Origin of the sequence: Psychrobacter sp. 1Y11 (assembly GCF_052259045.1) — a bacterium.
Classification (GTDB): domain Bacteria; phylum Pseudomonadota; class Gammaproteobacteria; order Pseudomonadales; family Moraxellaceae; genus Psychrobacter.
Map to the genome: position 1 here is coordinate 1 of NZ_JBQQER010000002.1, position 115343 is coordinate 115343.

100 protein-coding genes and 4 tRNA genes (1 of these 104 running past the window's edge) are annotated in these 115343 nt (G+C 44.8%); 56 read left to right on the forward strand and 48 right to left on the reverse strand.

What is annotated here, in order from left to right; translation table 11 throughout:
* Positions 1-245 precede the first annotated feature (245 nt).
* Complete coding sequence (locus ACTXGJ_RS01585) at positions 246-1523, reverse strand: saccharopine dehydrogenase family protein (RefSeq protein WP_439240462.1); 1278 nt, start codon at positions 1521-1523, stop codon at positions 246-248.
* Positions 1524-2169: 646 nt separating this feature from the next.
* On the opposite strand from ACTXGJ_RS01585, the gene ACTXGJ_RS01590 reads away from it, so the two are divergent.
* A complete protein-coding gene (locus ACTXGJ_RS01590) occupies positions 2170-2325 on the forward strand; it encodes a DUF1328 domain-containing protein (RefSeq protein ID WP_025646712.1) in 156 nt (51 codons plus the stop codon).
* A 98-nt stretch (positions 2326-2423) separates the two neighbouring features.
* Here ACTXGJ_RS01590 and ACTXGJ_RS01595 read toward each other — a convergent pair whose 3' ends face one another.
* Together ACTXGJ_RS01595 and ACTXGJ_RS01600 are read right to left on the reverse strand one after the other, a co-directional pair.
* Entirely contained in the window at positions 2424-2717 is a 294-nt protein-coding gene (locus ACTXGJ_RS01595) for a 4a-hydroxytetrahydrobiopterin dehydratase (RefSeq protein WP_439240460.1), read from the reverse strand.
* Between the two features lie 108 nt (positions 2718-2825).
* Positions 2826-3119: a GNAT family N-acetyltransferase gene (locus ACTXGJ_RS01600; protein WP_439240458.1), complete on the reverse strand. Its 294-nt coding sequence runs from the start codon at positions 3117-3119 to the stop codon at positions 2826-2828.
* Positions 3120-3477: 358 nt separating this feature from the next.
* Here ACTXGJ_RS01600 and ettA point away from each other — a divergent pair, with 358 nt between their 5' ends.
* A complete protein-coding gene (gene ettA / locus ACTXGJ_RS01605; RefSeq protein WP_443564880.1) occupies positions 3478-5139 on the forward strand; it encodes an energy-dependent translational throttle protein EttA in 1662 nt (553 codons plus the stop codon).
* Between the two features lie 87 nt (positions 5140-5226).
* On the opposite strand, the gene plsB is transcribed toward ettA, so the two are convergent.
* Positions 5227-8061 carry a glycerol-3-phosphate 1-O-acyltransferase PlsB gene (gene plsB / locus ACTXGJ_RS01610; protein WP_443564881.1) on the reverse strand — a complete coding sequence of 945 codons (2835 nt, stop codon included), beginning with the start codon at positions 8059-8061 and terminating at the stop codon, positions 5227-5229.
* A gap of 232 nt (positions 8062-8293) precedes the next feature.
* Here plsB and ybaK point away from each other — a divergent pair, with 232 nt between their 5' ends.
* Positions 8294-8782, forward strand: a complete 489-nt coding sequence (gene ybaK, locus ACTXGJ_RS01615) for a Cys-tRNA(Pro) deacylase (protein ID WP_443564882.1) — start codon at positions 8294-8296, stop codon at positions 8780-8782.
* A 47-nt stretch (positions 8783-8829) separates the two neighbouring features.
* The gene (locus ACTXGJ_RS01620) at positions 8830-9204 is read left to right on the forward strand and encodes a 5-carboxymethyl-2-hydroxymuconate Delta-isomerase (RefSeq protein ID WP_439240451.1); all 375 of its coding nucleotides are present in this window, start codon (positions 8830-8832) and stop codon (positions 9202-9204) included.
* 17 nt (positions 9205-9221) lie between these two features.
* Here the strand turns inward: ACTXGJ_RS01620 and ACTXGJ_RS01625 are convergent, their stop codons facing one another.
* Positions 9222-9653 (reverse strand): hypothetical protein, encoded by a 432-nt coding sequence (locus ACTXGJ_RS01625; protein WP_443564884.1) that lies wholly within the window; start codon positions 9651-9653, stop codon positions 9222-9224.
* Between the two features lie 205 nt (positions 9654-9858).
* Complete coding sequence (locus ACTXGJ_RS01630) at positions 9859-11679, reverse strand: acyl-CoA dehydrogenase C-terminal domain-containing protein (protein WP_443564885.1); 1821 nt, start codon at positions 11677-11679, stop codon at positions 9859-9861.
* A gap of 387 nt (positions 11680-12066) precedes the next feature.
* Here ACTXGJ_RS01630 and ACTXGJ_RS01635 point away from each other — a divergent pair, with 387 nt between their 5' ends.
* The gene (locus ACTXGJ_RS01635) at positions 12067-13197 is read left to right on the forward strand and encodes an FUSC family protein (RefSeq protein ID WP_443564886.1); all 1131 of its coding nucleotides are present in this window, start codon (positions 12067-12069) and stop codon (positions 13195-13197) included.
* Positions 13198-13221: 24 nt separating this feature from the next.
* Here the strand turns inward: ACTXGJ_RS01635 and aroE are convergent, their stop codons facing one another.
* Positions 13222-14052 (reverse strand): shikimate dehydrogenase, encoded by an 831-nt coding sequence (gene aroE, locus ACTXGJ_RS01640; protein WP_443564887.1) that lies wholly within the window; start codon positions 14050-14052, stop codon positions 13222-13224.
* A 302-nt stretch (positions 14053-14354) separates the two neighbouring features.
* Between aroE and ACTXGJ_RS01645 the strand changes: the two genes are divergently transcribed.
* Both ACTXGJ_RS01645 and ACTXGJ_RS01650 read left to right on the forward strand, forming a co-directional pair.
* Positions 14355-15035, forward strand: coding sequence for a hypothetical protein (locus ACTXGJ_RS01645; RefSeq protein ID WP_439298838.1), 681 nt, complete (start codon positions 14355-14357; stop codon positions 15033-15035).
* Positions 15036-15038: 3 nt separating this feature from the next.
* Positions 15039-16124, forward strand: a complete 1086-nt coding sequence (locus ACTXGJ_RS01650) for an aminotransferase class IV (RefSeq protein ID WP_443564888.1) — start codon at positions 15039-15041, stop codon at positions 16122-16124.
* Here ACTXGJ_RS01650 and ACTXGJ_RS01655 read toward each other — a convergent pair.
* A complete protein-coding gene (locus ACTXGJ_RS01655) occupies positions 16121-16723 on the reverse strand; it encodes a DNA-methyltransferase (RefSeq protein ID WP_443564889.1) in 603 nt (200 codons plus the stop codon). The genes ACTXGJ_RS01650 and ACTXGJ_RS01655 overlap by 4 nt on opposite strands.
* A gap of 238 nt (positions 16724-16961) precedes the next feature.
* Positions 16962-17210: a hypothetical protein gene (locus ACTXGJ_RS01660; protein ID WP_443564890.1), complete on the reverse strand. Its 249-nt coding sequence runs from the start codon at positions 17208-17210 to the stop codon at positions 16962-16964.
* A 91-nt stretch (positions 17211-17301) separates the two neighbouring features.
* Here ACTXGJ_RS01660 and ACTXGJ_RS01665 point away from each other — a divergent pair, with 91 nt between their 5' ends.
* From ACTXGJ_RS01665 to tmk, 5 genes are all read left to right on the forward strand, one after another.
* The gene (locus ACTXGJ_RS01665; protein ID WP_443564891.1) at positions 17302-17550 is read left to right on the forward strand and encodes a helix-turn-helix domain-containing protein; all 249 of its coding nucleotides are present in this window, start codon (positions 17302-17304) and stop codon (positions 17548-17550) included.
* Positions 17537-18376: a DNA adenine methylase gene (locus ACTXGJ_RS01670; RefSeq protein WP_443564892.1), complete on the forward strand. Its 840-nt coding sequence runs from the start codon at positions 17537-17539 to the stop codon at positions 18374-18376. The genes ACTXGJ_RS01665 and ACTXGJ_RS01670 overlap by 14 nt, the downstream gene beginning before the upstream one ends.
* A complete protein-coding gene (locus ACTXGJ_RS01675; protein WP_443564893.1) occupies positions 18369-19712 on the forward strand; it encodes a type II restriction enzyme in 1344 nt (447 codons plus the stop codon). Before ACTXGJ_RS01670 ends, ACTXGJ_RS01675 begins: the two co-directional genes overlap by 8 nt.
* 82 nt (positions 19713-19794) lie before the next feature.
* Positions 19795-21087 (forward strand): endolytic transglycosylase MltG, encoded by a 1293-nt coding sequence (gene mltG / locus ACTXGJ_RS01680; protein ID WP_443564894.1) that lies wholly within the window; start codon positions 19795-19797, stop codon positions 21085-21087.
* A 63-nt stretch (positions 21088-21150) separates the two neighbouring features.
* Positions 21151-21792, forward strand: coding sequence for a dTMP kinase (gene tmk / locus ACTXGJ_RS01685; RefSeq protein ID WP_443564895.1), 642 nt, complete (start codon positions 21151-21153; stop codon positions 21790-21792).
* Between the two features lie 114 nt (positions 21793-21906).
* On the opposite strand, the gene ACTXGJ_RS01690 is transcribed toward tmk, so the two are convergent.
* Complete coding sequence (locus ACTXGJ_RS01690) at positions 21907-24159, reverse strand: cation:proton antiporter (protein ID WP_439240428.1); 2253 nt, start codon at positions 24157-24159, stop codon at positions 21907-21909.
* A 443-nt stretch (positions 24160-24602) separates the two neighbouring features.
* On the opposite strand from ACTXGJ_RS01690, the gene ACTXGJ_RS01695 reads away from it, so the two are divergent.
* The 7 genes from ACTXGJ_RS01695 (at position 24603) to cutA (ending at position 31232) form a co-directional block, all read left to right on the forward strand.
* Entirely contained in the window at positions 24603-26042 is a 1440-nt protein-coding gene (locus tag ACTXGJ_RS01695; protein ID WP_439240426.1) for a Do family serine endopeptidase, read from the forward strand.
* A gap of 88 nt (positions 26043-26130) precedes the next feature.
* The gene (locus ACTXGJ_RS01700) at positions 26131-27441 is read left to right on the forward strand and encodes a hypothetical protein (RefSeq protein WP_443564896.1); all 1311 of its coding nucleotides are present in this window, start codon (positions 26131-26133) and stop codon (positions 27439-27441) included.
* A 359-nt stretch (positions 27442-27800) separates the two neighbouring features.
* Positions 27801-28706, forward strand: coding sequence for a 4-hydroxy-tetrahydrodipicolinate synthase (gene dapA, locus ACTXGJ_RS01705; RefSeq protein WP_443564897.1), 906 nt, complete (start codon positions 27801-27803; stop codon positions 28704-28706).
* Between the two features lie 120 nt (positions 28707-28826).
* The gene (locus ACTXGJ_RS01710) at positions 28827-29162 is read left to right on the forward strand and encodes a hypothetical protein (protein ID WP_443564898.1); all 336 of its coding nucleotides are present in this window, start codon (positions 28827-28829) and stop codon (positions 29160-29162) included.
* Between the two features lie 224 nt (positions 29163-29386).
* Positions 29387-30100: a phosphoribosylaminoimidazolesuccinocarboxamide synthase gene (gene purC, locus ACTXGJ_RS01715; RefSeq protein WP_443564899.1), complete on the forward strand. Its 714-nt coding sequence runs from the start codon at positions 29387-29389 to the stop codon at positions 30098-30100.
* Positions 30101-30248: 148 nt separating this feature from the next.
* Complete coding sequence (locus ACTXGJ_RS01720; protein WP_443564900.1) at positions 30249-30896, forward strand: DNA-3-methyladenine glycosylase; 648 nt, start codon at positions 30249-30251, stop codon at positions 30894-30896.
* Between the two features lie 24 nt (positions 30897-30920).
* Positions 30921-31232 carry a divalent cation tolerance protein CutA gene (gene cutA / locus ACTXGJ_RS01725; protein WP_439240414.1) on the forward strand — a complete coding sequence of 104 codons (312 nt, stop codon included), beginning with the start codon at positions 30921-30923 and terminating at the stop codon, positions 31230-31232.
* Between the two features lie 136 nt (positions 31233-31368).
* Here cutA and ACTXGJ_RS01730 read toward each other — a convergent pair whose 3' ends face one another.
* Complete coding sequence (locus ACTXGJ_RS01730) at positions 31369-31998, reverse strand: hypothetical protein (protein ID WP_439240412.1); 630 nt, start codon at positions 31996-31998, stop codon at positions 31369-31371.
* Between the two features lie 277 nt (positions 31999-32275).
* On the opposite strand from ACTXGJ_RS01730, the gene ACTXGJ_RS01735 reads away from it, so the two are divergent.
* On the forward strand, positions 32276-32983 hold the full coding sequence (locus ACTXGJ_RS01735) for a ZIP family metal transporter (protein ID WP_439240410.1): 708 nt from the start codon (positions 32276-32278) through the stop codon (positions 32981-32983).
* Between the two features lie 559 nt (positions 32984-33542).
* Here the strand turns inward: ACTXGJ_RS01735 and ACTXGJ_RS01740 are convergent.
* Complete coding sequence (locus tag ACTXGJ_RS01740) at positions 33543-33746, reverse strand: CsbD family protein (RefSeq protein WP_443564901.1); 204 nt, start codon at positions 33744-33746, stop codon at positions 33543-33545.
* A 573-nt stretch (positions 33747-34319) separates the two neighbouring features.
* Between ACTXGJ_RS01740 and ACTXGJ_RS01745 the strand changes: the two genes are divergently transcribed.
* Complete coding sequence (locus ACTXGJ_RS01745) at positions 34320-35042, forward strand: TetR/AcrR family transcriptional regulator (RefSeq protein WP_443564902.1); 723 nt, start codon at positions 34320-34322, stop codon at positions 35040-35042.
* A gap of 86 nt (positions 35043-35128) precedes the next feature.
* The gene (locus ACTXGJ_RS01750; protein WP_443564903.1) at positions 35129-37321 is read left to right on the forward strand and encodes a molybdopterin oxidoreductase family protein; all 2193 of its coding nucleotides are present in this window, start codon (positions 35129-35131) and stop codon (positions 37319-37321) included.
* A gap of 99 nt (positions 37322-37420) precedes the next feature.
* On the opposite strand, the gene ACTXGJ_RS01755 is transcribed toward ACTXGJ_RS01750, so the two are convergent.
* Both ACTXGJ_RS01755 and ygfZ read right to left on the reverse strand, forming a co-directional pair.
* Complete coding sequence (locus tag ACTXGJ_RS01755; protein ID WP_443564904.1) at positions 37421-38749, reverse strand: D-amino acid dehydrogenase; 1329 nt, start codon at positions 38747-38749, stop codon at positions 37421-37423.
* Positions 38750-38851: 102 nt separating this feature from the next.
* A complete protein-coding gene (gene ygfZ / locus ACTXGJ_RS01760; RefSeq protein ID WP_439240400.1) occupies positions 38852-39622 on the reverse strand; it encodes a CAF17-like 4Fe-4S cluster assembly/insertion protein YgfZ in 771 nt (256 codons plus the stop codon).
* A 292-nt stretch (positions 39623-39914) separates the two neighbouring features.
* Here ygfZ and ACTXGJ_RS01765 point away from each other — a divergent pair, with 292 nt between their 5' ends.
* Positions 39915-40271, forward strand: a complete 357-nt coding sequence (locus tag ACTXGJ_RS01765) for a zinc ribbon domain-containing protein YjdM (RefSeq protein WP_443564905.1) — start codon at positions 39915-39917, stop codon at positions 40269-40271.
* 42 nt (positions 40272-40313) lie between these two features.
* Here the strand turns inward: ACTXGJ_RS01765 and ACTXGJ_RS01770 are convergent, their stop codons facing one another.
* Entirely contained in the window at positions 40314-40706 is a 393-nt protein-coding gene (locus ACTXGJ_RS01770) for a hypothetical protein (protein ID WP_443564906.1), read from the reverse strand.
* Between the two features lie 182 nt (positions 40707-40888).
* On the opposite strand from ACTXGJ_RS01770, the gene hemL reads away from it, so the two are divergent.
* The gene (gene hemL, locus ACTXGJ_RS01775) at positions 40889-42190 is read left to right on the forward strand and encodes a glutamate-1-semialdehyde 2,1-aminomutase (protein ID WP_439240394.1); all 1302 of its coding nucleotides are present in this window, start codon (positions 40889-40891) and stop codon (positions 42188-42190) included.
* A 136-nt stretch (positions 42191-42326) separates the two neighbouring features.
* Here hemL and ACTXGJ_RS01780 read toward each other — a convergent pair whose 3' ends face one another.
* Complete coding sequence (locus ACTXGJ_RS01780; protein WP_439240676.1) at positions 42327-42665, reverse strand: Mpo1-like protein; 339 nt, start codon at positions 42663-42665, stop codon at positions 42327-42329.
* Between the two features lie 450 nt (positions 42666-43115).
* Here ACTXGJ_RS01780 and ppx point away from each other — a divergent pair, with 450 nt between their 5' ends.
* From ppx to ACTXGJ_RS01805, 5 genes are all read left to right on the forward strand, one after another.
* Positions 43116-44642, forward strand: coding sequence for an exopolyphosphatase (gene ppx / locus ACTXGJ_RS01785; RefSeq protein WP_443564908.1), 1527 nt, complete (start codon positions 43116-43118; stop codon positions 44640-44642).
* Between the two features lie 117 nt (positions 44643-44759).
* Positions 44760-45563, forward strand: coding sequence for an acetyl-CoA carboxylase carboxyltransferase subunit alpha (locus tag ACTXGJ_RS01790; RefSeq protein ID WP_439240390.1), 804 nt, complete (start codon positions 44760-44762; stop codon positions 45561-45563).
* A 258-nt stretch (positions 45564-45821) separates the two neighbouring features.
* Positions 45822-47390 (forward strand): tRNA lysidine(34) synthetase TilS, encoded by a 1569-nt coding sequence (gene tilS, locus ACTXGJ_RS01795; RefSeq protein ID WP_443564909.1) that lies wholly within the window; start codon positions 45822-45824, stop codon positions 47388-47390.
* Positions 47391-47519: 129 nt separating this feature from the next.
* On the forward strand, positions 47520-48368 hold the full coding sequence (proC, locus tag ACTXGJ_RS01800; RefSeq protein ID WP_443565076.1) for a pyrroline-5-carboxylate reductase: 849 nt from the start codon (positions 47520-47522) through the stop codon (positions 48366-48368).
* A gap of 151 nt (positions 48369-48519) precedes the next feature.
* Positions 48520-49089 carry a YggT family protein gene (locus ACTXGJ_RS01805; RefSeq protein WP_439240384.1) on the forward strand — a complete coding sequence of 190 codons (570 nt, stop codon included), beginning with the start codon at positions 48520-48522 and terminating at the stop codon, positions 49087-49089.
* Between the two features lie 100 nt (positions 49090-49189).
* Here the strand turns inward: ACTXGJ_RS01805 and ACTXGJ_RS01810 are convergent, their stop codons facing one another.
* A complete protein-coding gene (locus ACTXGJ_RS01810; protein ID WP_443564910.1) occupies positions 49190-49990 on the reverse strand; it encodes a hydroxymethylpyrimidine/phosphomethylpyrimidine kinase in 801 nt (266 codons plus the stop codon).
* A 174-nt stretch (positions 49991-50164) separates the two neighbouring features.
* Here ACTXGJ_RS01810 and ACTXGJ_RS01815 point away from each other — a divergent pair.
* The 3 genes from ACTXGJ_RS01815 (at position 50165) to ACTXGJ_RS01825 (ending at position 51322) form a co-directional block, all read left to right on the forward strand.
* A tRNA-Ser gene (locus ACTXGJ_RS01815) sits at positions 50165-50254 on the forward strand.
* A gap of 152 nt (positions 50255-50406) precedes the next feature.
* A tRNA-Arg gene (locus ACTXGJ_RS01820) sits at positions 50407-50483 on the forward strand.
* 257 nt (positions 50484-50740) lie between these two features.
* Positions 50741-51322 carry an RDD family protein gene (locus ACTXGJ_RS01825; protein ID WP_443565077.1) on the forward strand — a complete coding sequence of 194 codons (582 nt, stop codon included), beginning with the start codon at positions 50741-50743 and terminating at the stop codon, positions 51320-51322.
* Between the two features lie 50 nt (positions 51323-51372).
* On the opposite strand, the gene ACTXGJ_RS01830 is transcribed toward ACTXGJ_RS01825, so the two are convergent.
* The 10 genes from ACTXGJ_RS01830 to ACTXGJ_RS01875 form a co-directional block, all read right to left on the reverse strand.
* A complete protein-coding gene (locus tag ACTXGJ_RS01830) occupies positions 51373-52341 on the reverse strand; it encodes a calcium/sodium antiporter (RefSeq protein WP_443564911.1) in 969 nt (322 codons plus the stop codon).
* Between the two features lie 231 nt (positions 52342-52572).
* Positions 52573-52953, reverse strand: coding sequence for an aspartate 1-decarboxylase (gene panD / locus ACTXGJ_RS01835; protein WP_045443274.1), 381 nt, complete (start codon positions 52951-52953; stop codon positions 52573-52575).
* Between the two features lie 127 nt (positions 52954-53080).
* Entirely contained in the window at positions 53081-53662 is a 582-nt protein-coding gene (pth, locus tag ACTXGJ_RS01840; protein WP_443564912.1) for an aminoacyl-tRNA hydrolase, read from the reverse strand.
* A gap of 204 nt (positions 53663-53866) precedes the next feature.
* Positions 53867-54577, reverse strand: a complete 711-nt coding sequence (locus tag ACTXGJ_RS01845; protein WP_439240375.1) for a 50S ribosomal protein L25/general stress protein Ctc — start codon at positions 54575-54577, stop codon at positions 53867-53869.
* Between the two features lie 375 nt (positions 54578-54952).
* The gene (locus ACTXGJ_RS01850; RefSeq protein ID WP_439240373.1) at positions 54953-55900 is read right to left on the reverse strand and encodes a ribose-phosphate pyrophosphokinase; all 948 of its coding nucleotides are present in this window, start codon (positions 55898-55900) and stop codon (positions 54953-54955) included.
* Between the two features lie 118 nt (positions 55901-56018).
* Positions 56019-56094: transfer RNA gene (locus ACTXGJ_RS01855), tRNA-Gln, on the reverse strand.
* A gap of 223 nt (positions 56095-56317) precedes the next feature.
* Positions 56318-56393 (reverse strand) — tRNA-Gln (locus tag ACTXGJ_RS01860).
* 104 nt (positions 56394-56497) lie between these two features.
* Positions 56498-57484, reverse strand: a complete 987-nt coding sequence (gene ispE, locus ACTXGJ_RS01865; protein WP_443564913.1) for a 4-(cytidine 5'-diphospho)-2-C-methyl-D-erythritol kinase — start codon at positions 57482-57484, stop codon at positions 56498-56500.
* Positions 57485-57500: 16 nt separating this feature from the next.
* Positions 57501-58163, reverse strand: coding sequence for a lipoprotein insertase outer membrane protein LolB (gene lolB / locus ACTXGJ_RS01870; RefSeq protein WP_443564914.1), 663 nt, complete (start codon positions 58161-58163; stop codon positions 57501-57503).
* 110 nt (positions 58164-58273) lie between these two features.
* On the reverse strand, positions 58274-60223 hold the full coding sequence (locus ACTXGJ_RS01875) for a tetratricopeptide repeat protein (RefSeq protein ID WP_439240369.1): 1950 nt from the start codon (positions 60221-60223) through the stop codon (positions 58274-58276).
* Positions 60224-60787: 564 nt separating this feature from the next.
* Here ACTXGJ_RS01875 and hemA point away from each other — a divergent pair.
* From hemA to ACTXGJ_RS01895, 4 genes are all read left to right on the forward strand, one after another.
* Entirely contained in the window at positions 60788-62197 is a 1410-nt protein-coding gene (gene hemA / locus ACTXGJ_RS01880) for a glutamyl-tRNA reductase (protein ID WP_439240367.1), read from the forward strand.
* A gap of 372 nt (positions 62198-62569) precedes the next feature.
* Positions 62570-63712 (forward strand): aminotransferase class V-fold PLP-dependent enzyme, encoded by a 1143-nt coding sequence (locus ACTXGJ_RS01885; protein WP_443564915.1) that lies wholly within the window; start codon positions 62570-62572, stop codon positions 63710-63712.
* 173 nt (positions 63713-63885) lie between these two features.
* Positions 63886-64323, forward strand: coding sequence for a YeeE/YedE family protein (locus ACTXGJ_RS01890; RefSeq protein WP_439240363.1), 438 nt, complete (start codon positions 63886-63888; stop codon positions 64321-64323).
* Between the two features lie 58 nt (positions 64324-64381).
* Positions 64382-64801, forward strand: a complete 420-nt coding sequence (locus ACTXGJ_RS01895) for a DUF6691 family protein (protein WP_439240361.1) — start codon at positions 64382-64384, stop codon at positions 64799-64801.
* Positions 64802-64905: 104 nt separating this feature from the next.
* Here the strand turns inward: ACTXGJ_RS01895 and ACTXGJ_RS01900 are convergent, their stop codons facing one another.
* On the reverse strand, positions 64906-66570 hold the full coding sequence (locus ACTXGJ_RS01900) for an AMP-binding protein (protein WP_443564916.1): 1665 nt from the start codon (positions 66568-66570) through the stop codon (positions 64906-64908).
* Between the two features lie 318 nt (positions 66571-66888).
* Between ACTXGJ_RS01900 and ACTXGJ_RS01905 the strand changes: the two genes are divergently transcribed.
* On the forward strand, positions 66889-69045 hold the full coding sequence (locus ACTXGJ_RS01905; protein ID WP_443564917.1) for a 2,4-dienoyl-CoA reductase FMN-binding domain-containing protein: 2157 nt from the start codon (positions 66889-66891) through the stop codon (positions 69043-69045).
* Positions 69046-69255: 210 nt separating this feature from the next.
* Positions 69256-70455, forward strand: coding sequence for a serine hydrolase domain-containing protein (locus ACTXGJ_RS01910; RefSeq protein WP_443564918.1), 1200 nt, complete (start codon positions 69256-69258; stop codon positions 70453-70455).
* 46 nt (positions 70456-70501) lie between these two features.
* Here the strand turns inward: ACTXGJ_RS01910 and ACTXGJ_RS01915 are convergent, their stop codons facing one another.
* Positions 70502-71506 (reverse strand): lipoate--protein ligase, encoded by a 1005-nt coding sequence (locus tag ACTXGJ_RS01915; protein WP_443564919.1) that lies wholly within the window; start codon positions 71504-71506, stop codon positions 70502-70504.
* A gap of 187 nt (positions 71507-71693) precedes the next feature.
* Here ACTXGJ_RS01915 and ACTXGJ_RS01920 point away from each other — a divergent pair, with 187 nt between their 5' ends.
* Positions 71694-71948, forward strand: a complete 255-nt coding sequence (locus ACTXGJ_RS01920; protein ID WP_100748766.1) for a DUF4282 domain-containing protein — start codon at positions 71694-71696, stop codon at positions 71946-71948.
* 181 nt (positions 71949-72129) lie between these two features.
* Here ACTXGJ_RS01920 and ACTXGJ_RS01925 read toward each other — a convergent pair whose 3' ends face one another.
* The 3 genes from ACTXGJ_RS01925 to ACTXGJ_RS01935 all read right to left on the reverse strand — a co-directional run bounded on the left by ACTXGJ_RS01925 (position 72130) and on the right by ACTXGJ_RS01935 (position 75814).
* A complete protein-coding gene (locus ACTXGJ_RS01925; RefSeq protein ID WP_443564920.1) occupies positions 72130-73728 on the reverse strand; it encodes a GMC oxidoreductase in 1599 nt (532 codons plus the stop codon).
* Between the two features lie 217 nt (positions 73729-73945).
* Positions 73946-74365, reverse strand: coding sequence for a hypothetical protein (locus tag ACTXGJ_RS01930; protein WP_443564921.1), 420 nt, complete (start codon positions 74363-74365; stop codon positions 73946-73948).
* 96 nt (positions 74366-74461) lie between these two features.
* The gene (locus tag ACTXGJ_RS01935) at positions 74462-75814 is read right to left on the reverse strand and encodes a lysine N(6)-hydroxylase/L-ornithine N(5)-oxygenase family protein (protein WP_443564922.1); all 1353 of its coding nucleotides are present in this window, start codon (positions 75812-75814) and stop codon (positions 74462-74464) included.
* 409 nt (positions 75815-76223) lie between these two features.
* Between ACTXGJ_RS01935 and trpB the strand changes: the two genes are divergently transcribed.
* Positions 76224-77450, forward strand: coding sequence for a tryptophan synthase subunit beta (gene trpB, locus ACTXGJ_RS01940; RefSeq protein ID WP_443565078.1), 1227 nt, complete (start codon positions 76224-76226; stop codon positions 77448-77450).
* A 39-nt stretch (positions 77451-77489) separates the two neighbouring features.
* Here the strand turns inward: trpB and ACTXGJ_RS01945 are convergent, their stop codons facing one another.
* Entirely contained in the window at positions 77490-78215 is a 726-nt protein-coding gene (locus ACTXGJ_RS01945) for a YidX family protein (protein WP_443564923.1), read from the reverse strand.
* A gap of 243 nt (positions 78216-78458) precedes the next feature.
* Here ACTXGJ_RS01945 and ACTXGJ_RS01950 point away from each other — a divergent pair, with 243 nt between their 5' ends.
* Together ACTXGJ_RS01950 and ACTXGJ_RS01955 are read left to right on the forward strand one after the other, a co-directional pair.
* Positions 78459-79451, forward strand: coding sequence for a hypothetical protein (locus ACTXGJ_RS01950; protein WP_443564924.1), 993 nt, complete (start codon positions 78459-78461; stop codon positions 79449-79451).
* Positions 79452-79472: 21 nt separating this feature from the next.
* A complete protein-coding gene (locus tag ACTXGJ_RS01955) occupies positions 79473-79832 on the forward strand; it encodes a hypothetical protein (protein ID WP_443564925.1) in 360 nt (119 codons plus the stop codon).
* A gap of 222 nt (positions 79833-80054) precedes the next feature.
* Here the strand turns inward: ACTXGJ_RS01955 and ACTXGJ_RS01960 are convergent, their stop codons facing one another.
* Positions 80055-81188: a hypothetical protein gene (locus tag ACTXGJ_RS01960; protein WP_439240340.1), complete on the reverse strand. Its 1134-nt coding sequence runs from the start codon at positions 81186-81188 to the stop codon at positions 80055-80057.
* Positions 81189-81584: 396 nt separating this feature from the next.
* Between ACTXGJ_RS01960 and nemA the strand changes: the two genes are divergently transcribed.
* Positions 81585-82697, forward strand: coding sequence for an alkene reductase (gene nemA / locus ACTXGJ_RS01965; RefSeq protein ID WP_439240338.1), 1113 nt, complete (start codon positions 81585-81587; stop codon positions 82695-82697).
* Between the two features lie 130 nt (positions 82698-82827).
* On the opposite strand, the gene ACTXGJ_RS01970 is transcribed toward nemA, so the two are convergent.
* A complete protein-coding gene (locus tag ACTXGJ_RS01970) occupies positions 82828-84129 on the reverse strand; it encodes a BaiN/RdsA family NAD(P)/FAD-dependent oxidoreductase (RefSeq protein ID WP_443564926.1) in 1302 nt (433 codons plus the stop codon).
* Between the two features lie 522 nt (positions 84130-84651).
* On the opposite strand from ACTXGJ_RS01970, the gene ACTXGJ_RS01975 reads away from it, so the two are divergent.
* The 9 genes from ACTXGJ_RS01975 (at position 84652) to pgsA (ending at position 96370) form a co-directional block, all read left to right on the forward strand.
* Positions 84652-85530: a branched-chain amino acid ABC transporter permease gene (locus ACTXGJ_RS01975; protein ID WP_439240334.1), complete on the forward strand. Its 879-nt coding sequence runs from the start codon at positions 84652-84654 to the stop codon at positions 85528-85530.
* A 60-nt stretch (positions 85531-85590) separates the two neighbouring features.
* Entirely contained in the window at positions 85591-86688 is a 1098-nt protein-coding gene (locus ACTXGJ_RS01980; protein ID WP_439240332.1) for a branched-chain amino acid ABC transporter permease, read from the forward strand.
* On the forward strand, positions 86685-87452 hold the full coding sequence (locus tag ACTXGJ_RS01985; protein WP_443564928.1) for an ABC transporter ATP-binding protein: 768 nt from the start codon (positions 86685-86687) through the stop codon (positions 87450-87452). Before ACTXGJ_RS01980 ends, ACTXGJ_RS01985 begins: the two co-directional genes overlap by 4 nt.
* Positions 87452-88294, forward strand: coding sequence for an ABC transporter ATP-binding protein (locus ACTXGJ_RS01990; protein WP_443564929.1), 843 nt, complete (start codon positions 87452-87454; stop codon positions 88292-88294). Before ACTXGJ_RS01985 ends, ACTXGJ_RS01990 begins: the two co-directional genes overlap by 1 nt.
* 5 nt (positions 88295-88299) lie before the next feature.
* On the forward strand, positions 88300-90204 hold the full coding sequence (locus ACTXGJ_RS01995; protein ID WP_443564931.1) for an AMP-dependent synthetase/ligase: 1905 nt from the start codon (positions 88300-88302) through the stop codon (positions 90202-90204).
* Between the two features lie 129 nt (positions 90205-90333).
* Complete coding sequence (locus ACTXGJ_RS02000; RefSeq protein WP_439240324.1) at positions 90334-91563, forward strand: ABC transporter substrate-binding protein; 1230 nt, start codon at positions 90334-90336, stop codon at positions 91561-91563.
* A gap of 303 nt (positions 91564-91866) precedes the next feature.
* Positions 91867-93831, forward strand: a complete 1965-nt coding sequence (acs, locus tag ACTXGJ_RS02005) for an acetate--CoA ligase (RefSeq protein ID WP_443564932.1) — start codon at positions 91867-91869, stop codon at positions 93829-93831.
* A gap of 166 nt (positions 93832-93997) precedes the next feature.
* A complete protein-coding gene (locus ACTXGJ_RS02010; protein WP_443564933.1) occupies positions 93998-95197 on the forward strand; it encodes an NAD(P)/FAD-dependent oxidoreductase in 1200 nt (399 codons plus the stop codon).
* A gap of 534 nt (positions 95198-95731) precedes the next feature.
* The gene (pgsA, locus tag ACTXGJ_RS02015) at positions 95732-96370 is read left to right on the forward strand and encodes a CDP-diacylglycerol--glycerol-3-phosphate 3-phosphatidyltransferase (RefSeq protein WP_443565079.1); all 639 of its coding nucleotides are present in this window, start codon (positions 95732-95734) and stop codon (positions 96368-96370) included.
* Positions 96371-96465: 95 nt separating this feature from the next.
* Here the strand turns inward: pgsA and ACTXGJ_RS02020 are convergent, their stop codons facing one another.
* Positions 96466-96960 (reverse strand): pyridoxamine 5'-phosphate oxidase family protein, encoded by a 495-nt coding sequence (locus tag ACTXGJ_RS02020; RefSeq protein ID WP_439240318.1) that lies wholly within the window; start codon positions 96958-96960, stop codon positions 96466-96468.
* 208 nt (positions 96961-97168) lie between these two features.
* A complete protein-coding gene (locus tag ACTXGJ_RS02025; protein WP_439240316.1) occupies positions 97169-97663 on the reverse strand; it encodes a pyridoxamine 5'-phosphate oxidase family protein in 495 nt (164 codons plus the stop codon).
* Between the two features lie 369 nt (positions 97664-98032).
* Here ACTXGJ_RS02025 and purL point away from each other — a divergent pair, with 369 nt between their 5' ends.
* Entirely contained in the window at positions 98033-102025 is a 3993-nt protein-coding gene (purL, locus tag ACTXGJ_RS02030) for a phosphoribosylformylglycinamidine synthase (protein ID WP_443565080.1), read from the forward strand.
* Between the two features lie 143 nt (positions 102026-102168).
* Here purL and ACTXGJ_RS02035 read toward each other — a convergent pair.
* A protein-coding gene (locus ACTXGJ_RS02035) for an IS3 family transposase (RefSeq protein ID WP_443564934.1) occupies positions 102169-103256 on the reverse strand; the annotation gives its coding sequence in 2 pieces (ribosomal slippage) (positions 102169-103004 and positions 103004-103256; 1089 coding nt in all).
* 464 nt (positions 103257-103720) lie between these two features.
* Between ACTXGJ_RS02035 and nadS the strand changes: the two genes are divergently transcribed.
* Positions 103721-104002 (forward strand): NadS family protein, encoded by a 282-nt coding sequence (gene nadS / locus ACTXGJ_RS02040; RefSeq protein WP_443564935.1) that lies wholly within the window; start codon positions 103721-103723, stop codon positions 104000-104002.
* 38 nt (positions 104003-104040) lie between these two features.
* Here nadS and ACTXGJ_RS02045 read toward each other — a convergent pair whose 3' ends face one another.
* The 10 genes from ACTXGJ_RS02045 to ACTXGJ_RS02090 all read right to left on the reverse strand — a co-directional run bounded on the left by ACTXGJ_RS02045 (position 104041) and on the right by ACTXGJ_RS02090 (position 113798).
* A complete protein-coding gene (locus tag ACTXGJ_RS02045; protein WP_443564936.1) occupies positions 104041-105078 on the reverse strand; it encodes a WG repeat-containing protein in 1038 nt (345 codons plus the stop codon).
* Positions 105079-105090: 12 nt separating this feature from the next.
* Positions 105091-105282, reverse strand: a complete 192-nt coding sequence (locus ACTXGJ_RS02050) for a hypothetical protein (protein WP_443564937.1) — start codon at positions 105280-105282, stop codon at positions 105091-105093.
* Positions 105283-105292: 10 nt separating this feature from the next.
* Positions 105293-106048: a type 1 glutamine amidotransferase gene (locus ACTXGJ_RS02055; RefSeq protein ID WP_443564938.1), complete on the reverse strand. Its 756-nt coding sequence runs from the start codon at positions 106046-106048 to the stop codon at positions 105293-105295.
* A 36-nt stretch (positions 106049-106084) separates the two neighbouring features.
* On the reverse strand, positions 106085-106840 hold the full coding sequence (locus tag ACTXGJ_RS02060; protein ID WP_443564939.1) for a pyridoxine 5'-phosphate synthase: 756 nt from the start codon (positions 106838-106840) through the stop codon (positions 106085-106087).
* 50 nt (positions 106841-106890) lie between these two features.
* Complete coding sequence (locus tag ACTXGJ_RS02065) at positions 106891-107778, reverse strand: N-acetylmuramoyl-L-alanine amidase (RefSeq protein ID WP_439240305.1); 888 nt, start codon at positions 107776-107778, stop codon at positions 106891-106893.
* A gap of 49 nt (positions 107779-107827) precedes the next feature.
* A complete protein-coding gene (locus tag ACTXGJ_RS02070; protein WP_439240303.1) occupies positions 107828-108589 on the reverse strand; it encodes an MOSC domain-containing protein in 762 nt (253 codons plus the stop codon).
* 175 nt (positions 108590-108764) lie between these two features.
* Complete coding sequence (gene rsfS, locus ACTXGJ_RS02075; RefSeq protein ID WP_439240301.1) at positions 108765-109166, reverse strand: ribosome silencing factor; 402 nt, start codon at positions 109164-109166, stop codon at positions 108765-108767.
* 97 nt (positions 109167-109263) lie between these two features.
* The gene (locus tag ACTXGJ_RS02080) at positions 109264-110130 is read right to left on the reverse strand and encodes a nicotinate-nicotinamide nucleotide adenylyltransferase (RefSeq protein ID WP_443564940.1); all 867 of its coding nucleotides are present in this window, start codon (positions 110128-110130) and stop codon (positions 109264-109266) included.
* A gap of 129 nt (positions 110131-110259) precedes the next feature.
* Entirely contained in the window at positions 110260-112407 is a 2148-nt protein-coding gene (pta, locus tag ACTXGJ_RS02085; RefSeq protein ID WP_439240297.1) for a phosphate acetyltransferase, read from the reverse strand.
* 155 nt (positions 112408-112562) lie between these two features.
* Entirely contained in the window at positions 112563-113798 is a 1236-nt protein-coding gene (locus ACTXGJ_RS02090; RefSeq protein ID WP_443564941.1) for an acetate/propionate family kinase, read from the reverse strand.
* 494 nt (positions 113799-114292) lie between these two features.
* Between ACTXGJ_RS02090 and lptM the strand changes: the two genes are divergently transcribed.
* Both lptM and lysA read left to right on the forward strand, forming a co-directional pair.
* A complete protein-coding gene (lptM, locus tag ACTXGJ_RS02095; protein ID WP_439240293.1) occupies positions 114293-114568 on the forward strand; it encodes an LPS translocon maturation chaperone LptM in 276 nt (91 codons plus the stop codon).
* 74 nt (positions 114569-114642) lie between these two features.
* Positions 114643-115343, forward strand: partial view of a diaminopimelate decarboxylase gene (lysA, locus tag ACTXGJ_RS02100; protein WP_443564942.1) — the 5' portion only. Its footprint extends 673 nt past the window's final position; the window shows 701 of its 1374 coding nt (coding positions 1-701); the start codon lies at positions 114643-114645; its stop codon lies beyond the right edge, outside the window.

The following is a 115343-nucleotide window of genomic DNA, read 5'->3' on the forward strand; positions in this document are numbered from 1 at the left end:
CAAGGGTGGATGGAGAATAATTTACCTAAACTGTTTCATGATATGGGCTGTATCGATTTTATAAAGACTTAACTATAGCTGTAATAGAAGAGAAGTGGTAAGAGATGGCTTAATTGCGTTTATTTATTAGTACTGCCTCAAATACAAAAAAGACCGCACCCTATTTATGAATAGAATGCGGTCGCCAGTCATATATCAGACTATTATTAGTTGTCTGCTCAGTATAATTTATTGATAGGTTATTTCTATTCTACGACTTCAAAGCTAAGACCAGAATGCTCTTCAAGACGAGCTATGAGCTGATCACCCATGGCTGATGCGGGTGTCCAAAACCCACCTTTAACGTCTTTATGCGAGATGTCTTGTGCCAAACACAAAGCGGATTGTGCAAGCATTCTTGAAGTACTACCATAACCTGGATCTCTATCGCCAGTAACTTTGGTACTGATAGAGTCATTTTTTGCGGTATGACCAAAGAAGCGAATATCGAAATAACCATTCTCTTGCTCTGATTTAGAAGGACCTGAGCCTGATTTTGGCAGTACATGTTTAGCAAGTAATTCGCGGCTAGGCTTGAACATCATCGTAGTGGCAAACCCGAGTAATCCTGCACTCAAAGCGTAGCTGGTGAGTTGACCTTTGACGCCATCTTTCATCCACATCGCTTCGTCATATTTGAACTCACGGCCATACTCATAATCTGTGAGCTGATTGGTACGATGGACGATACGCGTGTTGATACTAGCCATCACGAACGGAGCCAGCCAACGGCCGTGCTCACTGTCATATTCAGGCTTACTGACGTTTTTTTGACGCACGTCTGGTGCATCCGTGTCATCGTTGAGCAAATAAGGATTAGCGACTTGCTTGCGGCGCGACTTATCTTTACCAACCTCTTCAAAGATAGTCGCCATAGAAGCAACCGTACCGCCAGATAACCCGCCCTTGGCTGCTTTGACTCGCATATGAATCTCTTCACAAGCGTTATCAAATCTCTCTTCAGCCTGCTGCTGAGTAAAATATACTCCCAAATCTGAGGGAATGGAATCAAAACCACAAGAGTTAACAATACGAGCTCCGCTCTTGCTCGCGGCGTCTTGATACTTGTCCATCATATCTTTAATAAAGATAGCTTCGCCCGTCAAATCGACATAGTCTGTACCGTTACTCGTGCATGATTTGATTAACGGCTCCCCGTATTTAAGATAAGGACCGACGGTTGAGATCACCACTTTAGCTTGCTTGGTCATCGCATCGAGGCTCGCGTCATCGTTACTATTAGCGATGATAATATCAACCTTTTTGGCTGAGTCCGAATCAATAATCTCAGATTGAAGTTTTTTTAATTTTTCTTCGTCGCGTCCAGCGATGGCCCAGTCGACATCATTAGACTCTGCTAAAAATTCTGCTAAATACTTAGCAGTAATTTGCCCTACGAAGCTTGTGGCACCATAGAGGACCACAGCGTAGGGACGTTCGTCTTGTTTTGCGTCAGTCGCTTGTTTTTCTATAGAGTTAGCCATGTTCAATTTCCTTATATATTAGATGATAAATCTAGTCTTACTCATTAAAATAACGATACTAAGAATGATGCTAAATAATAATGAAGCTAAGTTAGTAAAACTCTTAGTAAAAATAGAGTAGTGTCAGTTTTAACTGTAATAGATGATACTACATGTGATAGCTACACATTGTATTTTAAAGGTCTAAAGCTTTTGCCAAACGTTAAACGAGTCACCTACGCAGTCATTCAATAGTATTGTACTTAGTTCTCTATTTTGCCTGTACTTGCAAGCTTTGTAGCCATATATACAAGTAAGCATAATGCCAAGAAACCTCGTCAAAATGCTACAAAACTAAAGCTCTGGCTACACAGAATACACAATACAGCGCGTTATTTACCAAAATCAACGTAGCTAGGGTTTAAAGTAACTATAGATTATTGCTAATCTATTCTCGTAAGCCAAATCTCGTAAAGAAGAGTAAGGCTACTAATAATAATTTTTATTTTTATGATGTAATAAATACTTTATAAATTAAAAGCTTTAATCATTTTGGGTCTTTAGTACTACGCTTTAAGCACTACTAAAAGCAAGCTACTGTTCACATAAGTGACTAGACAGCAATCAAGTTTATTAAAGCTTTAATTTTAATTCGAGGAGAAGGGATATGTTTCGCTGGGCTATTATTTTCGCTGTTATTGCACTTATCGCTAGTTTATTAGGTTTCGGCGGTGTTGCAGGGTTATCGTCGAACTTGGCATACATTTTCTTAGTGGTCGCCGTCATTTTATTTATCGTGGCCTTTGTTGGTCGCAAAATGTAGTTACTAAGATAAGTATTAAACAAGCAATGATTAAAAAGAAAAACGTCCTTTAAAAGGACGTTTTTTGATGCTTGTTATTTACGTTTAATAAACAAGTTCTAAAGTCTTTTGGGCTGCACAATATGCTGCATACGTTTTGCTAAGCGGATATCTAAACTACTAATACCACCTGTATCATCGGTAGTCAGGCGTACTCTAACAATATTATAAACATTCTGCCATTCAGGATAGTGCTCCAGCGCTTCAGCATAAAAAGCCGCTTGAGTCATAAAGCTAATCGCTTCTACAAAATCATTAAACTCGAACGATTTTACAATGCTATTCCCATCGCGCCGCCATCCTGGTAAATCTTGTAGCTGCAGGTCGACTTGTTTTTCAGATAAACTACTCATAGCAATATCCTTTATTATTATAGTGGTCACTATAGTACTCTATACTATAGTGCCTATGGTGATAGTAATCATTGGCAATATTCGTCAACACAACCTATGCAAGACCGATTATACTAAATCCTGGTATTCAGGATGTCTGTTGATATAAGCGTCTACAAAGGAGCACTGGGGCACGACTTTTTTATTATGCTCACGCGCATAGTCTAAGGCATGTTTGACTAATGCTGAGCCGACGCCGCGTCCGCCTAAAGCTTGTGGTACGATAGTGTGATCGTAGACTAAGGCATTGCCTCGATCTTGGTAGCTGATATAACCCGTTTGACCATCAATAGTGGTCTCAAAACGATTGGCTTGTTCGTCATGACTGATCTGTAGGTTGTTTTTTGTTTGTTGATTACTCATAAACATTCCTCAGTTATTTGTTGTTGTCGCCCTACTTGTCTATAGCGCCCTAGTTGTAATGTTTATTATAAAGCCATTAGCAACCTTCATACTAGCAACTTTACTGTAGTTATAGTAAGAATGGTTACAGCAAATGTTAAAACAACTATCGTACTTATGTTGAGCGGTATTCTATAGGCCGACTAAGGTACAAAACACACTACAAAGCACGCTGTCAGCTTGCAGGGTGTGCGCTTCAATGCGATAATGAGTGATAACTAATATTCTTTATTCCGAGGCCTCATAAACGCTGTTTTTATTCAGTTTTTTGATAAAAATGTTTTTGTTCGCCTCTTTTATATAGTCCATCGGAGTGTTAATGGCTCAATATATTTACACGATGAACAACGTGTCAAAACTTGTTCCGCCTAAGCGCGAAATTCTAAAAAATATCAATCTGTCTTTTTTCCCGGGTGCCAAAATTGGTGTTTTAGGTATTAATGGTGCCGGTAAGTCAACTTTGCTGCGTATTATGGCGGGCGTGGATACTGAGTTCAGCGGTGAAGCACGCGCGCAGACAGGTACTAAGATTGGTTATTTACCGCAGGAGCCACAACTGGACGATAGCAAAGATGTCCGTGGCAACGTCGAAGATGGGATGCGTGAAGCGTTAGATGCGCTAGCGCGCTTAGATCAAATCTATGCCGAATATGCTGAGCCGGATGCCGATTTTGATAAGCTTGCTGAAGAGCAAGGCAAGATGGAAAATATTATCCAGACTTGGGACGCGCACAACCTAGAGCCGCAACTAGAAAAAGCCGCTGATGCGCTACGTCTACCACCTTGGGATGCCGATGTCAGCAAATTATCGGGCGGCGAAAAACGCCGTGTAGCCTTGTGTCGTCTATTGTTATCACGTCCTGATATGCTACTGCTTGATGAGCCTACTAACCATTTAGACGCCGAATCAGTCGCTTGGCTTGAGCAGTTTCTGCAGAACTATAGCGGTACTATCGTCGCCATTACCCATGACCGTTATTTCTTGGATAATGTGGCGCAGTGGATCTTGGAGCTGGACCGTGGCCATGGCTATCCGTATGAAGGTAACTATACTGAATGGCTTGAGCAAAAAAATATCCGCTTAGAGCAACAAAACAAGCAAGAAGAATCATTTGCTAAAGCGCTGAAAAAAGAGCTTGAGTGGATTCGTAAAAATCAAAAAGGCCAACAGGCTAAGTCTAAGTCGCGGGTGCAGCGTTTTGAAGAACTGAACTCACAAGAGTTCCAAAAACGTAATGAGACCTCAGAGATTTATATTCCGCCCGGTCCGCGTCTAGGCAATAAAGTCATCGAAGTAAATAATATCTCCAAATCTTTTGGCGATCGTCTCCTTTATAAAGACCTTAGCTTCAATGTGCCAGCGGGGGCTATCGTCGGTATTATCGGTCCGAACGGGGCGGGTAAAACCACGCTATTTAATATGATTACTGAGCGTGACACCCCTGATACTGGCTCTGTAGATCTTGGCGAAAGCGTTAAAGTCGCTTATGTCGGTCAGGTACGTGATAACCTCGATGATAAGAAAACGGTCTGGGAAGAGATATCTGATGGTTTAGATATTATCACCGTTGGCGACTACACCACGCCAAGCCGCGCCTACATCGGCCGCTTTAACTTTAAAGGTTCAGACCAACAAAAACACGTCGGTCAACTCTCAGGTGGTGAGCGTAACCGCTTACAGCTGGCGAAGACCTTGAAGCAAGGCGCGAACGTATTATTACTCGATGAGCCCTCTAACGACTTGGATATCGAGACGTTGCGTGCGCTAGAAGACGCTATTCAAGTGTTCCCAGGTACAGTGATGGTGGTCTCGCATGATCGCTGGTTCTTGGACCGTATCGCTACCCATATTTTAGCCTTTGAAGAAGAAGGTCCGATTTGGTTCGACGGTAACTACACTGAGTTTGAGGCTTATCGCAAAAAGACCATGGGCGATGATGCTGGTCCCAAGCGTATGAAGTACAAAAAAATCACGAGTTAAGCTAAAAAGTCGCTTTATGTTAGTATACAAAAAGACCGCTAATTGATTAGCGGTCTTTTTTTTGAAGCGTTATAGATAGTAAGGTAATTAACGCTTACGGCCAAACTTACGCTGTTTTTTATTACTGATCTCTGTAATAGCGTGAGTAATCTCTTTTTCATCGAGACTGGCCACTTGCTGCAAGATTTGCATCATATCCGGGGTCAAAATGTACTTGGCATGATGAGCAATATTATTGATACGCTGATCGAAGCTTAGTACGCCAGTCTCTTCGTCTTTTTGTACATAGTCGAGACGGATGAGGGCATTGACGAAGCTTGTAAATAGCGAGCGATCAAAGAAATCAGGAATATCGTCGGCATAGAGCACAGATAGTCGCTGACCCAATAGATGGCACAGATCGACTACCTCGCTTTCCGTTAGATTTCCTGAGCCTTGCTGCGCTAATAGCGCAAGCGTCATAAAGTAACGCTCAAGGCTTTGTTCCACGGGAGTCGCAAGCACTTGCAGTTGCTGATAGCGGCTACTGTTAGTTTCAGGGGCACTGAGCACACCATCTTCTAACTCAACGATTAGCCCATGTTCAATCAAGTTATCTATCTTTTGATTGAGGACCGCTTGCAGGCTCTGCGCTGAATAATATAAAAACAGCTCACCTTGCAGAAACGGATACAGCTGCGAGACGATATTATCTAAGCGGCTACGCTCAATACGGCCATTACGAGCGACGAGCGCAGCTAAGAAGGATAACAAGATAAAAACATGCAGGATGTTATTGCGGAAGTAACTGAGTAGCGCCGCTTGTTTACCCGCGACTTGAATGATATCTCCTAAAATATGCGGTATGCGCTCAATGAGCTTGAGCTTGATACCATAATCGATGATGTCTTGCGGATTCATATCAGTCACGACCGTATCATCAGCATAAGGCAGATAACGAGCGATACCTTGATACAGGGCGATTTGTTCGCGGCAGATGACTTCATCAAGCGCGGCTTTTGGCGCTGATAAAAGCACTAATGATAATAAGGAAATGGGATTAACGACCGCTGCTTTATTGATATGCTGCATGATCTTGACGCCGATATTATCGACCATAGCATTGGTTTTTTTATCAAGAGGCGTATCTGTCCGGTCTTTCGGTAAGCTATCTGCTGCAACTTCAAACTTCTGCATAAAATCGCTCAAATGTAGCGGCGTACCGAAGCTCAAATGCACATTGCCAAAGATCCGTTCGATCTTCTTGGTGGCTTTTAATAAGCCAACAACCGACTCTGACTCTTTCGGCTTTCCTTTGAGCTCACCGATATAAGTGCCGCCTTCCATAATGCGCTCGTAACCAATATAAGTGGGGATAAACACGACTGGCTTGTTGGTTTTGCGCAGTTGACTATGCACTGTCATTGCAAGCATTCCCATCTTTGGCGGCAGCAGACGACCTGAGCGCGAACGCCCGCCTTCAATGAAGTACTCAATAGGGGTACTACGACTGATTAAGGTATGCATGTACTCGCGTAGTACCGCTGTGTACAAAGCATTACCACGGAAGCTACGACGGATATAGAAAGCTACCGCGCCGCGTAATAAAGGTCCCAATACCGGTACATCTAAGTTATCACCCGCCGCCACATAAGGAATACTCAAACCGCGCTTATAGATAACATAAGACAATAATAAATAATCAACGTGACTGCGATGACAGGGCACATAGATGATTTCGTGATCGGTGGCCAGCTCTCGTACGCGCTCGAAATGATGCACTTCCACACCGTCATAAAGCTGTGTCCATAGCCAAGTCAAAAAGCGCTCAAACACTCTAATAATCGAGTAAGAGTAGTTATTGACCATCTCATTAGCATAACCGCGAGCGACGTCACGCGCCTCGTGCTCAGAGACTCCTGTGTCACTGGCTTCTTTTTCGATAGCATGCTTGATAGCGGGCGAGTAAATCAGCTTATCGACCAAATTACGTCTATCAGAGAGATCAGGCCCGAGCATGCTAGCGCGCTGCTTATCTAAATAGAGATCGAGCTGATATTGCAGGTTACGCAGTAGTTCCCGGTTAGCATCGGCTATAGGAACCAAAGCCGTATTGGCGTTTGTCGTTGAAGAACTAGTCACTAAACTGCCAATCTCTGAACTGCTAAGCAAGATAGGGTCGCTTGGCGCTTGCTGTTGGTGACTAGGCTTAGAGTCATCCGCTCCCTCTAAGTCATCGTTTAAATGGTTATAAACGATAGTACGTAAGTTCTGCGGAGTATGAAACTGTACAAAGGTGTCGCGGCCCATGACCCCAATATTAAACAGCTGCTTGGTGATACTAGGATCTTCCCAGTTATCGGTCATTAATAGCTTAAATAAAGAATCTTCCTTTTCAGGCGCACGTCCCCACAGAATCGATACCGGTACTAATCTGATGTTGAGGTCAGGGTGCTGCAACGTGGCGGCAACCAAACGCGCTAGACGCGGTGAGAGCTGATCGTCGGTCGCTTTTGGATGGTTCAAAAAGATAATAGCAGCGTTTTCATCGAGGTCATGAGCTAAATCTTTTACCCCGACTAGAGCCGGTGGCAGCTGATGCTCTTGGGTCTGCAAATCGATAAGAATACTGTTGGAACGAGAGTAATCTTGTAGCACATAAAAAGTCAGGGTCTGCTCATCATTGGCAAGTTTGGGGAGCTCGCCTAGCAGTTTAGGTTTGACCGTTATGCCCAGCGCTTTTCCTGATAGTTTGCGGTAGATCTGGCTAATGGGTGTTTTGCTATAAGAGGTGTTCGCCAGTTTATCGTTGTCATCATAGACATCGATATTTTTATTGGCCTCTTGAGTATTTTGGTGATGCGCTTCAGAAGCTGCTGAGTTATCGGAAGTCTTAGCGCTCGACGATCTAGAAAAGCGTTTTTTTAGGAAACGGGGTATCATAATTAAAATCATATCTGCAAAATGTAATACGCTTATGATGCCACAAAAGTACATAAAGCGATATATGACCTCAGTATCTATCTTAGTATTAAATCATTACTTAGAGCTAATATTATTAGCTTGTCTTGCATCTAAGCGCCTATGTCAGGCTATGTTAATCAGTACAAAAATTGGTTAAGATAAATAGCTTTTCAGTGCTTTATTCTTTACCTAATCTTTGGAGCAGCTGCTTATGACTCCCGCTATTAACCTTGCCAAAAAACTCAAACTCACTTACAAAATATATGAATATACGCATGACGCTAGTGCAAGCTCTTATGGCCTAGAAGCCGCTGAGAAGTTGGGCGTTACGGCTGAGCGAGTATTTAAAACCTTAGTAGTAAAGGCTGATAATGGCCAATTAGCGGTCGCGATACTGCCCGTGGAAAACACTTTAAATTTTAAAAAAATGGCTAAAGCGCTATGTATTAATAAAACCTTATCTTGCAAAAAGGTACAGATGGCTGAGCCGCAAGAAGTGCAGCGTAGCAGCGGTTATGTGCTCGGCGGGGTCAGTCCTTTAGGACAAAAAAAGCGCCTAGCGACGGTGATCGATAGCAGCGCGCAGCAACACTCAACTATTTATGTTAGCGCTGGACGTCGCGGGCTAGAGATTGAGCTACCGGCTAGCGAGCTTGCGGCAACCCTAAAGGCTCAGTTTGCTGATATTATTGATGAGTGACTGTACTCACCTTCTATAAATGTAAAAATCTCATAAGGAAAAATTCTATGCCGCATCTCACTATTCAAGCCACGCCTAATGTCAGTATCGACCGCCCTGAGACGCTGCTAAAAGTACTAAACCAAGCGCTGTGGCACAGCGGACATTTCGGCAAGCCCACTGATATTAAGGCGCGCATCTTACCTATAGATACTTTTTTAGTCGGGGTCGAAGATGATGAGCAAGAGTATGGCTTTATTTATGCGCATCTTAAGCTGATGAGCGGACGCGATACCATAGTACGTAATCAGCTCGCTGAGCTATTAGTGACGGCTATAAATAGTGAAGTCGCAAGTGACCAATCAGGACGCGCGGCGCTGCAGATATGCGTAGAAGTGGAAGAGATCAGCGCTGTATATCATAAACAAATCATGAGCGACTAGTCTAGACAAAGCATCAGCTACTCACATAGAGACGCACTAGCGTATTTTGGAAGTACGATAATGTCAGCGTTATAACCTGCTGTCTGTCCTTGAGTCGCCATCAGATTACGCGCTATGCGTAAGCGATAAGTGCCGTTCGTCGGCAAGCAACCTTGGTAAATAATACCGCCTTTATTGCCGTCTTGCTCACCGTTTGGCATATGCAGCACGCCAACGTTAGCGGTCTCAGCACTACCGGCAAGTGCTGAGAGGTTGATAATGGCATATTGAGAGCTCCTAGCCTCAAACTGATACCAATGCTCATTCTGCTTAGGGCTTAATTCACCACTAACAGTAGCGCTGATTTTGCCTTGGGCAAAGGTGATAGGAGTAGCAGGAGTATGAGTATGAGTATGAGCAACCGCGTTATAGCTAGTAGCAATGAGTAATAAAGTGCTGACACTAGTCATAGGTGAGTGCTTGGCTAATGTGGAAAGGATAGTTTTTTGCATTATCATCGGTAGCTCCGGTTTGATTCTTAGGGCATTTAGCTTTAGCTCATAATTAGTAATTAATAATACTCTTATTTTTGCCCATAAAAAAAGCGCCTAATGAATAGACGCTTTTTATTGATTTCATTTTATTAATTGGTTTTTAACTATAATACTCTAAATTTTAGTCTAAAAACGCAAAGTTTTCGATATCCATCGCGGTCATGCTCTCGCTTGGCGCGACCATACCTTCGGCGTGGCCTGAGGTGCGAGGCAGAAGCTTATCGAAATAGAATTCAGCCGTTTGGATCTTCGCTTGATAGAATTCTGGGGCTTCTACACCGCCATTTTCTAGCTTGTCATAAGCGACAGCTGCCATACGTGCCCAGTGGTAGCCCATCATTACATAGCCTGAGTACATCAAGAAATCTTCTGAAGCCGCTGAGATGATTTCACGATCTTTACGCGCCATCAGCATCAAGCGTACAGTTAGGGTGTTCCACTCAGCACATAGTTTAGTCAAAGCCCAAACGAATTTACGCATGTCTTTATCAAGGGCATGCTCGCTGCACCATTTCATAATGCTTGAGGTATAGTCGCGGATGATCTTACCTTTCGACTGTAAGATAACTTTACGGCCTAATAAATCTAGAGCCTGGACGCCGGTGGTGCCTTCGTACATAGTGGCGATACGCGCGTCACGAGCGATAAGCTCCATGCCCCATTCTTTGATATATCCGTGGCCGCCGTAAACCTGCTGACCGTGCTTCGCCGCTTCGATACCCAGCTCAGTTAAGAAGCCTTTGAGGATAGGCGTGTAAAAGCCTAATTTATCATCCCACTTTTCAAACTCGGCATCATCACCATTAGCAACGCCTTGCGACATCTTGTCGGCATAGCGAGCTGAGTGATAGATCATCGAGCGACCTCCTTCAGCAAAAGCTTTTTGGGTAAGTAGCATACGGCGTACGTCAGCGTGATGGATAATGGCATCCGCGACTTTTTCAGGATCTTTCGTCCCTGATAAGGTACGCATTGAGCGGCGCTCTTTGGCATACGGTAGCGCGTTTTGGAAAGACAGCTCAGTATGCGCTAAGCCTTCGATACCAGTACCGATACGAGCGGTATTCATAAAGGTGAACATGGCTTTTAGGCCTTTGTTCGGCTCACCGATGAGATAGCCAGTTGCGCCGTCGAAATTTAGGACACAAGTCGCTGATGAGCTAATTCCCATTTTGTGCTCGATAGAGCCACAAGTGACACCATTGCGCTCGCCAGCTTCGCCATCGCTATTGGGTAAGAATTTTGGCACGATAAATAGTGAGATACCGCGAGTGCCTTCAGGTGCATCCGGTAGGCGTGCAAGAACGATATGGACGATATTGTCCGTCAAGTCGTGCTCACCACTCGAGATGAAAATCTTAGTACCACTAATCTTATAGGTACCGTCTTCTTGCGGAATAGCTTTCGACTTAACTTGTCCTAGATCGGTACCACACTGCGGCTCAGTTAAGCACATAGTACCTGACCAAGTGCCTTCGACGAGCTTATGCATATAGGTTTGTTTCTGCTCATCCGTACCATACTGCATGATGGTGTTGATACAGCCGGTCGATAGGCCTGGGTACATAGACCACGGCCAATTGGCAGTACCGATGATTTCTGCTTTGATCAAGTTGATCGACATCGGCAGATTCATACCGCCATATTCTTCAGGATATGAAATACCTTGCCAGCCGCCTTCTACAAACTGATTGTAAGCTTCTTTAAAGCCTTTAGGCGTAGTGACGACACCATCTTCAAAATGACAACCTTCTTCGTCAGCAGGCTGATAGATAGGAGATAAGATGTTTTCGGCAAAATCAGCCATTCCTTGCAAGATCATATCGACCGTTTCAGGATCAGCATTTTCGCCATTGTCTAGGGTCTTGTAATGTGACTGAAAATCAAAAACATCATTTATCAAAAACTTAATATCACGTAAAGGGGCTTTGTAAGTTAACATAGGGGCTCTCTTTGGTAAGTTGGGACAACAGACGATAGTAGACCGTTAGATCTTTATCGGCTATTTGGCTTTAGAGTTTATAAGTCAGGCTAATATAGGAATAAGATAGTTTTTCGTATCTTGACTATAATTGACTATAAAGGGGTATTGCTATGACAATTATGATAAGCCCAGTATAAAGAGTCTGCGGCCACAAATATACCATTCATAACTAATATTCATGTTTCACAAATTTTAATATTACTTTTAGTTATTGCTGAGGCTGAGTTGAATAGATAGCAATGAAAAATAAAGGCTTAGAGCAAGCAAGTAACATATAACACAGTTCTTGCAGCATTAGAGTCATGAAATCATGCAAAAGGTATAGAGTAATTTAGGGTTTTATATATGTCAATAAAGCACAGTCGCAACGTTCACTATCGCTTTTTTCAGCGACTATTGGCGACTATCAAGCGTTTGATTAGCGGTGAGATTGAACATTTAATGACCGTCAATCAAAGCCGGCGGCCTTGGCATATGCCCATTATCGCTGCTATTGCGATTAGCTTTCCGGTATTTGTTGGCGCTTATTTTGACGCTCTATCTGCAGGGATAAAAGCTTCGCTTGGGGCGATGATTATTCTTAACTTACCCTTTATAGGAAGTCTGCCTCAGCGTATGGTGACGGTGATGGCTTGGGGCTTTGCGATGTCGTTATGTTTCGCGTTAGGGCTTATAGCTCAGCAGCTCCCTTTTATGAAGATTCCTGTATTTGCGTTAGTGGCTTTTGCTATTGTGATATTTGGGCGCTATTACAACCAGCCACCGCCGGCAGGACTGTTTGTGATGATGTCTACCGCTATTGCCTTATTTATCCCAGTGCCTTTGACACAAATTGTCGCAGCGACTGGCCTCGTGATGCTTGGTAGCGGTTTTGCTCTCATCATGGCGTTGCTGTACTCGCTGTGGTTATTAGCGACACGCGAGCATACTAACCTGCCAGCCCAAAGCTATCAGCCGGAGACAATCAGTGAAAGTATCATGGTGGCTGGATTTGTTAGTCTATCTTTGTCCCTCGCTTTAGTGCTTGCGATGCCCTATCCGTATTGGGCAGCGGTGAGCTGCTTTATTATTATTCAAGGCATTCATCTACGTACAATGTGGATTAAGCAGTTCCATCGTCTGCTAGGCACGCTTATAGGTATGGGGGTAGCGGCATGGATGCTGTCTTGGCATCTGACATTATGGCAAGTCGCTGCTGCTATTTTTGTGCTGATGCTTTGTATTGAGTCCTTAGTCGATCGCCATTATGGCCTCGCGGTGATATTTATCACGCCATTAACTGTATTTATCGCCGAATACGGCAGTGGTCTATCACCTTCGCAGCAGCTTTATCAAGAAGTCATTCGAGCACGAATGCTAGATACCGCGCTAGGGTGTCTTATTGGCCTGATGGGCGGTATGGCGATGCAATCTGCAAAGCTGCGTGTATCTCTAAGTCGCTTGGAGCGCTGGCTATTAGCGCGTTTTGGTGTCTAAGATTGTCTGTTGCTCTAAAGCGCTTTATAGCGATGGCAAGTCTTTTGTTGCTGCCGCGATATCTACAGCCTTTCCGGTCCAGCACTCAAAGCTTAGCGCTGCTTGATTGATAAGCATGCCGTAACCGTCAGACACTTGCGCGCCTCGCTGCGCAAAGTGCGCTAAAAAGGGCAGGGCGCGCCCGTACATCATATCGTAAGCATAGTGAGTGTTAAGACTATCGGCTATCGGTAGGGTATGTTCCGTCAGACCGATAGAAGTGGCATTGATAATCAAGTCAAACTCGCCAGTTAGCTCCGCCGTCGTACAAGTCTCAATAGCCTGCTTCTCAATCGTTTGGCTCGCCGCGCTAAGCTCAGTGACTAGTGTCTGCGCTTTGCTTAAAGTACGATTGGCAATCGTTAAGGACGCGATACCGGCTTGAATGAGAGGTAGTACCACCCCGCGCGCTGCACCGCCTGCCCCAATAATAGCCACGCGCGCTTTTTTCAATGGCCATCCTAAGCTTATGATGTGATTGACTAAGCCTTGACCATCGGTATTGTCACCATAAACTGCATCGCCTCTTATCAATAAGGTATTGACTGCACCTGCCACGCGGGCGTGTTCAGATAAGTTTCCTTGCTCCTGACAGTGAGTAAAAGCGATTTGTTTAAAAGGTACGGTGACATTAGCGCCGCCGCCGCCGCCATTAAAAAAAGCTTCTACTACCGCGATAAAGCTAGCCTCATTATCTGGACAATACTGGCGCTGATAGAGAATATCGATCTCGGATTGAGCGGCAAAGGTCTGATGAATCTGAGGGGACTTGCTATGGCTAATGGGGTTGCCAATAACGATGAAATTCTGAGTCATTGCTAAAATCCTGTTAGGCGAGTTTGAGAGCGCTTCTGATTTTGTTTTTGTTTATGCTGTTGGAGCTGTCTCTTAGAGCTAAGGTATCATAAGCGATAGGCAAATCTTTGACAAACTAGCATTGCAAGCGGTCATAAAACAACAATACCGTTAACAAATCTGTACTCGCTCGTATTGTTATCAGTAAGGTAAAGGCTGGTCAAGGCTAAAACAGTTGGGTAAACTATCAGCATTAAAGTTTTGTTAAAACCCTATTTATATCAATTCGGTCTGACGACTCTACATTCAATATTTTAGATAAAATGAGTAAATTGCCCATGCAGAAAAAAAGCCTTCAACCTTTGATGGTCAGTATGCTAATGATAGCGGGCGTCTCTTTGAGCGCTTGTAATGACTCAAACCAAGGCGCGGAGAGCGAAGCCGAGGTGTCGACAGCCACTGAGGAGGCCGCCACCGAAGCTGCTAGCAACTCAACGGATGCCGCCGATCTCGATGGCGCAGTTGCTAATCAAGGAACCCCCGTCAGCTACGATATGTCGAGTTGGGGCAGCACAGCGGTCGAGCCGGTCAGTATCGATGAGTTAGATAATATTCAAGCGACCTTTGGTAAAGTCGTCACTACCGACAAAAACAGCCTCGATTACGCTAGTAATCCGGCGACCAAATACCGCTTTATGCAGACCGATGCGCCATATCTAGATGTTATCGACTCACAGAAATATCTAGAGCTGGGCTGGTATTATGCCAATCCTACTGATACTGACAAAGAAAAAGAACTCAGTAAGGCGCACGCTCAAAAAGCCTATACATTAGCCCGTCAGCTGATGGGGGATGAGGGCGGCCGAGTGCTCGCTGATATGCTCAATGGTCAAATCGTCAAAAATAAAGCCGCGGGCGGTCAAACCGTTGAGCTTGCCAAATGTGAGTTCTATAGCTGTATGATTATCTTCAATAAGTCAAAGGCACAAGCGAGTGCAGGCTAGGCGGTGAGTATCGACGATAGTGACAAGGCTCACAATGCTGACAATGCTCATAACACTTGTAATCATAGCCTACAGGGCGGCTGGTACGCTATACGCCCGAAGCCAAACAGTGCTGAGCTAAGCATATCGTCGAGAGCTGAGCGGTCAGACAACTTGTTATCCGCTGGGCTGCCATTAGACAATCGCGGTCTGGCCTATGGCGATGGTTTTTTCACCACTATGGCAGTGCTTGATGGTGAGATACTGTGGGCGGACTATCATTGGCAGCGATTAAAGAGTCATGCACTTGCGCTGCAGCTCGATATCCCTAAGCCCGACTTAATAGCGAATTTAAAGGGTTATGCTCAGCAGCTCCAGCAAGGGATGATGAAGGTCATCGTCACTCGCGCGAGCCAGTCGCTGCGCGGTTATGGCTTTGCCGCGGAGGCAGACGGACATGCTTGCGAGATTTGGCTCAAGCTTATGCCTAGTGAGGCACAAAGCACCACTCATGAAGCGGCTAGCTCTCACGATACCTTACTGTTGTCAAATGGCGCTCCTGTTATTCAGCAAGCGCCGAGTCGCGCCATTTGTCTTACCTCGCAAATCTCTGTGCTGCCGCCTACTTTGGCCGGACTAAAATCTCTAAACCGTCTTGATAATGTGCTAGCCAGTGGCGAGCTCTATCGGCTTAAAGCTAAAGCTACAAACTTGTCAGCTAAGATGGCTGTCATTAATGAAGGGCTAGTGCGCGATATGAGCGGGCAGTGGGTCGAGGGTGTGATGAGCAATGTCTTCTATCAGCTAGTCGCATCTAACGCTAAAAACGGTAATCATCTAGATCATATTGAAAATAGCGACAAAAACTATCTAACGCACGGTCAATGGTACACACCATCTATGACGCAGTCGGGTGTCAAAGGGGTCATGCGTCAAGTTATCATCGATAGCTTAGCTGGCACCGACAATCCGGTGATTATTAGATCATTAACCGATGAGGATTTGCCTAAACTCAGCCAAATGTTCTTTTGTAATGCAGTACGCGGGGTCATGCCCGTATCGAAGCTTACTTTGCTGTCGGGCGAGGTGGTTGAGTTGTCTTTATTTTAACTTGCTTCATCTACTTTTTCTTTATTGAGCAAACGATAAAAGTGCTGTCTAAAAAACTCTTTTCTACCTTCATTTTGTAAATCCTCATATCGTTTTTGACCGAGTTGTAAATACTCATTTTCTCTATCTATCCCAATAAAATTTCTACCTAGCACGTTACTAGCAATACCTGTGGTAGAAGAGCCAGCAAAAGGATCAAGAATAATATCGTCTTTTTTAGTAGAGGCTAAGATGATTTGTGCCAACAGTGCTAAAGGTTTTTGAGTGGGATGTTTTCCGCAAGACTTTTCCCATTTTGCAACAGCAGGCAAGCGCCATACATCTTTCATTTGTTTATCATCATTTAGTTTCTTCATTAATTCATAATCGAAATAATGAGGAATTTTTGGGTATTTGCGTGCCCAAATTACAAACTCAGTAGAATGCGTGAAAAATCGACAAGAAAAGTTGGGAGGTGGGTTGGTTTTTTCCCATGTTATGACATTTAGGATTTTAAAACCAAGCTCAGGTAGTAATTGTCCTAAGGTAAATATATTGTGGTGTGTGCCACTAATCCAAATAGTAGCATTATCAGCCATTCTTTCGCGTACAGCGGTCAACCATTCATAGGTAAATGAATAAGCATCTTCATCACTAGTTAACTTATCCCACTTTCCTTTGTTAACAGATTGAATTCTACCATTTTTTACAGTAAGACCACGTTAGATAAGAAGTAAGGTGGGTCAGCAAAGACCATATCTATCTCTTTTTCTATTTGAGGAATTAGTCTTAAGCAGTCCCCTTTTAAGAGACTGAAATCCTTCTGCTCGCTTTGAAAAAATGTGTGACCTTCCATAGTTATTCCAGCATATCTGCTAAAAAGTAGAGGAGTTTTGGTAAGTTAAATTCACCTTGTGTAAACCCATACTGCCCGCAATCGTCTGGAATAACAACCGTTTGACCAATAAACCTTTTATCTTCGCTTATAATCCGAAGCAAACTTACTAACTCATCTCTCACTACTAATGGGCTTAGTATATCCGGAGATTCATTAGATGCTAATGAGTCAGTATTAATATTGATCGTAAAGTTCTCGATGGTTATCATGGCATAGTCCTTATTCAAAATTCAGATTACAAACTGAATGTAATAACACTTATTGTGTGTATTAGGTTAACTAATTACTGAGAATAAAGCAATGAAAGAACCAGTTTTAATTAAATTTGGTCAGCGTATTCGTAATCTACGCAAAGAAAAGTCTCTCAATCAAGAACAGTTGGCTAAATTGACAGGGTTCCACCGCAATTACATTGGCATGATTGAGCGAGGAGAACGCAATCCTGCTTTAAAAAATATTCAAATATTTGCAGAAAAGTTTGAAGTTAGTTTGTCTGAACTATTTAATGATAATTTATTTATAAAAGAGGTCGAAAGTGGCGAAGAATAAGTTAGTAATGCCTTTCTTAAAATGGGTTGGTGGAAAGCGTCAGCTCATGACTGAGATTGAGCCTCTATTACCTAGTCGTATCTCAACTTACTATGAGCCGTTTGTTGGTGGAGGTGCTGTATTCCTGCATACACAACCAAAGAAGGCAGTCATCAATGACTTCAATTCTGAACTTATTAATGTTTATGAGACTATTAGGGATGACGTTGATTCATTAATTGAGCATTTAGCTACTCACGAAAATGAATCAGATTATTTTTATCAAATTAGAGGGTTAGATAGACAAGAAGGTTTTGATGAATTATCAAAGGTAGAGCGTGCTTCTCGCGTTATATACCTTAACAAAACTTGTTTTAATGGCCTTTATAGGGTGAACAGCTCAGGTGAGTTTAATACACCTTTTGGACGCTATAAAAATCCAAATATTATCAACGATACAGTATTAAAAGCAGTCAGTACTTACTTAAATAATGACAATATAAAATTTCTTAGTGGAGATTTTGAAGAGGCTATTAAGGGAGCACGTAAAGGGTCTTTTGTTTACTTTGATCCTCCGTATGATCCAATTTCTAAAAGTTCAAATTTTACAGGTTATGTCCAGGGTGGCTTTGGTAACGATGAACAGATAAGACTTAGAGACGCTTGTATCAAGTTAGATAAAAAAGGGATCAAATTTCTTCTATCGAATTCTGCAACTGATTTCATAAAAGATTTATATCAAGGCTTTGAAATAATTGAAGTGGGAGCTAGTCGTCATATCAATTCTGTAGGAAGTAAACGAGGTGAAGTAACAGAATTTTTAATAAGGAATTATAACTATGAGTAAGTCTGAAGGTAAGAATGATATAGCTTGGGAAAAGCTTTTTGAAGAAGACCAACTCATTAGTAGAATAGAAGCAGAAGGTGAATTCATTATTGACTCAAAAAGGATTAATAAGGTTAGAGAAGCTAGACTTATGACCAAGTTTGATTCTAGAGAAGACTTGCCGAGAATTTTTAAAGAAAATAAGTTGGCAATCTTGCCAATTAGCAGAGGGAGCTACAAAGTTGGGAAATTTGATATATTCCATAACTTTGAAGATTACGACACTCCTAAAAGAACGGATAGAATTCAAGAAAAGCAGTTTCCATCGTTTATTGAAACTATAGATCCCAACCTAATCAAAACTGAACCAACAGCAATATATTGTGCAAATCTATGTTCAATTTTAAGTAGTTTTACAGGATCAGAACAGCTACATAGTACGATAAGTGGTCGGATGGGTTCGGGAGACTTTGACTTTCAAATTCAGGAGTCGAATAAGCTTTTTGATTTTGAAGTGAGAGGATCTCAGATAGAAATTGATGCTGGTTATGAAAGCCATGATAGCGTTTATTTAGTAGAAGCCAAAAATACTTTGTCTAGAGATTTTGTAGTTAGACAGTTATATTATCCTTACAGAACTTGGCTCGATAGAATTACAACTAAAGAGATTAGGAACATCTATCTTACATATTCCAATGGTATCTTTTATATTAGAGAGTATATGTTTGAGGACATTCACAATCCTATGTCAATTAAATTACTCAATTCAAGTCGTTACTCAATAATAACTAAGGAATTAACAGTAGAGTATTTAAAAGAATTATTAAATAAAAATTTACCTAAGCTGGACAGTCAGGAAGCTCCTTTTCCTCAAGCAGATGACTTCAATAAGGTCGTCAATTTATGCGAAGAATTAGCTAAAAGGTACTCTAGTAGTTTGAGTGAAGATAGTGATGAGAATAGTGGAAATGTACTTCATAAGAAAGAAATAGCCGAAATTTACGATTTTGCAGGTAGACAAGCTGATTATTATGCTAATGCTGCAAAGTATCTAGGCTTAGTATCTATAGATAACGGGTATGTAAGTCTTACTAAGCTAGGACTGGAGGTAATACAGTTGCCATTAACTACGAAGCAAATCAAATTTGCTGAACTTATTCTTTCTTCCAAACCATTTGCTAAAGTATTAGATTTTTATATAAAGAATGCTGGCATTTTATCAATTGAAGATGTTCAGAGTATTGTAGAAGCATGTAAAATTCAAAACTTAAATTCAGAAACTGATACTTTTAAGAGAAGGTGTCTTACAGTTAAAAGTTGGGTTGAATGGATATTTACTCAAGTAAAAGAAAGCTAAAAGTATAAGTAACAAGCAAATACCATTGAAAAGCACACGGTTCAGTGCTAAATTCTAGCAAACTTCTGCCCTTTGAGTTGCCATGAGCACGCCGACCCCTGAAAACCCTGATAACAAGCCTAATGACAGCGCTTCTACTGATTCGACTCAGTCAAACCCTGAGATAGTCGACTCGTCACGAGTAGAGTCAACCTCTGAGCGTGACGCTACTGATGATCTAGACAAAGCGCCAGCGACAGACGTCTCCCTAATTAGTGGCGGCAGTAAACCGCGGCGCTACAAAAAAGACAATCCATCGTTTTTTATGCAGCGCGGCTATCAGATTTTGTTAGTGCTTGGGCTAATTGCCGCTTTTTTGCTAGTGATGGTGTATCAAACGTTATTTGGCCGTATCACTCAGCCTGCCCAAAAAGTTACTATTGAGCAGGGCGATACTTATTATGGCCTGCTACCGCAGTGGCAACAACAAATCCCGCTGTTCTCGGCTAGTATTGCCAAGCTCTACATCAAGTCGCAAGTCGATGCGCCGCTACACGCGGGTATCTATCCGCTGCCTGAGAACCCAACGATTGCAGAAGCCTTGCATATATTTGGTCAAGGCGCAAAAGTGGCGATGGTCAAAGTACAAGTCATCGAAGGCAAGACGGCAAGCGATCTGTATCAGAACTTGCGTGACAATGAAGGTATCGTCAAAGAAGTGCTAGTCGAGGGTGCAGATAATGCCAGTATCGCCAAAGCGCTGGACTTGGCTGGGATACTGCCAGAGTCGGTGACGACGAGCGATGATCCTATCGTCAACTACAATCTTGAAGGCTGGTTTACCCCAGATACTTATTATTACGGGGAAGGCGCAACCGACACCCAAGTCTTGACCGATTTGTACAAGCGTCAGCAGCAGGCTCTAACTGAAGCATGGGAGAATCGCGCGCCAGATCTGCCTTATGACAGCCCTTATCAAGCGCTGATTATGGCCTCTATTATTGAGAAAGAAACCAGCGTAGCCGATGAGCGCCCGCTGGTATCAGCGGTGTTCAATAATCGTTTAAAACAAAGCATGCGCCTGCAAACCGATCCAACGATTATCTATGGTATGGGTAGCCGCTACGATGGCAATATTCGCCGTAAAGATATCGATGAGAAGACCGGTTATAACACCTATCAAATCGACGGTTTACCGCCAACGCCAATCTCCTTGCCGTCGCCTGCCTCTATCGAAGCGACTTTGCATCCTGCTGATAGCGAGGCACTGTATTTTGTAGCGACGGGTACGGGCGGGCACAAATTTACCAATAGCTTGAGCGAACACAATAAAGCGGTGCAAGAGTATCTCAAGGCAATGCGTGAGAAAAAATCACAAACCCCACCTGGTGAGTAAAAACCACTCTCAATCAAGCTCAAATAAGTAGACAAATTGGCTTAGTATGATTTAAGGAATAATGTGACAACAACAGTAGGTCGGTTTATTAGTTTTGAAGGTACAGAAGGCGTTGGTAAGACCACAGCTATTGATGGCTTATGCCAGCGCTTGCAGGCCGCTGGTATCGACTACATACGTACCCGTGAGCCAGGCGGTAGCCCTTTTGCCGAGCGTCTACGCGAGATCTTGCTAGATCCGGCGACCGATATCAACGACGATACCGAGCTACTGCTATTATTCGCCGCGCGCGCGGATCATTTGCAGCGAGTAATCTTGCCAGCCTTGCAGCGCGGCGCTTGGGTGATTTGTGATCGCTTTACGGACTCGACCATTGCTTATCAAGGCTATGGCCGCGCCGATGGCGATAAGCGAGTTTTAGCAAAAATTGATAGTCTTATCGCGCTGTTTATCGCGCCTCTACCTGAGCTGACGTTATGGCTGGATTTGCCTGTGTTAGAAGGCATGGCCCGCGCCGGCAAACGTAGCGCGGCTGATCGCTTTGAACAGCAAGCCACGGAATTTTTCACCCGCGTTCATCATGGGTTTAGTACGCTTGCCGCGCAGTATCCTGAGCGGATTGAGCGTATCGATGCTAGCGGTCGCAGCGATGAAGTCGGTATGCGTGTTTGGCAAACTGTGCAAGCTCGCTTTGATTTAAACTAATCGCTTTTGTCAGGGCTTTTCTAAAGCAATGACTCAATAAAAACGCCAACTCAGATCAAGGAGTTGGCGTTTTTATTTGTGCTAGCTTTCAGCGAATAACAGTGTTAAGACTCGCTATTTATCAGTGCTATTATTACTACTGCTATCATTACTGCCAGGCAGACGATTGGGGTCGAGCGCTCCCGTTTTCGTCTTTGGCGCTCGTCCGCTGACGTTAGTACCAGTGTTAGTCTTGGTCGCGGCTTGGGCGTTATTCGCCTTTACGCCTTTAGCCACTGTGTCTTCTGCAGCTAAGGTAGTCGGTTTTACAGTGCTTTTATCAGAGATAGGGTCCGCCTTAGAGGCTTTATTGTCGTCGACTTGGGAAGCGGCGCTTTGCTCATTATTACCAGAACCGTTAGCGCTGGCGTTGTCAACGCCACCTTCTTTAACATCAGCCGTGTTCGCTTCTGTTGCACTATCAGTAGCAGCATCTTCTACTAACTCTTTTTCTTTACGTTTTTCAGGCGCTTTATAGCTGGCCTCAAAGTCTGCATCGGCTGCGGCGCGAGCTTGTTCTTGCTTGGCCGTGACGTCCACTGGTTTTGGCTTGATGCCATCATCAACCACTAAGGCGATAAGCTTACGATCACGTGGGACATTACCATCGAATTTATCAGTGATGACGTGCAGCTTACCTTCTTTATCGATAGTATAGAGCGGTACAAATTGCTTGTTATCGGCCTTATACTGCTCATAATTATAACTATCAGTGATATTAGTGATCTTAATCTTGGCTTTTTTGGAGATCATGCTCGCCAGCTTGGTATAAGTCACATCCTTGCCAAATAGCCACTGCGAGCTGAAGTTCGATTGTTTGTCATCGCGCTCGCTTTTGACTTTTTCTTCGCTGAATTTGAGACGATACAGCTTACGCTCACCGAATTCATGACGATAATGAATCTCAGATAAGGTGTTCATCTCTTTATCCATACTCATAGCGAACAGACGACCGATACCGATGAGATCGAGATGATGATCGGCATGATCTGAGATGGGATTGCCAAAATAAGTTCGCAGCCCGCTCATACGCGCTTTGGCAATATTAGTATAGTTGTTATGGGCGACGATGACATCAAAGCCTTGTTCTTTTAGAGATGTCGCTACTAACAGCGCAATGGGGTTAGAACCGACAATCAAGATACCGTTGGTCTCAGGCTCACGCACGCCTAATAAATTACCGACGAATTTGGCCCCTAAACCTTGAATCATTACCGTACCGATGATCACCATAAAGACTAATGGCACTAATAGCTCAACGCCTTGAATATCATACTCTTGTAATCGAATGGCAAATAAGGAGGAGATAGCGGCGGCTACGATACCGCGCGGACCAATCCAACTGATCATCAGCTTCTCATTAGTCTTTAGGTTGGAGCCAATAGAGGAAGCCCAAACCGAAAGCGGCCGCGCGACTAGCATCACAATCGCTAGTAATACTAAGCCTGCAAAACCGACACTGAGCAGACTGGAGAGCTCGACACGAGCGGCAAGGATAATAAAGAGCACAGATATCAGCAGTACCGTCAGCGACTCGTTGAACTCTAGTATGTTGTCGCGCGGGAATTTTGGCCAGTTGGCTAATGCCACACCTAAGACAGTCACCGTCAACAGTCCAGACTCATGCTCTAGATGGTTGGAGATCGAAAAAAGCACCAATACAAAAGCTAACGTAAAGACGTTGCGCAAAAACTCAGGTATCATATGGCGGCGCATTAAGAAGGCCAATACCCAAGCACCGACTAAGCCCAAAGCGGTAGCCAATACGACAATTTTGGCAAATAAGAGAATGCTGTTGGCTTGTCCACCTGAGATGATGTATTCATAGACCAAGACTACGGCGATGGCGCCAATAGGGTCGATAATGATGCCTTCCCACTTTAGAATATTGGAGATGGTCTTATTGGGACGAACGCTACGTAATAGTGGCATGATCACTGTCGGCCCAGTCACACAAACGAGCGCACCGAAGAGTAAAGCGATCAGCGGATCGACATCGAATAGTAAATAGGTTGAGAGCGCAACGATGGCGATAGTAATAACCACACCTACCGACACTAGCATCTGTACGACCGTGCCATGCTGTTTGATTTCATCAAACTCTAAGGTCAAAGAGCCTTCAAATAGAATGATGGCCACCCCCAAAGAGATAAAGGGGAACATCAGCTCGCCTAGTACCAAATCAGGATCGAAAATACCAAGGATAGGTCCAACGATAATGCCAATTAATAATAAAAACAAAATGGACGGTTGCTTTAAGTACCAAGCTAGCCATTGGGCGGCGATGCCGACGCCAACTACGCCAGATAGTAATAGGGCGGTATCCATAAATTAATCCTTTTTATAAACCTGTCACATATCACAGATTAGCGTCGGTTTAATAATGCTATAAAGCGCTAATGAGGTTTTATTTTAAAGTTAAATTTTAGCCTGACCACTTCATGACGGTCATAGCAAATATCAAAGGATGATAGCTGACTTTTGTTTGCCGTAGATAGTATTCGGTTTATCATAATAGCATGATTTTATTTCAGTTGTATCAGCACGCTACCAAGCTGACGGTCATTCTTTAGTCATAAAAGTACTTATGGCTTAGACAACTAGAATAATGACTCAGCAAGAGACTGACAGACAATACTCAGACGACACTCAGACGACACTGTTATTAACGTTAAAATTACCTCATACTAATAGGAGTTTTCATGCCAATAAGTTGATATTGAGCATAAAAACCGCAAATAATAATATAAAGTTAGCATAAGGGGAAGAATATGCAGGGGCAAATGGCCGATTATAACCTCAAATATTGGTGGCAGCGCAGCTTACTAGCCGTAGCGATAGGGGTCGGCGCTGCTACTTTGAGTCCCTTGATGGTTACTCCTGCCCAAGCCGCGGTCGCTAGTACGGACTTCTCAGATTTAGTACAGCAAGTGACACCAGGGGTAGCTCGGGTCAACGTGACGACCAATATCAGCGATGAGGAGCTGGCCCAAGCGCAAACCGCAGAGCTGCTACGTCAGTTCTTTGGTGATCGCGTGCGTCTCCCAGACCGGCCGCCCACACCCGCTATCGAAAACGCCTATGGTACCGGGTTTTTTGTCACTACTGATGGTTATATGCTGACCAATCATCACGTCGTTGAGGGGGCCGATAAGATTACTGTGACTCTCAATGATCGCACTGAGTTAGATGCGGTGTTAGTGGGTAGTGATGAGCGCTCAGATGTTGCGGTGCTAAAGGTGAAGGGCAGTCAGTTTCCTGCTTTGAGTATTGGCGATTCCAATCTGTTAAAAGTGGGTGAGCCTGTACTCGCAATAGGCTCGCCCTTTGGGTTTGACTACTCTGCTTCAGCGGGTATCGTTAGTGCCAAGTCGCGTAGCTTTTCGCGGGAGACTAGCGTACCGTTTATTCAGACGGATGTAGCACTCAACCCTGGAAACTCCGGTGGCCCGCTCTTCAATCAACGCGGAGAGGTCATCGGTATCAACTCGCGTATCTTTAGTGGTACTGGCGGCTACATGGGACTATCGTTCTCTATCCCAATGAATGCGGCAATGGATATCTATGAGCAGCTCAAAACCAATGGCGAGGTGACTCGTGCTTATTTAGGCATCTATCCGCAGGATATCGATCGCAACTTAGCAGAAGTTTATAAGTTATCGCGGCCACAAGGTGCCTTATTGACCCGAGTCTCGCCAGACTCGCCAGCGCAAAGAGCCGGACTCAAAACTGGTGATATTATATTGCAGTATAATGAGGTGCAGATTATACGCGCCGATGATTTACTGAACTTACTGAACCGCGCGCGTCCAGATGATTCTTTTCAAGTTCAAATCCAGCGTGAGGGTAAGCGCTTGATGTTGACCGGCAAGCTCAGCCGTGCGCCGGGTGATGTGCAAGCGCAGAGCCGCGATAAGCAGAACAATGAGGTACAGCTAGGCCTACGTCTACGCGACTTGACCACCGATGAGCAAGCACAGTTTGCCTCAGAAAGTCAGGTTGGTGTCTTAGTGACAGCCGTTGATCCTACTGGCTTAGCCGCAAGATCTGGCATTATGGCTGGTGACATCGTCACTAATCTGCACCAAAAACCGATTAAGACTGTGACTGACTTTACTAGCGCTATCTCCTCACTACCTAAGCAAGGCGTAGTGACTATCGAGGTTGTGCGTCAAGGCATTCCCGCTATTATCGGTCTGCGTATAGAATAGGGCTTGTTTATCACCGTTATAGCCTTTTATAATGACCGATTTTATAAAAGGAGCGCATAATTTTAGTGCGCTTCACAGATAGGTAACCATGACTGAGCCATTACTCACCACTTTGACGACGACGGCGGCGGCACTACTGCTAGCGTATATAGTGCTGTGGTCTTGGCTACAAACCTTTAATGCCAATCCTACCAAGCGCTTTTTCGCTATTTGGCTAAAATTGATATTGTATTACGCCGCTTACACTATGCCGTTTTGGGCGGTGCTCACGGTAGTCGGTTGGACTTATGGTTTGACGCCAAAGCTGATGGGGTTAACGACTTCAGCTGTGTTATTTATTCTAGCTGCTATGGCGCTGTACTTTTATACCGTCGTGGTACAGCCCAATCGTCTGCGCCTGCATCATCAGGCGGTTGATTTAAGCCTAGATAAGCCTTTGACAGTAGCGGTGCTGGCGGATCTACGTATTGGACTATATAGCGGCAAGCCTCGACATATCCGTAAGCTGATTACTACTATCAATGAGTTGTCGGTGGATGCGGTATTGATTACCGGTGACTGGCTTTATTATCCAGGTGCCGACTTAGTAGGGCAGATGATGTTATTTAAAGGGGTCAATAAGCCCATTTATACCGTTATGAGCATCTCAGATCTACGTTACCAATCGATGAATACCACTAAGCAAGGTAAGCCTTTATTAGAAGATACCTTAGCAAGCGCTTTTGATGTCTTGGACGTTACCTATATAGGTCAGCAGTGCTGGCCGCTACCGACCCAAAACACAACCCTTGATCAAAAGCAAAGAATAGTCGGCGCTGAAGCGAGTCTAGCTATGCTATGCGGCTGGCAAGACTTGCCGAATCAGGCTACCAAACAGGCCAGCGCTGAGGTCAATAAAATGCAGGAAGTCGCCACAGAGACAGACGCGCCTTTAGATTGTTACCATAAAGTCAAAAAACACGACGCTACTCGCTTGCTAGATGACAAAATCCCTAGTAGAACAGAGCTGAGCAAAAAAGAGCTTAGCCAAGAGGTTATCGTGACTGCTAATAAAGCTGAGCTTTGCGAAGAGATCAGAAGAGCACAGCGACCAGTCGTTATTTTAGCCTCACGCTTCGATAGTATCACCGATCTGCCTAATGACTTGCAGCCAAGGCCGCTACTGATAGCAGGCGCGGCCAAAAAAGCGAAGTCAAAAGCGTTAACCCGTGAACAACGCCGATCGGTAGCTACTGATGAGAATAGCCAAACCGTCTTTAGCACTTTTAACAGTAAATTCAGTAAACGCGGCTTATATCAGCATGGTAGTGCGCAAGTATTTGTCAGTAGCGGTATCGGTACTCGCAGCTTACCGTTTCGCTTATACCGCCCGACTATCGATGTGTTGACGATTCGTTAATACAGGATGAAACCTAAGGTTAGGTACTTTATTATCTTCGAAGGTTTACGCTAGAATTGGCTTATAAATAGTGTCTTAAGCCTGCTCTCGATAGTTTACGTAGATGGCTTGAGTCTATCCTAGACAGAAAAGATAATGATTAAAGCGGGTTACTGCTATAAATTGTCCTAGCGTGCGACTCATAAGTGGGGCCGCCGCTAATTGACAGCTAGTAGCTCAAGCAAAATATGCTACACTATCGGGCATTTAATTATACGTGCAGCTCGTAGTAGCTATAAACCAAAAATACGCTCAAAAGCTAACGTTTCCTTTATATAAAATTGATAATATTACCGCAAAAAAAACAGTAAGGCATGGTTATGAGTACAGCATACGACGATATCAAAACCCAATTACAAGGCTCAATGGTAGCCTTAGTCACGCCTATGCATCCTGACGGTAAGGTCGATTATAAACGTCTAGCAGACCTCATAGATTGGCAAATCGAGCAGGGCACGCATTGCTTAGTAGCGGTAGGAACCACTGGTGAGTCGGCCACCTTATCCGTACCTGAGCATAGCGAGGTGATTCGCTTCTTCGTCAAGCACGTTGATGGTCGTATCCCTGTGATTGCTGGCACCGGCGCTAACAGTACCGATGAGGCTATCAAACTTACTCAAGAAGCCTACGACGCTGGCGCCGACTGTGCACTACTTGTGGCGCCTTACTATAATAAGCCGCCACAAGAAGGTTTATATCAACATTATAAAACTATCGCTAAAGCAGTTGATATTCCGCAGATGCTCTATAACGTACCAGGGCGTACCGTTGTCGATATCGCTCAAGAAACCGTTGAGCGCTTAGCAGACATTGATAACATTGTCGCTATCAAAGATGCGACAGGCTCAGTTGGGCGCGGTGAGCAGCTTATCAAAGCCGTTAGCGATAGATTAGTAGTCTTGTCTGGCGATGACGGTACCGCGCTTGATCTCATGAAAGTCGGCGCCAAAGGCAATATTTCAGTCACCGCCAATGTCGCACCAAAAGCGATGAGCGAGACTTTCGCAGCCGCCTTACGTGGTGATTTTACCGCCGCCAAAGCCGCTCATGACGTCATCGAACATCTGCACCGTGATTTATTTATTGAGTCCAGTCCTATCCCTGCCAAATACGCGCTACATAAAATGGGTATGATAGATAAAGGGATTCGCTTGCCCCTCGTTTGGCTAGCGGAGTCGCATCACGCGACCATCGATAAAGCCTTGGTAAAAGCAAACTTGATCTAATATCTAAGCACGAGCTAATATCTAAGCATCAGTACAAACGCACATTTAATGCTAGAATTTAGTCAACACCTAAGCATAATCACCAATGAGCGCCAACGCTTAAGACAATACAGAGACAATATGATGAAAACATCATTAAACATCACAAAATTGAATATCTCTAAAATCGCTCCTGCTATGCTGGCGGTTATTTTAGGGAGCACTTTAGTCCTCAGCGGTTGCCAGTCTCTAAAAGAGTTCGTGGGAAAACGTGATAATGGTAGCTTGGACTATCAGCAAAGCCAAAAGCTTAAACCGTTACAACTGCCTGCCGATGCACAAACAGCGCCATTCGTGCCTCTATATCCGACTCCAAACGCAGGGGTTAATACGCTGAATTTAGAAAACGAAGCGGGCAAGCAATATCAATTACCAAAACCTCAGCGCACTGTGGCTACTACCACGGCTACTGAATAGACCATTTTTTACTTTAATAGCATCTAAATAGTCTGTTCAAAATAGTAAATGCGTCAAACGTTTAGCGTGCTGTTGCTATAAGCCTTTGCCGGGCTGTCATCGTTCAGTGCAGCAGCGCTTAGGTTTTATAGTTAGTATGGCAGCTGCACTTATTCTTTATACTTTGAACCGGCTAATATTCTTTTAGATGTCTTATATAAGTTTGCAAGAACAGGATTCTTATCATGCAAAAACAACAACTTTTATATAAAGGTAAAGCCAAATCAGTCTATGAGACTGAAGATAACGATCTGCTGATTCTGCATTTTCGTGATGATACCTCAGCGTTAGATGGCAAGCGTATTGAACAGCTAGCGCGTAAGGGTGAAGTCAATAACCGCTTTAATAGCTTTATTATGCAAAAGCTAACCGAAGCTGGCATTGAGACACATTTTGAGCAGCAGCTGTCTAGCGATGAGGTGCTCGTCAAACGCATGGATATGCTGCCCGTTGAATGTGTGGTGCGTAACTATGCCGCCGGTAGTCTAGTGCGCCGCTTGGGCTTGGAAGAAGGGCAAGCGCTCACGCCGCCGACCTTTGAGCTGTTTTATAAAGACGACGCGCTAGGCGATCCGATGGTGAATGAGTCTCTAGCCGTCACTTTGGACTGGGCAACCGACGAGCAACTTGCCAAGATGAAAGCCTTAAGCTATCAAGTTAATGAGGTACTAAAAGCGCTGTTTGATCAAGGCGATTTGATCTTAGTGGATTTTAAATTAGAATTTGGCGTCTTTCATGATCGTATCGTCTTAGGGGATGAGTTCTCACCCGATGGCTGCCGTATCTGGGACAAAACCACTAAGAAGAAGCTCGATAAAGACCGCTTCCGTCAGTCTCTAGGCGATGTGATTGAAGGCTACGAAGAAGTGGCTCGCCGTATTGGGGTACCTTTAGACTAAACTGTAAATAGCAGTTCTATAACAAAACTGAGCCGCGCGCTCAGTTTTTTTATGCAAAATTTTACTTAAATGTTCTTAAGATGCGACCGTTATCTTGGCTATATTGCTTATACTAAAAGCTATCATTTAATTCGGATCAAATTTTATCATGTCCAAAGCGAAGACGATCCCAGTTATCCTAGAGCCTTCTTGGTTTGCTCGGCCGACTTGTGTGGTCGCAGCGGATTTGATTGGCAAAGTGTTATGCCGACGAATAACCGACACGGATAACGTGCAAAAAACATTACGCGTGCGCATTACTGAGACCGAAGCTTATATAGGGTATGAAGATGAATCAGTTACCGCGCACTTAGCCAAAGGCAAAAAAGGCAATTCGCTAGCCGACATCATGTACGTTGAGGGCGGCGTGTTTTACGTTTATCTGACTTATGGGGTACATTTGATGCTCAATTTAGTCAGTGGTGCTGCTGAGTCTCCAGAGTCGGTGTTGATACGAGCCGGATTTCTAGCTGAGGATAGCGAGCGTTTGCTTGAAGAGCGAAATTTAAGTTCTGATAAGCAGCTCTCTTATATCAAGCAGTTCGCTGGTCCAGGAAAATTAAGTAAACGTTTGCAAATTGACCGTGCGTTATACGGTGCACCAATTGCGCCTGAGTCTGGTGTTTGGGTCGAAGATGATGGTTGTTTGCCGTCAGTGTCATTGCGACCGCGCATCGGTATCGATTACGCAGGGGAGGCGGCAGACTGGCTATTGCGTTATGTATGGGCGGATCATCCGTCACTATCAAAAAAATAGGCTGATATAAAATAAGGATGCATCATGTATAAACTTACCGTTTTTATTCCTGATGAAGCGTTAGAGGATGTTAAAGCCGCGCTATTCGCTGCAGGGGCGGGTACTATCGGTAACTATCAGCACTGCGGCTGGCAAGTACAAGGTCAAGGGCAGTTTATGCCAATGGCGGGTAGCAATCCGCATCTTGGTAGTCAAAATAATATTGAAAAAGTCGATGAGTGGCGCGTCGAGATGGTGGTTAAGACGTCAGTGATAGAAGAGGTGATTAAAGCCTTAAAACAAGCGCATCCTTATGAAACCCCTGCTTATGATGTCATTGAAGTATTGAATTTTTAGCTATTAAAATGACTTAACGGACATAAAAAAAAGGGTCAAACAAAAGCTAAGCGCTTATATCTGACCCTCAGCATCAAGACTGTATGTATAACAGCGATGCGAAAGCGTATCACTCTACTATTGCTCAGCGTGCTCATCAATCCTTTTCTATCTTAATGACATTTAGATTTGGATAGCTGAGCAGAATCTCATAATCTTGTGAGCCTTTTTTAGCCTCGATCTCGAATACGCCGCGATTGTTTCTCTCATCGAGTTCGATATCCTTAACACGGTACCCCATAGCAGTTACCTTTCTAATAGCGCGCTGTCTAACCGCCGAATAGCGACTTTCTTGTTTTATTCTATCTTCGACATCATCGTAGCGCTTATTGTTTTTATATTTTTTATTGCCTTTTTTATGATCCTTATCTCGCCACACGTCATCCCATTGTTTTTTATTTGAATTGAGCAGCTTTAAGTTAGGATAGGAGTAAGTAAGCTCATAAGCCTGATTGTTCTTTTTTGCATAGGCTTTAATCACTCGCTTACCGCGATAAGTGTCAGGCCTGATATCCATTAACTGATAGCCTTGACGGCGTAGGTCTTTACGCAGCTCTTGTTTAGCGCGATTATAGTTAACGTTTTTATAGCCATCATTGCCCTGATATATCGGTTGATTATTATAGCCTGGACTAGCAACCGTACAACCAGCCGACACGCCAAACAACGTCAAAACAAGACTTGCTGAGAGTAGTTTTTTAAGTGGGAGAGTAGAGAGTGTTTTCATATTTTAAGCTCCTAAACCTGATAGTAGCGACTTTATTCATATCGCTTGAAAAATATTTTTGAAATATTTTCTTACATCATCATAGTAAGTCGCAAAACCTGTTAGTAGATGTCTTTTAAGTCAGCAAGTTGTAAGCAATGCAACAGCTTGAGTAATTAGTGAGAGCTTTTAGTTATAACAGTATTGCTAAGTAGTGTTTTTTTCGCTAAAACTATTTTAGAGCAAGCCTAATCATCAGGTGAATAATCCTAATAGGACATTGTAGGAAATATTAGTTATGCTATTCAAGCTCATTTTATATTCAGGCTTCGCCGGAGCGACGGTATTTATCGGCGGATTATTGGCCAATTTGTTTAATCATCACGTCAAAGATAGTCCCATCAAATACGAGATTACTCATACTCTGATGTCGTTTGGCGCGGGAATTATATTATCGGCATTAGCGCTAGTGTTAGTGCCAAAGGGTATGGAGGAGCTTAGTGTTTGGGGTGTGATAGGCTCGTTCTTACTAGGCGCGATAGTCTTTATGGCTATTGATTATCGTTTGGCAAATTCGGGCGGGCGACAAGCGACTTTACTGGCGATGCTGATGGACTTTATTCCTGAATCAATCGCTCTTGGCGCAGTATTCGCTATTGAGCCGCAAATGGCTGCCTTATTAGCAGTATTTATCGGCTTACAAAATTTGCCTGAGTCTTTTAACTCTTTTCGCGACTTAGTACAAAGCGGTTTTAGTGTCAAAAATACCTTAGCTATCTTCTTTGTATTAAGCTTCTTTGGCATACTATCGGCGCTAGCAGGTCATTTTTTATTGAGTAAACATCCTGATTTAACCGCTCATCTAATGACCTTTGCCAGTGGCGGTATCTTATATCTGCTGATTCAAGATATTATTCCTGAGAGTAAACTCGCTAAAAACTATCTGACACCGCTAGGTGCAACGTTAGGATTTTTAGTAGGAATCGTTGGTGAGATGCTGCTCTGACAAAGTAAATCGCTTTCTTTATTTAGACCTAGATTTTACCTTGTAAGCATATGCTTACAAGCATTGACGTTAACGCCTCTTAACAAGACAATTACATTTGGGCATTATAGTCACACGGCATCAGGGAATGTGACTCAAGGATTGAGTTAACCGAATTAGGGATAATATTTCAGTAATTTAAGTCAGGATGACCAGAATTAGTGAAGTAAGGATACATGACCCATGCTGATGGCAGAAATGCTGGTAGCTAGTTGTATTTAGAGCAGGATGCTCTGCTATCACGCTATACTCGATGTGCTGCAAGGATGCAGTGGAATGAGTTGTGATAGGTAACAAGGATAGTTAACGATAAGACCGCATAACAATGATTGTTATGCGGTCTTATAGTATCTGAATTATGGTTTTTAATTCATTATTTTCTAACTGTATTTAGCAAAGAGTCAAAATATCTTCGTAAGTTAACACTGGCATATCAAAAACCGTACTGGCTACGCCAATACGGTTTAAATCTAAATTATTTACTTAAAAACGATTTAATTGTAATTAGTAAATTTACTTATTAGTAATTATTCTCACGGCGCCAGTCGTCCACCTCGCGTTCAGCGGCGTCTTTGCTATGACCATAGCGCTCTTGCACACGGCCTACTAATTTATCACGGCTACCTTCAATGTGAGTTAAATCATCATCAGTTAAATCCGCCCATTTCTGCTTTACTGAGCCTTTCATCTGATTCCATTCGCCTTTGAGAGTATGTTCATTCATAGTGATTATCCTTGTATTAGCGGCTAATTTGGTAAAATAAAAGTCCTTCTGCTTACCTGTTTTTATAATATAGCCGATTAATGAATTTATATTCTCTAGCATTTGATGTACTGCTACTAAGCTGAGCAGTTAATCAATAACTAGTGATTTCCACTATATAAATTATCGCTCGCACTGTCTGTATTAACGGTGTTTTTAGTGTTGCTCAACGACAATAGAAACCATAAATTTATTATGGCTATGTAACCTTTGTAAGGATAAGCAAAAATTAGAATAAAACGTACATCTACATAGCTCATTATCTCAGTGAGGTATAGGATATGGCACATATAAGATTTAGCTATTTTAAGTCAGTTTATTACTTTGCTAGATAATATCGTTTTATAGAGCCCAACCCTCTTTGAATTTTCATGGCACCCTTCTGGCAGCCCTACTTAATCCACCGCTAGCTTATTCATCCAATCTGATAATCAGAAAAATTAAATAATAGACAGACAGCTTAAATGACTATAATCTTATAGTTGAGATATTCGTTAGGTATGAAGATAATAAATAAAGGGCCAGTCTTTGAAAGTGAAACAAATAATTGATGATGTAGATGGTAAGGAAGAGGGGTGTGAAGAAGCGACTGACGCATCACCGCGCAACCTTGCCAAGGCTAAGACGCGTAAAGCGATAATGCAAAGTGCCTTGCATCTGTATAGTACTGAAGGCAGCGCTGGCATGAGTATGAATAAAGTCGCTAAAGGCGCGGGAATTGCGCAGCCGAGTTTTTATAATCATTTTGCGAGTTTAGATGAGTTGCAACAACAGCTAAGCGCGCAGCTCAAGGACAATTATCTCTCGCCCATACGCGCTGCTTGGATAACCATGATTAAAGATTATGCTTGGCTCAATGAAACCCAATTCAATCAGCGCTGTGAGCAGTGTCTCACTCATATCTTTGATGCCGCCTTTATCAATATTAACTTATTCCAGCGCTTGAATGAGAATCGTCTGCGCTTGAGTCCTAGTACTGAAACTCAGTTGTCGGCAAATAGCGGTTTAGGGCAGTTAATCAATGAGATTCAAGAAGAGTGGACGCAGATATTCATTGAAGGTTTGACACTATCTGACTGTGATTTTTTGGAATCTGAAGTCAATCTATGTGTCGATATTGCGGCGGCGCAAGTCCATGAGCTGATATTAGGCTGCCATCAACAGCGTTATACTCGAGCACAAGCTATTACTGTTTTATGTCAAAACTTAAATGCTTTATTCACACGTTTTTGGCAAAAAGAGAGCTTTTTAAAATAACTTGTTTAGAATAAATTTTAAAGAAAATTATAAACGGAATTTTTTAGCTGAGGCTATAAGCGCTAAAACAACAAGGAAGCAAAACTATGAGCAAGCTAAAGACAAAATCAACCGAGCAAACCCACTTTAGAACCTGTAACTTGTGTGAAGCGATGTGCGGTATCGTCGTCAAGCATGACGGCGAAAAAGTACTGTCTATCAAAGGCGATAAAGAGGATCCGTTCTCGCAAGGCTATATCTGTCCGAAAGCAACCGCCTTGCAAGATTTGCACGAAGATCCTGATCGCTTGCGTCATCCTGTCGAGCGCACCGCTGATGGCTGGAAAAAGATCAGTTGGGAAGAAGCGTTAGATAAAGTCGCCGCAGGTATACAGTCGGTGCAAAAAAAGTATGGCAACAACGCTTTTGGGGTCTATCTAGGCAATCCTAACGTGCATAACTTGGGCGGTATGCTGACTATTAAGCATTTACTTGGTAGCATAAAAACGCGTAGTCGCTTTTCGGCTACCTCTATCGATCAGCTACCGCATCATATTATTAGCTTGCATCTCTTCGGTCACATGCTGCGTATTCCTGTGCCTGACGTCAATCGCACTCAGCACATGCTGATCATCGGCGGTAATCCGCTAGCCTCTAACGGCAGTATCATGACCGCGGCTAATATGCGCCAGAAACTAAAAGATATCAAAGCTCGCGCTGGCAAAGTGGTGGTCATCGATCCAAGGCGTACAGAAACTGCTGATATTGCTAGCGAGCATCATTTTATTCGTCCTGCGACCGACGTATTATTGCTATTAGCGATGCTCAATGAGATCTACGCGCAGGGTTATGCTAAGAAATCACTAGCTAATAATAGAGCAGCGGATTTGGCACCAGAGATTGAGCGTATGGCAGATTTTGCCAAAGGCTATAGCGCGGAATCCGTCGCTAGTATTACCGGTATCGCAGCTTCAGAGATCAAGCGCTTGGTGAAAGAGTTCTGCGAAGCCGAAAGTTCAGTTTGTTATAGCCGTATGGGCGTCTCGGTGCAAGAGTTTGGCTTATTAAGTCAGTATCTAGTGATGATTATCAATATCGTCGCGGGTCGCTTGGATGAAGTGGGCGGCTTGATGTTCCCTAATCCTGCGGTCAACGTGGTGCAAAATACCGGTCCCGGTTATCTGGGTAAACGTCATAGCCGCGTCAGTAATCTACCTGACTTCAACGGCGAGTATCCCGTAGTGGCTATGGCGGATGAGATGCTAGTAGAAGGAGAAGGGCAGCTCAAAGGTTTTATGTGTGTCGCGGGTAATCCAGTACTGAGTACTCCTAATGGCGAGAAGCTAGATAAAGCGTTTGAGAATTTAGAATTTATGGTGTCGTTTGACTATTATGTGACGGAGACTAGCCGTCATGCCAATATTATCCTGCCGCCAGTCTCTTCCTTAGAGCGTGATCATTACGATGTCACTTTTAATGGGTTTGCCACCCATAATGTTGCCAAATATTCGCCTGTGCTATTTACAAAGCCTAAAGACGCTAAGCACGATTGGCAAATATATTTAGAGCTAGCTGAGCGTTTGGATAAAAAAGCGCCGCTAGCGACCAAAATTGAGCGTAAACTCATCCAAAAGCTAGGGCCACAGTTTGTGCTCGATCAAGGCCTGCGCCGTGGCCCTTATTATGGTCTCACTCTGCGCAAGCTTAAAAAATACCCTCACGGTATGGATTTAGGGCCGCTAAAACCCATGCTGCCAGAAGCGATCAAGCACAAAGATCAGCAAATTAATCTCAATGTTGATTTTTATCAAGCCGATCTTGCGCGGGTAAGGGATGTAATGGCTAGCTATGACGATAGCCAGATTTTACTGATTGGGCGTCGTCATGTGCGCAGCAATAACTCTTGGCTACACAACAGTCATCGCCTAACCAAAGGCAAATCGCGCTGTACGTTGATGCTGCATCCTGATACCGCAAAAGCTTATGATATCGAAGAGGGTCAACAAGTCAAAGTCACCTCGCGTGTTGGTGAAGTCATTATCGCCGCTGAGGTCACCGATGAGCTGATGCCAGGCGTGGTTAGCATTCCGCACGGCTTCGGTCATGGTCGCAAAGGCGTCAAACAAAAAATCGCTCAGGCTAATGCTGGCGTTAGTGTCAATGATTTAACCGATGATACTCTCATCGATAAGTTAAGTGGCAATGCAGCAGTGAATGGCGTACCTGTGACTTTGCAAGCGCTCGCGTCTACCCGAGAAGATAATGAGATAAATAGAGTTAAAGATAAAGTAGTGGCTTAAATTTTATGTAGAACGCTACTGACACTAAATCAAAAAAAGACGCTTATTTAAGATAAGCGTCTTTTTTTGTCATTCCTCATAAACGGTTTTTATAAAATATTAGCGCCTATTAATACCAACAAAATCAAATTTCACCTTTGGCTTTTCATTTTGCATCAGCAGGCTAATGGCTTTAGCTGAGCCACAAGCGTGTGTCCAACCCAACGTACCATGCCCGGTATTGAGCCATAAATTATCAAAAGTTGCCTCGCTATTTTGGCTACCGTGACGGACTTGACCTAAATGCGCGCGACCTATTAGTGGTACATTCGATGGCGTCATAGGACGCAGGCCTGTCCAGTACTCAGCCGAGTTAGCGATAATACCTTTCGGGAAAATCTGCTGTACGCGCTCAGTAATGGCTTTACAGCGCGTCATATTCAGATCCATATTATAGCCATTAAATTCTGCGGTGCCAGCCACGCGTAACTTATCGCCAAGTCGTGACATGACTAGCTTGTACTCATCATCGATTAGGCTAATAAAGGGCGCTAAATGCGGCGCGCGCGGATTGACGCGGTAAGTGGCTGAGTAGCCTTTGGCTGGGAAAATTGGCAGATGAATATCTAGAGGTTTTAGCAAAGGCACACTATAACTACCCAAAGCGATCACAAAGCTATCCGCGCTAAAAGTCTGCGCATTTTCGCCAGCAGGGCGAACAGTAATACTATGCACATGTGGATGATTAGAATGAGCATCGGCGTTCAAAGCCAGAATCTCAGTATCATATAGGAAGTTGACGCCTGCTTGCTCGCACTTGGTCGCTAAACGCTGGGTAAAGAGATGGGCGTTGCCAGACTCATCGCGACTAGTATAAGTCGCGCCAATAAGCTTGTGCGCGATAGGGTAAAGCGCTGGCTCGAGACTGGCGGCAGTATTGATATCGATAAAGTAGCGCTCACAGCCAAGCTCCTGCATGCGCTCGGTCGGTGCAACCGCGTCATCGAACTCCGATTGGCTCGTATAAAAATGCATGATACCGCGCGTTTGCTGCTCGTACTCAATATCGATATTGCGTCTGAGTTGCTGCAGCGCCGCGCGTGAATAAAGCCCTAAATTAACCATTTGCACTAGATTGGCATCGGCACGATCGGCACGGCATTCCGCTAAAAACTGCATCGCCCATTTCAGCTGGGCTTTGTCGGCGCGCAAACGGTAAAGCAGCGGTGCATCTTCGCGGAACAGCCATTTGAGCGCTTTAAGCGGCGCTTTAGGGTTGGCCCAAGGGGTGGCATGAGAGACTGAGATTTGTCCGCCATTAGCAAAAGACGTTTGCATACCAGCGGCCGACTCGCGCTCGATCACTGTAACTTTATAGCCTGCCTTTTGCAGATACCAAGCGGTCGTCACACCTACCACTCCAGCTCCGAGTACCGCGATATGGCTCATAAGTAAAAGTCTCTAGTGGGCTATGGTTTTTAGGGTAGCTTTTTATAGCAGTACAGCGGCAGTAGTGATATCAAACTTTTTATACTAACCTTTAATCCATAACTACTGCGGACGCGCAACGTCAGCTTGCAAGGCAGTTGGTAGATCCAAAATAGTCATCTCGCTCTCTGCTAACTGCTCTGGACGCGCGACTACTAAAGCTTCAAAGCCACTATCGCCATTGCCTGCTGCTATAGCATTGACCACTTGAATCTTGCCAAGTTTTTCGCCTGCTGTTGGCGTATCGCCTGTACCTTTTACATAATGAAGAAAAGCTTTAGGTGCCGCTTTAAAATAAATACGAGCGATGACTTCTTGACCTAAATAGCAGCCTTTATCATAGTCCATACCGCCGCGTTGATGCAGACGCAGCTCTTGCGGTTGAAACTGACCTTGCGTCGCCGCTACTATCCAGTAGTTACCCGTAGCAATACTTGCTTGCATCCAAGCCTGTGTCTCATCGGCAGTGTTATGCTCTTCTTTATGACTAAAGGTAGGCTCATCGGCTACGATACAAGGGTAAATCGGTGATGGCGCGCTAGTTTCTAACTTAAAAAAAGCACCGTACTTTTTTAAATGCGCTTGTAGAGACTCGGCACAATCGGTGCTGAGGACCAAATCAAACTGATTCTCGTCCTGTTTTTTTATCCAAAGACCAAAATCAATACGCCCTTTAATATTACTAATAGCAGTAGGCTGAAAGCTAAGACCGATTTTGGTGACGTCAGAGGTGACTTGGCCTTGCAAGAATTTCTCTGCATCTTCACCTTGCATCGTTAGTTGGGTAAATGTAGGCAGCTGACTATGATCAGATAAGAAAGTAGCGTCACTCATTGGTATTCCTATTATAATTTTTGATTGATGAGGTTTGAATTATTCGCATGATTTGAAGTATTCGCATGACTAGTTAAAAGGCTTAAGAAGAGTAGCATAAAAACTTAGCTCAAAAAAACATAATGAGTACCTTTTACATTGGGTATTATCAGTGTTTTTCAAGCCAAACGAATACGGGCGATCATTGGTCAAAGATGATGACTTACGCTACAATGAGCACTAGACAGATGACTTTATATTCTATTAATAATACGCCCAGTATTGTGGCGGTCATATCGCTAATGAGAGAATTATGAGCTTACCCAATTGTCCTAAATGTGATGCGGATTATACTTATGAAGATGGTGCGCTATTGGTTTGCCCCATGTGTGCTCATGAGTGGACGGCTGCAGAAGCGGATGCTGCTGAGACTCAGGCAGAAGAAGACAGCATCGTCCGTGACGCTGTCGGTAATGCGTTGCAAGATGGCGATGCGGTGACCGTCATCCGCGATTTAAAAGTTAAAGGCTCGTCAACGTCCATCAAAGTCGGCACTAAAGTTAAAAGTATTCGTCTGCTTGATGATCCCGTAGACGGACACGATATTGACTGTAAGGTCGATGGTTTTGGGCAAATGAAGCTCAAATCCTCCGTTGTGAAAAAAGCTTAATTCTCTGCTCTTTTAGTTAGTAGTCAATAAAGATAGCTTAATCTAAGCAGTGATTTTACCAAGCTTTAATAAGCGTGAGTTGATCGAGCCTCTAGTGCGCCCATGCTGCGTCATTAGTACGCTAATAGCGTCGCCGTTATCAAAAGCCTCGGCTAATCGCTGGTCTTCATCATCGCTCCAAGGGGTTCCGGCATTAGCAGGTAATTTGGCTCGGCGCTCATCCGTTTTGATCTGATTACGTAGGGCGGGGATAGCCGTTTGTAGCGCTCTGTGGATATCGCTATCTAAGCACAAATGCTTATCGCTGAGCGGCTCATCTGATAGAGGATGAATGCCGTCGATAAGTTTTTGGATAATGGTTATCGCCTCGTAGTCCTTCATAGGAATGGCTTCTGGCGCTGACGTTGTATTAAGGTTATTAGCATTAGCAGACATAGCGAATAACTCCATTATCGATTTATGTTTATTATTGCTCATACTACCTGTTAATGAGTCTGATAGGAAATAAATCGTTTATAAACAAAACTTATCTAAAACCTTTTCTTGTAATGCCTTCTAAGTAAGCCAAAACCAAGCAAGACTAAAAATGAACTTCAATAAAATAATAGAGACTAATTATGAGTACTAAAAACGAACAACTCTTCGCCCAAGCCCGCAAACATATTCCTGGTGGTGTCAACTCGCCAGTCCGCGCTTTTGCAGGAGTAGGCGGTACGCCGGTGTTTATGCACAAGGCTTCTGGCAGCAAGATTTACGATACCGAGGACAACGCTTACATCGACTATATCGGTTCATGGGGGCCGATGATCTTAGGGCATGCGCATCCCAAAGTGATCGACGCGGTCAAAAAAGCGGCCGATGATGGTTTAAGTTTTGGGACGCCAACGCCGTTTGAAACTACTGTCGCGGATAAAATCTGCGACATCGTGCCGAGCGTTGAGATGGTTCGCATGACCAGCTCAGGCACTGAGGCGACGATGAGCGCCATCCGTCTGGCACGTGGCTATACGGGTCGTGACAATATCGTCAAGTTCGAGGGCTGCTATCATGGGCATTCTGACAGCTTATTGGTCAAGGCGGGCTCTGGTATGCTCGATATCGGTGAACCGACCTCGAAGGGCGTGCCTGCTGACTTTGCTAAGCACACCATTACTTTGCCTTATAATGATCCACAAGCGATCAAAGACTGCTTTGAGAAATGGGGCGATACTATTGCTTGCGTTATCGTTGAGCCGATCGCGGGTAATATGAATATGGTCATTCCTGAGCAAACCTTTCATGACACTTTACGCCAAGAGTGCAGCGCTAATGGCGCAGTGCTTATCTTTGATGAAGTGATGACGGGCTTTCGTGTTGGTCTGGGCGGGGCACAGGCGCATTTCGGTATTGAGCCGGACTTAACATGCTTTGGTAAAATTATCGGTGCAGGTCTACCGGTAGGCGCTTTCGGCGGTAAGCGTGAGATTATGGAATGTATCGCACCGATGGGCGGTGTCTATCAAGCGGGTACTTTATCGGGTAATCCACTGGCTATGCGTGCGGGTATTGCGATGTTTGAAGATCTAACCGTTGATGGTTTTTATGACGAGTTAGCCGCTAAAGTCGATCAGCTAGTCGATGGTATCCAGGCAGCAGCTGATAAGCACGGTATTCACCTGCGCACCAATAAACTGGGCGGCATGTTCGGTATTTTCTTTGTCAAAGACAGCGACACCCCAACGCCGCTTAACTTCGATGACGTGACCGCTTGCGATATGGATACATTCAATACTTTCTTCCACGGTATGCTAGATCGCGGTATCTACTTAGCGCCTTCTGCTTATGAAGCGGGCTTTATGTCGATTAAGCATAGCAGCGATGATTTGGATAAGTCGATAAAAGCCGCTGATGAGATCTTTGCAGAAATGGCAAAGGCATAAATGCATATAGTACGAGTAAATTTTAAGCTATACAGTAGCCGGCACTAACGGCATATCCTGAGGCTAAAAAGAAGCCAACATCGTTAAAGGTGTTGGCTTCTTTTGCTTTTAAGGTATTATGTGCTAGCAGCAGTCATTACTTCGCGCGCTTATCGTATTTGATATCTCTCAAGCTCAAGTTACCGCGCAGTACGTCAGTATACATACGAAAATCGCTAGCGAAACTTTTTAGAGGAAACTTAAAAGAGGCCGGTTTGTTTTTTTCAAAGAAAAAATGGCCAACCCAAGCACAGCCGTAGCCTGCGGCAATACCTTTGAGCAGAGGCTTAGGCGATCGGGTCTGTATGGACTTTGCTAGTCCTAGTAGACCAAAACTGCTACCAGCAAAGTGCAAACGGCGACAAGCCATGTTTTGATGCTCTTCTAAATAAAAGTCATAAAAATTTTGTTGCGCCTTACGCTTAGTTTCTGTCATTTCTTGACGACTTTGATTAGCTAGATGCTGATCAGTGCTAGCCGCGTTGCTATTATTAACGGTTTGGGTATCCTGTCGAGTAGTCATAGTAGCTTCCTTTGCTAAAATTACTTTATTAAAATTATTGTTAGGCTTTGGTTAATCGCCAATTCGATAATATAGGTTGATATTTGAACTTAAGTTCTTGTTATCTATCGTATATTGCTGAATTTAAATGTAGCAAATACTTCTTAGCAATACCAGCGTTAAGCATTACTTGAAAGTCAGTTTTACACAACCTTTCGGTAAAGGTTTACATTGTTTGCTAGGATTTGGCATAAATGCTTTAATAAGCACTTTTATTTATAGCGCTATTTATCACTAGCGTTTGCTAACCCTTTTTATGCTAACTTAATATTAGTATTTATCTCAAACCTGTTATTTAACCCCTATTTACGGTAACGCCACTTTATGCTCAATAACTACCTTGAAAACCCGCCTCTTGCCGAAGACGAACTGATGGCAGCGATAGATATCGGCTCCAATAGTTTTCATCTAGCTATCGGTCGGCTCGATCATGGTGAGGTGCGTAAAGTAGTCTCTATGTCTGAAAAGGTACAGCTAGCAGCAGGACTCGATGAGCACAACATTCTCAGTGCAGAAGCGGTGCGCCGAGGGCTTGATTGTCTGAGCCGTTTTACCGCGCGCTTAGATTCAGTACCGTCAGAGCGGGTGCGTATTGTCGCTACCAACGCCTTGCGTCAAGCCAAAAATGCTGATGATTTTATTACTCGCGCCAATGAGATTTTGCCCAATCCCATTGAAATTATTGCGGGGCGTGAAGAAGCACGGCTGATTCATTTGGGGGTCTCACACACTAATGCCAGTAGCGATAAGCGCTTAGTGATAGATATCGGTGGCGGCTCGACTGAATTTATCATTGGTACAGGGTTTGAGCCGTTATTGACAGAGAGTTTGCAGATGGGCTGTGTGGCCTTTACCAAAAAATTCTTTGCTGATGGTCAAATCACTGACAAAGCCTTTACTAGTGCTATCGCTGCGGCGCGCAAAGAAGTGCTCGCTATCAGCGGTCAGTACCAAAAAGCGGGATGGACGAGCGTCATCGGCTCAAGTGGTACCATCAAGGCGGTGCGTAATGTTCTCGTTTCCAAAGGCTGGGCCAACGAGCAAGAGTGCATCACTTATAAAGGCGTGAAAAAGCTAGAAAAATTATTAATTACCATTGGTAATGTGAAAGATATTGAGCTCGAAGGCGTTAAAGAGCACCGAAAAGCGGTGTTTCCAGCGGGGGTAGCGGTACTGCGAGCCTTGATGAAGGTGCTCGGTATAGAGACCTTAGCTTATTCTGACGGCGCGCTACGCGAGGGCGTGATGTACGATATGCTCGGCCGCTTTGCTAGTGAAGATGTGCGTGATCGTAGCGTGCTCGCCCTGATTAAGCGCTATTCAGTAGATAAAAAACAAGCCCGGCAAGTGGTCAGAACCAGCCGTCATCTCTTTAGGCAAGTGCAAGATGACTTGCAGCTAAGCAATGGTGATGGCGATCTATTGAGACGCGCGGCCTATCTACATGAGATAGGGCTGGCGATTAGTCATAGTAACTATCATCGCCACAGCGCATATTTGCTAGGAAATTCAGACATTCCAGGCTTCTCGCAAGTCGATCAAAAGCGCTTGGCACAGCTGGTGCTTAGTCATAGGCGTAAACTAAAAGGCGACCTGCTTGAGCAAGCCTGCAAACTTGGCGGCGATCAACTGGTCTATTTGTGTTTGCTCTTAAGACTTGCAGTATCCGCGCATCACAGCCGTAGCGAGTACGAGTTACCTTTAATGGAGTTGGTCATTATAGACGCCACCCATTGGCAGATTACCGTTAGCACTGATAAAAAACACTACGCCTTCTTGTACTCCGATCTTTACGCCGATATCGAGCAGTTTGCAAAATGGGGTATTCAGCTTAGCGTTATTGAAAGATAATTTTCTCTAAAAAAGCAAGGGTATCTGCGCTGCCATAGTCGTTAAGATGTGCTACTATAGCCTAATTGAGTTTACACTTGTACTGCCACCTTCTATAAAATCAATAAGGATAAGTCTATGAGTACCGTTTGGGACAGCGTACAGCTGGCAAGACACGCAAAACGTCCACTGTTTATGGACTACGTCAATCAGCTATTTACGGAGTTTGATGAGCTGCATGGTGATCGCGCTTTTGCTGACGATAAAGCAATTTTGGGCGGCCTTGCGCGCTTTAATGGTCAGCCTGTTATGGTGATTGGTCAGCATCGTGGTCGTAGTACCCGTGAGCGTATCGCCCATAACTTTGGTATGGCGAATCCCGAAGGCTACCGCAAAATGATTCGTTTGGCGAAGATGGCTGAGCGTTTTAATATTCCGCTCATGAGCTTTGTCGATACTCAAGGCGCTTATCCTGGTATTGGCGCTGAGGAGCGTGGACAAGCGCAAGCGATCGCTGAAAGTATTGCGGTATTTACGAGCTTAAAAGCGCCTATTATCGTCACTATCATTGGCGAAGGCGGTTCAGGTGGAGCGCTAGCGATAGGTGTTGGCGATAGAGTAAATATGTTACAAAACAGTATTTATTCGGTGATCTCACCTGAAGGCTGCGCTTCTATTCTATGGAAAACGGCTGAAAAAGCGCAAGATGCGAGCGAAGCATTAAAACTAAATGCGATTAACCTTTATCAGATGGGTTTGATTGATGCCGTCATTGATGAAGGGGAAGGCGCGCATGTGCAGCCGCAGCCGGTAATGGATGCGTTAAAGGCGTTGTTAGAAGAGCAACTGGCCGAGATAGTCGATATGGATGCCGATGAGCGCTGTGAGCAGCGTTACCAGAAGCTAAAATCTTTCGATTCAGAAGTGATGCTGCCTTGCTAATCTTTCACTAAAAGACTTGGACTAGCTAGTCGGGTTTTTAGCTTAACAGGCTGACTTAATGCTAAACTAAAACGTGCTATTTATTAGCGCGTTTTTTTTGGCTACCTGTTTTTTAGTTCAAGGTTTCCTTTTAGACGTTAGCATGAATATAGGTGAGTCACCCTAAAACTGATATCGCACGCAAGGAAAACCTATACCAGTAGCACTGGTAAGATGAGCGTGGCAATTTTATTCCCAATTGGCTATATAAGAATAACTATGACAAATAGCGCTATTAAGCCTTATCCGATCAAGCCGATAGCAGAGTTAGCTGTCGATCAGCAGCTGACAGCGGCATTGTTGAATAGTTTAGCAGATTATCATCAGCAGCTACTGGGTCGACGTATTTGGCTAGCGTGTAGCGGTGGCCGTGACTCTTTGGCTTTAGCAGCGCTATGTGTGCAGCTTTATCAGCAAGGTAGATTACCGTTTTTGCCGCAGCTGTTGCATGTTGATCATGGCCTGCAAGTCGACAGTTCAATCTGGGCAAACCACGTAGCTGATTGGGCCGCCGCTCAGCAGCTACCTTGTACGGTTCTAAAAGTACAAGTGCAAGGCCGAGATGAACAAGCAGCGCGGCAAGCTCGCTATACAGCGATGCTCGATCATATCCATCAAGGCGATGTATTATTACTCGCTCATCATGCCGATGACCAAGCAGAAACCGTAATCATGCGTTTAATCCAAGGCGCAGGTATTAAGGGTCTAGCCGCTATGCAGCCATGGCGAGAGCAAGCGCAGCAAGGCCAAGATCAAAACCACCAATATGCGTTATGGCGTCCGTGGTTGACGGTAACTCGCGCCGCGATTAGCGATTACGCCCAGCGCTTACAACTGCCTTATATTAATGATCCTACCAACGCTAGTGGTGACAATGTACGCAGCGCTTTGCGCCGTGATGTCATGCCTTTATTAACCAATTATAATGCTAATGTCGTTGGCAACATCGCCCGTAGCGCGCAACTGCTCAGTGAAGCGCAAGCGATAGTAGAAACGCAAGCTGAGCAAGATTTGCAAATGACAGCGGTAGAGACGCTTAAGTTTTCTACCGCGCAGCGGGTGTTAGCTATCGATAAATTACAACTTTTATCAACGGCAAGGCAAAAGCAGCTACTGCATTATTGGCTAGTGCAAGATGAGCCGCTACCGCCAAGCAAGCAGTTAATCGATGATGTCTACGCGCTCACTCAGCGTCAAGACAATGATCATCAAACTGAGCTTGACTGGTACGCCAGCTTGCAGCACTACCGTATCTATCGCTATCGTCAGCAGCTTTATCGTTTGAGCCACATTTTTCTGAATTGGCTTGTATTAGCAACAATTGAAAACAGCTATTCTTTGTCAAAAAGTCTAACTATTGATATTCGTGAGAGTAGGGATACGGGCTATCTTTGGCAGCTAAAGCTCGACTGGGATAAGCTTGATAATGATCAATACCAAGAGCTTATCGATAATAAAATCAGTCTCAAGATAACGCCATTAGATAGACAGCACAAGATACAAACCATGACCATGGGACAAGCGCAAGCAGGCAAGAAGCTCTATCAAGCGCTTGCCATTCCCGTTTGGCTACGCAGTAGCTTAGTGGTGGTGAGTGCCGTTATAACAGATACGACGATGATCAATGAGGATGGTGATGATGCAAAAGCTGAAGCTCCATTGCTACTTTTATCACCGTTTCATAGCTGGACTTTAAAAAGCGAGCTGTCCTACCATAAAGCTGACGATCAATTCACTTTTTTAAATGAAGCTTGCGTTAATGTTTTGCAAGAAACCAGCAAACCCTAAGCCTGTGAATTTATCAAACGACAATAATAGCAGTATGCTAAACTAGACTCCATTTTAGAGCTATCACTTTGAATACTTTTAACTATTTCTAACAAAGTTATATTAGAAATTGCTAATTAGGAGATTATGATGTCAGAACAAAATAATAACTCAGTTCTTAATAATAAAAAAATCAGCTTTATCGGTGGCGGTAATATGGCGCAGGCATTAATCAGTGGCCTTGTTGGCTGCGGTGTCAAGCCTGAGATGATTACAGTCGCTGATCCAAGTACCGATATCCGTCAGCAACTAGATGCTAAAGGCTTGAATATAGTAGATCCTACTGCCGATGCTACGACTGCGGTAAAAGACGCCGATCTAGTAGTACTAGCAGTGAAGCCACAAGTGATGAAAGCGGTCGTTAGTGGCTTCACGGATGTGCTCGATAAGCAATTAATCGTCTCGGTTGCCGCTGGTCTATCAACAGAGCTTTTAGCAGATATGCTCGGCGGTTATCAAAACATCGTTCGTGCTATGCCCAATACTCCGGCGATGATACAGATGGGGGCGACGGGTCTATATGCCACTGATAGCATCAATGCAGAGCAAAAGCAGCTTGCGACTGCAGCTATGGAAGCTTCAGGTCTCGTAATGTGGGTGGAGGACGAGGAGCACTTGCATGCGGTAACGGCGGTGTCTGGTTCAGCGCCTGCTTATATGTTTTATTTTCTTGAGTCGATGATTGATCAGGGTGTGGCGCTAGGGTTAGATAAAGAGCAAGCCTCAGCACTGGCTATGCAAACCATGCTAGGCGCGGCCAAGATGGCGATGGGTAGCGATGATACACCTGCCGAGCTACGTCGCAAAGTTACCTCACCGAATGGCACCACGCAAGCGGCGATTGAATCGATGCAAGCCAATGAGGTCGGCCGACAGATAGGCGAGGCGATGCAAGCTTGTTATGATCGTAGCCAAGCACTTAGCGAAGAGATGAAATAAAACGTACGCGCTCACAGTGCTCAGTATTGCCATTATTTAGTACAAGTAGCGAGAACTAGTGATAAGTATCGATAATAGAGGTCGCTGCGAACAAAGCGACCAATAAATGAATTGTGTAGTCTTTTTATACCGACGTCTTGAGTAGCCTTTAATGAACAACGTACTATTACAGATTTTTGATTTGGTCACCACCTTTGCGATGCTGCTGATTTTTATCCGCTTTATGCTGCAGTTTGCGGGGATGGATGCGCGCGATCCTATGATTGCGCCTGCCTATAGAGCGACGCATATCGTCGATGTATTTGGCCGTATCTTTCCGACGTTAGGAGGTGGGCGCATTAGTATTGCTGCTATCGTGTTGATGTTTTTGATTCGACTGATAGATATCTCAGGTAAAGCGGCGTTAATGCATAAAGGTATTGCCCCGATTCCACTATTTTTTCAGGGTACACTTAGCCTGATTCTAGACTTTTTAAGATTGAGTCGTTATTTGATTATTGGTTCTATCATCGTCAGCTGGATTGTGGTGTTTACTCAGTCCTCGCATCCGATTATTGGTATCATCATGCAGCTTGCTGAGCCTATTCTAGCGCCATTTCGCCGCATCACGCCGAATTTAGGTATGCTTGATCTGTCACCAATTATTGCTTTTTTTGCCATTTATTTAATAGAGATTATGGTTAACGCCGTAGCGGTTAGTTTAATGCCGATGTTGGGTTAAGTTTTTTTAACCTGCCTTAATATAATAAAAGCCCTACCGTCATGTTATGAGGGTAGGGCTTTTTGTTGTGTGATTATTTTGGTTAAACTTTACATGTTTATCAACGCTTAGCTTTAACAAAGCGGTTGGGTATCAGCTGCGCTTGCAAATCATCAGGATGGGGATTGTCCGCCGCTGTTAACGTCTGAGTAATCCAAGTATCCGCGGCCTTTACCGCGGCGACTACCTCGTCGCCTATCGCTAAGCGTCCTGCAATGTAGCTGGCAAGTGAGCAGCCAGAGCCATGAAACTCACCGTCTAAGCGCGGCAACACACTCTTATGTATCATATCGCCCTCTATATACAGATACTGTTCAATATCGCCGCTATCGAAGTCATGCGAGGTTTTGACAAGTACGGCGTGGGTACCCTGAGCGCAGAGCTTTTTTGCGCCGTCATGCAGGTCTTGCTCGCCGCTCAAAGCGCGTAGCTCATGAGTGTTAGGCGTGATTAAGGTGGCATAGGGGAGCAGCTGTCTAAAGGCCGCCACTAAAGTCGCCTCATCACCTAAGCTGCCACCACTATTGGCGACTAGTACTGGATCAAGCACAAAGGGCGTATTTTTTTTAATCACTTTGTTAGCGAATAATCGAGTCAGCATTTTTATATTATCAGTCGTTCCAAGCATGCCAGATTTGATCGTCTTGACCGGCAAATCATTGAGTACCGCCATCGCTTGGTTTCTGACTAATTCGGAATCACAAGGCTCAAAGCCTAAGACCTGCTGCGAGCTTTGAATGGTAATAGCGGTGCAAGCGACAGTGGCATGAGCGCCTGCTTGCCCGATGGCTTCGATATCGGCTTGCAAGCCTGCTCCGCCAGAAGGATCTAGACCTGAAAAACAAAGGACGACTGGACGCATAAGGTTTCCTTAGAGTTATTAGTGTAGTAATCCATAAGCTAAAAATTAAATTATAGCAAATACGGCTGCAAGGCTTGCAATTCGTTTTGGCTTTGTTATAATACTCGCCCACAGCATAAGACGTATCGTTAGCATCGATACCGTATTCTATACTATAGAAGTCTTATCTTGTTCGGTGAAGTGGGTGAGTGGCTGAAACCAGTTCCCTGCTAAGGAACCATACGTGTAAGCGTATCGAGGGTTCGAATCCCTCCTTCACCGCCATTTATTCGGTTTATTGTAGATAACTTAGATTGAATGCGAAAATAATCTTGTTTATATGAGCAAAGTTATTGACAACAGCGAAATTATCTATATAATGACCAACCTAATTTGCTACAAAAGTTATATACTGCGTAGTAGATGATGTGCAATAAGCGCCTGTAGCTCAGTTGGATAGAGCACTTGGCTACGAACTAAGGGGTCGGGAGTTCGAATCTCTCCAGGCGCACCATTTGCATTATCACTGTTTTAAAAGTTAGCACAGAACACCCTAAATCAATCGCCTGTCTTCTGACATTTGGCGGTTTTTTTGTGCCTGCTAATTTTATTGATATGATTTTCTAGATCTATCATAGCTTTATGATAAACCTCTTAATTACGGTACAATAGGCTATCATTTGATGCCTGCTATGAGCTTAAGCTATGCCAAAGAGTAAAAAAAGAGCCACTGTCAAAACCAAAAGTCCACGCCGCCAAGCGTCTGCGCCTATGCCAGCGGTAGAAGAGCCTACTATCGCCAAACCAACCACTAGGCTCGCCGCTATCGTTTATGATGGTATGCTTATACTGGCCTTGCTTTTCTTAGTCGGCACGGTACTGACGGTGATAGGCACGCTACTGACTATGCAGACGGGTACAGAATCCGCGCAAGCCCGCTCGCTACCTGTCTGGTATCAAAATATAGTGATGACGCCGTCGTTTATCTTAACCTTAGTGGGTTTTTATGGGCTATTTTGGCGACGCGGCGGCCAAACTTTAGGAATGCAGACTTGGCGACTCAAAACGGTCAATGATTCAGGCCATCTACTCACTTGGGGCCAGTCTTTTAAGCGTATTATGGCGGCAAGCTTGATGCCGCTCATTTTAGGCATTATTGGCAGCTTGATAGGTGGGTCACGCGCTATCATCTTGACCAGCGCGTTTTTGGGATTAATGTTTAACTATGCTTTTTGTCTGTTTAATCGCCGCGGTCTGGCAGTGCAAGATATGATCTCTAATACTATCACCCTAAAGATGCCAAAAACTGACAATGAGGGCTTATGGCGAGTGATTAGAAACCGTAAAAATTAGCACCACTCTCATGCTTACTTTTATTGTTTATTGGCAACCTAAATAATCGCTTATACAGAGACCGTTTGTATTAACCAAAGAGTATAGCCGACAAAGAATAAGACTAAAGTGGCACCAGAGCTACGGCCAAAACTGCGCTTGGTGTTAAAAGCAAATAAACACATTACAAACAGCAGTATAGTGAGCAGCCCCATTGCCAATATATCGCGTGACAAAATAATGGCATTCGGGGTGATTGGCGCAATAAGCGCGGCAAGCCCAACGACCGCTAAGGTATTAAAAATATTAGAGCCGATAATATTACCTAAAGCCATATCGTGCTCGCCCTTACGCGCCGCTGACAAGCTTGCAACGAGCTCTGGTAGGGATGTGCCAACAGCGACAATCGTCAGACCAATAATCAGCTCACTGAGGCCCCAAAACGTCGCAAGCTCTACTGCACCCCACACAATGGCACGTGAGCTTAATATCAGTACTAGCAAGCCTAGAAATAGCGCACCAATACCGCGGATAGCGCTCGTCTCTTCTGCACTCTCTAAAGCAGGATCATCTTCGTGCTCATGATTGCCTTCTCGTAGGCTTGAGACGATCTGAATAGCTAATATCAGCACCAACAGGACGATGAGGACAATACCGTCAGTATGACTCAAGATGCCATCGCTGAGCTGCTGTGCCGCGACTGCTGTCACTGATAATAGTAGCGGCATATCACGCTTGATGATGCTTTTGCGAATGATGATTGGGCTTATTAATACTGTCGCGCCAAGCACTAGCGCTATATTGATAATGTTGGAGCCGTAAGCATTACCTAAAGCCAGATCAGGGCTACCTTCCAACGCCGCTAGTACCGATACCACCATCTCGGGCGCGGAAGTACCAAGCCCCAAAATAATAACGCCGATCAAAAAGCTAGGAACGTTTAATTTATTGGCCAATACCACTGCGCCATCGATAAAGACATCCGCGCTCCATACCAAAATAGCTAGTCCTATCAGTACCGCAATCGTTGCTAACCACATCGTTGCAAAATCCTATTATTTAATAACTTGAGTGCTAAAATTTAGACAAAAAAAAGGCTGACCCACGAATGAGGTTCAGCCCTTATAATAACACGTGCTTAATTCATCATAAGAAAACCAAATTTAAATAGCTGACCGTTTGGTGTTATAAATATCGCCATGACATACCATTAATTATGGCAAAAAAGCCACAGCGATTAATAAATGCGAAGCTGAAGCGACTAATAAGCGCTATGCGACCTGCACCGGAATGATATTAGCAGTGTCTTTAACGGTATTGTCTTCGTTGCAGTACACTAGCTTGGGCTGGTAAGTAGCCGCTTCCACTTCATCAAAGTGCGCGTAGGCACAGATAATGACGATATCGCCTAAGTCTGCCATATGCGCTGCAGCCCCATTCAAGGAGATAATGCCAGAGCCTGCTTCCGCGCGAATCGCGTAAGTGCGAAAACGCTTACCGTTAGTGACATTATAGATATCAATCGATTCATTCTCGCGTAGGCCTGCCAGATCTAATAAGTCGCCATCGATACCACATGAGCCTTCATAGTGTAGCTCGGCATGGGTAACACGGGCACGGTGCAGTTTGCATTTGAGCATATTAAGTAGCATAAAGTGCTTCCTTAGGGTAACGAATATTAAAAACGAAACGAATGTTAAGAACAGATTAAATGAGCGAAATCAAAAGGTTAATGGGGACAGATGTGCAAAAATAAAAGGCTGGCGCAATTTTATAGCATTATTCTGGTAATTTAAAGCTATTGATTTGCGAGCGCGCCTTTTCGATATCACCGTCTAAGAGTAATGGTAGCGCTTCAAAAGCCGCCGTTAACGCACTCTCAATAGCGATTTGCTCATTGGCAGCGGGCTTTGAGAGTACATGACCGGTAACTTTTGACTTATGGCCAGGATGACCGATACCAATACGCAAGCGATGAAAGTCATTACCGATATGCGGGGTAATATCGCGCAGACCATTATGACCGCCATGGCCGCCAGCGGTTTTGAGTTTAATGCTACCGGCGTCGATATCGAGCTCATCATGAGCGATAAGCAGCTCATCGTTGGCGATGTTATAGTAATTAACCATTGGTACTACGGACTGTCCCGATTTATTCATAAAGGTGAGCGGCAGTAGCAAACGTACATCATGACCGTGCACTTGTCCGCGACCAGTGACGCCATGGAACTTCTTATCCGGACTCAGAGTGATATTGAACTGATGAGCGATATGCTGTACAAACCAGAACCCAGCATTATGCCGCGTGAGCATATACTGCTCACCAGGATTGCCAAGACCAACGATGAGTTTTATCGCCATAATACACTCTGCCTAAAAAAGATAAATAAGCTCGATCTATAAAGCTAAATATAAATAGTCTAACAATAAATATTATTTGAATAACTTGCCACTAGCTTTTCAAATAATACTCACAAAAACAGCAGGAGATCTCAATCACCTGCTGTTTTTTATACCACAAACCTACTCATAGTCGAACTAGAGTAGGGGGTTACTAAAGAATAATTACTCAGCGTCTTTATCATCGCCATCTTTATCTTCAGCAGCTTCTTCACCTTCGCCGCCTTGCTCAGTGGCTGGTACTTCATCAGCATCCACTTCGTCTGCATCTTCGTCCACTTCTTCAAGCGTTGGTGGCAACATGTTGACGATAGTACGGTCATGCGCATCTTCCATATCAAGATCGAAGATAATGACGCCTTCAGGCAGCTCGATATCCGATAGACGGAAAAGATCACCGATCTCCATACCTGAAACATCAACTTCGAGGTATTCAGGAAGCTGTGAAGGTAGAGCAACGATTAGAACTTCAGAAACTGAAGTTGATAGAACGCCACCTTCTTTGGTACCAGGCGCTTCTTCACGGCCTGAGAAATGTACAGGGATGTTCATGTTGATTTTCTGGCCTTTAACAATGCGCTGGAAGTCAGCATGCATTGGGAAGCCTTTAGCAGGATGACGCTGCAAGTCTTTGATAACGACTTGGTGCTCATCGCCTTTGTCAGTAGTGATAGTCAAAACTTGCGAGAAAAACGCTTCGTACTCAAGCGACTTTACCATCTCGTTTAGTTTGATAGAGATAGCCGTTGGCTCCTCATTACCACCATAAATAATAGCGGGTACTAGATTCTGCTTACGTAGGCGGCGGCTCGCACCTTTACCTTGTTGTTCAGCAGAGCGGTCAACCGCGTTAATTGCAAAATGATCAATAGCCATGGATATAATCCTATAGAGTGTATGTGAAGTATCTACCAATATTAGAGACTTGCGACCAGTCTACTACTGGATAATTGATACTTTAAAAAGTGCTGAGTGAACTACCTATATCTATAAAATTCATCTGTAAAACTATAGATAATAAACAATGAGCAGCACAGGCGCGCATTATACGTGTTTTTGTCGCAATAATAAAGGGTTGAAAAGATTATAAAAATTATTAGGTGAATGAAAAAAAGCTCATTTTGTTAATTTGAGATCTAAAAACCATAACAAAGAATAGCAACCAAGAATTTTAAAGCAAAAAAAAGCGCTAAAGGGTTACTTTAGCGCTAATTTTCAACATTAGAGATTCAATTTAAATAGCGAGCAAACTTAAGCATCGAACATAGCGCTGATTGACTCTTCGTTATTAATACGGCGCAGACTCTCAGCGAGCATCGGCGCGATAGAGACTTGGCGAATTTTGCTACACGCTTTGGCTGCGTCCGATAAGGGGATAGTATCCGTTACTACGATCTCATCTAGCTCTGAATCACTGATATTTTTTAGCGCATTGCCAGATAGTACCGGATGCGTAATATAAGCCAATACTCGGCGCGCGCCGCTTTCTTTGAGTGCTACCGCCGCTTTGCATAGAGTACCTGCGGTATCGACCATATCATCAACGATGACACAATCACGGTCACGGACGTCACCGATGATATGCATCACTTGTGATTCGTTAGCGCGGGCGCGGCGTTTATCGATAATTGCTAGATCGGCGTCGCCTAGTTGCTTTGCCATCGCGCGGGCACGCACTACGCCGCCCACGTCTGGTGAGACTACCATGATATTATCATAGTCGTGCTTGAGTAGTTCGTTCAATAATACTGGCGTACCGTAGATGTTATCCACTGGAATATCAAAGAAACCCTGAATCTGATCCGAGTGTAAATCGACCGTCATCACCCGATCGATGCTGACGATGTTTAGCATATCGGCAACGACTTTGGCTGAGATAGGTACACGGGCTGAGCGTGGACGACGATCTTGACGGGCATAACCAAAGTAGGGCATAACTGCGGTAATACGGCCGGCACTTGAGCGACGTAGCGCATCGGCCATCATCATAATTTCCATCAAGTTGTCATTGGTCGGCGCACAAGTCGGCTGCATGATAAACACGTCCTTACCGCGCACGTGTTCTTTAATTTCTACAGCGATTTCGCCATCAGAAAAACGGGTGATGTCAGCTTTCCCAAGCGGGATATGGAGATGATCGGCTACGGTTTTCGCAAGTTCAGGGTGGGCATTACCCGTAAAAATCGCCAAATAAGGCATGACAAAGTCCTATTGAGTGACTCAAGCAGTGACCGCTAAGCAGTGTCAAACTGCTCAAATATAGAAAAGAGTGGGTAGCAAAAATTTACAGAAGATGAAATAACGTAATTACAGAAAATGGCAGGGGTAGCTGGACTCGAACCAACGGATGTCAGGATCAAAACCTGATGCCTTACCAACTTGGCTATACCCCTGTAATGCTTGGTATCATAGCAGCTATCGCTACACTTACCTAACGTGCCATCCTTAAGAGTTTACACTCTTTGCGATGACCGAACTTTACGGTGTTCGTTGCGAACTATACCGAAAATACGAAGGTGTTGTCAATTGCTATCACTGACAGCAAGATCACATTAGCGATCATAACTGACTATCAATGCTTAACTCACATGATAAACAATCAAGACAAACAAAAAATGGCAGGGGTAGCTGGACTCGAACCAACGGATGTCAGGATCAAAACCTGATGCCTTACCAACTTGGCTATACCCCTATTGTGGCGACCTATTATAAGTAAATTTTCAGATTTTGCAAGACTTTTCGGCTTTTTCTTTGGATTATTAGTAATAAGACTAGTTGTTATGTCTCATTTTTCGATTATAAGCTGTTAACCAGATAAGCATGGCAAGGCGCATCTGCCACCCACTTCGCTAACAGCGCTTTATCGTCAATCACACTCTCATCCAAAGGCAAAAACACCGCGCTTCCCGAACCGGTCATCCGTGCTGTACCTAACGCATGCGACTCTAAATTCTGTAAATAACTCAAAGCTTCTTCAACCGCAGCAGCCAGACTCGTCACTACCGGGGTAAAGACATTGTCATAAGGCGGATTTAGATTTTGCAGATAATCCTGACATTGATTAGTAATAGTTTCAGTAGATAAAGGCGCAATGTCACGGCGTAGTTTAGGATGAGCAAACAGCTCAGCAGTATTGACATGAGCGTTTGGCGTTAAGATAAGGTAGTGTTGATCAGGTAGGTCAATAGCGGTTAATTCTTCGCCAACACCTGTCGCAATGGCATCTTGGCCAAAGATAAAAATCGGTACATCAGCGCCAATAGTGGTGGCTATTTGTATCAGCTTATCTTGACCCAAAGCAAACTGCCAAAGCTCATTCAAGGTAAGCAGCGTAGTAGCAGCATTGGAGGAACCGCCACCTAACCCTGCGCCCATGGGCAATTTTTTCTCAATAGCGATGTTGATAGCTGGCAAGAATTGGGGCAGTTTTTCTATCGAAATAATATGAGATAGCAGAGCTTTTGCGGCTTTAAAGATTAGATTTTCTTCTAGGTTTTCAGTAATGCTATCTGCGCCCGTAAGGCTGATTAACTTTTGGGCAAGAGCAGTAGCTTGCTGGTCGACATAAGCATCACTTTGGGTTACTTTACTAATACTTACTATTTCCGTCGGCAAAAAATGCAAATAATCGCCCCAATCGAGCAAGCGAAAAACCGTTTGCAGATTATGATAACCATCAGCACGCTTGCCAACGATATGCAAAAACAGATTGATTTTTGCCGGTGACAAGCGTCTGATAGTAGCCTGAGAAGTTAGAGGGTTTTGCATAGAGTTTTGGCTCATTATCAGCTCTATCTGCTTAGCGGCTTAGATGATTAATGGTCATCACCACTTTTTGGCCTTGTGGCTGAGTGGCGATAATTTTATTCGGTAGTTTTTCATTACCGTCATAAGCGAATTTAGCGCTCCAGTTACCGTTGACTGAGCTTACTAAACGGTTTTGATTATCCATTTGTGGCGCAGTGTCCGACGGTGCGGAGCGTCCTGATATCCAGTAAGGCATTTGTGAAATAGGCGCTTGCCAGCCCGTAGCTTTCTGTAATAACGCTTCCGGATCTTCAGCGCTAAGGCTGCCGGTTTTTTCGCTAACTAGAGTCGCGGTTTGACCATCATATTCGATATTGGTTTTGCCAATGCCCAGCGCGCCCATGAGCTCAATAGCGAAGCGATTATCTTCTTGTCCCCAAGTATAAAAAGCGCTACCGCCTTGCGTGCCAGCATTGCTATCAGCAGTAGAAGAAGGCGCAGAAGGCATTGTCACACCGATTTTACCATTAATAGTGAAGCTCTCAAGCTTCTGCGCTTGCAAGGTAGGCGTGGTAGTAGCGCTAGCTTGCGAGCTAGGTATGGATTGACAACCAGCGCTCAATAATACAGCACTAACCACGGTCGCTAGTAAAGCTGGTTTTTTTAAATTTTTATTATTTTTAACTGACAACGCTGTGGATAAAATTTTCGACATAAATTCTTCCTTAAAAAAAGCAACTCAAAAAGAGTCGCTCAGCATACAATAATTAATAAGTCTAAAATCAATCAGTCTAAACTGAAGATGTTACTCGATTATGGAGTATGTTAGTAAAGTTGAATACGATCATTGACGTTTTGTTGACCAAAAGCAAAGCGCTGCTGCAAGTCAGCCAATAGCGCGGCGACTTTTTTGTTATTCTCCAGCCCTTGATACGCTCGCAGCAATAGCACGCCTGAGCGTAGTGTTGGCAGTACATCATAAGGGGTCTGTAGATAGTCAATAACTTGCGTGAAGTTGTCATTAGCTAGAGCATTACTAGCTAATACATTCAGCGCTTGCAGATGTAGCTCATTATCATAACGCGGATCATCATAGCGAATTTGAATGATAGTTTGCGCTAGATCTAAGCCTTGAGTAGAGTTGCGATCATTGGCTAACAACAGCTGTGCGTAGCTGAGCTGATACGATAAGTTATTCGGATTGAGCGTTTGTAGATGGTTGAGCAAAGTGCGCTTCACCACATAATCATTGCGATCATCGAGCAATTGTACCCGCGCAAATAGTATCGCTTCGCTATCAGGATACTTGCGACTGGCACGGCTCAGTAGCTCTAGCGCTTCATCAGCCTCACCTTGCTGCCACAAAATATCGGCCTGAAGCACAAAGGTTTCAGGCGCGAATACCTCAAAATCCTCACGCAGATTGCGTAAGGTTGCTATCGCCGCATTAGTATTATCTGCTAACAGCTCAAGTTCTATCACTTTTTTACGCGCGGCGAGTACTAAGTCCTCTTGCATGACACTGTTTAAATAGCTTTTTGCTTGCTCAAAACGCTGTTGTCGCTCGGCACTGATGCCTAAATAATAATAGGCTTGATCCAAATAAGTAGGAGTTTTTGCTAAAGTATTCAGCAGCTGATCGGCACTAGGATATTCTTGAATATCCAAACTGACTAACGCGGCCAATAAAGTAATCTCAGGATCATCCGTGAAGCGGCTATGCGCCTCCAAAAGTAGTTCCCAAGCCGACACGCTTTGTTTTAAATCGAGCAAATAGCGAATCTCATAAAGGTACAGACTTTTGCTATCAGGATTACGTAAGCGCGCTTGGCTGACGTAACTAACCACCGTTTGCGCCGGTTCAATCTTGCGTAAGATATCCGCTTTTAGAGTAATAAAAGGCACGTAGTCAGGCTGGGTCGCTAGCGCGCGCTCGATATGAATAAGAGCAGCTTCGGGTTCATCAAATTGATAAAGCAAGCCCGCTTTGAGGACAGATATCGAGGCATTTTGCTCGCTATCGATAGGCTGCAGGGCGGCTAATAACTCGCGTCTGTCCGCATCAGTGCTCGGATAGATACCAATAAGGATCTCGCTTAAGTCAGCGCGAGGATCATAGCGAAGAATACGATTGAGAGTCTCGCCTGCCAGAGCATAGTCATGAGCTTTTAGGGCCAAATGCGCCACATAAAACCAAGCAGGCACATGGTCTGGGTTCTGTTCTTGCCAGTTTCTAGCAAAGGCTAAGGACTCATCAACGGCTTCATAGTCTAACGATAAGCTTAAGGCACGTTCAAACACCGCGGTCGCATCTCTTTTGAAGGCTTGCTGCTTATAAAGCGTCAGGCCCCGCTCAATATCGCTGCGATCCGCCGCAAACTCAGCATCTAATAAAGCGTAGAGACTAGGCTCATCCTCAAAGTCTGTGAGCTCACGCTCGTCAGTCGCTAAGCTTAAATTATCGCTCTTAAGCTTAGCGGTAGGGGTAGCCTGATTGCTAGAGCTGTTGTTATCGCTAACCGAATCAGCAACAACGGAGGCTGACAGTGAGCGATACGGTTTCCATAGTTTCAATAGCGGATCGAGCACATCTGCTTGAGCAGAAGTAGATAGGCACAAACAAGTCGCCAACACTAAAGCTAGCTTTCGCTGTTGCCGTAGACGCCGTATCATCGAGCGCAATAACGCCTGAATACGAGACTGCTCTCGATAATCAAGGCTTAAAGCGGCGTCCGGCGTAGATCTTGCTTGAAACACTAATCCAAAAAACATCATAACTGATGATCATTACCTATAAGTCCGCGCAGTATTGAGTCATTATAAGAGGCTAGATTAATCCTAAACAATAGCACTCTTGTTATCGTATACATAAGATACTGATTATAAGAATACCACAAACCTGAGCGCAAAAAGCAATTCGCCGCCTAAGCGGTAGCGTGCGTTAACCCATTCATTCTAAGGCTATAAATTACTATTAGGAGCTGATTGGAGCGCAGGTTAAGTGAAAGGAGCGATCAGTTAAGGCTATGGGTTAAAACTTGCGGTTGAGTTGATTTTTTCTGATAAGCCCAGATAGAGTATAAGCTGCCCACGCATTCTTTGAGTAATGATGGGTCGCTATTAAATAAAGCAGATAACAATGGTACAATAGCTAGCTTTATATTATCACCATTGCTATGAGCGGCTATAGGTCACTCGGTAGTTTGCTTAAATCAACAACGCGGCCTTCATCATCTGCGCTTATATCAAAGCGTGATGGGCCGGCTTTTGCTTTTTATCACGACGCCACTCACTGGTTTGAGCTCAGTCAGTAAACGTTATGCTTATGGTCAATCAATAATGAGATTAGTGGTCATTGGGGTCAATCACAAAACTGCACCAGTCGCTTTGCGTGAGCGCTTGGCACTTGTGGGCGCTGATGTAAATATTGCGCTTGAGCAATTAGAGCAGTTCACTGATGGCAGCATTATTGTCTCAACCTGCAATCGCACAGAAATCTATGCCTTAGTCCCTGAAAAAACAGCTCCTGAAATAACATCAGGACAAGTTAATGATGTCACGCCAACGCGCGCTTCCGCTAGTATAACTGCTGCTAATAAAGCGGCTAATTCTAATAACAGCTCTAGCGTTTCGCCAGCTGCCGTCAGCGCTCATATTCTAAAAATAAAAAACTGGCTTGCGGAGTTTAAGCAATTACCGCTTAGCGAGGTAGATCCCTACCTTTATGTGCACCGCGATGTTCATGCTTTAACCCATTGGCTTAGAGTAGCCGCCGGACTTGACTCGATGATATTGGGTGAGCCGCAAATATTAGGCCAAATAAAACAAGCGGTGCATCTAGCGCAAGATGAAAAGGTACTCAATAATCAACTGGGCTGGATCGTCGATCAAGTATTTGCAGCGGCAAAACGCGTACGCAACGAGACCCATGTCGGCGCCCAAGCGGTGTCGCTTGGCTTTGCCGCGGCGAAACTAGTCACCCAGATATTTGATGATTTTGCGAAGCGTACGCTGTTAGTCGTGGCGGCCGGCGAGATGAACCGCCTAGTCGCGACGCATATCGCAGGGCTTGGTGTCGGGCGTATCATTATCTGTAACCGTAGCCCAGAGCGCGCCGAAGCCTTAGCTGCCGAGCTGCGGCAGCCGGGCCGTAGCGTCGAGGTGCAGCCCTTAGACGCTTTACCGCAGCTACTGAGCGAGGCGGATGTTGTCAGTAGCTGTAGCGGTAGCATGAACCTGCTAATTGATAAAACCATGACCGTGCAGGCGCTTAAGCGCCGCCGTTATCAGCCGATGCTGATGGTCGACTTAGCCGTACCACGTGATATAGATTCCACTATCAGTCAGATGGACGATATCTATTTGTACTCTGTCGATGATCTGCAACACGTCATCGCCGGTAACCTTGAGCAGCGTAGACAAGCGGCGGTTGACGCGGAGCTACTCGTCAGTCAGTTAGTGGTTGAGATGGAGCAGCGCTTTGCGGTGCGCAAGGTAGGCCGTGATATCGAGCAGTATCGTAATCGCACGCACACGCAAGTGGACAAAATCCTATCTGAGTCCATCGCTAGACTAGAAAATGGTGAGGTCAATGCCGAAGAGGTCATCACTGAGCTGTCTCGACGCCTCACGCAGACACTCACGCATGCACCCTCAAAATTAATGCGCAAAGCGGCTAGTGAAGGCGATAGTGCGCTGTTAGACTTTGTGGTGTCAGGGTTACATGATGCCTATCGCAATAAAGGTTAAATAAGGTCAAGATACAAGGGCGCAGTAGGTGGACAAACGCTAATCTAAGCCTTCAATAGAACCCCTAGCAGACTATTGCCAGTGTGGCACAACAGTGATAATATCAAGTGACATCGCCTATATTATGCACGCGCTCTGTACACACAGTTAGCCTTGCATAAACCCAGATAGCTCACCTGTAGTATCTCTGGCCTGTAGTACCTCTGGTAATATCTACCAACGGCAATAGCGCTAGGATAAAGCGCTATATCGTCTATTCTATTTTACATTTTTTTGAGTTGAAACTTAACCGTCTCAGCCCTTACTATTGTCTCAATAACGCAATTTGTCTTAACAACACAATCTAAATAATCTAAAAACAAGGAGTGTCTCATGCCTGCATTACGCCAAGATATCGATCCAAACGGTCTATTAGAGTATTCAGTCGTTTATACTGATCGCGCCCTTAATCACATGTCACAAGTCTTTCAGCAAGTGATGAATGATTTATCTAGCGACCTAAAATCCGTCTATAACGCTGATGCTGTCGCCATAGTTCCAGGTTCTGGTACTTATGGTATGGAAGCGGTTGCCAATCAGCTAGCCAAAGATCAAGACTGCTTAATCATTCGTAACGGTATGTTTAGCTATCGCTGGACGCAAATTTTAGAAAAAGGCAATCTTGCTAAATCCTCTACTGTTCTAAACGCTCATCGCGAAGATAGCGATACGCCAAAACCTTTTGCACCAGTGGATATCGATGAAGCGGTCGCTAAAATAAAAGAGCATAAACCTGCGGTCGTATTTGCTCCGCACGTTGAAACCTCAGCGGGTATGATTTTACCTAATGATTATATCAAAGCTTTGAGCGACGCCACTCATAGCGTTGGCGGCTTACTGGTTATTGACTGTATTGCCTCAGGTTGTGTCTGGCTTGATATGAAAGAGCTTGGCATTGACGTGCTGATTAGCGCCCCGCAAAAAGGTTGGAGCAGCACGCCTTGTGCCGGTCTGGTAATGATGAGTGCCGCAGCTACCAAGCGCGTAGAAATCACAGAATCTAATAGCTTTAGTCTGGATTTAAAGAAGTGGTTAGAGATTATGCGCGCGTATGAGAATGGCGGTCACGCTTATCATGCCACTATGCCAACCGATAGTCTACGTCAGTTCCGTGATGCGATTAATGAGGCCAAAGCAGTTGGCTTAGATGAGCTCTTTGATGCACAGTGGGAGCTGGGTAACCGTATTCGCGAAGTACTACAAGCCAAAGGCATTGAGAGCGTCGCGGCTGAAGGCTTCAAAGCCCCAGGCGTCGTGGTATGCTACACCGACCGCGATGATATGCATAAAGGTAGTGCCTTTGCCGAAGCTGGCGTACAGATTGCCGCTGGCGTACCCCTAAAAGTGGGCGAGCCTGAGAGCTTCAAAACCTTCCGTTTAGGTCTCTTCGGCTTAGATAAATTGACCGATATCGATGGGGCGGTTCAGCGTTTTGAGAGCGCTCTTGAGCAAGTATTGGCAGAGCAATCTGCTTAATAGCTACTTTGGCGCTTACATGCTTCATATTGAAGAATATAACCGTCAATAACTCAAGAATTTAAAAAATACTGAGCCTGTTAACGCAGTCGCTCAGTATTTTTTTGGCTATTTATTATATTTTAATATATAATGTATTTATGTAATATAAACTGGTTTTTGGATTTCTCATTATGGGTATACAAATAGATTGGCAAGCTTTTACGCCTATTTCCTTGGTAGGCGGTCTCATGCTAGGTGTGGCGACGGTCATCTTGCTCTTGGGTATTGGTCGTATAGCCGGTATTAGTGGAATTACCTCCAGCTTACTAAAGCCAAAGCGCGTTGAGATATGGCAAGTGCTGTTTGTTGCAGGTTTAATCCTCTCACCTTTACTCTATAGCGCGTTCAGACCCTTGCCGGATATAGAAATCAGCACCTCTTTACCGCTACTCATTGCGGCAGGATTACTAGTCGGTTTTGGCACGCGCCTAGGCTCAGGTTGCACGAGTGGTCACGGCATCTGCGGCAATGCACGCTTGTCACCACGTTCGATGGTAGCCACAGCGACTTTTATGGCGTTTGGTATTATCACTGTGTTCATCGGTCGGCAAGTATTAGGTTTGATTTAAATAGCTTTTATACCTAAAAATCTTTAATAAAAAAGAATATAAATAGCGAGAACGAACTATGCTAAAAAATATCATTGCCTTACTAACAGGATTATTATTTGGTTTGGGACTGCTGATATCAGGCATGACTGACCCAGTTAAGGTGCAAGGATTCTTAGACGTCTTTGGCGCTTGGGATATCTCACTGGCCTTAGTGATGGGCGGCGGCCTTGCTGTCGCTATCGTTGGCGTACAGTTGGCTAGGCGGCAGCGCAATAGCTGGGTAGGAGATGAGATTGAGATGCCCACTAAAACCAAGATTACCAACAGACTGATCATAGGCGCGATGCTATTTGGTATCGGTTGGGGTTTGGTCGGTATTTGTCCTGGTCCAGGTGTCGTGCTACTTGGTACGGGGCAATGGCAGGCTTATGTGTTTATCCCTGCGATGCTAGTCGGGATGCTGGCATTTCAGTGGCTTGAGCCAAAATTGAGTTGATATTTACGCTTTGCAAACTATTCGTCCGTTAACAGTAAAAAGCTCAGTCTAAGACAATTAGACTGAGCTTTATTGTTTAGCATTAATAAGTATTTTGTAGAGTGCTATTCGGAGCTAGCCGTCACTTTTGACGTCTCATGGGCTAAAGATTTAGCCGCTTGACGTAGCTCAAACTTTTGTACTTTACCGGTACTGGTCTTCGGAATTTCAGCAAAGATAATATATTTGGGCACTTTAAAGCCTGCCAAATGCTGCTTGCAGTGTGCCATGACGGTATCGCGCTGTAAGGTGCTGCCCTCGTGAATCTCGATAAAGGCAACGGGTACTTCGCCCCACTTGTCGTGAGGGGCGGCAACGATAGCACAGCTTTGCACTGCAGGTAGCTTGTATAAGACGTTTTCGATCTCGATGCTAGAGATATTCTCTCCGCCTGAGATAATAATGTCTTTGAGCCTATCCATGATTTTGATATATCCATCAGGATATTTAACGCCCAAGTCGCCGGTGCGAAACCAACCGTCTTTAAGCGCTGCATCAGTGGCTTTGCGACTTTTTAGATAGCCTTTCATCACCATGTTGCCGCGCAGAGCCAGCTCGCCCATCTCTTCGCCATTGGCTTCGACAGGATCGGTGGTCCCTTGTTTAAAGACGTCGAACCCTGTCATTAAGTGCGAGACGACGCCTTGACGCGATTTCTTTTGTGCGCGTTCAGTGACGTCCATATCTTGCCATTCAGGCTGCTCAGCGCAAACGGTGACAGGACCATAGACTTCGGTCAAGCCATAAACATGGGTGATATCAAAATCCATCGCTTCCATCGCTGCTAGCATCGTTTCAGACGGCGGCGCGCCTGCGACCCAGCCTTTGACTTTATGGTTAATCGCGTCTTTGTGCTCAGTTTTGCCGCCCGCTATCATATTGTGCACCACAGGCGCAGCGCAGTAATGAGTCACTTGATGCTTAGCGATCAATTGCAAAATTAGATCGGCATCAATCTGGCGCAGGCAAACATTGACGCCCGCGCGCTCGGCGATAGTCCAAGGGAAACACCAGCCATTACAATGAAATAGCGGTAGCGTCCATAGATACATGGGATGCTTAGGCATATCCCAGTCCAAGATGTTAGACAGCGCATTGAGCGTCGCGCCGCGATGATGATAGACCACGCCCTTTGGCTTGCCAGTCGTGCCAGAAGTATAATTCAGCGATATAGCTTCCCATTCATCCTCAGGCCTCTCCCAGTTATCCAAACTATCTGAGCTAGCAATAAGCTCTTCATAACTCATGTGCCCAAAGCGCTCCACATCGACAGCCTTATCTGTGGCGTGAATGACAATTAGATTAGGAAAAGTCTCATCAATAATCTCAGCTAAATCGGCAAATTCGCTATCCATAATCAGCACTTTGGCTTCCGAATGCTGCACACAAAAGGTCAAGGCGTTGATATCGAGTCTGGTATTTAGCGTACACAGCACGCCACCTGACATCGGTATGCCAAAGGCAGCTTCAACCATGGCTGGGGTGTTGGGCATCATGACCGCGACCGTATCATTCTTATCGATACCGAGTTTGCGCAGACCATCTGATAACTGACGGCAGCGATCAAAGGTTTCACCCCAAGTCTGCACCAGATTATTATGCTCAAAATCATCATAAATAATGGCAGTTTTGTCAGGATAAACTTGCGCGCTACGAATGATAAAATCGATAGGAGTAAGCGGCTGATAGTTAGCAGAAGTTTTACTGAGGCCAGTATGGAAGTCAGTCATAGTGATAGTCCTTTATCTTATTGCGGGTTTAGCTATGATTTTCATAAAATTTTAGTGATGGCTTGTTTTTGCCAATTAAGTTTTTGTCAATTAAAGACTCATTTATTATAGCCAAAGACAGTGCAAAAGTCGGCTAGATTTGTAAGGAGTGCTTGTCTCAAGACACTCTAGATGATTGTTAACTAGCTTGTGCTCACTCATCAGTCGCCTGCCGCCATAGCTGACTACAAAGCGGGTGTGTTACGATAGCAGCCATATAAAGTTTAGCTATTTTACCCTATTAACTCCTCATCAACCTGTATCTACAAGGATCGTCACATGAGCGCCAGCAGCACTGAGAATCGCAAAGCCAGCAGTAGCAACACCATTAATACCGCCAATAGTAATGAACACTATCCGCATCTCTTTGAGCCGCTAGACTTAGGTTTTACCTCACTGAAAAACCGCTTAGTAATGGGCTCTATGCACACCGGCTTAGAAGATCGCTTCTACAATTATGGCAAGCTTGCCGCCTACTTTGAAGAGCGCGCCAAAGGCGGGGTGGCAATGATGATCACCGGCGGTATCTCGCCTAATCGTGAAGGTTGGCTGCTTCCTGCTGGCGGCACCATGAATACCAAGATGGACGTTATCAATCATCAACGCGTTACCCGCGCGGTGCACAAGCATGACAGCAAGATCATTATGCAAATCCTGCACAGCGGTCGCTATGGTTATCATCCGTTTATCGTCTCATCTAGTCCAATCAAATCACCGATTACCCCTTTTAAACCACGTAAAATGAGCGTAAAAAATATTGAGCAAACGGTCGAAGACTATGCACGCTCAGCGAAACTGGCCAAGCAAGCGGGCTATGATGGCGTTGAGATCATGGGCTCAGAGGGCTACTTACTTAATCAGTTTTTATCGCGTCATGTCAATCAGCGCAGCGATCAATATGGTGGCGATATCAATGGCCGTATGAAGTTTGCCGTCGATGTGGTCAAAGCAGTGCGCAAAGCTGTTGGCGAAGACTTTATCATCGTCTTTCGCTTATCCGTCATCGATCTGGTCAAAGATGGCAACGTCATGGACGAAGTCATCACTGTCGCCAAAGCGTTAGAAGCTGCTGGCGTAACCATTATGAACACCGGTATTGGCTGGCATGAAGCGCGCGTCCCGACGATTGTCACTAGCGTGCCGCGCGCGGCTTTTGTCGATTTCACCGCTGAGATCAAAAAACACATCAGTATCCCGATGATGGCGGCCAACCGTATCAATATGCCGGATACGGCAGAGGGTATCGTCGCTAATGGTCAAGCGGATCTGATTCAAATGGCGCGTCCGTTCCTCGCCGATGCGCACTGGGTCAATAAAGCCGAAAAGGGCCAAGCCGATCGCATCAATACGTGCATCGCCTGTAACCAAGCCTGCCTTGATCATACTTTTGAGAATAAACGCTCAACTTGCTTGGTCAATCCGCAAGCTTGTCATGAGACCGAGCTGGTCTACAAAAAAACCAAAAAACCGCAAAAAGTCGCTGTCGTTGGTGGCGGTGTCGCTGGGATGTCAGCCGCTCATGTGGCAGCGCTACGCGGTCATGAGGTTACGCTATTTGAAGCGCGCGATATTTTGGGCGGTCAGTTCAACTATGCCAAAGTCATCCCGGGTAAAGAAGAGTTCTTTGAAACCATTCGCTACTATATTAATGAGCTTGAGCACTTAGGCGTTGAGATTAAGCTCAATACCAAAGTCGATAAAGCCATGCTTGAAGACGGTAAATTCCAGCATGTGATTGTCGCTACAGGCGTCGTACCGAGAAGCCTGGAAGGCAAACTAGAAGGCGCAGACTTGCCACAAGTGATTAGCTATGCTGAATTACTCTCTGGTGAGAAATCAGTTGGCGATACGGTGGCGGTCATCGGCGCTGGCGGTATTGGCTTCGATGTCAGCGAATACTTAACCGCGCGTCATGGTCAGCCGCTGCATGAGCTAGGACCTGAAACCTTAAAAGATCCAAGCTATCGCCCTGAGCCGCAGTCTATTGAGGAGTGGCGCGAAGAATGGGGCGTCACTGACGATACCAACTATCAAAGCGAAGGCGGTCTCATCAAACCTGAAGGAATTACACCGATTCGCCAAGTTTATCTGATGCAGCGCAGCAAAGGCCGCTTGGGCGCAGGACTTAATAAAACTTCAGGTTGGGTACATCGTGCACATATCAAGTCACATGGCGTCATTCAAGTGGCGGGCGTGCAGTACGAAAAAATTACTAACGAAGGCATTTGGGTGACTAATCCGCAAGGCCAAAGCCAATTATTACGTGTCGATAGCGTAGTGGTCTGCGCCGGTCAAGAGTCAGTCGTAGAGCTAATGCCTAACGTTGGCGATGCGCCAGACGCGCAATATCATTTGATTGGTGGGGCGAAACTGGCTGCTGAGCTGGATGCCAAACGTGCCATTCGTGATGGGGCAGAGGTTGCGGTGCAGATTTAGGGTTTTAATTGTTTAGGTTAAATGACGAGGCGGCGAGATTGATTATCTCGCCGTTTTTTTATTTTAAAATTTGCATTTAGTGAAAGTTTAATATTTCAGGTTCTAAGTTTATAAAAACCACAGCCCAAAACATCCCATCCATGATAAATTAAACCTTACCCGCGATACTCAATCGCACTCATCAACCACACCATAAAAAAGGATTTTATAATGGTAGTGTTAAAGACTCTGTTTAAATGGATTGTGTTACCTATTTTAGCGCTGCTTATTATTATCAGTTTAGGTCTAGTAGTGACTGGCAATGCTTATATCTTCCGCGGCTTACAGCTCACTTATCTCAAAGGCGAGGCCACTGCTAATATCGATGATTATGTCGATTTTGATAATCGCACCATTCGAGCCAAAGACACTATCCCTTGGGAGAAACATCCGAGCTTCGGACAAGTCACACTCACGCCTACTTTACAAAATGCTTTAGACACCGATGAGACTGTCGCTTTTGCCATTATCAAAGACGGCAATCTGGTGTACGAAAACTATTGGCAAGATTACGATACTAATTCGCATACCAACAGCTTTTCGATGGCAAAAACTGTCACCACCATGCTGTATCTCAAAGCCGTAGAAGATGGATATATCAGTAGTGTCGATGAACCGATTACTAAGTGGCTGCCAGAATACGCAGACAGCGAGTACGCACAGAATTGTACCCTTGCGGATTTCTCAGCGATGACCTCAGGTTATGATTGGACAGAGGATTATTACTTCCCCATTAACCCTACGGCTGAGTCTTATTACGGTCATGATTTGGTCAAGCAAATGGTCAATCGTGATTTTGTCGAATCCTGCGGCGGTCAGTTTGAATACTCCTCTGGCGATACGCAGATGCTGGGTATTGCTTTAGCGCGAGCTTTAGAGCCACATGGCTATACCATCTCTAGCTACCTGCAAGAAAAATTTTGGCAGCCTTTAGGTATGCAAGGCGATGCTTACTGGTCGCTTGATGGCGCTGCAAATATAGAAAAAGTCTATTGCTGTCTCAATGCCAGTGCGCTTGATTTTGCTAAGTTTGGACAATTATTATTGAATGGTGGCGAATGGCAAGGCGAGCAACTGCTTAGCAAAGAGCATGTTGAGTTTATGGTTACGCCAAATACAGATGCCTTTCCTGACGGTTATGCGCCAATCTATGGTCATTCAGTGTGGACCGATATGGACAGTCCGATACCTTATTATGCGATGCTGGGACATTTAGGCCAGCGCGTGCTAGTGCTACCAGAAGAGAATGCTATTATCGTTAGATTAGGGAAGCAAAAGGGCTTACCAACGCCAGTAGCGGGCTTTTATCTAGAGCCAGATTTGGGTCAGTATGTGACTGAGGTGAAGGCTGTTTTGGATGGTTTGAAGTAAGAATAGCAGCGGTCATAAGCTTATAGTTTGCTTATAACCGCAAAACCTAAACTTCCATCTCATTAAGCAACCACTCAGAAACATCATCAACTTGCGCGGCCAACTCAGTATGCACTTTGGCTAGCTCATCAAGCTTAGCTTTTACCTCACTTCGATTATATTTAATGTCCGTCAGCGTTTCTTTTAATAGCTCGATCAATTCCACATTTAAAGCATCAGAGAAGATGACAGCGTCAGTAATCACGGCTTGCTGAACATCCATATGTAAATCAATAATACCCCAATCAAAACGAGTCTCGATATGATGGCTAAATTGTGGCGTCTTACCAAAGCGCCAATCCCAATCGGCCATTTGTTGATAGTATTTATTCAGGTTAGGCTGCTTGGCGAGACTGGCTTCATCCAACTCTTCTACGGGCGTAGTGTCGCCATAATACTCACAAAACGCTTCGATAATAGCCTCAGATAAAGTCTCATGATTAATATCTTCGTTAAACTCTTTTAAGTTAGCCACACGAGAACGCACCGATTTAATGCCTTTGGCTTTAAGCTTCAATGGATGCGGATTGAGATAATCGCCCAGCTTTTGCATATTGGCGTTCACCAGCAACGTGCCGTGATGAAAGCTACGATCCGCCGCATGTTTAAAGGCGCTGCCTGATATTTTCTTATCACCGACTTGCATGTCGTTACGCCCAGATAACTCAGCGTCTATGCCAAATTTTTTTAGCGCATTAATAATGATGGTAAAGTTCGCTTCTTGGTCGTAATCGTCTTTGGGCGATAAAAAAGTAAAGTTGGTATTGCCCAAATCATGAAACACCGCGCCACCGCCACTCTGACGCCGCGCCAAAAACACCTCGTCGGCTTCCATCTTATCGATTTTGCATTCTACCCACGGATTTTGCGAGCGTCCAATGACTACGGTCTCGCTATTGCGCCATAAAAATAATGTGTGCGAGTCGGGATTGAGCGTATTAAATATCCAATCCTCGGTCGCAAGGTTAAACCAAGGGTTAGTCACGGCAGACTTTAAGATGCGCAGTTTCATTTTTTGTCCTTTTTTAATTATAAGAAAGTAATATGAAAATTAACTCGGGTTTAAGTGGACTTATGTCTTTAAATAGATTGTTTTGTTAATTTTTATAGGTATAATATTGCTATAAAGTAACGCTCAATATTAAACTTTATTTTATCATTAGCTTTAGCAACCCACATTCCATTTAGGACATTAGACCATGAATTCGCTATTATCATTTGATTCTTTTATTACACCCAGAGTTATCACTATTATATATTGGTTGTCCCTTTTTGCCGTTTTTGTTGGCGGCATTAGTGTGATGTTCTCAGGTATGGGCGCGGCAGGGTTCTTTGCAGGGTTGATGGTTATGGTATTTGGTGCCATTTCTGTCAGAGTTTATTGCGAGCTTATCATGGTTATCTTTCGCAATAATAAATACTTAAAGACAATCAGCGAGAAGAGTCAACTGTAGACAAGCGCTTGAAAAATGTTCGGTCTTAATAAACAGCGCCTAGGGTGGGTTAGCTCAAGCGTAATCCGCCGTTTAAGATTAAATATAACTTTTAGTAGGTAAGAGTAGTAGATAAGAGGGTCTTTACAGAACCTAAAAAAACGCCCTAAAGAGCGTTTTTATTTCATCAAAGTCTAAAAACCTAGCCAAAATCTTCCTTCAAAATAGCCGTCATATTCCGCTCAGCAAGTCCGGTGATAAATACATACGGATTAACGCCAGCACTACCCGGGATTAACGCGCCGTCTTGCACATAGATATTTTTATGCCCTTTTACGCGCCCAAACTCATCCGTCGCCAAACCCAAGACACAGCCGCCTAGTGGGTGATAGCAGAAGTCATCACCGAAGCCTTTAGTGAATAGCAAGCTTGATGTCGAGCCGCCATTTACTTTGGCAAGTTTTTCGATCAGCTCTTTAGCAGCGTTTACTGAATATTCGTTTTGCTCACGTTTCCAGTTCAGTTTGACGGTTTGTGAATCTTTATCGTAGTAATAATTACCGCGTTCTGGATTATCCGTGATGGCAAGATACAGCGTCGTCCAAGTCTCAAGTCCCAATGGCAGGGGCGCAAGTTCGGCAAATATTTTATACTTTGAGCCGTCTCTATCGCCGTCCCACATATTGATGCCTTTGACCGGAATGGTAGATTGGGTAGTGCCCGCAGCGTGGACGAAATTGCGCCCCGTCATGATATTGCCGTTTGGGCCCCAGTGTTTGCCGATATGTTCGTTTAGCTTATTAAGTTTGCCTTCCGCTTGGCTTTTGAGTAGCAGCTCTGAGGTGCCTGTACTACCTGCGTTAAGAAATAACTTGTCGCAGGTATAATGTTCAACTCTATCAACGCCGCCAGTAGTATTAATGACATGTACTTCCAAGCGCAGTTGGTCATTATCGAGCGCTTGGATGCTATTGACTTTGCGTAAGGTTTTGACCGTGACATTGCCTGTTGCTTCGGCATCTTTTAGGTAGGTTAAGTCCAGTGAGAACTTGCCAGCGTTATTACCGTAGATGACTTCACCGCCAAGGCCAGATTTATAGACTTCGCCGCGCGCTTCTTTTTGCATATAGTCAAAGTCGTAGCTATTACCAAAGAACTCGGTTTTCAGTCCCGCCCTTTCAGCTTGGCGTTCAGCGGCGCGAGTGAATTCGTAATGCTCGGATTGATTAAAAAAAGATTCAGGAATTTGACTGACTTTTAATTCCTTCATTGCGCGCGGAAAGTAAGTGTCGTACATCTCATCAGAATCAATCCAAGGAAAGACGGCTTCAAAATGCGAGCGTCTTGGGGCAATGGCAATCGCACCATTAACGATAGAGCCGCCGCCATAAGCACGTCCGGCGAAGACTTTCATCTCGTCGTATTCGATTAAATCTAACACGCCAGGATATTTTCTGATAGGAATTGGAATCGGGATAGGGGCATTTGGCATATTGCTAAACCAGCTTGAGCGTTTATCGGCAGTAATCATTTTGCAAAAAGTATCATGCTCAGGCGTTCTATCCCAGCGCATACCCATCTCTAAAATCAATACTTTATGACCTTGTTCGCTCAATCGCAGCGCTGATACCGCGCCGCCATAACCACTACCGACGATGATATTATCAAAGTGTCCCGCCTCAGTGATGGTGCTAGGTAGTTTTTGCCGTCCGGCGAGGGTTTGGCAACCGCTCATCGCTGCCGTAGCGCTGACCGTGGCGACCCCTAAACCCATAGATTTGATAAATTTGCGTCTTTGCATGCTAGCTATAACCTTAAACGTTTGTTTCGACGAGGCTAGTTTAGCAAACTATTTTTTCTCTATTGTGTCACTAACGCTACCTAGACCGTCTGGAGTAAAAAGTTATTTCTCTAGTAAAAGCTCTTATTATTTACTTTTGCGCTAGATAACAAAAAGCTGAACCTAAGCTGAGCCTATTTTTAAAATTGCGGTCTTTCAGCTCCACGTGAGAGAATTATTACTCAGAACAAATCTCCCACTGAGATTTTTTGCTTAAGTAGCACTCTAAGACCTCTTTGCCAGACTCTGCATAAGCTTGGCTGACTATTTTCTGGTTAGAGGGTAGGCGATATCTGATAATAGCAGGCTCATCATTGACGGTGGTTGTCCAGCCTGTGAGGTTATTATTGTCATCATAATCTGCACTGTTTGAGGTCGCCATTTTACCGAATCCTGGCAAGTTGTAGTCAACCTGCTTAAAGGCGTAGCTTATCGCTGCTCCTTCCGCACCGTCATACTGGCAAGTGAGGTTTTTTTGCAGTTTATCTTGCTTATAAACATAGCAAGTGGTTTCACCCGAAAACTGTCCAACAGCGCAAAACCCTGCTGTCGCTACCGACATAATGCCTATAAATAAAGCTATTTTTTGAGTGACCATAATTCATCCCTAAAATTCTATGATTAAAATTAATTATACTATTTTAGTAAACAATTATTTGCAAATAATATATTTAATTTTTATCATTAAAATCTATTACCCTGACCCAAAAGTTTGAAAAACCTGCAAAGATTGCGTGTCATAAACAGACTTACCAGCCAATTGATTGATAATACACCCTGATCGATAAGCGCCGAGACCTAGATCGCCAGCGCCAACGCCGTGCGTATGGGTTTCTTGATTTTGCACAAAGATTTTACCTGTGTTTTTAGAATTATGACTAGGGTCTTTATAGCTCAAGGTATAGTTGCGATTGATTTTTGGTTGACCAAACTCATCGTATTCGATGTCAGCTAGCAAGGTATTCAAGCACGCTGGCAGGCCATCTTTATAGCCCGTTCCTGCAATGATGCAGTCGTATTTTGCCGTAAAGGCTACGTCTTGTTCATGTTGTCTTAAATCTAAACGAATCATGTTAGGATTATCAGGGTCAAACTCAGCCGCTAATAGTTCGCAGTTGGAGGTAATCGAAGAGTAAGTGGGCTGATTACCAATGCTACGCTCATAGAGCTTGTGATAAATATCAACAATGGTAGGAAAACCTATACCTTTATGCAAAAGATCTTGCTTAGCCACTACGTTAACTTTGGTAGGCGTCTTTAGACTATGAAAATAATCAATATAAGCGGGGCTAAAATGCTCAAGCCCTAAAGGCGCATACTCCATAGGAAAAAATCCTGCTGAGCGCGTCATCCAGTCAAGCTGAAATCTAGGCGCATCATGCTCGTTTAACTGGCGCTCAAACAGTGCGCGATAAACTTCGGCTGAGGACTGGCCTGAGCCTAATACGAGAACTTTAGGCAGCTGATCGCTACGGGCAATCTGATCCAAGTCAAAATTGTTAGCATAGTCAGCGGTGTGCATACAGCGCTGCGGATTTTGCTGGGCTAGAGCATATAAAAAAGGGGGTAGGGTAGGTTTTGAGCCTGTACCTACAACGATGTTTTTTGCGGTATAAAGGTTTGTTTCGCCATGCTCGCAAACCGTCACTTCAAAACCTTGGAGGTTGGGGTCATCGCTTTGAACACGAGCGACATTGGTCACGCGTGCATCGAATACTAAGCTGTCAAGCTGCTGGGCAACCCACTGGCAGTAGAGATTATATTCTTGCCGATAAATGGCGTAGTCTTCTAAAAAGTAAAACTTAAGCAAGCGGTGCTGAGTGTGTAGATAATTTAAGAAGCTATAAGGACTGGTAGGATCAATAAGCGTAACGAGATCGGCCATAAAGGACACTTGTAGCGTGGTATGCGGCAAAATCATACTTTTGTGCCAATTAAAACTGCCTTTTTGCTCAAAAAATAGACTTTTAATCTCTGGTTGTTTGGTCAGCAGCGCTGCCAAACCTAAATCAAATGGGCCAAGGCCAATACCGATAATATCTAACATCCCGTTCCTCTATTTGACTCTATCCAGTGGCTTATAAATGATAATTTATAGTAATGCTAGAAGAAAGCGAGCAATTTTGCGTACATAGATTGTGTCTTTTTTAACCTTATAAATTTATAGTTTACAGCGTCCAAATAATGTTAGATCTAACAGTATAAAGTGCAAAATTTAACTATTTAGCCTTTATTAATACCACTACTTACCTGTGCTAGAGAGTAAGCTAATGACTGATTGTTTTTATTACAGTAGTATTCTTTTAAAGGTCAATTTGCTATAAATATAAAGGCATCAAATAGTGAATATTAAAAATAGTGAATATTAAAAGAGTAGCAGCTCATTCTAAGTAGAGGTTAATAGCTAGACTGATATCTGCTTAATTCAATCAAAAAAAGGTTTGATAATGACAACAATGATTAGTGAAAACAGCAGTGATACTTACGGTTTGCACGAGTCTATTCTGCCGAGCCTTGAGGGTTTATATGGCGAGTTTGGTGGCAAAATAGAACATCCTGAGTTGGCTATCGCTATGGAGGAGATCGAAAAAGGTTTTCGTACTATTATTCAAGACGAGGACTTCATCGCTGAGATGACTCGTTTGCGTCAGACTTATATCGGTAGGCCAAGTCCGATATTTCATGCTAAGCGTTTAACCGAGCATTGCGGCGGCGCACAGATTTATTTTAAGCGTGAAGATCTCAATCACACCGGCGCACATAAGATTAACCACTGTATAGGGGAAGTGTTATTAGCCAAAAAGTTGGGGAAAACCAAAGTCATCGCCGAAACAGGTGCGGGACAGCATGGCGTCGCATTAGCCACGGCAGCAGCGCTGATGGGGCTTGAATGTGAGATTCACATGGGCGTAATCGATATCGAAAAAGAGCATCCCAATGTTAGCCGCATGAAAATTTTGGGCGCCAAAATCGTCCCCGTATCGCGCGGTGCAGGGACGCTAAAAGAAGCAGTCGATAGCGCGTTTGAGACCTATCTTGGTGATTTAGATAACAGCATGTTTGCCATTGGATCTGCGCTCGGGCCGGCGCCTTATCCGGAAATGGTCAGCTACTTTCAGTCAGTAGTGGGACGCGAGGCGAGGGCGCAGTTTTTGGAAACCACAGGTGTACTGCCTAACAAAGTCGTCGCTTGTGTCGGTGGCGGCTCGAATGCTATCGGCATCTTTAGTGGCTTTTTAGGCGATGAGAGCGTCGAAAAAGTCGGGGTAGAGCCAGCAGGCGAGGGCCTAGATACGCCCAATCATGCTGCGACCATGACACTTGGCACAAAAGGTGCGATTCATGGGTTTAAGTGTTATGTACTACTAGATAAAGATGGCGAGCCTGCACCTGTGCATTCGATTGCCTCCGGTCTTGATTATCCTGGAGTGGGTCCGCAGCACTCACTTCTGCGCGATATGGGCTTAGCGACTTATGAGACGGCAACGGATGCCGAATGTTTAGACGCGTTTATGGCGTTATCACGACTTGAGGGGATTATTCCTGCACTAGAAACCGCTCATGCGATTGCGTATGCTATGAGAGTGGCGAAGAATATGTCGCCTGATGAGACTATCCTAGTCAATTTATCAGGGCGCGGTGACAAGGATATTGATTTCATTTTGGATAAGGTGAATTTGTAGATTCATTGTGCAATAAATCTTGTCAACCAATCGCTATTGTTAATGAGTACCCTCTGTCATAATCAGCTGAACCGGAAAGGTAATGATGTCAAAAGCTTTGGCGAATGGCATCAGTGCTTTTAGTCTTTTTTCTTCTGCAATAGCTTTATCTGGTTGATAATGATAGAACTTGAGGGTCGTCGGTGGGCTCAGGCGATATTGTAAAGTGTCTATATTCTCTACAGCAGGTGCCACGGTAACGGGCAGCCGCCACAAGTTTTTTGTGCAGCGGGTCATGCCTCCGGCAAAGCCATCGTGACAAGTGAAATCAAACCCTTCAAGCTTAGCAGTTTCACCTGCAGCTAGCAGATGCGTTGGCTTTTCAAACCATAATATGGTGGCGATACAGCCTTGTACTGAAGTGCAGCCCTCTTCTCCTACTCGTATTCTAAAATAGGGCGCATCAAATGCTGGCATCGGTTTGAAAGAAAAATAAGCCAAATCGACGTAGTCTAAAATATCCGTCAACTCACTATCTCTATTGGTGCTCTGTACCAAATAGCTGCGCTTTTCTCCGGCAAACACTAGCGCATTATCGACGCCTTCGATAGGTGCGCTGGGCTTGCCAACAGCAATTAAAGTATCAGTCAACGTCTCATTGGCCACCCATTTAGCATCCTCCTGCTTCATCAACTGATAATCAAGCTTTTCTGTCGTAATACAGCCGCTTAAGCTTAAGGCTAAAACGCTAGCTAAAAGTATTCTTAGGTTGGAAGTTGAAATCATTTTTTCCTACTGAGTAAGGTGACTGATAATAAATAAAAAGGTTAAGTTTTTGAAAGTGAATACTACTAAAAATGGTGCTACCTTCTAAATATAAAACTTATAAGGGTGATGATATTGACACTGGTATATTGACAATAGTTAACATTCTCTATTTAATCAAGAAATGAATTTTAGTCTCTATACTTTAGTTTGTTATTATTATTTTTAGAGAGTTAGTCATTTAACTGACAAAAGGATATTGTCATGACCGGTAAGTTATCTTCAAAATCAAGTTTTTCTACCACAACCTCGCGCTATTTATTGGTAACGGCTACGCTCACCGTTCTTAGCATAGCTATCAGTTCCGCCCATGCCGCAGGTATAGAATATAGCAAACAATCGGTCGCGCCGTTTTTTGAGCCGGGCAACTATGCCGAGCTGTCTTACGCTTATATCGATCCAAAAATCGAGGGAACCAATGCTACTGGCAACGATATCGATGACATGATGGATGATTTTGATTTACCAGGTGCCGCCATCAAAATAGCACCCACGCCCAATACAGCTCTAGCGGTCATTTATGAAAAACCTTTCGGTGTTGATACCGAGTACCAAGAGGGTAGTATTTTTAATAATCGCTTAGGCACGACCGAAGCGCGAGTCGAAACCACAGGAATCACCTTATTAGGTGGTGGTAAGATCATCGATAACGTTTGGCTATATGGCGGACTTGAGTATCAAAAACTTAAAGGTAAGGTGACAGGCGCTCAGCCAGTTGGGTTAACCACAGCTATCTCGCAAGTGGGCGAGGTTTTGGGCGTATCAGTGGCAGACTATTATAATTTGGTCGATAAGCAAAACGCCGGCACTATCAGCCCAAGCGAAGCTGCTACTTTAGAGACGGTAAACGGACTAGCAAACCCTGTGGCTGAATCGCCCACTTACTATACTTTAGATTTTGAAGACAAAAGTACGCTAGTACCAGTCATTGGCATGGCCTTTGAAAAACCAGAAATCGCGCTACGAGCGGCGTTGACCTATCGAGCACCCGCAAAATATAAAGTATCAGGGGTAGAGAATTTGCAAGTCGTTTTACCGACTTTCGCCGGTGGTGATGGTGTCACACCGATGCCAGCTGCTGAAGGGTTGCCTTTATCAGGCAAAACGGAAGTCAAAATGCCGCAGTCCGTTAATTTGGATTTTCAGACCGGTCTTAGCGAGGAGTATCAGTTACTAGGCATGATCAATGCGCGCTAGGTCGATTGGAGTGAGTTCAATGTGGCACCGCCATTGGCCGCTGAGTCAACGCAAGAGCCCTTAGCTGCCTATAAAAAAGACGGTTATGCCGTAGAAGTGGCGTTAGGTAAGCAGTTCAATCCAAAGCTGTCAGGCGAAGTTCGACTCGGTTATGATCATGGTACGGGTGCGCCTTTGAGCTTATTGGGACCTTATGACTCTATAAAAAGTTTAGGTCTAGGTGCTGAATACCAGCTGACATCACAGCTGAGTGTCGCGGCTGGCGCTCAGTATTTATGGTTTGAAGGAGGTCCTGTCGATACGGTAGTAGATGGTCGCGTAGCTGATATAGATGATGGCACAGGTTATGCTTTAGGCGCAAAGCTGGGCTACCACTTTTAGGTCTTAACCCTATAGGATATTTGTAATCAGTGATTGATCATGACACCTGTTTTTATTAGCAGGTGTTTTTTATGCGTTTCTTCTGTAGGGCGTGTTAAATACTCATAAATAATGAGTGCTGCTAGTTTAGCAAAGCTATGTGCTGGACTTGCAGCACACCTTAGATAGTGCTGAAGAGTCGTTTTAGCATTAGCGCCAACAAAATTGCGTGGTTAACATCACCTAATAATTATAATTGACACAAATGATGCCGCTTAAGCAGTCGCGGTTATTATTATTTTTCCATGGAGAAGGCAGAGATAAGGCTTTATTAAGTTGATAGCGCGGCGTGGCCCAGTCAGATATCTCATAACCCTCCTCATCAACCTTAGGAACCGGATAGGCTTGGTCTCGTTTGCTATTTGCCATGGCCATAAAATCCAGCAACGTACGAGCGTCTTGCGCCAAGAGACTATTGGAGCGTTTGGCGAGGTTGTGTAGTGCTTGCTCGTACTCTGGACTCACAAACTCGCTGATATCGTCATTGGTCCATTGAGTATTATCAGACCCCAAAAAGAGTACGTAACGATATAGGCTAAATAAGCGAGTGGCGTCTTGAATAAAATAACTATCTGGATACTGCTGTATATAATTCTCCCAAAAAGTCGCGCGTTCGATCAGCTGGTCAACAGAGATGGCAACCGCCGCATCATTCCAAAAGATATCTTGGTTATCGGTGGCCATGCGCTCAATAAACTCGGCTTGATCTCTAGGTAAATACGGGGCAAATAGATCTGCCATCGCCTGCAGGTCATGATGAAAAATATAAAAGCCTTCGCCTAGGTAGAGTATGCTGACGTCGGCTTTACTCTCAACTAAACTAATAAGATAACGAATGCGCGGATTAAACTGCTTTAACTGCGCTACGCTCGCTTTTTTGCCTCGCTCTAAGGTTTCGAATACATCATAAAAATTGGCATCATCCATATAGAGGTCAGTACCCAAAAACCGATCGTACATTGCTTGATATTCGCTTAACCATTGCAGTGTCTCGCTATTAATCGCGGTTGGCAAGCAAGCCTTTAACTGCCGCTGAACCCCATGAATGTCTTTGATGCTACTGCTATCATTGACGGCTTTCATAGTATCGCTGAGCTTAGTGCAAATAAGCTGATCTCTTAATTTACCTTCAGAGAGCTCGACTATAGAGGTGGTAAGCTCCTTCGGTGTTTTTGCCTCTAGTAGTGTTGGCGACTGTGAGCCCTCGTCGACTTGTACAGACGCTGGCGTGTCTGTTTGGTCGGATGATGGCGGCTGACAAGCACAGAGCAGTAGTAGGCTAGCCATCATTAGCACAGGAGTTAAGGGGTTTTGCATAAATCACTACTCACAAATACACGTTAAGCTGAACAGGCGTATAGTATTCAAAGCTCATTATTGTTATTGTCATTATTAGCGCTAGGGCCGAGTCCTATAACACCTCTAATATCTTAGTATAGTCAATCCAAGACAGAAAAAATACAGGAGCACTGGCTAGTAGTCGGAGCTATTTTAATTAGGATTAGCCTTATGCTCATAAGTTTTGTGCTAATAAACCTCATTGAATAATAACTTGTATAAGCGAAAAAATAAGTTCGATGGGCTGTTTTCGTTTGTAACGATAGATTGAATAATCCAAGCGATCCCCTATAAAGAAAACGATTTAGCTTACTTTTTAATCGGTCTGTTTTCTAAATTTTAAATCATAATCGATAACAACAAATAAGGCTTTTTATGGCACACGATAATTTATTCGAACCTATTGAAATGGGAGTGCAAACTCTCAAGAATCGCATCATTATGGCACCACTTACGCGTCTGCGGGCAGTAGAACCAGGCGATGTACCAACTGCATTAGCTAGCGAATACTATGCGCAGCGCGGCGCTAGCGCGGGACTGGTTATCACTGAAGCTACCCAAGTATCCTTTCAAGCTAAAGGCTATGCCGGTGCCCCAGGTATTCATACTGAGGATCAAGCCGTAGCGTGGAAAACTATTGTCGATAATGTCCATGCCAAAGGCGGCAAAATCGTCGCCCAGCTTTGGCATACTGGCCTTGTCGCCCATGATAGCGTGCAGCCTGATGGCAAAGCGCCTATCTCAGCTTCCGATGTCGAAGTTGGCGCTCGTACCTCACTACGTGATAGCGATAATCAAGCCATACGCGTGGAAACCACACCGCCGCGTCCGGCAACTCTTGATGAAATTAAGCAAGTCATCAAAGACTTCGCTCATGCGACAGTCGTTGCCCGCGAAGCCGGATTTGATGGGGTAGAAGTGCATGGCGCACATGGCTATCTATTGCATCAGTTTTGGGTCGAACAAACCAATAAGCGCGATGATGAATACGGTGGTAGTAAAGAGAACCGTGCGCGTCTAACGCTCGAGGTGGTTGATGCTTGTGTTGAGGCTTGGGATAGCGATCACGTTGGTATTCGCATCTCCCCGCAAGGTACGTTTAATGGGGTAGAAGCGGGCTACGAAGAAGAAGACAATATCTGGCTCATTGAACAGATTAATAAGCGCGATCTAATGTATTTGCATCTCTCGGAGCCTGATTGGGCTGGTGGCACGCCTTATAACGATGGTTTCCGTCAGCGTATTCGCGATGCTTTTGATAATATGATTATCGCCGCGGGCGGTTATGATGCCGAAAAAGCTGAAAGAAATGTGAAGGAAGGCTATATTGATGCCGTTGCCTTTGGTCGTGACTTCATTGCCAATCCTGATTTGCCTGAGCGTATTCGTCAAGATGCACCATTGAATGAGCAGCATCCACAGACCTTTTATGGTGGCGGTGCTGAGGGCTATACGGATTATCCTTACTTAGAACAAAAGCAGGCCTAGTAGAAACATGCTGCTTTAAAGGAGTTGTCAAAAGTTTAAAACCGCGTTACTTATAAAGTAGCGCGGTTTTTTGTATGAAAAGTTACTCTAAACGGCTAAGCCATATTAGCTATGATGAGAAGAAGAAAAGCTAAACCACTTCTCCGCAAACAAAGCCGCTGGCCCAAGCCCACTGAAAGTTATAGCCGCCAAGCCAACCGGTCACATCGAGCACTTCGCCGATGAAGTACAGTCCCTCTTGCAACCTACTTTCCATAGTCTTTGACGATACCTCATCAGTATTGATGCCGCCGCGCGTGACCTCAGCGGTGCGATAGCCCTCGGTGCCAGAAGGTTTGAGCTGCCAGCCATTAATGGCTTGTCCAATTTCAGTTAAACGCTCATCTTTTATATTGGCAAGTTCGGTATCTTTGACGTCTTCCCATAGAGTTGACTGCAATGCTAGCAGTAATTTTTTGGGTAGCGCATGATCGGTATTGTCGCTTAGCACCGTGCGAATAAGCTGCTTAGGATGACGACTTTTATGAGTGAGTAATAGCGCGGTGATATCAAAATCAGGCAATAGGTTGATCTCAATAGTCTCTCCCGTGTGCCAGTAGTTCGAGAGCTGTAGCATAGCAGGGCCGGACAGGCCGCGATGAGTAAACAGCAATGGCAGCTTAAAAGAGGTACGCGTATTACTCGCCACTACAGGCAAACTGATACCCGATAGCGCCCGCAGCAGCTCGCCAGTCTTATCGGTAAAGGTAAAAGGCACGAGGCTAGCATCAATAGGCGTCAACGTATGCCCGAACTGCTGTGCTAACTCATAACCTAGGCCGCTTGCCCCTAGAGTTGGGATGGAGAGACCACCAGTGGCGACAACTAAGGACTCGCAGCTGTACAGAGCCTGCGTAGGTTTTATACCGTCCGCTATCTCTTTCTTACTGAGCTTTTTAGTCGTGGCTATTTTAAAGCCTTTATTTTCATGACTCGCGTTGGCTACAACGTTGTCAATCTGGGTGTTAATGCGTACTTGTACACCAACAGCGGCGCATTCATCGAGTAGCATCGTCACGATATCTTTGGCTGAGTCATCACAAAATAACTGCCCATGTTCGCGCTCGTGATAGGCGATGTTGTGCGCCTCAACCATCCCAATAAATTCCCAACTGGGATAACGACTCAAAGCCGATTTACCAAAGTGCTCGTTAGCACCGATGAAATGCTCAGGCTCGACAAAGTAATTAGTAAAGTTACAGCGCCCGCCGCCTGACATTAGGATTTTTTTGCCGACTTTATTGGCGTGATCAAGCACGAGTACACGGCGACCACGCTTGCCAGCCGTTAGGGCGCAGTAGAGCCCCGAGGCTCCCGCGCCAATTATGATGACATCGAATTGACTAGCAGTAGATAACTTGACTGCTGCCGCTTGGTTTGGCATTTGGCTCATGATAATGACTTATAAAGTAGTTAGAAAACAAAGTAAAGGAATGTAAAAAGAAGCGAAGGGAGCAATTATACCATGCTCATAACTTGGGTATTTTGGCTTGTCTATTACATGTTCAACGACTCTTAGCGTATAGTCAGCTCGAAATAAAATCGATACGCTGATGTTATCGTGTAGTTGGTATAAATTTTCCTTGCGTGCTGTTATCTTTCGATGCTGCGCAAAGTTCATCCCAACCGCATTGTATCGTTTTTAAAGTGGGTCAACTATAGTAAAACGATAAATTCTAATAAATTAATATACTTTTTTATAGACAAGGAATAAGGGTTACTATAAAGTCAAAGTCACAGCATTATTTATTAGCAGCGTATTTTTGTAGGTTTATCTTGTTCATTATTAACGTATTTTATAGTTTTAATTTAAAGAAATACTGTTCTTTTAAGGTAGTTTGATTAAAGAATTAGCAAATCTAACGGCTTTTTCAAACATTGCAACGGATGACAATGCTAAGACAAAAGGGAATTTATGGATATCCTACAACTGCTCATTAGCGGGATTGCTAATGGTTGTATCTACGGGCTTTTAGCACTGGGTTTTGTACTTATTTACAAAGCTTCTGAGGCCGTAAATTTCGCTCAGGGTGACATGTTGATGCTCGGTGCTTTTTTGGGCATTGCCTTCATTAACACCGATGAAGCAAACCTGCCTTTTTTATTAGGCATTACTTTTGCCGCCGTCATTATGGGAGTGTTCGGTTACTTACTCGACCGATTTGTGCTCCGTGGCATCTTCGGTCAGCCGCAATTTGCTATGGTGATTCTGACCATCTCAATCGGGTTTTTAATCCGCTTCGGCGCAGGTGTAGTCTGGGGGCATAACCCCGTCTCTCTACAAACTCCATTTTCGGGCAAGATGTTGGCGTTAGGCACGCTAAGCATTGCTTATGTCGATATCATCATCATTGTATCCACCATCGCCTTGACGTCTATTTTATATTTCTTTTTTGCGCATACGCGGCTCGGTATTGCAATGCAAGCGAGCAGCCAAAACCAAATGGCAGCCTACTACATGGGCATCCCCGTCAAACGCGTCAACGGTATCGTTTGGGCGCTATCGGGCGTTGTTGCTGCCCTTGCTGGCATATTATTTGCCGCAAAAGGGGCGATCGAACCCTCGGTCGGTTTACTGTTTGGGATTAAAGCGTTCGCCGCGGCGGTGATTGGTGGTTTGGGCTCCTTGCCAGGGGCGCTAGCAGGTGGACTATTGGTGGGGGTGATAGAACCCTTTGCAGGTCGCTATCTACCTCTAGGTTTAAGTCAAATTGCACCTTATGTGGTCATGCTCATTGTGCTAATCGTACGTCCAGGCGGTATTTTTTCTCAAGTTAAAGAGAAAAAAGTATAGAGGTTTTAATACTAGGATAGTTAAGCTTTCTCTAAACCATTTCAAGGATGAGAATTGTCAATGAAAGCCCAGTTTAAACACAGCTACGATCAAGATATCAATATCTTTGAGGACAAGCGCCAACTTATAAAATATGGCTTGCTGCTCTTGTTACTTATCATTGCGCCTTTACTGCTTAGTAACTATTACATAAGCGAGCTAAGTGCCATATTTATCTGGTCCATCACCGGTCTTGGTTTGATGCTCCTAACCGGACATACCGGACAGGTCAGCTTAGGTCATGCTGCCTTTATGGCGATAGGCGCTTTTAGCCATATGGCGCTGATGATCCGCGGTTGGAATTTTTTCCCTGCACTGATTGCTTGTGCGCTGATTGCCGGGGTTATCGGTGCCATTATTGCCAGACCTATTCTGCGCACTAGCGGCATTTATTTGGCGATTGCAACCTTAGCTCTAAGTATCATCGTCGAGGATATTGCTATCGTCGCCGAGCCTATCACTGGCGGTATCTCAGGTACCTTTGCTTCTCCTATCAATATCTTTGGGTTTACCATTGATCGTTACATCACCCCAAAAGCCTTTTATTACTTGTGCTTGGCATTAGTGGTGCTGATCACCCTTGGCTATATCAATTTGCTCAGAAGCGGTACGGGTCGTTCCTTTTTGGCTATTAGAGATAGTGAAGTCTCGGCTCGCGCCCTTGGTGTCAATGTACCGCAGGCCAAAACCTTAGCTTTTAGCTTATCCTGCGCGATTACCGCTATCGGCGGTGCTATGTACGGGCATTTTGTGCAGGCGGTCAACTATGAGAGCTTCACCGTTATTATCTCTATTACCATACTGCTGCAGATTGTCATCGGCGGTTTAGGTTCTATCCATGGCGCGTTTTTTGGTGCAGTGGTAGTTGTCTTATTACCGCAGCTGATTGCTATTTTAGGCGATGCTATTGCTCAAAGCACCGGCGCTAATATCGCCAGTATTGCTGGAGTGGATACGGCACTGTTCGCCTTAGTAATTGTGATCATGATCATTTATGAGCCACGCGGTATATATGGTATTTGGATAAAAATCCGTACTTGGTTTGAGATGTTTCCGCTATATCGAAAAGGGCTATTTCGCCGTTCCAAAACTTACCTAAAAACGGAGCGCATGCGATGAGCTTATTACAAGTGGACTCCTTATCTATCGCTTTTGGCGGGGTCAAAGCGGTTGATGATGTCAGTTTCGAAGTGAATGAGGGCGAGATATTCACCATCGTAGGCCCTAATGGCGCTGGTAAATCGACTATTTTTAACTTGATTAGTCGTTTGTACGAGCCGCTTAATGGTCGCATTGTCTTTGATGGTAAAGACATTACGCGTCTGCCGGCTCATGATATCGCCAAACTAGGCATCGCCCGTACTTTTCAGAATATCGAATTATTCGATCACTCAAGCGTGTTGCAAAACCTACTTATCGGTCGTCACTCGCAGCGCAATACTTCTTGGATACAAGATTTGCTATTTTTACCAAAGGTGCGTCGTAGTGAGCGCGAGCATCGTCTGCAAGTCGAAAAAATTATTGATTTTTTAGAGTTAGCGCCTTATCGGGATAAGCTGATTGCTGGCTTGCCTTATGGGATTAGGAAAGTCGTTGAGATTGCGCGCGCTTTAGCCGCTAATCCAAAGCTTATTTTGCTCGATGAGCCGGCGTCAGGTCTCAGTGTTGAGGAGACCTCAGAGATGGCGTGGTGGATTGAAGATATGCAAAAGGATCTTGGCTTGACTATCCTGATGGTGGAGCATGACATGAGCCTCGTCAATCGGGTGTCAAATCGCGTGTTAGCAGTGGCCGAGGGTAAGTTTTTGGCTCAAGGCACGGCAAGCGAGGTACAAGCCGACCCACAGGTCATTGAGGCCTATCTTGGTCAGGAGGGCGCGTGATGTCAAAGGTCAAAAAACCCCTGTCCTCTGCTGCACCTGCGACCGATATGAGCTTAGTCGATTCTGAAGTAGCAAACAATGTACTCGAAGTGCGCAACTTAGAATCTGCTTATGGCCTTGTTATGGCGCTGCGTGGCGTAAGCTTAGAGGTGCCAAAAGGTAAAGTTGTCACTATTTTGGGCGCGAATGGCGCGGGTAAAACCACTTTAATGAAGACCATCTCAGGCGTCATCAATCCTCGCAAGGGCGCCGTCTGGTTCCATGGCGAGCGTATCGATGGCACTGAGCCTGATCGCTTAGTCAAAAAGGGTCTCTCGCATGTGCCTGAGGGCCGAGAAGTGTTTCCCTTTTTGAATGTCGCTGAAAACTTAGCGATGGGCGCTTATACCCGGCGTGACAAGGCTGAGATACAGCGCGATGTTGAGATGATCTATGAGTATTTCCCTATTCTCAAAGAGCGCCGCGATCAAGCGGCTGGCACTATGTCTGGCGGTCAGCAGCAGATGCTAGCGATTGGGCGCGGGCTGATGTCACGCCCCTCATTAATGCTACTAGATGAGCCCTCGCTTGGACTGTCGCCCTTACTTGTGCAAGAGATATTTGCCATTATCCGTAGGTTAAATAAAGAGCAAGGGGTGACTATTTTATTAGTTGAGCAAAACGCTCGGGTCGCTCTGGCAGCAGCGGATTACGGTTATGTGCTCGAGACCGGGCGTATCGTTATGGCAGGCTCAGCGGACAAACTGATGCACTCTGATGATATTAAAGAGTTCTATCTGGGACAAACCAAAGACAACACTGCGCCGGCCACTCGCTGGAAGCGCAAAAAGACTTGGCGATAATAATCATGACGACCTCCATCAATACTGTAACGGATACTTTAACGAGTGATTCACCTGCTACTGCTGACACTCGCCGCACGATAAATAATGCCCCTTATGAGCATGAGCCGCAGCTCTTAGAGGGCTGTGATACCTTGACCAAACTGTGGCGACAGGTCTGCTTAGATCGAGGCAACAAAATCGCTCATCGCGAAAAAGATTTTGGTATCTGGCAAAGCTACAGCTGGACGGATTATTATCAGCGCAGCTGCGATATCGGCATGGCGCTCGTTGAGCTTGGTTTAAACAAAGGCGACACCGTCTCTATCTTGAGTGAAGACAATAAAGAATGGCTCTATTGTGATTTAGGTATCTGCGCAGTCGGCGGTATACCAAACGGCGTTTATACCACCGATAGCCCAGAGCAGCTGGCCTACATATTAAGCGACAGCCATTCTAAGTTTTTGATTGTTGAAAACGATGAGCAGCTACATAAGTTTTTGGAGATTCGTGAGCAGACGCCTAATGTCAAAAAAATCATTGTATTTGAGGATAAAGGCCTACGTAGCCTAAAAGACGAGCAGGTGATGTTCTTAGATGAGCTTTATCAGCTAGGTCAGAACGTAAGCAATGCCTTAGAGCGCTTTAGCGACTATATCGATCAAAGCACAGCGAATGATATCCGCACCTTGATCTATACTTCAGGTACCACAGGTGACCCAAAAGGCGCCATATTAACGCATGCTAATGTGCTGTTTGGGCTAAGAAACAGTATTGAGGTGCTCACTATTTTGCCCACCGATGAGCAGCTGTGTTTTTTACCACTCTGTCACGTGCTAGAGCGTCTTACATCAGTTGACCTGCCCATTCATCGTGGCTGTATCGTCAATTTTGCCGAGAGTACCGAGACGGTCTTTGAGAATATGAAAGAAGTCTCACCAAATACCTTTACTGCCGTGCCTAGATTGTGGGAAAAGATGTATGCCGTCATCAGTAATATGCGCAGCGACGCCAGCGCGCTTAATGGCTGGGCATTTGATAAAGCCATAAAAGCAGGGTATGACTATGCGGATGTGATTATGGCAGGTAACACGCCTACAACGTCTCAAAAGCTGCGTTATGAGTTTTGGGACAAGCTAGTATTACGCAAGCTGCGCGACCTTATCGGTATGACCAATATTCGCCGCGCTGCAACTGGGGCCGCGCCTATATCGTTAGATATTATCCGCTGGTTTCATGCTATAGGCGTACCTATCTATGAAGGCTACGGCATGACTGAAAGCTCAGGCGTCATATCGATAAACACCCCGGAGGAAAACAGGCCGGGTAGCGTCGGTAAGGTATTGCCAAACTCCGAAGTGCGTATCGCCGATAACGGTGAAATACTCGTCAAAGGCGGTAACGTCTTTGCAGGATATTGGAATAAACCTGAAAAAACAGCGGAGGACCTACGCGACGGCTGGCTATACACGGGTGATGTTGGCGAGTTAAAAGACGGTTATCTATTTATCACCGGGCGTATCAAAGACATTATTATCACCGCCGGAGGTAAAAATGTCACCCCAGCCGCGATAGAGAGTAAGCTTAAATTTTCGTCTTATATCTCAGATGCCATCATCATCGGCGATAGGCGCAAATATTTGAGCTGCCTGATTATGATAGATCAAGAAAATGTCGAAAAGTTTGCCCAAGACAATCAGGTGATGTTCTCAGATTTTCGCTCACTGTGTCATGCGCCAGAAGTCATCGCTTTGATAGATGAGGTGATACAGTCTGTCAACGAGAGCTTAGCGCAAGTTGAGAAGATTAAACGTTTTCGACTCATTGATGTGCTCTTAAACCCTGAAGATGAGGAGCTTACCGCTACGATGAAACTAAAAAGGAGTTTAGTTGAGAAAAAACACCATACGCTAATTGACGCTATGTACTGATTTAAGTCGTTTTTAGCATAGATCGGCTTTATTGGATTTACCTAGTATTAAAGGTGTTAACAGTAATAAAAGTATCGAGAGTAGTAACAGCATCAAACTAACAGCGACTTAGTCGCAAGGAGATAGGCAATGAAATGGACAGTCAAGACGACGTTAATGGCACTAACGGTTACCGTAGGTTTGGTGGGCTGTAGCGACCCGAAACCTACAGAAGCGACTGGTACGGATACTGAGACCGCTGCCTCGACTAGCGATATACCCGTACAAGGCGTGACTGATACGGAGATTATCCTTGGTAGTGCGAATGACTTATCAGGCCCGTTTGCAGGATTTGGTAATCCTGCGGTAGCTGGGGCCAATATGTACTTCGATGAGGTCAATGCAGCAGGCGGCGTCAACGGTCGCACCATTCGCTATATCGTTGAAGATCATTCTTATCAAGTACCAAAAGCAGTACAGGCCGCTAATAAGCTCGTGAGCCGCGACAAAGTATTTGCTATGCTGATGTCGCTTGGTACCCCGCACAACTTAGCGAGCTTCCCTATTATGGATCGCGCCAATGTACCGAGCGTCATGCCGCTCACTTTTGCTCGGGCCATGCAAGAAGAGGGGGAGTTTGATCGCCGTTATACTTCTGGCAGTACTTATTATGACTCCATTAAGTTAGGTATGGAGTATCTAATCGGTCAAGATAATATTAGCAATTTATGTGTCATGTATATCCCTTCAGACTATGGTGAGGAGACCAATGAAGCAGCGATGGACATTGCTAATAATAGCCCTAATGTCACGTTAGTTGAGGCCAGCTCGCATCGTCCTGATGAAACGGACTTTTCTGGTGCGATCGCTAAGCTCAAGGATTCTAACTGCGAGCTAGTGGCTTTATCCTTAACGATACGCGGCGCTATTACCGCAGTTGGTACGGCTAATGCCATGGGCTGGGATGATGTGAAATTTATCGCTCCGGTTACCGGTTTCCATCCTGCAGTAGCCGAAGCTCCAGGCGGCGCTAGTGAAGGACTGTATGCGGTTTCTTATTATAATGATTTGGCGCTAAGAGCCGATGAGCCTGAGACCAAAGCTTGGGTTGAAAAATATGAAAAAATCACAGGGGAGGACGTATCAGCAGGTGCTATTCTCGGTTATCTTTCTGCAAAGGTGACTGTTGAGGGCTTAAAAGCGGCAGGTCCTGAATTAAATGCCGACACTTTTAATACCGGTCTTGAGACCGTCAGCTTCGTTGATCCGATCACAGGGTCTTCGGTCGCTATTACTCCTGAGAGCCATGTCGCCATTAACGACATTTACTTATCGCAAGTACAAAATGGTCAATGGAAAACGGTCACCCAGCTTAAGTAACTGAATTTCGTGTGCCTTAACCCTTGAATGCCATTGTACGAATGACAAGCCATACTTAAGTATGGCTTGTTTAGGCTATAGACTTTGAGTTTTATAGGTTATGACGGTCTATTTTTTAGGTGTACAGTTGTATATTGAAATTGTTGTCATTGATGGTCAATGGCTTGCAACCTTCCTTCTTATTTGCCAAACTAAGGTTAAACGTCATACATTATGGATGATGACTCTGCATTACCGATATAGACGTGTGGCTGTTATTAATCGCGATTTATAGGGTAATAATAATCAAGAAGGAAGATGGCAATGACCCAAGAATCGTTTTCTATTCCGGCTGAATTTATCGCCACTGCTAATACCAGTCCTGAACAGTATAAGAAGGACTATCAGCGCTCTATTGCTTCGATTGAGGACAACGATGCTTATTGGGCCGAGCGCGCTAAAGACATCGATTGGATAACCAAACCTACCAAAATCGGCAATGTCAGCTATGACTTGGATGATTTTCGTATTAAGTGGTTTGAGGATGGTGAGCTCAATATTTCTGTCAACTGCCTCGATCGTCATCTAAAAAGCAATCCTTACAAACCCGCCATCATTTGGGAGGGCGATCACCCCTCCTTGAACAAAATTATCTCTTTTAAAGAGCTACATGCTGAGGTATGCCGCTTAGGTAATGCTATGCGCAATTTAGGAATCAAAAAAGGCGACCGAGTGACCCTTTATATGCCGATGATACCTGAGGCTATGGTCGCTATGTTAGCTTGTACACGCATTGGCGCAGTGCATTCAGTAGTCTTTGGAGGTTTCTCGGCTGAGAGCTTAAGTAGCCGCATCGTCGATAGTCAGTCTAAACTAGTGATTACGGCCGATGAGGGTTTGCGTGGTAATAGCCGTACGCCGCTCAAGGCCAATGTCGATCGCGCTTTAGATGCTGAAGATACTGACAGTGTGGAAAATGTCATCGTAGTACACCGTACTGGCAACTCAGTGCCAATGAGTGGTCGCCGTGACCACTGGTATCATAACCTTATCGAAGCGCAAAGCGAGCACTGCGAGCCTGAGGTCATGAACGCCGAAGATCCGCTGTTCTTATTATATACCTCCGGCTCAACCGGTAAGCCAAAAGGCGTCGTGCATACTACCGGCGGCTATATCGTCTATGCGCTCTCGACCTTTCGCGATGTCTTCGATATAAAAGAAGATGACATCTACTGGTGCACCGCTGATGTCGGCTGGATCACTGGCCATACTTATGCCACTTACGCGCCGCTAGCAAATGGCACCACGACAGTGATGTTTGAAGGTGTACCAGAATATCCCACTTGGGCGCGCGTCGGTAATATCATTGATAAGCACAATATCAGTATCCTATATACCGCGCCAACCGCCATTCGCGCGATGATGAAAGAGGGCGATGCCTTTGTCCGTGAGTCAGACCGCTCAAGTTTGCGTTTGCTTGGCACGGTCGGCGAGCCGATCAACCCTGAAGCTTGGGACTGGTACTATAATGTCGTCGGCGGCGCCCGTTGCCCTATCGTCGATACGTGGTGGCAGACAGAAAACGGTGGTATTTTGTTGGCGCCCATTCCAGGCACAGTCGCGCTCAAACCGGGGGCTGCGATGAATCCGCTATATGGTATTGAGCCTGCCATCATGGAGGATGATTATGAGCTTGAGGGGCCAGCCTCAGGTAATCTAGCTATTAGTAATAGCTGGCCGGGTCAAATGCGAACGATTTATAATGATCATGCGCGCTTCTTGGAGACTTATTTTGCCCAATATCCGGGTCATTACTTCACTGGTGATGGCGCGCAGCGTGATGAAGATGGTCACTACTGGATCACAGGGCGTGTCGATGATGTGCTCAATGTCTCAGGGCATAGGCTCGGGACGGCTGAGATTGAAAGCGTCGTAGATGAACACCCCTCCATCGTAGAGGCTGCCGTTGTTGGGATGCCGCACGAGATACGCGGCGTCGGTATTTGTGTTTTTGCTATCTTAAAATCAGGTGAGAGCGCAGATGATAGTCTGAAATCTGAGCTCAATCGCCATGTGCGTACGGAGATTGGCCCTATTGCCAACTTAGATGCTATCTTTATCGTTGATGCTCTACCCAAAACTCGCTCTGGCAAGATCATGCGTCGTATTTTGCGCAATATCGCCGCCGGTCAGTATGTTGGGCTTGGCGATTTATCAACGTTAGCGGATAGCTCAGTCATTAATAAGTTAATCGAAGTGGTCAAGTCAGAGCGCAAAGATTGCTTATAGTTGACAATGTCGCTATTAGACACTCAAAACAAATCATGCTATTTATGATAAAAATAAAAAGTAGCATGATTTTTTTGAGTGTTATTTTGTTCTGACTTCTATACAGTCCCTAATGTACTGCTCGCTAGCTTGGTTTTTTATTCTCTCACAAGGTTTTATTTTCATCATGACTGACTACACAACTCATAACGAGCAAAATAATAATACAAAGTTAACCGCTAAATCCTCCTCTAAAATAGCCATCATTGGCGGCGGCTTGAGCGGTCTATTTACCGCAACTTTATTAGAGCGTAAATTTGCTCAGCACTCAGATCTGCAAATCACCCTCTTTGAGAAATCGCGCGGCGTAGGACGGTTAGCGACTCGCTATCGCTGCGATACAACAACAGGTAAAAACTGGCAGTGGAGCTTTGGAGCACAGTTCTTCACTGCCAAGACAGATAGCTTTCAGCAGTTTATCACTCCTTGGTTAGACTCAGGGTTATTACAGCCGTGGCGCGCGCAAGTGGTCAGTTTATCTATCGTGGATGAGGCCGGTCAGCCGCCGCACATCAAACAAAGAGAGCAATGGGGTACCGAGCAGGCTCGTTATGTTAGTACACCAAAGATGACCAGCTGGGGCCGAGCGTTAGCAGATCAGCTGCAGCAGACGACTATGCAATTCAAAATCCGCGTGGCTCCTTTAGCGCAATACTCCAATCCGCAGGCGGGTCAACCGACCGAGCTTTTTGATGATAATGGCGAGAGCTTAGGACGCTTTGATTGGGTCATTTGCACCGCGCCTAACGGCCAAGCGGCTGAGCTAATGGCGGATAGCGGTTTTACTGAGCACGCCAAAATATTGCAGCCTGAGATGCTGGCTTGCTATACCTTGATGCTAGGTTGGAATGATGAGTCAAAGCTACCTGATGGCTTAAAAAGCTCAAATAATAATCAAGGTCTAAAACTGTGGGATGTCGCTTATCTACAAGACTCTATTTTGGCTAAGATATTTGTTGAGTATCACAAGCCTAATCATGATGGGCTATTACCAAGCGTTACTATTCACGCGGATAACGACTGGTCACAGCAGCAAGTTGAACAAGATATCGAAGAGATGACCGCTCGACTGTTAGCAGCAGCAAAAGAGGCACTGAGCTGGAGTGAACAAACTGCGCCGAGTCAAATTGACTGTCACCGCTGGCGTTATGCAGCAACATCGATGGCGTTAAATGACGAAGGTGATGAGCAGCCATTAGGCATCTTAGTAGACAAAGCACAGCGATGGATAGTTAGTGGTGACTGGTGCGGGCGCGGCAATATTGAGAGCTGTTATCAGATGGCTGAAGAGATGGTAGAAGTAATCGCGGCAACTTTAGAGATATAGACTTATTCGAGATTCTCTATAACTTATATCTGAGCTTTACTGGCTTTAACATTTTCAACATAAAAACAAAAAAAAGTCCACAGAGGAGGAGCTGCGGACTGAGGAAAAAGGGTCGTTTTGCGGTATAGCCAAGCTTATTAAGAGCTGACTATGACTTATTATTGTTTTTCTTTAACCGTGATTCTTAGATTTATTCACAAACGGCTATATGATTAAAGATAAGGGCTATCGCTGCTAAATCAATTTTTTCTTACATCTGCTTACAAATTACAGTGAACACTTGTACCAATGCTTTTATCTGTTTTAAATAGAGCTAATCAATATTTAAAATTATCGCAAATTAAAATCAATAAGTGTTTTGCTGTCTATCCCATACTATCTAACCATTTTGAATACTCTGATATAGATAAGCGAAAATAGAATTCATGACGACAAGCCTAAAAAATGCTAAGCTAGCGCCCATCATTATGTTGATATAGAACTGGTTTTGTCATGACCGAGACTACAAAGTTGCACACTCCGCCATCGCCGCCGATGCAAGATAATAAAAGTATCTTTAACTTGCCCAATAATCTGACGATTGCGCGGATTTTGATGATTCCACTCTTTGTGGCGATTGCCTATTGGCCGCCCGCGATGGGCATTGGCATGCCCGCTATCTCCGACAACGCGATTGCGCGGGTCGGCATGAGCGAATTTAGTGACAGTCTGCTACGCCATTTGTTATTGACAGCTGTGTTTATTATCGCGGCGATTACGGATTGGCTCGATGGCTATTTCGCGCGTAAGCTCAATGTGATGTCCGCTTTTGGACGTTTTTTGGATCCCGTTGCTGATAAGCTCATGGTGGCTGCCGCGCTCATCATTCTCGTGCAATGGCACCCCAATATCATTATGGCGATTGCCGCAATTGTGATTATCTCACGCGAGATTGCGGTGTCAGCGCTGCGCGAATGGATGGCAGAATTGGGTAATAGTACGAGTGTTGCCGTCTCTTATGTGGGTAAGCTCAAAACCACCTTTCAGATGGTTGCTATCACCGTATTACTACTCAATTGGGAGTCGCTTGAAACTGTCGGCTATACCTTGATGGTGGCAGCGGTGGTACTAACGCTTTGGTCAATGATGATTTATCTAAAAGCCGCTTGGCCTTATCTAAAGCGTAGTGGTTAACTTTTTCACTCTGACAACATAAAAAAATGCCAGAGCATAATGCTACTGGCGTTTTCTATAGATAAAAATTAACTTCAGTATTTTTTGACTCAAAATTACAACTCTATAGAGAAATTATCTCCCAAGCTTTTATCAATAGCATTATCGCTCACAGCAGCGGCGGTCATCTTAAAGGCACTAGCAATAGCATTACCATTGGCCCAATATTCTGCGCCATGAGGTACGACTTTGATCAGCTGCACTTTTGGGTCTTCCTTACCTTTTTCGAAATAAGCGTTGTACATTACCGACCATAGCTCATCTAGTTTTTCCTTATCTTCGACCAGCTCGGCTTTACCGGTAATAGATAAGTATTTCTCATTATCTTGGGTCACATAAGCTAAGTTTACTTGTGGGTTTTTTTCGATATTATCGACTGTCTCAGAAGGCTTATGACCGATAAACCAAATCTCTTTGGCCCCAATACTGGTCTCAGTAGTATTCATCGGGCAAGAGTGTAAGTGGTCCTCATGAGTGCGAGTGGTCATCATAGTATATTTAATTTCATTCACCATCGCTTGAATGGTATCCATTTGCTGTTGTTTACTCATAGTTATCATCCTTGTTAGTTGTCTTTAGAGTTGTAAAATCTATCTTTATCAATATAGCCAAATCAATCGCTAATGCGCTACAGAGAGTCTGTAAGGTGCTGTGAAAGTTTGTAATATCAACATACCCAAATAAAAAAACGCCAATAAGATAATTCTTACTGGCGCTCAAGCTGTTTATTACATAGATAAGGTTAACACTAGTAATAACCTATAGCTCAATTTCAAAGGTTTCACCGATATTTTCTACCGTTTTGTCATCTTGCACAGCAGCTGCGGCCATCTTAAACATATTGACAGTTGAGCTACCACTGATCCAGCACTCTACCCCATGAGGAACTGCTTTAATCAGCTGAACATTATCATCCTCAATACCCTTTTCAAAAAAAGCATTGTACACTGGTGACCAAAGCTCTTCTAGCTTGGCTTTATTATTTGATAACTCAGCATTGGCACTTACCGACACATAATTCTTCGCGTCTTGGCTCGAATACGTTAAACCGATTTTTTTATTGTCTTGAATATCTTTCACCACATCTGAGGTTTTGTCACCGATGAACCAAATCTCTTTACCACCAATACTTGTTTCACTAGTGGTCATCGGCCAAGCATGTAGATCACCTTTTTTATTCACAGTTGTCATCATCGCAAATTTAATGTCTTTGACGATCTCTTGTACTTTATCGATATTATCTTGCTTACTCATAATATATCCTTTTTCGTTAAAATTATTTTGGTGAGTTGTTCTAATTATTGATATTCCATAGCGGTTAACGCTTTATAGCATAGCGACAAAGGATAGCTGAGTTATATAGGTTGCCCGTAAGGCGATGTGAGTGTTTGTAAGCTTTATAAAGGTTAAGTAAAACAAACTGTTCTCCGATTCAGACAAATGATTTGAGAGTCGATTCTTATTGATTCTATCGACAACGCTCAGACGATCTTAGCGGGTGTAAAACAAAATTGTGCGGCTTTACTCCTGCTTATTTTGCCTCTTCTTGTTATAATGCAGCGACCATTTACTTTGCATGGCAGTAATGCCTGTTACTGCTCATATATTATGGAATATGCCTCTATGATGACCATCGCCGGACAGCCGTTTTTGACCGATTTTCAGACCCAGCAACTTATCAATCAATTTGCACAAAAAACCGATCTAAACGTGACCCAAATCAGCACTCAGCAGGTTTTTGTACTCTCAAGAGAGCTCTTGGGTGAGGAGCAAAAAAAGGCATTGGATCTGCTAGGGGTAAAACAGGAAACCTCTCTAGAAACCACTACAGCCAATCAAATCCAAGTCATCGTTAGCCCACGCTTTGGCACCATATCGCCATGGGCGAGTAAAGCGACCGATATCTTTAATAATTGTGAGCTGAAGATAAACCGAGTTGAGCGGGTGATTGTTTATACGCTAACACTAGAAGGCAATTCTAATGAGAAGCTATCAACTGTCGCTGAACGCTTATTATATGATCGCATGACGCAAAGCTTGGTTTATGATCTATCTAAGGTCAGCCAATTATTCGATGATGAACCGCCAGCGTCATTGAATCATATCGATGTGATGGGTGCAGGAAGAGAGGCGTTAGAGTCTGCCAATACGACTTTTGGTTTTGCCTTATCGAGTGATGATATCGACTATTTGCTGCATGCTTACGTCAATGACTTGCAGCGCAATCCAACTGATGTTGAGCTGATGATGTTTGCGCAGGCCAACTCTGAGCATTGCCGTCATAAAATATTTAATGCCGAGTGGACGGCTGATGGTGAAGTACAGCCAAAATCTTTGTTCCAAATGATTAAGAATACCTATCAATCAAATCCAGAAGGCATCTTGTCTGCTTACAAAGATAACGCGGCGGTGATGGCAGGGGCTGAAGGGATGCGTTTTTACCCCACGCCTACCGACGCTCAAGACAGCACTTCAGCGCATCCGTATGGCTTTAATCAAGAAGCTATCGATATTCTGATGAAAGTCGAAACCCATAACCATCCCACGGCTATTGCCCCTTATGCGGGTGCGGCAACGGGTGCGGGCGGTGAGATTCGTGATGAGGGCGCAACTGGTCGCGGCGGTAAGCCAAAAGCGGGTCTGACTGGCTTTCATGTGTCGCACTTGCACATTCCAGAGCTGCCTGAGAAGTGGGAGCAATCTGGCCAAGTTAGCACGCAGGATTACGGTACGCCGGAGCGCATGGCAACGAGCCTTGAGATTATGACGGAAGCACCACTCGGTAGCGCCAACTTCTCCAATGAGTTTGGTCGTCCGAATCTGTGCGGTTATTTCCGTAGTTTCCAGTTAGATAGCTCAGCGGCCAAAGACGGTAGCGAGATGCGCGGCTATCATAAGCCGATTATGCTAGCGGGCGGGTACGGTAATATCAAACGTAACCTCATTGAGAAAAATCCAATTCGTGAAGGGGATTTGCTTATCGTCCTTGGCGGTCCTGCCATGCAAATTGGTCTTGGCGGCGGCGCAGCTTCTTCGGTCGATAGCGGCTCACTTGATGAAGGTTTGGACTTTGCATCCGTGCAGCGTGATAACGCCGAGATGGAACGTCGCTGTCAAGAAGTCATTGACCGCTGTTGGGCCCTTGCTGGTAATGATATTGAGACAAGCAACAACAGCGCGGACGGCAATCCAATCGTTTCCTTGCATGATGTCGGTGCAGGGGGTCTATCAAATGCTATGCCGGAACTGGTCAATGACCATGAAATGGGTGCGGTGCTCAATTTGCGTCATATTCCATCGCTAGAGGCGGGCATGTCACCGATGGCGATCTGGTCGAATGAGGCGCAAGAGCGTTATGTGCTGGCGATTCGCCCGGAGAGCAAAGCGCAGTTTGACGCGATTTGTAAACGTGAGCGCTGTCCGTATGCCATCTTAGGAGAAGCGACTGAAGTGCGCCAGTTGGCGGTCAATGATGAGCTATTGGATGATCAGCCTGTCGATATGCCGATGCAAGTCTTGCTCGGTGGTACACCAAAAATGCAGCGTAGCTTTGAGGTACAAGCAAACCAGCTGCCACCGCTCGAGCTCAATAATTTTGATTTAGCCCAGTCTATCAAAGACGTGCTGCGTCATCCGACTGTTGCGAGCAAGTCGTTCCTCATTAGCATTGGTGACCGCTCAATTACCGGTATGGTGGTACGCGATCAATATGTCGGTCGTTATCAAGTGCCCGTCGCCGACTGTGCAGTGACCGCATCAGGTCTTATTGCGCTTGATGGTCAAGCGATGACCGGTGAAGCGATGAGTATCGGCGAGCGTACGCCTGTAGCGCTCATTGACTCAAAAGCATCAGCACGTTTGGCAGTCGGTGAAGCCATTACTAATATCGCCGGTGCCCGTATTGCGCAGTTATCAGATATCACTATGTCAGCGAACTGGATGGCAGCATGTGGTGATGACTTTGAGGACGCGGCGCTATTTGATGCGGTGCATACCGTTGGCGAAGAGCTATGTCCTGCACTCGGTATCGCCATCCCCGTGGGCAAAGACTCGCTATCAATGCGTGCTAATTGGACAGATAGCGAAACAAATGAAGACAAATCAGTCGTCTCGCCAATGAGCCTGGTGATTACTGCTTTTGCGCCTGTCGTTGATGTAGCAAAAACCTTGACGCCTGAGCTTATCAACGGCGATAGCGCGTTTTATCGTATTGATTTATCCAGAGGCAAACTACGTCTTGGTGGTTCTATCCTAGCGCAAACGGCCAGCCAACTCGGTAACGAATGCCCTGATCTGGATAAGCCAAGCGACCTAATCGATTTCTTTAACTTTATCCAAGCCGGTAATGAGCAAGACCTAATCAGCGCCTACCACGATATCGGTGATGGTGGTTTGCTTGCAACGATTGCAGAGATGCAGTTCACCAGCCGTCAAGGCATCAAGCTGTCATTGACCGATGACAATCTACTCGGTCAGCTGTTCAGCGAAGAACTCGGCGCGGTTATTCAAGTCATGCCAGAAAACGTCGCCGATCTGATAGCGTTGGCAGACGAGCATAATGTCAGCGATATGCTTAGCCTCGTCGGTCAAAGCTCGGAGGAAGATAGCTTAATCATCCAAACGCCTTTGCATCAAAATGATAAAACCTTACGCTTTAGCCGTAGCGAGCTACAGCAAGAGTGGAGTCAGGTCAGCTATCAAATCGCCCGTCGCCGTGATAATCCTGACTGCGTGCAACAAGAATATGACCTGATCTCTGACGCCAGCTATAAGGGTCTAACTGCTGCGCCAAACTTCGATCTTAATCAGAAGGTCGAGACGCCGTATTTAAACAGCCGCGAAGACAAACCAAGAGTCGCTATCCTGCGCGAGCAAGGCGTCAACGGTCAGCTCGAGATGGCGGCAGGCTTCACCCAAGCAGGCTTTGAAGCGATCGATGTGCATATGAGCGACTTGCTAGAAGGTCGTATTAACTTACGCGACTTCGACGGTCTCGTCGCCTGTGGTGGCTTTAGCTACGGTGATGTATTGGGTGCAGGCTCTGGCTGGGCCAACTCTATCTTGTTCCATGATGAGCTGCGCATGCAGTTTGTACGCTTTTTTGCCCGTCCAAATACTTTCTCCTTAGGCGTCTGTAATGGTTGTCAGATGATGGCGCAGCTCAAAGACTTGATCCCAGGCGCAGAAAACTTCCCACGCTTTATTGCTAATAAGTCGGCACGCTTTGAAGCGCGTACCGTCAATGTCAAAGTCGAGCGCACCAAATCCATCCTGTTTAAAGGTATGCAAGACAGCATCTTACCGATCGCAGTCGCCCATGGTGAAGGCTATGCTACATTGAACGCGGTTGAGATCGACGGTATGGCAAAACATGGTCAGCTCGCGATGCGCTATGTCGATAGCCAAGGTCATCCAACTGAAACTTATCCGCTCAATCCAAACGGGTCAGTCGGAGGTGTCACGGGTCTATGTAGCACTGATGGCCGCGTAACGATCATGATGCCGCATCCTGAGCGTAATCTAAAAGCCTATAATCATAGCTGGAAACCTGAGCAGTGGGACGAAGACGGCGCATGGATGCGGATGTTCCGTAATGCGCGGGCTTGGTTGCGCTAGGCTAAGTTCAGTTAAAACATTGTTTTAGACATAAAAAAAGGTGGGCTTTGGCTCACCTTTTTTTGTTTGGGTTTGGGTGTTTTTTAGGAATAGGGGAGCTAATCCGGTAACCCTCCCAAACCTAAGACACCTAATCAATAGAATTAAGCTGCCTGATTAAGTTTCTGTATTGGCGTAAAACCGCCATTACCCATATTGGGTCGTTCATGGTTATAGTGGTATAACCAATCCTGTGCTTGTGCGCGTACCTGTTCTAGATTATCAAACAGCTCCTGATTTAACCAATCATAGCGCATCGTTCTATTGAAGCGCTCTACATAAGCATTTTGCTGTGGATTGCCAGGTTCAATATAGCTTAAGAGGATGTCTTGCTGTTCAGCCCATTCTTTAAGCGCGTTACTAATGTATTCAGGACCATTATCGCATCTTATCTGAATAGGTTTACCTCGATACTCAATGAGCTGATTGAGACTACGTATAACCCTCCCGGCCGGTAGTGAGAAATCAATCTCAATGGTGAGTGTTTCACGATTATAGTCATCAATGACATTGAGTAGTCTAAAGCCCCTGCCGTCAGTTAAAGCATCGTGCATAAAGTCCATGCTCCAGCTGTGGTTGATCTGGTCAGGTACAGCCAGTGGAACGGGTTTAGCACGCTTTATACGGCGTTTGGGCTTAATTCTAAGGTTTAATTCAAGCTCACAGTAAATGCGATACACCCGCTTATGATTGTACGGCAGTCCTAAGACATTACGTAGGGTCAAGAAACACAGTCCAAAGCCCCAGTTCTTATTCTCATCAGTCAGTTTGATCAGTAAGTCTGCTATGTGCTGGTTCTCATCCGTTGCCACGGACTTGTGATAGTAGCAAGTGACGCTGATATTAAAGATACGGCAAGCGAGGCGTATGCTAATGCTACGCGCTTCAATGTAGTGACAAGCAAGCTGTCTGCGCCTGCGCGGCGCTACCACTTTTTTGTCATGGCGTCCTGTAGTATGTCTGATTTAAGGCATTCGTCAGCGTACATCTTCTTAAGACGGGCGTTTTCAGTCTCAAGTGCTTTAAGACGAGCAATCAACGAGGCGTCCATGCCGCCATACTTTGAGCGCCAATTATAAAAGGTGCTTTGACTGATGTTATGCTCACGGCACAGATCAACGATAGAAACGCCTTGTTCGGCTTGCTTTAAGATGCCCACGATTTGGTTGTCAGTAAAACGGGTCTTTTTCATAGGATTCTCCTGCTGGTTTATTTTAGCAGTTATTCTCTATTTTTAAGTGTTCTTATTTTTCGGGGGGATTACCATCCCGTCTTCCGCTTGTATCTGCCAGTCTGGGCGAGGCGGTGACACGAGTTGAGATGTTGCTGTTGCCTCGACACCACCTCAAGCTCTAGCCACCGCAACTCGCCCAAACCAGCAGGATACCGCTACAGTCGGGGCTAGCGGCGACATCATGTTCTTATAAATATTCGTCGTGGTTCGAGTTTACAGATTAAAAGGTCGGTAGGGTGGGTTAGCGATAGCGTAACCCACCGTCGATGTGGCAAAATAATCTAAATGGTGGGTTACGTTTCACCGTCATTCTCTACGAGAATTCGACAAAACTAACCCACCCTACGGGGCTATTTCGTTGTTATCGCTGTTAAATAAGGATTAAACTAGGTTATCTATTAGGTCAGAAAAGGTCTATAACCATGAGTAATGAATTCTACGACGATCTATCTACCTCATTAAATCAAGCGTTAGCGATTGCTAAAGGGGAGGCTGAACCAAGCCGAAAGTTTAGTCATGAGATGCCTGATATCAAGTCAATCCGTGCCAAAACAGGACTATCGCAACAGCAGTTTGCCGATAAGCTTAATATCAGCCCGCGTACGTTACAAAACTGGGAACAAGGCACTAGAAATCCAACAGGAGCGGCGATTACGCTAATGCGTTTGTTGGATAAGCAGCCTGATTTGATTGCTAAGGCTTAGTAAAATCAGTTTAAAACTAATTTTATTTATCAAAGGTTTTAGTCTACATATTGCACAAACTTCCGCTGCAAATCCACGTAAAAGCTTTTGCCGTCCTGTTCAATCGTTGCCAAATCATCTGAGTAGGAGCGAGGGAAGGCAAAATCATCGTCTAGTTTTATGATAGTTTTGCCTGTCTTATCAATATAACCGCGTTTATTGTCTTTAGCAGTATAAGCCAAACCATTTGAAAAGATGTTTGCAACCTCATAAGTAATTGGAATAGCAAGCTTTCCTATTTTATCTATATAACGATACTCTTGTTCTTCAAGCACAACGGCTAGACCTTCTGAGAAGCCTTCGATATAGTCAAATTTGATTGGAATAACAATTTTACCCTGTTGATCTATAATACCGTATTTATTATCCTGAACAACAACTGCTCTACCTTCCGAGAAGTCCATCGCATAATCAAACTGTAATGGAACAACAATGTTGCCTACGGTATCGATATAACCAAACTTGCTAGCGCTAGAGACTAGAGCTAGACCCTCAGAGAAATCCTCAGCACTATCGTATTGCGGTTCAATAATGAACTTTCCTAGTTTATCAATATAACCATATTTTCCATCTAAATATACTCTTGCTAAGCCTTCAGAAAAATCCTTAGCATATTTATAAATTATAGGTATGACTACTTTACCAGACTTATCTATATAGCCTTCTTTCCCATCTTTTTGAACCCTTGCTAAACCCTCTGAAAAACGACGAATATGGTTGTACTGAGGTGAGACGATAACCTCACCTTCACTGTTAACAAGACCATACTTATTGTCTTTAGAAACAGATATAAGACTTTCTGATACAAGGTAAATACCATCATATTTGAAAGGAAGAATCATTTTGCCACTATTGTCAATAATGCCATACTTACCATTTCGAACAGCGGCTACTAGATAATTATTTATGCAAGCAATCTCATCAGCTTTGTATCCCTTGACCTTTGGCGTCTCGCATATTGCACCATTGGTTACTGAAGAAAATAAGCTAAAAGATAAAATAATACTGAGATTTAAAGTAAAGCGTCTACTGTTCATTTAATAACCCTTCTAATATTTCTTAGCCTCACTCCGAGCCTCAGCCATCAACTCCTTCACCCTAGCACTCTCCCTCAGCACACAAGCCTCATACTTGGATAACGACTCAGACTCTTGCTGCTGTTCAATTTCCTGCTCCTCTTTAGCCTTGTCTTCTAAATATTTCTCAAGCGCTTGTTGCTCATCTTGCTGTGAATCACTCATGACTGACTCCTTATCCCATTCGTTTTTCTGACGCTACTATCCGATTCAGCATCGCGCCCAGTCTCGCATTATTCTCTTCAATATATTTATTGCCTAGCTCTAATATCTCATCCGGCGATTGTACCGTTTCGGGATAATCTTTCAGTCCACTTTGGATAGCAGCATTCCCATTAGAGACCATTTGGGGTAGGCTCTCTTTGGTCACTTCAAAATGACATTGCCAAGCCAGTACCCAAGTGCCACGCTGTTTATGTTTTGGCGTTTGATAAATAAAGCCTTGATTCGCCCAAGCATCCGTCTCAGCAATGATACTCGCGCCTTTGGGACAGTTAAAACCTTCGCCGTGCCAGTGAAACACCGTAAAGTCTTTAGGCAAGTCCTGCAATAACGGATGGGCCTGACCTGCTTCGGTGAGCTGCATCGGTAACCAACCGATTTCTTTTACCCCAGACGGTTTAACCTCAGCGCCTAAACAATGGGCGATAAGCTGTGCGCCTAAGCAAACCCCAATCACGGTTTTGCCTGCATTGATAGTTTGAGTAATCAGACGTTTTTCTTTGATAAGCCAAGGGTGATTTTCTTCATCATGCACACTCATGGGCCCGCCCATCACAATCAGCCAATCAAAGTCATCAGGCTTAGGCAGAGCATCATTATCGTAGGAGCGGCTAACGGTAATAGGGTGCTGGTGACTATTCGCCCACTGGGTGATAAAGCTTAGCTCCGCATAGTCAGTATGAAACAAGGCGTGAATACGTAGGGTCATAAGCGTTACCTTTTCTATTCTTTAATATCAAACAATCTAACGACAAATCTCTAAATACTGACCAACCACGTTATCCATGCCTTGCTCTAGCGACTCAACGGTAAAGGCATGACCAATAGATACCTCAGCGATGTCGCCCAAACTGAGCAAATCGGCTAAATTCTCTAGGTTTAAATCATGACCAGCGTTAACGCGCATACCGTTTTCGCTAGCAAGGTTGATACAGTCATTAAAGCGCTTTTTAACTTCATTGAAGTTGCTGTCGTTATTACCGGTGCCATCATTCTTATTTTCATAGGCACGCGCCCATTCCTCAGTGTACATCTCTATGGTTTGTACGTCGCTATCAATGACCGCTTTAATCTGCTCAATGTCAGGATCGATAAACACCGCGCAGCGCGTACCGAACGATTCAAGCTCATGGCTTAATTCTGATAAAAAATTATGATGTTTGATAATATCAAAACCGTGATCAGAGGTCAGCTGCTCTTCGCTATCGGGTACAAGGGTACATTGATGCGGCTTTACCTCGCGAATCAGCGTTAAAAACTGCTCGTTAGGATTGCCCTCGATATTGAACTCTATATCTTTATACTCTTTGAGATACTCACTGATATCATAGACATCTTGGTATTTGATATGGCGCTCATCGGGTCTCGGATGTACGGTAAAACCTTTGACCCCGAGATCGATAAGCTTTTTTACAAAGGTTAATAAGTTAGGATAATCGGTGCCACGTGAGTTGCGGATTAAAGCGAGTTTATTTAAATTGACGCTAAAGAGGGTGCTCATAGGAGGTCCTTTTTCATTATTGTTATGGATTGGGCATTAGTCATTGAAAGTTAGTAAAAGTCGTCACGACCTGCATACTTTTTATTCAGTGCTTTTAGGATAGCATAGGTCTCTATATCCATTATGCCTGTTGGATTGAGCGGGCGGAAATGCAATTGAAAGGCATAGATGACATCGCGGCTGGCTTTATCCCATTCGTCAGTGCTATTTATCTGATAGCCGTAGTCGCGGAAGGCCTGCTTGACCTCAGGTATAGTAGGCGTTGCTAATAGAACTTGATCGATAAATAGTTGCTTATCGGCTTCATCATACCAAGCGCCAATACCATAATCGATATACAAACGTTGCCAAGGAAATTTAGCTCCCGGGTCAATCTTGCGCGACGGTGCAAGGTCAGCGTGACCGATGATATTCTTCGGTGAAATCTCATAGCGCCTCGCAATATCTTGCACCAATTGCGCGACCTTTTTAATCTGTAACTCGTCAAATTCTACAAAATGCGAGTAGGGATGATACTCTAGCTCGCTATCTTTGAGCGCTTTTAAGTACTGCGGTTGAATGCCTTTATTGACAATCTCAATGCCGATAGAGGTATCATTCAAGATGGTTCTGCCTGCAAAACCACCATCACCCGCATGCCAAGCGCGCTCAGACTCAGGCACTAAGCTATAAATCTTATCATCATCGCTATCCATAATCAGATAGTGCGCACTGACTTGACCTTGGGTTAATAGCTGAATGGAGCGTTCGTTATCGCTGACGGTATAATGCAGCACGATAGATTTAATACGTTGGCTCTTACCGGTTGATTGATAAGTCTCGCTATCTACGATAAAAGACTCGGTAGTCGCTACTTGCTGCTTAAGGGTTGTTACGCAGCCGATTAAGGGTAGCGTTAATAAAGAAGCTAATGCTAAAGTGGTAAAGTTTTTTGCCATGAAAGGCCCTTTTCAACAGATAGGGTTTTATGATTTGACGGTATGATTATTAAACTGACTCTTTCTTAATTTTCTTTTTAAGCACCGCCTTCCAGCTCTCCTCCAAACATTCAATCGCCAACCAAGGTTCAATCACCTCAGCGGCAAATTTGTCTTTCGAGTTTGAGAGCTGCCAAAGTTTTTCAAGCGTAGCGAATGGATAGGGGCGTTCCACCAAATAAACCGGCAAATCCGCATCAATTATGCCTTCGCGGACCACCTCAAAATACCAACCTGCAATACCTTGTTTACTGATCCAAGCGGCAATGTTCGGTACTTTAGTAAACTGACCGATTTGATCGTTAATTTTGTAGCAAGGACGACGCGGTTGTACGATACGTAATTGCACGCTCCCAGTATTCTCGACTTTACCATATTGAAAAACATCGCCAATACAAACGGTAGATTCCGTCATCTCAGGCATACCATTCACTGCTTCAGTGATGAGATTTTCGCCTAGAGTTCCCTCTCGCACTTTTAGATTAAACTCATTATTTATTTTGTCATAAGTTGCTGTCGGCAATTGGTGCACCGCTTTTAGAGGACCACCATGATGCTTACGATCCGCTTGCTCATCGGTAGTCAAACCCATAAAGTTAACTGCGACTGGCGCTTTGATCGGCGCTTTATCGATAGCGCTCATGGCTTCACGGGCGAAGGGCATAGCTTTGCCCGCTCGTACCTCGATTAAGGTGGCGATATGTAGAGGCAAGGATTGATTAAAACTAGCATTAGACTTTTGGATAGTAGAGTTAAGATTGACACTGCTCATAAGTTGTCCTAACAGATAGTCGCGAGAATAACGATATAGTAGCGCAAACTTAAGGCGATTTTTAGTTTAATTACCTTTCTAACGTAGAGAAAACTCAAAGCATAAACCCCATAAAAAAAGACCAGATAAATTATCCAGTCTTTATGTCATTTAAATGAATTAGAAATTTTTAAAATTAGTTACGGCGACCGGCTTTTTTCTCACGTGGCGTGGCAACTAACTCCGCTAAGCTCTCAGGCGATGACCATAGGCCTTCTAAATCATAGAACTCACGCGCAGCTGGTGTCATCATATGCACGACCACAGCGCCTAAATCGATCAAGGTCCAGTCAGAATCCGTGCCACCTTCACGGCCTAAGGGCATAAAGCCCGCTTGCTTAGCATCAGCGCCTAAGCTATCAGCCATAGCGCGGACGTGGCGCTTGGAGGTGCCCTCAGCGATAACCATACGCTCCATCACGTCGGTTAAATCCTCCACATCGAGTACAGTGATGTTCTTTGCTTTCATACCGTCCAAAGCGGTGGTTACTAGCGTTAAGCACTCTTCTAAACGTTCGTTAGTCATAGTGTTGGTCATAAATTTGGGTCTCTTTAATCGTCATTAGCTATAGAAAGTGAATCGTCATCGGCCAAAAATAAGTGGTGATGACTATAATAAGGTGATTTTAACGGAATTAGCCTACGGAATATAGCTTATGCTGCACAATATAGTCATAAACCGCAGGATGTAGATGTTTAGATAGGTCATGGCGGTCTTTAAGCAGGCTATCTTTTGTAATGGGGGCGGTAACAGACGCAAGTAATTGGTTGCGAATTTCGCTGCTAGATATTTTTTGTACTGGTCTTAAGTCTATATAAATGCGTCCTTTGCGTAGGGTTTTCAAGCCTTTATTTTCTAAGTCTTGGGCTTCTAAGCCGTCAATAGAAGTAGCAACCAGTTCGCTAACAGATTCAACCACTTGCTCTTGTAGCGAGCTGGGTAGTTGACTGATTAAAGTAGCTCGCTGTTTAGCGCTTAAGGCTTGTTTATTATCCAAGGTTTTATGCTTGAAGTTAGTATTTGTAGGATTAACACTGGCACTGCGATCAAATACCCAAAGGTGAACATAATCAGTCAGCTGTAAACCCTGTTTCCACTTACGCAGACTACGGACGCTATCCATACCCATAATAAATATCAAGATATCCTGCGGATAGCGCTGCCGTAAAGTGCGCACACTATCGATAGTATAAACTGGCGGTGGTTGCCAAAGCTCAAGCTCATCTACGTGTAATGGTGTGTCTGTTACTGCCAGTTTTAGCATCGCTAATCGATGCTTAGGATAGGTGGTTTTTTGTTTAAAAGGCGAGCGCGCGTTGGGTAATAACGACACTTGTAGCTCACAATTTTGCTGAGCCGCTAAGGGCGCAAGAGCAGCATAAACCTGCATTGCCATCTCGATATGAGCGCTATGCACCGGATTAAAAGAGCCGCCTAAGTAGGCACGAATCGCTGGTTTATGATTTTGTTTAGTATGAGAAAGGGTAGGGTTTTTGTTCATGGCGTCATTATAACGCTTGTCGATAGATTTTTCTGCTTAATAAGCGCTTATGATGTGTTCATAATAAAAAGCGCTCAGCATAATAATGATGAGCGCTTTTTTGTGAAAATAACCATAATTTAAACAATGTTAGATCAAGTCGCTATATGCCTGAATAGCAGTCAAAGCTATTGTATAGACAATATCATCGACTAGAGCGCCGCGCGATAGATCATTAACCGGTTTATTTAGCCCTTGGAGCATAGGACCGACACTGATGACGTTAGCGCTACGCTGCACCGCTTTGTAAGTGGTATTACCAGTATTGAGATCAGGGAAGATAAACACATTGGCTTGACCGGCAACTTTTGAATCCGGCGCTTTTTGTTTACCGACGCTCATTACCGACGCAGCATCGTATTGTAGAGGCCCATCAACAGCTAGACTTGGCTCGCGCTCACGGACGATTCTTGTGGCTTCAATGACTTTTTCGACATCAGCGCCAGTGCCTGATGAGCCGGTCGAGTAGCTGATCATCGCGACTTTGGGATCGATACCGAAGGCGGCGGCAGACTGCGCCGATTGAATAGCAATCTCAGCCAGCTCTTCAGCATTTGGATCTGGATTAATGGCGCAATCGCCGTAGACGACGACTTGCTCAGGTAATAGCATAAAGAATACCGACGAGACTAAGGAGTACTGCGGCGCGGTCTTAATCAGTTGAAACGCGGGACGTACGGTATTGGCAGTGGTATGAATCGCGCCAGAAACTAGACCATCAACTTCGTCCATCTCGAGCATGATAGTACCTAGATAGACGGTATCTTGCAGATACTCAGCGGCGACCTCGCTAGTAGTTTTACCTTTACGGCGCTCAACCACGGCATCGATATACTTGCCCATATCGAGACTAGCAGGATCGATAATCTCTAGCCCTTCTGGCAGTATTAAATCACGGTTTTTGGCGACTTGCTCGACTTCGCTACGCTGAGCTAGTAGCACGCAATCGGCGATACCGCGACTCTGACAGATACAGGCGGCTTCTACGGTGCGCGGTTCGGATCCTTCTGGTAACACGATGCGTTTTTTGGCATTTTGCGCTTTTTTGACCACTTGATGACGAAAAGCGGCAGGCGAGAGACGCGGGGTATAGTCACCGCTGAAGTAGGCTTTAATCCAGCTCAGATCCAAATGCGCGGCGACATAGCGCGTGACTTCCTGCGCGCGTTCGGTATCATCGCTCGGTATCTCAGCGCTCATTTGTAGTAAGTTTTGTACCGTCTCAAAGCTATCGGTCTCGACACTCATAATGGGGATACCCGTCTTCAACGCCGATTGCCAGAGCTCAGTCACGGTTTCGTTAGGGGCAACGCCACCTGTCAACACTAGACCCGCTAATGGCACGCCATTGATACAAGCCAAACCTGCTGCTAGCAGTAGATCATCACGATCGCCTGGCACTACGATAAGCGTACCGCGCTTAAAGACTTCATCAACGCGCGAGACGGAACGTGCGGTCAAGCTGATATCATTAATACGCCGCGATTTGGCTTCGCCGACGTTCAGCCAAGTCGCGTCAAGCTCAGCGGCGATATCCCAAGTGCGCGGCACTGATAGCGAATCACTGAATGGCACGACACCAATTAGGCGGAAACGCTCGCTATGGAAGTGCGGTGATAGACGCTGCACCTCTTGTATAAAGCTTTCATCTAGGCTGACTACCGCTTCACCAGGAGCAACGGGCTGAGTCTCAAAGGTATTGGGTACATCATGTACCCGCATTAAGATACAGCCGAGCGTACGCTCATGGGCGATACCGCCGAATTCGCGCGCGTGCACATCGAGCTTGTCTGCTAGATAAGCAGGATTACTCGTATCGACGGTACTGACAAAGATAATCTTCGCGTCCAAAGCGTGAGCGATGGCTTGGTTGATTTGTGAAGCGTAAGAGGCTTCGGTCGTTGGCACTAAGCCTTCACAGATAATGACATCTGGGTCGCCTTCGATACTGTGATAATTGCCAATGACTTCTTCCATCAGCTCATCGAGGTTACCATCGCCGATCATGCGCTCAACGCGCTGACGGTTGATAGATTTGGGCGGCGTTAGGCCAAACGCATGCATGATAAGGGCGCTTGAGCTGTCTAAGCTGTTTTGTTTATCGAGCGTATCATCTTGCAAGAAAGGCTTCATAAAACCGGCTTTAATGCCATTATAATCAAGCGCGCGAATGAGGCCAAGAGCGGCTGACGTCACGCCGATACCGCGACTGATAGGAACCAATAAAATAGTTTGCATAGTGTATCCTACGGTTTGTTATATTTTTAATGACTGGGTATGTATGATGAGTGACTATTATTCTGCTAATTAAGTGACTGGGCTAACAAGCGACTGGCTTGAGCGTTTAAAAAAAGCGCCATAATGATACAGCGCTTTTTTAGCTTACCCCTGTCTTAGGCTAGGCCGAGCGTTTGCCGCGTTTCTTTAGCGATTTGACGCTCTTCGTCAGTCGGAATAACCCACAGCTCGATACTGCTATCGTCACTTTCAAAGCGTCCTTCCGCGCCGCCAACGAGCGTTTTGTTTTTGTCAGCATCGAACGCAATACCGAAATGTCGCATGACGTTTAGAATGCGTGCACGCGTGGTTGCTGAGTTCTCCCCGATACCGCCGGTGAAGACAATACCGGTAAACTCAGGCAGCGCGCAGCTGAGGCTCGCTAAGTATTTACCGACGCGATAGGAGAACATCTCGATTGCTAGTTCAGCATCTTTATGCCCTTCATTGGCGGCTTGCTCAACGGTACGTAGATCGTTAGAGAGACCAGAGATACCAAGTAGGCCGCTTTCGCTATTGAGCATTTTATCGATCTCTTCTAAGCTCATACCTAACTGACGTTTTAGGTGAATGTGCAAGCTGGGGTCGACATCACCACTACGTGTGCCCATCATTAGGCCCTCAAGCGGCGTAAGCCCCATACTAGTATCTAGGCTTTTGCCATCATAAACGGCAGTCGCTGAGCAGCCATTACCTAGATGCGCTGTTAGCCAACCATGTGGGCCTTTGGCATCCGTAATTTCACTGGCTCTTTCTGAGACATAAGCATGTGAGGTGCCATGGAAGCCATAACGGCGGATTTTTTCTTCTTCGTAAAGGGCTTTTGGAATCGGATAACGATAAGCGACGGGCGGCATGGTTTGGTGAAAGGCAGTATCAAAAACCACGACTTGCGGGACATCAGGATAGATAGCTTGTACCGCCTCAATGCCCAGAGCGTTGGCTGGGTTATGTAGGGGTGCTAATGATTTTAGACGTTTAACTTCGGATAACACGTGATCATCGATTTTGACCGCCTCTGAATACTCGCGGCCGCCATGAACCCCGCGATGACCGACGGCTATAAAGTGATATTGCTCTAGCAGCTCAAGCACTTTTTGTAAGGCGAGTTTATGACGACCACCTGGAATAGCAATTTCAAGCTTTTCACCATTCAAAGCGGTATGTTTGATACGAGCGGTATCGAGGCCCAAGTTTTCGGCCAGTCCAGTAATACGAGTCGATTCATCCTCGCTAATCAAAGCGTATTTAATAGAGGAAGATCCACAGTTGAGGACTAAAGTGGGATTGGTTAATGCCGAGCTGCCCGAATTATCATCGCTAAAAGTGGGAGTGCTGACGCTGTCATTCATGCTCTATCCTTAGATTATGGCTGTTGGATTATGGGTAGAAATAATTAGTAATATAATGAGTAGGGGTTTGAATTACTAAAGCTATTTGGAACACTAAAACTGAGTAAAAAAGGTACAAGATAAAGACAAGGTAGCATACTTTATAACAATTACCACGCCCGCTATTAAGCGCTATACCACAATAACTATAAGGTTTAAGACAAGCATTCGTCAAGTATTAGTTACAGCCGTGCACTGAGTGTATAAAAAAGCGGTAGAGAAGGTATTATTAAATGTAGCACCTATAAAGAATAATGATAGGCAAATATTGCAACTAAAATTATCGCTAAACTAAGTCAAGCGCTACCAATTAATGCTATGATTACAGGCCTACTTGATGCTCGAGACTGGCTAGCGTTTTGCTGTTACCGAGTAGGATTATTTAGCTTTAAAATATCAATAGCTGATTGTTAGTTTTGAGCATTCAGTGACGCATTGTTAATGGCTTACAACTTATGAAAACTCAAAAACCAAATTTTATATTACCAAAAATTACTGCTATTAGCATTACTCTAGTGGCTTTGGGCTTAAGCGGCTGTGGACAAAAAGGCCCACTATATTTGGCAGATAGCGAGCAAGAGCTAGTAACCAGCTCTGAGGTCTTAGAGAGTACCAGCCAGCCGCAAGATGCTGCTTTTGCTGGGGTGAATGATGGCGAGTATGAGCGAACACGTTATCTTGAGGAGCAGCAAGTGCTGCCTGAACCGAGCGATGATCCAAACGATTACTGATCGGTGCTGCAGTTTTGATAATTTGATACCTTAATAATTTTCTTTGAAAACCTGAATAAATTAAAGAGATGACTATGAGTGATGCTGAGTCGCAAAAAGAGGCAGCTGTGGCAGATAGCCAAGCGATTACCCTGCAAACTGAGCAAGGGTTATATATCGATCCTCAAGCTTTGAGCGCCCATCTACCAGCGCTGAGCTATCGTAATAACGAGCTCTATATTGAGGACGTTAGCGTGAGCGGTTTGGCTGAGCAGTACGATACGCCCTGTTATGTCTACTCCAAGCAGGCGATCTTAGAGGTTTATCAAGCTTATAGCGACAGCTTTGCTAGCCTTGAGCATCAGATATGCTATGCGGTAAAAGCCAATTCTAACCTAGCCGTATTGGGCGTTTTGGCGCAGGCGGGTGCCGGCTTCGATATCGTCTCGCGTGGTGAGCTGATGCGTGTGTTAGCGGCTGGCGGGCAAGCGGCTCGCGTCGTCTATTCAGGCGTAGGCAAGACGCGCAGCGATATAGAGTTTGCGTTAAATCAAGGCATTAGCTGCTTCAATGTCGAGTCCATCAGTGAGCTGTCATTGATTAATGAGGTCGCCGCGCAGCTAGATAAGCCGGCGCCAATATCGCTACGGGTCAATCCCGATGTCGATGCAGGCACCCATCCTTATATCTCAACAGGGCTTAAGGATAATAAGTTCGGCATCGCTCACGATAAGGCACTAGCCGTTTATGCGCAGGCTGCCGCGATGTCACATATCGAGATTGTCGGTATTGATTG

Coding starts and splice junctions, on each gene's coding strand:
- ACTXGJ_RS01585 (WP_439240462.1), bottom strand. CDS start 1,523: ATGGCTAACTCTATAGAAAAACAAGCGACTGACGCAAAACAAGACGAA.
- ACTXGJ_RS01590 (WP_025646712.1), top strand. CDS start 2,170: ATGTTTCGCTGGGCTATTATTTTCGCTGTTATTGCACTTATCGCTAGT.
- ACTXGJ_RS01595 (WP_439240460.1), bottom strand. CDS start 2,717: ATGAGTAGTTTATCTGAAAAACAAGTCGACCTGCAGCTACAAGATTTA.
- ACTXGJ_RS01600 (WP_439240458.1), bottom strand. CDS start 3,119: ATGAGTAATCAACAAACAAAAAACAACCTACAGATCAGTCATGACGAA.
- ettA (WP_443564880.1), top strand. CDS start 3,478: ATGGCTCAATATATTTACACGATGAACAACGTGTCAAAACTTGTTCCG.
- plsB (WP_443564881.1), bottom strand. CDS start 8,061: ATGATACCCCGTTTCCTAAAAAAACGCTTTTCTAGATCGTCGAGCGCT.
- ybaK (WP_443564882.1), top strand. CDS start 8,294: ATGACTCCCGCTATTAACCTTGCCAAAAAACTCAAACTCACTTACAAA.
- ACTXGJ_RS01620 (WP_439240451.1), top strand. CDS start 8,830: ATGCCGCATCTCACTATTCAAGCCACGCCTAATGTCAGTATCGACCGC.
- ACTXGJ_RS01625 (WP_443564884.1), bottom strand. CDS start 9,653: ATGACTAGTGTCAGCACTTTATTACTCATTGCTACTAGCTATAACGCG.
- ACTXGJ_RS01630 (WP_443564885.1), bottom strand. CDS start 11,679: ATGTTAACTTACAAAGCCCCTTTACGTGATATTAAGTTTTTGATAAAT.
- ACTXGJ_RS01635 (WP_443564886.1), top strand. CDS start 12,067: ATGTCAATAAAGCACAGTCGCAACGTTCACTATCGCTTTTTTCAGCGA.
- aroE (WP_443564887.1), bottom strand. CDS start 14,052: ATGACTCAGAATTTCATCGTTATTGGCAACCCCATTAGCCATAGCAAG.
- ACTXGJ_RS01645 (WP_439298838.1), top strand. CDS start 14,355: ATGAGTAAATTGCCCATGCAGAAAAAAAGCCTTCAACCTTTGATGGTC.
- ACTXGJ_RS01660 (WP_443564890.1), bottom strand. CDS start 17,210: ATGATAACCATCGAGAACTTTACGATCAATATTAATACTGACTCATTA.
- ACTXGJ_RS01665 (WP_443564891.1), top strand. CDS start 17,302: ATGAAAGAACCAGTTTTAATTAAATTTGGTCAGCGTATTCGTAATCTA.
- ACTXGJ_RS01675 (WP_443564893.1), top strand. CDS start 18,369: ATGAGTAAGTCTGAAGGTAAGAATGATATAGCTTGGGAAAAGCTTTTT.
- mltG (WP_443564894.1), top strand. CDS start 19,795: ATGAGCACGCCGACCCCTGAAAACCCTGATAACAAGCCTAATGACAGC.
- ACTXGJ_RS01690 (WP_439240428.1), bottom strand. CDS start 24,159: ATGGATACCGCCCTATTACTATCTGGCGTAGTTGGCGTCGGCATCGCC.
- ACTXGJ_RS01695 (WP_439240426.1), top strand. CDS start 24,603: ATGCAGGGGCAAATGGCCGATTATAACCTCAAATATTGGTGGCAGCGC.
- ACTXGJ_RS01700 (WP_443564896.1), top strand. CDS start 26,131: ATGACTGAGCCATTACTCACCACTTTGACGACGACGGCGGCGGCACTA.
- dapA (WP_443564897.1), top strand. CDS start 27,801: ATGAGTACAGCATACGACGATATCAAAACCCAATTACAAGGCTCAATG.
- ACTXGJ_RS01710 (WP_443564898.1), top strand. CDS start 28,827: ATGATGAAAACATCATTAAACATCACAAAATTGAATATCTCTAAAATC.
- purC (WP_443564899.1), top strand. CDS start 29,387: ATGCAAAAACAACAACTTTTATATAAAGGTAAAGCCAAATCAGTCTAT.
- ACTXGJ_RS01720 (WP_443564900.1), top strand. CDS start 30,249: ATGTCCAAAGCGAAGACGATCCCAGTTATCCTAGAGCCTTCTTGGTTT.
- cutA (WP_439240414.1), top strand. CDS start 30,921: ATGTATAAACTTACCGTTTTTATTCCTGATGAAGCGTTAGAGGATGTT.
- ACTXGJ_RS01730 (WP_439240412.1), bottom strand. CDS start 31,998: ATGAAAACACTCTCTACTCTCCCACTTAAAAAACTACTCTCAGCAAGT.
- ACTXGJ_RS01735 (WP_439240410.1), top strand. CDS start 32,276: ATGCTATTCAAGCTCATTTTATATTCAGGCTTCGCCGGAGCGACGGTA.
- ACTXGJ_RS01740 (WP_443564901.1), bottom strand. CDS start 33,746: ATGAATGAACATACTCTCAAAGGCGAATGGAATCAGATGAAAGGCTCA.
- ACTXGJ_RS01750 (WP_443564903.1), top strand. CDS start 35,129: ATGAGCAAGCTAAAGACAAAATCAACCGAGCAAACCCACTTTAGAACC.
- ACTXGJ_RS01755 (WP_443564904.1), bottom strand. CDS start 38,749: ATGAGCCATATCGCGGTACTCGGAGCTGGAGTGGTAGGTGTGACGACC.
- ygfZ (WP_439240400.1), bottom strand. CDS start 39,622: ATGAGTGACGCTACTTTCTTATCTGATCATAGTCAGCTGCCTACATTT.
- ACTXGJ_RS01765 (WP_443564905.1), top strand. CDS start 39,915: ATGAGCTTACCCAATTGTCCTAAATGTGATGCGGATTATACTTATGAA.
- ACTXGJ_RS01770 (WP_443564906.1), bottom strand. CDS start 40,706: ATGTCTGCTAATGCTAATAACCTTAATACAACGTCAGCGCCAGAAGCC.
- hemL (WP_439240394.1), top strand. CDS start 40,889: ATGAGTACTAAAAACGAACAACTCTTCGCCCAAGCCCGCAAACATATT.
- ACTXGJ_RS01780 (WP_439240676.1), bottom strand. CDS start 42,665: ATGACAGAAACTAAGCGTAAGGCGCAACAAAATTTTTATGACTTTTAT.
- ppx (WP_443564908.1), top strand. CDS start 43,116: ATGCTCAATAACTACCTTGAAAACCCGCCTCTTGCCGAAGACGAACTG.
- ACTXGJ_RS01790 (WP_439240390.1), top strand. CDS start 44,760: ATGAGTACCGTTTGGGACAGCGTACAGCTGGCAAGACACGCAAAACGT.
- tilS (WP_443564909.1), top strand. CDS start 45,822: ATGACAAATAGCGCTATTAAGCCTTATCCGATCAAGCCGATAGCAGAG.
- proC (WP_443565076.1), top strand. CDS start 47,520: ATGTCAGAACAAAATAATAACTCAGTTCTTAATAATAAAAAAATCAGC.
- ACTXGJ_RS01805 (WP_439240384.1), top strand. CDS start 48,520: ATGAACAACGTACTATTACAGATTTTTGATTTGGTCACCACCTTTGCG.
- ACTXGJ_RS01810 (WP_443564910.1), bottom strand. CDS start 49,990: ATGCGTCCAGTCGTCCTTTGTTTTTCAGGTCTAGATCCTTCTGGCGGA.
- ACTXGJ_RS01825 (WP_443565077.1), top strand. CDS start 50,741: ATGCCAGCGGTAGAAGAGCCTACTATCGCCAAACCAACCACTAGGCTC.
- ACTXGJ_RS01830 (WP_443564911.1), bottom strand. CDS start 52,341: ATGTGGTTAGCAACGATTGCGGTACTGATAGGACTAGCTATTTTGGTA.
- panD (WP_045443274.1), bottom strand. CDS start 52,953: ATGCTACTTAATATGCTCAAATGCAAACTGCACCGTGCCCGTGTTACC.
- pth (WP_443564912.1), bottom strand. CDS start 53,662: ATGGCGATAAAACTCATCGTTGGTCTTGGCAATCCTGGTGAGCAGTAT.
- ACTXGJ_RS01845 (WP_439240375.1), bottom strand. CDS start 54,577: ATGGCTATTGATCATTTTGCAATTAACGCGGTTGACCGCTCTGCTGAA.
- ACTXGJ_RS01850 (WP_439240373.1), bottom strand. CDS start 55,900: ATGCCTTATTTGGCGATTTTTACGGGTAATGCCCACCCTGAACTTGCG.
- ispE (WP_443564913.1), bottom strand. CDS start 57,484: ATGAGCCAAAACTCTATGCAAAACCCTCTAACTTCTCAGGCTACTATC.
- lolB (WP_443564914.1), bottom strand. CDS start 58,163: ATGTCGAAAATTTTATCCACAGCGTTGTCAGTTAAAAATAATAAAAAT.
- ACTXGJ_RS01875 (WP_439240369.1), bottom strand. CDS start 60,223: ATGATGTTTTTTGGATTAGTGTTTCAAGCAAGATCTACGCCGGACGCC.
- hemA (WP_439240367.1), top strand. CDS start 60,788: ATGAGATTAGTGGTCATTGGGGTCAATCACAAAACTGCACCAGTCGCT.
- ACTXGJ_RS01885 (WP_443564915.1), top strand. CDS start 62,570: ATGCCTGCATTACGCCAAGATATCGATCCAAACGGTCTATTAGAGTAT.
- ACTXGJ_RS01890 (WP_439240363.1), top strand. CDS start 63,886: ATGGGTATACAAATAGATTGGCAAGCTTTTACGCCTATTTCCTTGGTA.
- ACTXGJ_RS01895 (WP_439240361.1), top strand. CDS start 64,382: ATGCTAAAAAATATCATTGCCTTACTAACAGGATTATTATTTGGTTTG.
- ACTXGJ_RS01900 (WP_443564916.1), bottom strand. CDS start 66,570: ATGACTGACTTCCATACTGGCCTCAGTAAAACTTCTGCTAACTATCAG.
- ACTXGJ_RS01905 (WP_443564917.1), top strand. CDS start 66,889: ATGAGCGCCAGCAGCACTGAGAATCGCAAAGCCAGCAGTAGCAACACC.
- ACTXGJ_RS01910 (WP_443564918.1), top strand. CDS start 69,256: ATGGTAGTGTTAAAGACTCTGTTTAAATGGATTGTGTTACCTATTTTA.
- ACTXGJ_RS01915 (WP_443564919.1), bottom strand. CDS start 71,506: ATGAAACTGCGCATCTTAAAGTCTGCCGTGACTAACCCTTGGTTTAAC.
- ACTXGJ_RS01920 (WP_100748766.1), top strand. CDS start 71,694: ATGAATTCGCTATTATCATTTGATTCTTTTATTACACCCAGAGTTATC.
- ACTXGJ_RS01925 (WP_443564920.1), bottom strand. CDS start 73,728: ATGCAAAGACGCAAATTTATCAAATCTATGGGTTTAGGGGTCGCCACG.
- ACTXGJ_RS01930 (WP_443564921.1), bottom strand. CDS start 74,365: ATGGTCACTCAAAAAATAGCTTTATTTATAGGCATTATGTCGGTAGCG.
- ACTXGJ_RS01935 (WP_443564922.1), bottom strand. CDS start 75,814: ATGTTAGATATTATCGGTATTGGCCTTGGCCCATTTGATTTAGGTTTG.
- trpB (WP_443565078.1), top strand. CDS start 76,224: ATGATTAGTGAAAACAGCAGTGATACTTACGGTTTGCACGAGTCTATT.
- ACTXGJ_RS01945 (WP_443564923.1), bottom strand. CDS start 78,215: ATGATTTCAACTTCCAACCTAAGAATACTTTTAGCTAGCGTTTTAGCC.
- ACTXGJ_RS01950 (WP_443564924.1), top strand. CDS start 78,459: ATGACCGGTAAGTTATCTTCAAAATCAAGTTTTTCTACCACAACCTCG.
- ACTXGJ_RS01960 (WP_439240340.1), bottom strand. CDS start 81,188: ATGCAAAACCCCTTAACTCCTGTGCTAATGATGGCTAGCCTACTACTG.
- nemA (WP_439240338.1), top strand. CDS start 81,585: ATGGCACACGATAATTTATTCGAACCTATTGAAATGGGAGTGCAAACT.
- ACTXGJ_RS01970 (WP_443564926.1), bottom strand. CDS start 84,129: ATGAGCCAAATGCCAAACCAAGCGGCAGCAGTCAAGTTATCTACTGCT.
- ACTXGJ_RS01975 (WP_439240334.1), top strand. CDS start 84,652: ATGGATATCCTACAACTGCTCATTAGCGGGATTGCTAATGGTTGTATC.
- ACTXGJ_RS01980 (WP_439240332.1), top strand. CDS start 85,591: ATGAAAGCCCAGTTTAAACACAGCTACGATCAAGATATCAATATCTTT.
- ACTXGJ_RS01985 (WP_443564928.1), top strand. CDS start 86,685: ATGAGCTTATTACAAGTGGACTCCTTATCTATCGCTTTTGGCGGGGTC.
- ACTXGJ_RS01990 (WP_443564929.1), top strand. CDS start 87,452: ATGTCAAAGGTCAAAAAACCCCTGTCCTCTGCTGCACCTGCGACCGAT.
- ACTXGJ_RS01995 (WP_443564931.1), top strand. CDS start 88,300: ATGACGACCTCCATCAATACTGTAACGGATACTTTAACGAGTGATTCA.
- ACTXGJ_RS02000 (WP_439240324.1), top strand. CDS start 90,334: ATGAAATGGACAGTCAAGACGACGTTAATGGCACTAACGGTTACCGTA.
- acs (WP_443564932.1), top strand. CDS start 91,867: ATGACCCAAGAATCGTTTTCTATTCCGGCTGAATTTATCGCCACTGCT.
- ACTXGJ_RS02010 (WP_443564933.1), top strand. CDS start 93,998: ATGACTGACTACACAACTCATAACGAGCAAAATAATAATACAAAGTTA.
- pgsA (WP_443565079.1), top strand. CDS start 95,732: ATGCAAGATAATAAAAGTATCTTTAACTTGCCCAATAATCTGACGATT.
- ACTXGJ_RS02020 (WP_439240318.1), bottom strand. CDS start 96,960: ATGAGTAAACAACAGCAAATGGATACCATTCAAGCGATGGTGAATGAA.
- ACTXGJ_RS02025 (WP_439240316.1), bottom strand. CDS start 97,663: ATGAGTAAGCAAGATAATATCGATAAAGTACAAGAGATCGTCAAAGAC.
- purL (WP_443565080.1), top strand. CDS start 98,033: ATGATGACCATCGCCGGACAGCCGTTTTTGACCGATTTTCAGACCCAG.
- nadS (WP_443564935.1), top strand. CDS start 103,721: ATGAGTAATGAATTCTACGACGATCTATCTACCTCATTAAATCAAGCG.
- ACTXGJ_RS02045 (WP_443564936.1), bottom strand. CDS start 105,078: ATGAACAGTAGACGCTTTACTTTAAATCTCAGTATTATTTTATCTTTT.
- ACTXGJ_RS02050 (WP_443564937.1), bottom strand. CDS start 105,282: ATGAGTGATTCACAGCAAGATGAGCAACAAGCGCTTGAGAAATATTTA.
- ACTXGJ_RS02055 (WP_443564938.1), bottom strand. CDS start 106,048: ATGACCCTACGTATTCACGCCTTGTTTCATACTGACTATGCGGAGCTA.
- ACTXGJ_RS02060 (WP_443564939.1), bottom strand. CDS start 106,840: ATGAGCACCCTCTTTAGCGTCAATTTAAATAAACTCGCTTTAATCCGC.
- ACTXGJ_RS02065 (WP_439240305.1), bottom strand. CDS start 107,778: ATGGCAAAAAACTTTACCACTTTAGCATTAGCTTCTTTATTAACGCTA.
- ACTXGJ_RS02070 (WP_439240303.1), bottom strand. CDS start 108,589: ATGAGCAGTGTCAATCTTAACTCTACTATCCAAAAGTCTAATGCTAGT.
- rsfS (WP_439240301.1), bottom strand. CDS start 109,166: ATGACCAACACTATGACTAACGAACGTTTAGAAGAGTGCTTAACGCTA.
- ACTXGJ_RS02080 (WP_443564940.1), bottom strand. CDS start 110,130: ATGAACAAAAACCCTACCCTTTCTCATACTAAACAAAATCATAAACCA.
- pta (WP_439240297.1), bottom strand. CDS start 112,407: ATGCAAACTATTTTATTGGTTCCTATCAGTCGCGGTATCGGCGTGACG.
- ACTXGJ_RS02090 (WP_443564941.1), bottom strand. CDS start 113,798: ATGAATGACAGCGTCAGCACTCCCACTTTTAGCGATGATAATTCGGGC.
- lptM (WP_439240293.1), top strand. CDS start 114,293: ATGAAAACTCAAAAACCAAATTTTATATTACCAAAAATTACTGCTATT.